Below are 113,272 nucleotides of genomic sequence, written 5' to 3' on the forward strand. Positions count from 1 at the left end.
GGCTCCCGGCGGACAAGACCGGCTTCGGCACCGCCCGTGATCGGGCGAGCAACGTCTGGTTCACCCTCCAGGGCGGCCGGATGTCCGAGGTCTACTACCCGGATCTGTCCACGCCGAGCGTCCGCTCGCTGGACCTCGTTGTCACCGACGGGAAGAGCTTCGCCACCGTCGATTCTTCGGCCAGGTCGCAGCAGGTGCGGCGCACCGGCGCGGACGGCCTCACCTACGAGCAGACCATCACCGACGACCAGCGCCGCTGGAAGGTGCGCAAGACCTACGTCACCGACCCGGCTCGCACGAGTGTGCTGATCGACGTCGACTTCGTCTCGCTGACCGGCCGCCCGTACCAGGTGTACGCGGTCGCGGACCCCGATCTCACCAACGAAGGCTCCGACGACTCCGCGCGATCCGGCGTGGCGAACGCGGTCGCTTCCGACGCGAAGACCGCGGCCGCGCTGACCGCGGAACCGGCGTTCTCACGCACTTCCGTGGGCTACGCGGGTTCCTCCGACGGCATCACCCAGCTGACGAAGTCCTTCACGCTCAAGGATTACGCGAGCGCGGCGAAGGGCAACGTGATGCTCACCGGGCAGACGTCCGCCGATGGTGTCCGCTCGCGGGACTTCACGCTCTCGCTCGGCATGGGCGCGAAGGACTCCGAGGCACTCTCCAACGCGAAAGCCTCGCTACGGCGCGGATTCGCCGACGCCGCCCGCGCGTACGACCGCGGCTGGAAGCAGTACCTCCGCCAGGTGAAGGACGTCCCGTCGTCCCTCAAGACCAAGAAGGAACGGGACCTCTACAAGGCGTCCGTGCTGATGCTCGCGGCGAGCGAGGACAAGATCCACCAGGGGGCGCTCATCGCGTCGCCGAGCATGCCGTGGCGATTCGGGAACAACGACCCGGAGTGGTCGCCGTCGGGCACCTATCACCTGGTCTGGCCCCGTGACCTCTACCAGATCGCGACCGGCCTGCTCGCCGCCGGCGATCGCGACGCCGCCAACCGGTCGGTCGACTACATGTTCGGCACACAGCAGTTGCCGGACGGGCACATGCCGCAGAACAGCCACGTCGACGGCACTCCTTACTGGACGTCCATCCAGCTCGACGAGACCGCGCTGCCGATCGTGCTCGCGCAGCAACTCGGCCGCACCGATGCCAAAACCTGGCAGGGCGTGCGCAAGGCGGCGGAATTCCTGGTGTCCTACAAGGCGGACAACGGGCACGCCTCGCCGTACAGCCAGCAGGAGCGCTGGGAGGAGCAGGACGGCTACTCGCCTTCGACGATCGCCGCGGTGATCGCCGGGCTGGTCTGCGCGGCGGATCTCGCCAAGGCGAACGGCGCCGCCGCCGACGCGAAGCGCTACCTCGACACCGCCGACGCGTTCAAGGCGAAACTCGCCCGGTGGACGGTGACCACGAACGGCCCGCTGTCGAAGGACCCGTACTTCGTCCGGCTGACCAAGGACGGCAACGCGGACAACGGCACGAAGTACAACCTCGGCAACTCCAGCGTCACGATGGACCAGCGTGCCGTGACCGACGCGGGCTTTCTCGAACTGGTGAGGCTGGGCATCTACCGGGCCGACGATCCGGTGATCCGGAACAGCATCAAGGTCACCGACGCCGACATCGCGTTCACCACCCCGACGGGTCAGTTCTGGCACCGGTACACGAAGGACGGCTACGGCGAGAAGGCCGACGGCTCACCCTGGGACTACACGTTCCCGGCCGAAAGCCGGACCACGTTGGGACGGCTTTGGCCACTGCTCGCGGGTGAACGCGGCGAGTACGACCTCGCCGCCGGTGACCGGGGTACGGCCGCGAAGCGCCTTCGCGACCTGGGGCGCGTCAGCAGCTCCGGGGACACCATGCCGGAGCAGGTCTGGGACGAGAACGCGCCTTCGGGGCAGACGGGCTTCCCGGCGGGCACGCCGACGGCGTCCGCGACCCCGTTGGCGTGGACGCACGCCCAGTACCTCCGGCTCGCCTGGTCGGTGGAGGCCGGGAAGGTGATCGAGCAGCCGCGCGTGGTGCGGTGCCACTTCCTGGGTTGCTGACCGTGCTCTGTTGTTGATCGCGCCCGGCGCGTGACATGAAAGGCCCGTTACTTGCAAATTTTGCAAGTAACGGGCCTTTCATTGCACGCGCGGCAGGGATTGCGCGAGTGGAAGGGTCAGTCGCCGGCGGGTTCGGGTTCGGGCAGCCACGAGTTGCCCGGAACGCCCCACTGGTTCGCCTTGAGCATCTTCTTCGCCGCCCGGGCGTGGCGCCCGACCAGCCGGTCGAGGTAGATGAAGCCGTCCAGGTGATCGGTCTCGTGCTGGAGGCAGCGCGCGAGGTAGCCGGTGCCCTCCACCTCGATCGGGTTGCCCTCGGCGTCGAAGCCGGTGACCTTCGCCCACGAAGCGCGGCCGGTCGGGTACGACTCGCCGGGGGCGGACAGGCAGCCTTCCCAGTCGTCGTCCGGGTCCGGCATCGTCTCCGGGATCTCCGAGGTCTCGAGCTTCGGGTTCACCACGACGCCCTTGTGGCGGGTGCCCTCGTCGTCGGGGCAGTCGTAGACGAACACGCGCTGGTCGAGGCCGATCTGGTTGGCCGCGAGGCCGACCCCTTCGGCGGCGTACATGGTCTCGAACATGTCGTCGATGAGGGTGCGCAGCTTGTCGTCGAACTCGGTGATCTCCCGAGTCGGGTTGTGCAGCACGGGCTCGCCGGCGATCACGATGGGATGGACGGTCACGAGCGCAGTTTAGTCGGACCCTTCTGGTAGACCCTTACCCGTGACGCGCCGACGCCGATACCGAGGCCGGGCGCCGGATCCGTGGTCTAATGGCGCCGCGGAATGACAAGCCTGTGGTTTCACGCCGCCGAGCACTGACCTGATTGCGAGGAGTCGGATGGACGCCGCGGAGTCGATGGCTGAGCCCGACCAGCCGTCCCCGTCGGAGACCGTGCACGGCCTCAGCGAGCGCGAGCTCGACATGCTCGCTTTCGAACGGCAGTGGTGGAAGTACGCCGGCGCGAAGGAACAGGCCATCCGTGAACGCTTCTCGATGTCGTCGACGCGTTATTACCAGCTGTTGAACCGGCTGCTCGAGAAGACCGAAGCCATGCAGGCCGATCCGATGCTGGTGAAGCGCCTGCGAAAGACGCGAGCGGCCCGGCAGCGCAATCGCGCGGCCCGGCGACTGGGGATCGATCTCTCATGAGTCTGTTTTCGGGCCTGTCCCGGCCGATGAAGGCCGCCGGACTGGCCTTGGTCGGTGTCGCAGTGATCGCCGCCGTGATCGGCGGGATCACCCTGACCACCGGCGGCGGTGACTCGGACACGGCGACGCCGCCCGGCACCACGCCCACGACCTCGGACGGCGCGACCCCGCCGTCGAGTCCGGCACCGGGCTCGCCTTCGGCCACCTCACCGCCCGCCTCGTCGGCGCCGCCGTCGAGCGCGCCCGCCAGCTCCGCGCCACCGGCGAGCCAGCCGGGGCAGACCGGCCAGCCCGGGCCGGGCCAGCCGGGCGGAGACCAGCAGGCGTCGCACAAGTGGGTGACCGTGCGCGTCTACAACAACAGCCTGATCCAGGGCCTCGCCGAGCAGGCCGCGAAGGACTTCCGCGCCTCCGGCTGGAACGTCTCCGAGGTCAAGGGCTACCAGGGCAAGCTCCCCGAGACCGTGGCCTACTACCGGCCGGGCACCGACGAGGAAGCCGCCGCGAAGGCGCTGGCCCTGGAGTTCGGGTTCCGCGCCGAGCCGAGGTTCGCGGAGATCCAGAACATCGGCCCCGGTGTGATCGTGATCGTCACCAAGGATTACAAGGTCAACGACAAGACCGGCTCTTAGCCGAGTACGCGAAAGGCCCTCTTCCCATCGCGAGGAAGAGGGCCTTTCGCGTACTCATGCCTGGTTCTGGGCGTAGGCCTCCAGAGCCGCCAGCTGGGCCGGGTCGAGCGACGGCCGCACGGCCTCGGCCGCCTTCGCCAGATGCGCGGCGGTGACCTCCTTGGCCTCCAGCGACTCCCGCATCGCGGTCAGCGCCGCCTCCCGGATCAGCGCCGCGCAGTCCGCCGCCGAGTAACCGTCCAAAGTGGCCGCATAGGCCGCGAGGTCCACATCGGACGCGAGCGGGGTGTTCTTCGCGCTGGCGGCCAGGATCGCCTCACGCGCGTGCGCGTCCGGCGGCGGGACGTAGACGCGACGTTCCAGCCGTCCAGGCCGCAGCAGGGCCGGGTCGACCAGTTCCGGCCGGTTCGTCGCGCCGAGGACGACGACCTCGCGCATCGGCTCGACACCGTCCAGCTCGGTGAGCAGGGCCGCGACGACCCGGTCCGACACGCCCGAGTCCGAAGACTGGCCGCGCCGCGGGGCGAGCGCGTCGATCTCGTCGAGAAAGATCAGTGACGGCGCGGCCTCGGAGGCGCGGCGGAAGAGTTCCCGCACCGCGCGCTCGGACTCGCCGACCCATTTGTCCATCAGCTCGGCGCCCTTGACCGCGAAAACGTTCAGCGCGCCGGTGCCCGCGAGCGCGCGGACCAGGAACGTCTTGCCGCCGCCGGGCGGCCCGTAGAGGAGCACGCCGCGCGGCGGGTCGACACCGAGACGGGCGAACGAGTCCGGGTAGCGCAGCGGCCACAGCACCGCCTCGGTGAGCGACTGCTTGACGTCGGTCATGTTGCCGACGTCGTCAAGGGTGAGCCCGCCGGTGGCCAGATTGTCCGAAGTGGACATCGAGATCGGGCGGACGGTGGTCAGCGCGTCGAGCAGGTCCTGCTGGGAGATCCGCGGTTCCTCGGCGTCGCGCTGCCGCAGCGCGGCGCGGAGGGCGGCGTCACGGCGGAGGGCGATGAGGTCGGCGGCCACGAAACCGGGGGTGCGCTCGGCGATCGGGCCGACGTCGACGCCGGACTCCAGCGGGGCGTCGCGCAGGAGCACGCGCAGCAGTTCCGTGCGGGTCTTGGCGTCCGGGAGCGGCAGGCCGAGTTCGCGGTCGAGCAGGTCGGCGGCGCGCAGCCTCGGATCGGTGGACTCGGCCCGCCCGGTGGTGGCGATGACCGCGAACCCCTTGCTGCGCAAGGCCTTGCGCAGGTCGTCGAGGACGACCGTCGCGAGCGGCGGCGGCTGGGACGCGGGCAGCAGCGCGTCGATGTCGGTGATCAGCAGGACGGCGGGGTCTTCGTCGCGCGTGGCCTGCTCGATCGCCTCTCGCAGCCGCGCGGCGGCCACGTTTGGATCGAGAACGGCGATGTTCGGCGCCGCGAGCGACACCACCCGCACCTTCTCGGCCTGTGCCACGGCGCGGACCAGCGTCGCCTTCCCGACGCCTTCCGGCCCGGACAGCAGGACGCCGAGATGCGCCGACGTCCCGAGTTTGGCCAGCAGCTCCGGACGGTGGAAGGCCAGGTCGAACCATTCGGCGAGCTTGCGCGCGGCCGATTCGGATCCGGCGAGGTCCGACAGGGGAGGCACGGATTCCTCGGCCACCTCGTCGAGCTGTTCGTCTTCGACGATCTCGGCGTCGATGAAGTCCTCGTGCGGAGTCGAGGGCGTGCTGCGCACCAAGGTCGTCCCGGCGCGGGCCGGGGCGGCGGCGGGCGCGGCCTCGCCGGTGCGGGCGCCGTCACGCCAGCTGACCACAGTGGACGGTCCGACGGCGACCGGTCCCGACGGCTCGGTGGCGGTGACGGTGAGCAGCTCGTTCGTCCACGTCATGCCGATGGCGCGGGAGAGCTGGCCGCGGACCGCGGAGACGTCGGAGCCCGGCGCGGGCGCGAGATCCTGGGGGAGCAGGGAAACCGCGTCGCCGACGGTCAGCACCTTGCCGATCAGGGCGAGCCGCAGGGTGTGCGGGGAGAGCGACACGCTCGCCATCCGCGAACCCGACACGGTGACCGTCTTCGCCGCCGACACCTCCGCCGGTGCGACGACCACTTCCGAGCCCTCGGTCACGCCGAGGTTCGACATCGTGACGTCGTCGAGGAGGATCACGCCCGGGATCCCCTCCGCCTCCGACGGGGCGGCCAGCGCGGAACTGACCCGCGCGCCGGTGAGGCGGACGGCGTCCCAGGCCATCAGGCCGAGCGCGTCGAGGACTTCGGGGTGCAGCCGGACGACGCCGCGGCGGGAATCCAGGGCGGAGGGGGTGTGCCGGACGGTCAGCGTGATCTGGGGTGCGCTCACCCCGTCACCCTATCCAGGCTCAGGCCGCCCAGCCGTTGAAGTGCGCGATCCGGTCGAGTGGCGGCCGCTTGCCGGGCCGGAAGTCCCGCTGGGTCGTGTACGCGACGGCCAGCAGGGAGATTTGCGTGACGTCGGCCGGGATTCCGAGGAGGCCGGCGACGTCGGCTTCGTGCTCGGCGAGGTGATAGCCGCACATCGAGCTGCCGAGGCCCTTGGCACGCAGGGCGAGCTGGAAGCTCCAGATCGCCGGGTACGACGAGCCGTAGTAGGCGCTCTGCTCGATGTGTCCCTCCGGCGGGCGGCCGGTCAGGCAGGGGATCACCAGCGCCGGGACGCGGTCGAGGTTGTCGACGAGGTGCCGCGCCGAGGTGAAGGCGGACGGGTCGACGAGATGCTCGTAGCGCTTCATCGTGGCGATGGCGTCTTCGCGGACGATCCGCGCGATGGGGGTGCGCAGGGCGGGGTCGGTCACGACCACCCAATGCGCGGCGTCGAGGAGATTGCCCGCGGCGGGGGCCTGCTGCGCGATCCGGAGGCAGTCCTTGAGCACGTCGGTGGGCACCGGGCGCTCGAAGTCGAGTTTGCGGCGGACCGAGCGGGTGGTGGTGAGCAGGGTTTCGGCGTCCATGATTCCTCCCAGAGGTGACTTACGACGTAAGCATACGATGTAAGTACTTACGGCGTAAGTGGCTCACGGTAGATTCGGGCCATGGCGCTCAGCAGGGAGAAGGTGCTCGACGCCGCGCTGCGGCTCGCGAGCGAACACGGCCTGGCCGGGCTGTCGATGCGAAAATTGGCCGCTGAGCTGGGCGTCGAGGCGATGTCGCTGTACAACCACGTCGCGAACAAGGGTGATCTGCTCGACGGGTTGACCGCGCGGGTCTTCGAAGGTGTCCCGCTGCCCGCTCCCGGTCCTTGGGATTCGCGGCTGCGGGCGCTCACCTGCGGCCTGTACGCGGCTTTCTCGCACTACCCGGTCGTCGTGCGCGCTTTGGCGACGGATCAGGCCAACCCGCGTTCGGTGGGGGCGCTGAAGTTCATCGACGCGATGCTCGCGGCACTCCTGGACGCGGGACTGGACGAGCGCGGTGCGGCGCGGGGCTACCGATCGCTGATGGGGCTGGTGTTCGGGGCCGTGCTGACCGAATCCGTGGGGCTTTCCGGCGGCGTTTCCGAGGCGCGTGCCGAGCCTGTCGACGCGTGGTTCCAGCGACTGGTGACCGCTCGTGAGCTGCCCGCCCTGCACCGGGTGCTGCCGTCGATGCTGGAGGGCGACTGCCTGCAGGACTTCGAATTCCAGCTGGACCTGGTGATCGGCGGGCTGGCCGCTTCGGCGCGGTGAGCAAGGGACCTTTGGTGTCGCGGTGGCGCCGTGTCAGTACATGGCCGTGTCAGTACGTGAAGGCCCCCTTCCTTGCGTTAGGCGCAAGGAAGGGGGCCTTCATGTACTGAGCAATCCGGATAGAGCGACCGAGGCCAGCTCCAGGCCACTTGTCCCCAAGTTGTCCACAGGGTCACCCCGTTGTGGACAACTCCCGCTCCCGGCCCCCGTTTCCCCAGGTCCCGTCGGTCGGCCCCGATACGCTGGGCGCGGGGCCGTCCCCCTGGGACGGGCGGGGGGTGGGGGAACGCGGGGTCAGCGTTTACGGAGGCCGATTCGGCGCCACGAGCGGCGCCGGGGGCCCCGGCCGTTGTCGCGGTCCTTGTCGTTGGTGAGGGTGCGCGGAGCGCGTGCGACGTGCTGTTCGCCTCGCTGCAGCCGGACGCGCTGGGCGGCACCGGCCACCACGCGCCGCAGCGGCGGGCGCAGGCCCAGCCGCCGGCGGCTCGAGGAACGCCGGATCGCCCGCCGTTCCCGCGGCGGCGCCATCCACGCCTCCGGGTGATTGGCCAGCCAGCGCTGCCGGTACACCGAGTACGGGATGTGCGCCAGGTACAGCACCAGCGCGATCGCCAGCGCCACCAGCGGGAACTGGATGATCGCGGCGGCCAGCAGGCCCACCCCGACCAGCAGCGGCGCGATCGCCTTCGCCGGCGCCTTCACCGTCTTCAGCGAAAGCGTCGGGATCCGGCTGATCAGCAGCGCGGCCACGGCGATCGTCCACACCCACACCGTGTACTGGTGCGACCACCAGCCCTGCCCGAACTGCAGCTCCAGGATCAGCGGCAGCATCGCCAGCAGGCCACCGGCGGGCGCGGGCACACCGACGAAGAACTCGCCCGCGTACGGCGGCTGCTCGGTGTCCTCGATCAGCGTGTTGAACCGTGCCAGCCGCAGGATCATGCAGACCGCGAAGATCAGCGACGCCACCCAGCCGATCCGCTCGCCCTCGGCGTGCCAGACGTACAGCACCAGCGCGGGCGCGACACCGAACGAGATGCCGTCGGACAGTGAGTCGAGCTCCTGCCCCATTTTCGACGTCGCGTCCAGCAGCCGCGCGATCCGGCCGTCGAGGCTGTCGAGCACCGCGGCGATCCCGATCGACGCGATCGCCATCGGATAGTTGCCGATCAGCGCGAACTGCACCGACGACAGACCGGCGCACAGGGCGAGCACCGTGATGGCGTTCGGCAGCAGCCGCACGCCGGGAGTGGTCACACGGACCATGGATCAGCCTTCCGAGTGCGGCGCCGAGGGCAGCTCGGCGATCGGGGTCTCGCCGCCGATCGTGCGCTGGCCCTTCGAGACGAGGACCTTGCTGCCGGGAGGCAGGTACAGGTCGACTCGCGAGCCGAAGCGGATGATGCCGTACGTCGAGCCGACGCCGACCTTGTCGCCCTCGCGGATTTCGCAGAGGATGCGCCGCGCCACCAGCCCGGCGATCTGCACCACGACGAGCTCGTGGCCGTCTTCGGTGCGCATGAGCACGGAGTTGCGCTCGTTGTCCTCGCTCGCCTTGTCCAGGTCCGCCGACAGGAACTTCCCGGGCCGGTACGCGACCCGCTCGATCACACCCGACGCCGGGATCCGCTGGACGTGCACGTCGAACACCGACAGGAACACGCTCACCCGCATCCGCGGCTCGGCGGACAGGCCCAGCTCGGGCGGCGGCACGGCCTCTTCGATCAGCGAGACCAGACCGTCCGCCGACGCGACCGCGAGGCCGGACTGGGTGGGCGGGACGCGCTTGGGCTCACGGAAGAACGCGGCCGTGGCGGCCGTCGCGAGCGCGCCGACGACACCGAGGCGCTTGGAGAACTTCCGCAACACCAGCGTCGCGGCGAGACCGCCGAACACGAACGGCCTGCCGGCCGGGTGCATCGGCGGAACGGTCTCGCGGGCCAGCTTCACGGCGTGCGTGAGTGGGTTTCCAGTGGATTCCGGCCGGTTGCCGCTCATTGGTCGGGTTCACCGCAGTTCGTGTCGGGGGGTGGGGGCATGAAGAGCCACCACGCTACCGCCCTGTCCGGGGGCGGGCCGTGGCCTCCCCCGGAAGGGTTTCCCCGCCTCGGGTGGGAGGGACCACATCCCGGTAACGGAAGGTGGAAATACGCGATAACTCTAGGTAATTGATGCCGATCGCCGACCTTGAGGACCCGCGAATGCCCGCCAGTCCGGACCCCGCAGGCGAGCGACTCGCCGAGCTGTTCCGAGCCTGGAAGAGGGACATTTCGGCGGCGCCGATGCCTTCGCTCATCGACCCTGTCCGCGCCGTCTCGGTCATCGCCGAGGCACGCGCGTCCGGGTGCATATGCCCCCCGACGGCACATGCACCCGGACGCGGCCACTGGAACTGAGCGAACGTCCCACTCTAGTTCGGCGGAAGCCGGTGATCACCGGTCACGGGAAAACCGTTACCAACGGTCACCCGGCCGATCACCGGCGATACGAAGACCGCGAGTCGCGCCGCCCCGAGCCGCGCACCAGCCGCAGCAGGGCGAGCAGCACGATCGAGCCGAGAATGGCCACGCCGAAGCTGGGGAAGTCGAACTCGAAGGACCGCTCGGTGCCCGTCGCGAGGCGGTAGATGAAACCGCCGAGCGCCGCGCCGAGCACGCCGACCAGGATGCTGAACAGGCAGCCGCCACGCCGGTCCGGGCCGCCCACCACGACGTTGGCCAGCCACCCGGCGATGGCGCCGAACACGATCCACGAGAAGAAACCCATGCCACGAGATTACCGACGCGGATGGAGTAGCGCACAAGAAGACTTGTACAAGGGCTCTTGTGCAACTACTGTTGTGCGTTATGGCCGACCGTGAAGTGCGTGAAGTCCACGATTCGAAGGTGCTCGCCGCGATGTCCCACCCGCTGCGGCGCCGCCTGCTCGACGTCCTCCGTCTCGACGGCCCGTGCACGGCGTCCGTACTCGCCGAGCGGACCGGGCAGGCGGTCGGGAACGTCAGCCACCATCTCAAGGTGCTGGCCGCCAGCGACCTGGTCGAGGAGGCGCCGGAACTAGCCCGAGACCGGCGTGAGCGCTGGTGGCGCCGCGTCGGTTACGCGGTTTCCTGGTCGCCGTCGGACTTCCCCGACGACCCGGTCGCGGCCGCCGCCGAATCCCTCGCCCTCGAACGCCAGGTTTCCATGGCGCGCCAATGGTTCGCCGAACGCGAGACCTATCCGGAGGAGTGGCACCGAGCCGCCTTCGCCACCGACAGCTGGATGAAGCTCTCGGTCGCGGAAATGGCCGAAATCGAGGGCCGGATCCAGGCGCTGCTCCGGGAGTACAGCGACCGGGAACAGCCGGACGACGGCCAGGAACGCAGGCCGGTGTTCTTCGCCACCCGAGCCGTCCCGGCCCGGCCGTGAGCGTCCGCGAACGCGGCGGATTGCTGCGCTCCCGGGATTTCCGGCTGCTGTGGACCGGCGAGACGACCAGCGTGCTCGGCAGTTCCATCGCGGTCGTCGCGCTGCCGCTCGTCGCCGTGGTCGCCCTGCAGGCCAGCACGTTCGCGGTCGGGCTGCTGACCGCGGCCGCCTGGCTGCCGTGGCTGCTGATCGGACTGCCGGCGGGCGCCTGGGTCGACCGGCGCCCGAAACGGCCGATCATGCTGGCGTGCAACACCTTCTCCATGCTGGTGTTCCTGAGCGTCCCGATCGCCGCGTGGTTCGGACTGCTCACGATGACCCAACTGCTCGTCGTCGCGCTGGCGGGCGGAGTCGCGAAGGTGTTCTTCAACGTCGCCTACCGCGCGTACCTGCCTTCGCTGGTCGAGAAGGAAGACCTCCAGGAGGCCAACGAGAAGCTGCAGGGCAGCGAGTCCGCGGCGCAGATCGGCGGTCCCGCTTTCGCCGGTCTGCTCGCCCACGCGTTCGGCGCCGTCGCCGGGGTGCTCGCCGACGCCGTCAGTTTCGGGATCTCCGTGCTGTGCCTGCGCTCCATCCGCTACCGCGAGCCGGAGCGCCCGGCCAAGACGCGGACGCGACTGCGGGACGAGATCCGCGAGGGTCTCGACTTCGTCCTCCACGACCGGTACCTGCGGGTGTTCGCGGTCTTCGGCGCGATCTCGAACGTCGCGCTCATGGGCTACCAATCGATCGAGGTCGTGTTCCTCGTCCGGGATCTCGGCGTGGGAGTGGGTACCGCCGGAATCGTGCTCGCCCTCGCCGGCCTGGGCGGCGTCGTCGGAGCCGCGTTGTCGGGCAAACTCGCCGCGCGGATCGGCACCGCGCGGGCCTTCGTGCTCTGCGAGGCCTTCGGGGCGCTGATGATGTTGCTGGGGCCGCTCGCGCGGGACGGCTGGGGGCTCGCCTTCTTCGTCGCCGCCGGATTCTCGCTCAGCGCCGGGGTCGTCGGCTCGAACGTCCTCAACGCCACCTTCAAACAGCGCTACGTCCCGGCGGCGATGTTCGGCCGGGTCACCGCGAGCATGTCCGTGCTCAGCTTCGGCGCGATCGCGCTCGGCGGCCTGCTCGGCGGGATCCTCGGCGAGACCGCCGGCGTGCGGCAGACGCTGGGCTTGATGGCCGGGCTCGAGGTCCTCGCCGTCGCGGCCCTGCTGTTCACGCCGATCGGCCGGTGCCGCGACTTCCCCTCCGTGTCGCGTTTAGCGGGCTAAACGCGACACGGCAGAGGTCACAGCAGCAGGACGTCCACCTCGTCGCCCTGCTCGGCCGAGTCCACCTCCTCCGGCAGCACGATCAGGCAGTTGGCCTGCGTGAACGACGCCAGCAGATGCGAGCCGGGGCCGCCGCGCGGTCCGACGACCCCGGTGACCTCGCCCTCCGAATGCGTGTAGAAGCCCCGCCGGAACTGACGCCGCCCGGCGGGGGACTTCATCGCCTCGGTCAGCCGGGCCCGCACCTTCTGCCGGTCGACGCCGGAATGCCCCATCGCCGCGAGCAACGCCGGCCGCAGGAACGCCTCGAACGAGACGAGCACGCTCACCGGGTTGCCCGGCAACGTCACCACCGGCACGCCGTTCCACCGCCCGCAGCCCTGCGGCCCGCCCGGCTGCATCGCGACCTTCCGGAATTCCACGCCCTGCCCGGTCAGCGCGTCCTTCACCACTTCGTACGCCCCCGCGCTGACCCCGCCCGAAGTCACCAGAAGATCCACGTCCGCCAGCCGCGGCTCGATCACCGCGCGGAACTCGTCCACGTCGTCGACGACACTGCGCACGACCTCGGCCTCGCAGCCGAGCGCACGGATCGCGGACGCCAGCATGATGCTGTTCGATTCGTAGATCTGCCCGTGCCGCAACGGATTCGGCGCGTCGACGAGTTCGGTGCCGGTCGACACGACGAGGACCTTCAGCGGCCTCCGCACCGGAACCTCGGCGAGGCCGACAGCCGCCGCGAGACCCAGTTGCGCCGGGCCGAGCACGGTTCCGGCGGGCAGCGCCACCGTGCCCTCGACGACGTCTTCGCCGAGATGCCGGATGTGCGCGTCCGGGACGGCTGTCCTGAGAATCCGGACGTCGGTCACGCCACCGTCCGTGTGCTCGACCATCACCACCGCGTCCGCGCCGGGCGGCAGCGGGGCGCCGGTCATGATCCGGTGCGCGGTACCCGGCTCCAGCTTCCCGATGTCGACGCGGCCGGCGGGGATGTCGTCGGCGACGGGCAGTGTCACGGGAACTTCGGCGACATCCGCCGCGCGGACGGCGTAACCGTCCATCGCGGAGTTGTCGAACGGCGGTAGCGAAACCCCCGCGAGCACGTCCTCGGCCAGGACGAGCCCGGCGGCGGAGGCGAGCGGAAGGCTGATGACGGGGGCGTTCCCGAGCAGGCCGGTGACGGTCTCACGGTGGGCGTCGACGGAGATCACGCCGACCATCCTCCCGCCTCCGGGCCCGCATGCAAGACTCTGCGCGTCACAACGACCACCGGGGAGAAGAAGACATGCAGGTTCAGATCCGTCACCAGCCATCGTTCGCGGTGGCGAGGCTCATGCTCGCGCCGGGTGAACCGGCGCAGGTCGAGTCGGGCGCGATGATGGCGACGAGCTACGGCGTGCAGGTCCAGTCACAGGCGCAGGGCGGCATCATGAAGGGCCTCGGCCGCGCCTTCCTCTCCGGCGAGTCCTTCTTCATCTCCACCTACACCGCCCCGCAGAACGGCGGCTGGGTCGACGTCGCCGCGAACCTGCCGGGCGACATGCAGATCATCAACCTCGACGGCCGCACCGGCTGGTGCGTCACCCGCGGCTCGTGGCTCGCGTCCTCCCACGGCGTGCAGACCGAGACCAAATGGGGCGGGCTCAAAAACCTCGTCGGCGGCGAAGGCGGCTTCCTGACCCACGCGACGGGACAGGGCCCGCTGGTCGTGGCCTGCTACGGCGCGCTGGAGACGGTCACCCTCCAGCAGGGCGAGGTGATCACCATCGACACCGGGCACGTCGTCGCGTTCGCCGACACCGTGCAGTACCAGATCCGCAAGGTCGCCACCGGCGTCATCCAGTCGATGAAGAGCGGCGAAGGCCTCGTCTTCGACTTCGCCGGGCCTGGCCAGCTGCTCACCCAGACCCGTAACCCGTCGGCGCTGTCCGCCTGGGTGATCGCCCAGGTCCCCGCCCGCTGAGCGCATGCGCGTCCAGACCAGGCACACCCCCAACTTCGGGGTCGCCCGCATCCTGCTGTCCCCCGGCGAGGCCGTCCAGGCCGCCGGGGACACCATGCTGGCCAGCAGTTTCGGCATCACCGAAACCGTTCCCGCGCGCGGCGGTTCCCGGGCGGGCAAGGCCGCCCCGTCGGTGTTCAACGCGCCGGAGGGCGGCGGCTGGATCGACTTCGCGCCGCTGACCGCCGGCGACGTCTACCCGCTGGAGTTCACCGGCGGCTCGGGCTGGTGCGTGAGCCGGGACGCGATCCTCGCCCGGCCGGCGACCATCAGGCAGGACCCCGGCTGGGCGCCGCTGCAGAAGCTCTTCGGGGCCGATTCCGGTTTCCTGGAGCACTACAGCGGAAGCGGTCCGCTCGTGCTGGCCGCGCAGGGCCCGGTCGACGCCTTCGAACTCACCGCGGGCGAACTCGTCACCGTGCGGCCGGACTTCCTGCTGGCCTATCCGGACACCGTGCAGTGCCGTCTCCGCGCCGTCGACCAGGCGGGTCCGCAGTCGGTCCGCACCGGCGAGGGGCTCGCGCTGGACTTCGCAGGACCAGGACGCGTCCTTGTGCAAGCGCGCAATAGGCGGCTTTCTCGCGGGTGACCTTGGGACGAATCGACCATTGCCGAAGCCGGTAATTCGGGTAGCGTGAACTGCACTCGAAACCGCCGTCCGGGGCAGAGAAGGCCGGCGGGCCCCGTGCTGAGGGAGTGCGCAGTGGCAGTCGGCACCGTCAAATGGTTCAACTGGGAAAAGGGCTACGGATTCATCGAATCCACCGAAGGGCCCGACGTCTTCGTCCACTACTCGGCCATTCAGGCCGACGGATTCCGGACGCTCGACGAGGGTGACCGCGTGGAATTCGAAGTCCAGTCCGGCCGTGACGGGCGGAGTCAAGCGGCGGACGTGCGCAAGGTTTAGCGCCGGGTTCAGGCGACCCGCGGCAGCCGCCGGAACTGGCGCGTTAGGCTGCGCTGCGTGACAGGCGATGAGTCGGGGGACCTGACCGGTCGCCGGCTGGGCAACTACCGCATCGACGGTGTGCTCGGCAAGGGCGGCATGAGCGTGACCTACAAGGCCACGGACGTGCGGCTCGGACGCAAGGTGGCACTGAAGGTCATCGGTGATCACCTGGGGGCCGACGCCGAGTTCCGCGAGCGCTTCGTCGACGAGGCGCGGAACACGTCCGCGATCGACCATGCCAACGTCGTGCCCTTGTACGACTTCGGCGAGCTCGAAGGCATGCTCTACATCGCCATGCGGATGGTCGACGGCGGGGACCTCGCCGGGCTGATCTCCGGCGGCCCGATCGCGCCCGCCCGCACGCTCACCATGCTCGACCAGGTCGCCGACGCGCTCGACACCCTGCACAACCGGGGTCTCGTACACCTCGACGTCAAACCGGCCAACGTCCTGGTCACCAGCAAGGAGACCTCGCGCGAGCACGTCTACGTCGCCGACTTCGGCCTGACCCGCCGCGGCGCCACCGGACACCGCACCCGCGGCGGCGACTTCCTCGGTTCGCCCACCTACGCCGCGCCCGAGCACCTGCGCGGCGAGCCGCTCGACGGCCGCACCGACCAGTACGCCCTCACCTGCGTCCTCTACGCCTGCCTGACCGGCAGCCCGCCCTTCAAGGGCGACGTGCAGACGGTCATCAAGGGGCACCTGAACGGCGAGCCCCCGGCCATCTCGCGGATCGTCGGCGTGCCCGCCGGGATCGACGAGGTCGTCCGGAAGGGAATGGCGAAGAATCCCGCCGATCGCTACCCGAACTGTGTTGAGATGATCGCGGCCGCCAGGCGCGCCCTCGGTCCGCTCGCGGCGTCGAACGAGCCCCCGGGCCCGCCAGGGCAGGTGGCGGCCGCGACCGTCCAGCAGGCGGTACCGCAACGGCAGAACACGCCGCCACAGGGAGAGGGGGGCCCCGTGCACCCGTACGGAGGACAGCAGCCCGGCTACGGCCAGCAGGGACCGGGACCGCAGGGACCCCCGCCGCAGGGCCCGCCGCCCGGGTACGGCCCGCCGCAGCAGCAGGGCGGCTACCAGCAGCCCGGTGGTTTCCAGCAGGGCCCGCCCCCGGGTTACGGCCCCCCGCCGCAGCAAGGCGGTTTCCAGCAGGGCGGCTACCAGCAAGGTCCGCCGCCCGGTTACGGCCCGCCGCCGCAGCAGGGCGGTTTCCAGCAGCAGCCCAAGAAGGGCGGCGGCGCCAAGTGGATCTGGATCATCGTCGGCGTCCTCGTGGTCGCGGGCGCGATCGTCGCGGCGATCCTCGTCTTCGGTGATTCGAGCAGTGGCAACGGCCCGCAGACCACCGCGCCGAACATCCCGGTCGGCCCCGGCGACTCGCAGTCGCAGTCCCCGGAGTCGTCGGCGAAGGCTCCGCCGACGTCGATCTCCATCAAGCCGGGCAACTGACACAGCACCACGCTGACCTGCGGTTCTTGCACTCGACCCTGGAGAGTGCTAAACACGGCATTGGCACTCGACGCCGTCGAGTGCCAGGCAGGCGGTCACCGACCGCTCGCCTGAAGGTCGGGACGGTGAGGCCGCACCCTTGAGTGGGTGGGTCGTCCGTCGCGGGCACCGAGCCTGGCCGAGGAAGAGTCCTGCCGCCGCGCTTCTGTGACATTCGAGGCAGAGCGTGCGGCGGCGCCCAATACCGGAGGACCACACCGAAATGGCCAAACTGATCGCGTTCGACGAGGACGCCCGCCGCGGTCTTGAGCGTGGCTTGAACATCCTCGCCGAAGCCGTCAAGGTGACCCTCGGCCCGCGGGGCCGGAACGTCGTGCTCGAAAAGAAGTGGGGCGCGCCGACGATCACCAACGACGGTGTCTCCATCGCCAAGGAGATCGAGCTCGAAGACCCGTGGGAGAAGATCGGGGCCGAGCTCGTCAAGGAAGTTGCCAAGAAGACCGACGACGTCGCGGGTGACGGCACCACCACCGCCACCGTGCTCGCCCAGGCTCTCGTCCGCGAGGGTCTGCGCAACGTCGCCGCCGGGGCCGACCCCATCAGCCTGAAGCGTGGCATCGAGGCGGCCGTCGAGGCCATCACCGAGCAGCTGCACAAGATGGCCGTCCAGATCGAGACCAAGGAGCAGATCGCTGCTACCGCCTCGATCTCGGCCGCTGACCGCACCATCGGCGAGCTCATCGCCGAGGCGCTGGACAAGGTCGGCAAGGAAGGCGTCGTCACCGTCGAGGAGAGCAACACCTTCGGGCTCGAGCTCGAGCTCACCGAGGGTATGCGCTTCGACAAGGGCTACATCTCCGGTTACTTCGTGACCGACCCGGAGCGTCAGGAAGCCGAGCTCGAGGACCCGTACGTCCTCCTCTTCGGTTCCAAGATCTCCACCGTCAAGGACGTGCTGCCGCTGCTGGAGAAGGTCATCCAGTCCGGCAAGCCGCTGCTGATCATCGCCGAGGACGTCGAGGGCGAGGCTCTGGCCACCCTGATCGTCAACAAGATGCGCGGCACCTTCAAGTCCGTCGCCGTCAAGGCCCCGGGCTTCGGTGACCGCCGCAAGGCGATCCTGCAGGACATCGCGATCCTGACCGGTGGCCAGGTCATCTCCGAGGACGTCGGCCTCAAGCTGGAGAACGCGGACCTTTCCCTGCTGGGCAAGGCGCGCAAGGCCGTCATCACCAAGGACGAGACCACCATCGTCGAGGGTGCGGGCGACGCCGACCAGATCCAGGGTCGCGTCAACCAGATCCGCGCCGAGATCGAGAACTCGGACTCGGACTACGACCGCGAGAAGCTCCAGGAGCGTCTGGCGAAGCTGGCCGGCGGCGTGGCCGTCATCAAGGCCGGTGCCGCCACCGAGGTCGAGCTGAAGGAGCGCAAGCACCGCATCGAGGATGCAGTGCGCAACGCCAAGGCCGCCGTCGAAGAGGGCATCGTCGCCGGTGGTGGCGTCGCTCTCATCCAGGCCGCCGAGGCTGCCTTCGCCGGTCTGAAGCTCGAGGGCGACGAGGCCACTGGTGCCAACATCGTCAAGGTCGCCGTCGAGGCGCCGCTCAAGCAGATCGCGATCAACGCCGGCCTCGAAGGCGGCGTCGTGGCGGAGAAGGTCAAGTCCCTCCCGCAGGGTCACGGCCTCAACGCCGCCACCGGTGTCTACGAGGACCTGCTCGCCGCCGGCGTGCCGGACCCCACGAAGGTCACCCGCTCCGCGCTGCAGAACGCCGCTTCCATCGCGGCGCTGTTCCTGACCACCGAAGCCGTCGTGGCGGACAAGCCGGAGAAGGCCTCGGCCGCTCCCGCCGACCCGTCCGGTGGCATGGGTGGCATGGACTTCTGAGTTCGAGCCCGTAACACCGGAAAGCCCGGACGCGCCTCGCGCGTCCGGGCTTTTCCTTTGCCGTGAAGTGAGGACCGGGCTTCGGTAAGAGAACTCGAATCGCCTGAAGGTCGACTTTCTTCGGCTGAGCCGAGGCAAGGTGCCCTTCACGACCACCCGACCGACGGCGGTCCGACGGGCCTAGACCTGCCCGTCCACCAGGTACCCGCCACCCTGCCGCTGGCGGTCCTTCTCGTACGGGTTGGTGGAGTTCGGGTCCGAAGGCTTCCTGGGTTCGAGGCTCGTCCGGTCGGTCGAGCCCGCCTCCTTGGCCGGGTTCTCCCGTTCGACCGTCTCGGGATTGGGGTCGATCTTCTTCCTGCCCGCGGTGGCGTTCTCCCAGTCCGCGAACAGCTTCTTGAGATCGTCCGAGAGCTGCCCGTCCGTTTTCGCGTAGGCCTCGGCGGCCTTCCGGAGCTGCTCACCGGCGAGCAGGAACCGGGCGCAGCTCGTCCTCATGAACTGCTCGACGGCGTCGCGGATCTCCAAGGTCGAGTCGTCGCCCGTGCACGTCTGCTCGTCACGGCCCGCGAGGTGCCGGTCGGCACGGTCGGCCTCGGCGAGAATCCGCAGTTGTGCCGAATAGCCCTCGGCCGCTTCGAAGCAGGTTTGCGCCACCCGCAGGAGAAAGTGGATCTTGACGGTGATCCCCGTGTTCTTCTCGCGCTCGGTCCGGTTCGGCAGCGTGTTCGCCGTGAGGTCGTAGAGCTCGAGGTTGTAGCTGTGCACCCCCGCGATCGCCTTCTGCAGCACCAGCACGTCCCCGCCGAAGTCGTCTTCGAGGCCGGACAACGCGTTGTGTTCGTCTTGGATCGAGGTGGTGAGCTTCTGCAGGATGTCCTGGAGGGACATGGCGTCCTGCTCGACGGTGAGTCCCTTGATGACCCCGCCGACGAACCCGGCGAGGTCGAGGACCGCGCCTACCGGGCCGAGGACCTTCCCGCCCGCCTCGTTGACGGTGTTCACGACCTTGCTGAGTTTCGCCCCCGCGGACAGCAGGCTGGTCGCGATCCCGTGGATCGCCGACGCCCGATCGACCTTCTCCAGGATCGCGTCCGCGGTGAAGACCTTGAGCGTGACCTTTTCGTCCAGCTTCTTGGTGGCCCAGTTGAGCCGTTTGACGATGTTGAGCCGGGTGGCCTGGATCGTCGCGGCGCGCGTGGAGTACAGGCTGGACAGGCTGGCGAGGATGAGCGACTGGTTCAGCATGGTCGGCGCGATCGAGGCGAAGAATCCGGCTCGGAAGGCCTTGGCGGCGAGCCCGGTCCACTCGATGAACCAGTCCTCGTCCGAGCTGGTCGCCCCGTCCAGCCACTCGACGTTCCGGACGACCGCGCCCTGCCCCAGCAGTTCGGTCACCCGCCCGTTCTTGTCGTGGAAGCCGAGGTTGCCGGCGACGTTCAAGTACGTGTTGTGGGCGGCTTCGAGCTTCGCGAGATCAGGCCCCTCCAGCTGGGGGACGAACTTGGCGACCTCCTGCCGCCGGTTCCAGGCCAGCCGCTCGATCTGGGCCAGGTTCTTCTCGACGTGGCACTCGACGTACTTCTGGGTCTGCGGATTCCAGCCCTGGCAGTGGACGTCCTTGTAGTGGCCGAGCATGCCGTCCATGACCCAGGTGAGGTACCCGCAGTTGTCGTCGCCGGCCGTCAGGTGGCCGTACGATTCGGCGGGCCATTGCCAGGCCCAGGGCTCGGTCGAGCACGGAACGGCGGGCGAGAGCTTCGTCATGGCGTCGACGGCGTCTTCCGACCAGCGCTTCGTGAGCGCCTTGCAGAAGTCGTCCAGCGCGCCGTCGAGCATCCTCTTGTACTCGCTGAGGCTGAGATAATTGCCGGCCATGGAGGCCCCCGCTTCCCGCTCCCTGTGACAAAGTCATGGGGAGTGTAACGGTGAACGCGCGCTCGCGCGGCCGAACTCCGGAAAAGCGAAAAGCCCGGACATCCCCATGTCCGGGCCCTTCACCTCTTCCCCCTGCCCCCTCGGATCGCGTTCAGCGGGCTGAACGCGATCCGGTGGACGCCGCGTCCCCTGCGCGCGGCGTCCACCTCGATCAGGATTCGCCCGGCTGCTCCGGAGTCAGGAGCCACGCGGCGACGTAGACCGGGATCGCGAAACCGGCGGTGAAGAAGGCGCCCGCCACCAGGGCGATGCGCAGGATCGCGGCGTCGATCCCGAAGTAGGCGGCCCAGCCGCCCGCGACGCCCGCGATCATCTTGTCGGTCCGGCTGCGGAAGAGCTTCTTGGTGGCCTGGGGGGTGTACACGCTGTTGGTCATGGCTCAATGTTCGCCCGGGACCGACCCCCGGCACATCGGGGTACGGCCCCGGTCCGACCCTGGAATCCGACCCTGAGGGGGCGGAAAACCGGATGCCCGGGCGGTGTCGCCGCGGGTACAACTTCTCGGGTGAAACACGACAGCCCCGAATTCGCCGCCATCGCCGAGCAGGGCATGATCCTGCGCTGCCAGGTCGGGTCCGGGCTGCACGGCACCGCCGTGCTCGGCCAGGACGACCGGGACGAGCTCGGCATCTGCGTCGAGCCGCCGGACCACGTGATCGGCCTCAAGCGGTTCGAGCAGTACATCTTCCGCACGCAGCCCGAAGGCGTCCGGTCGGGTCCCGGTGACCTCGATCTGACCGTCTACTCGCTGCGCAAGTGGATGCGTCTCGTGCTCAACGGAAATCCGACCGTCCTGCTGCCGTTGTTCGTGCCGGAGTCCGAGATCGTCGTGATCGACGAGCTCGGCGCCGAGCTGCGGGAGAACGCGCACCGGATCGTCTCGCGCGCCGCGGGCCTGCGGTTCCTCGGCTACTCACGCGCCCAGCGCGAGCGGATGCTCGGGCTGCGGGGCAAGGACGGGCGGCCGGAGCTGATCGAGAAGTACGGCTTCGACACGAAGTTCGCCATGCACATGGTGCGCCTCGGCGTGCAGGGCGTGGAGCTGCTGGAGACCGGGCGGATCACGCTGCCCGTTCCCGAACCGTGGCTGAGCTGGCTCCGTGATCTGAGGCAGGGCAAGAAAACCCGTGAGGAAGCGTTGGACGCGGCCGAGTCCCTGGAGCGTCGTCTCGAAGAGCTGGTGCGCGGATCCTCGCCGCTGCCGGAGGCGCCGGACGCCGCATGGGCCGACGCTTGGCTGGTGCGCGCCTACCTCAGGGCGTGGAAAATGCCTTGATGACGATCAAGGCGAAGGCGCTCACTTTCGGGGTCGCGGTGCTGACCGTGCTGGGAATCGGCACGGCCAGTGCCGCACCCGAAGGCCATGACGCGCGAAGCAGGCTCGACGTCGTTCAGGCTCGCGGCGAACTCCGCGTGTGCTCGACGGGCGACTATCGCCCGTTCACCTATCGCGACGCCGCGGGCGTGTGGAGCGGGATCGACATCGACCTCGCGGGCGACCTCGCCTCGCGGCTCGGTGTCCGGCTCCAGCTGGTCCAGACCACTTGGAAGGCGATCGTCGACGACGTCGGGCGGAAGTGCGACCTGGCGATGGGCGGCGTGTCGGTGACGCTGGACCGGGCGAAGAAGGGTTTCTACACCGCTCCGTACCTTCGTGACGGCAAGACACCGATCACTTTGTGCGAGAACGAAAAGCGCTTCCGGACGCTGGAACAGATCGATCAGCCGGGGGTGCGGGCGATCGTGAATCCGGGCGGTACCAACGAACAGTTCGCCGACGCCAACCTCAAGCGGGCGACCATCGTTCGGCATCCGGACAACAACACGATCTTCGCCGAGATCATCGCGGGCCGCGCCGATCTGATGATCACCGACGCGACCGAAACCCGTTGGCAGGCAAAGCAGAACCCGCGCCTGTGCGCGGTGCATCCCGACGAGCCGTTCACCTTCTCGGAGAAGGCGTACCTCCTGCCGCGCGACGTCGTGTTCAAGGAGTGGGCCGACCAGTGGCTGCACCTCGCGCTGAACGACGGGACCTACGCGCGCATCGCGAAACCTTGGCTCGGCTGAAATCGGTTTGAACCACTTTCGTTATCCGACCGTATCTCCAGATGTGGGTGAGGAGGAACCAGACCGGAGGAAACACGGATGATGAACAGCGCCGGGAAACACCGCAAGCGCGCGACGATCGGCATCGCGTCCGTACTCGGGGTGGCCGCCATCGCCGCGGCGATGTTCGCGGTCAGCACGCCCGACGGCCAGGCCTCGGAAAGCTGTCAGGGACTGGACACCGCCCTCCGGAACAATCTCAACTTCATCGCCGGTCAGCAGGCGGATCCGGACGCCCTCTCCGAAGCGCGGATCGCCAACCGGCAGGCCGTCGTCGACCTCATCCAGCAGCGCCGGCAGGCCGCGACCTGCACCGAGGTCGTCCAGGCCGACGGTGGGAAGCAGGAGCAGAACCAGGCCGCGGACGAGGCCGAGAAGGCCGCCGAACAGGACGCCGGGATGGACGACGCCATGGCGGGCGAGGACGAGGCGGCCGACCAGGAAGCCGCGGCCGCGGGGGGCGGCGAGGTCGTCTGCCAGGGCTCCACGGTGACGTTGTCCGGCGAGGGCGGCGCGCCCGCCGCGTCCAGCGACGAGTTCCCGGCGGGCACCAAGCTGAAGGTGACGAACCTGGACAACGACAAGTCCACGACCGTCGAGGTCACCGGCGTTTCCGGCAGCTGCGCGCTGCTGAACAACGCCGCCTTCGAGCAGGTTCGCGAACCGGGGAAGTTCCTGATCCGCCGGGCCGTCATCGAGCGGGTCGGCTGACCCGGACCCCGCCCCACCACCACCCTCAGCGGACAGGCTGCGCCTGGCTGCTGGACATGCAGCACCGGAACGGGGAAGACGCGGACGGATCCGGTGCGGCGGCGGCACGAGTCCTCCTGGTCCCCTCGGCCAGGAGGGCTCGTGGTCGTTTGTATCTCGCTTGTACGCCCTTTCGGGACGCTTCTCGCGAACGCCGAGAAAGGACATCCGATGAGATTCAGACGAGTGGCCACCGCGGCCGCCACCGCCTTGCTGGGCATGGCCGGGCTGGCGATCACCGCGACGTCGGCCGAAGCCGCCGTCGGTCCGCGTCCCAACTTCCAGCTCCCGTTCCCCTGCAACCAGGTGTGGAACGGCGACAACGACAACAGCAGCGCGCACCGGGCCTACGAAATCGACTTCAACCGCGGCAGCTCCGCGGGGGCGGACCTGGGCGACACCGTCGTCGCGGCGGCCGCGGGCAAGGTGGTCACCTCGGCGCACCAGGGTTCGGCGAACGGCTTCGGCAACCTGGTGAAGATCGACCACGGTGGGGGATGGTCGACCTACTACGCGCACCTGAAGGTGCGCTCGGTCGCGGCGGGCGTCCAGGTCGCGCAGGGGCAGAAGATCGGCGAGGTCGGCAACACCTCCAAGCCGGGCAACAACATCAGCCCCCACCTGCACTACGAGGTCCGCACCAACGACGCCCTGTGGCCCGACAACATCAAGCCCGCGTACTTCAACGGCGCGAAGTTCGGCTACCCCAACGCGAACGTGACCTCGAAGAACACCTGCGGCGGCAGCGGGAACCCCAACCCGTACGACGCCGTCGAGGTGTGCGGCGACGGCTACAAGGTGATCGACTCGCAGGCGCTCGGCAGCGCCGCGACCACGTACCTGCTGTACAACGGCACGAACAAGAACAACTGCGTCACCACCATCAAGTCCACCTCGGTGGGCACGGGCAGCGCGGTTTCCGCGTTCCTCGAAGTGGAAGGCGCGGCGAGGAAGACCGACTCCGGCAGCTTCGAGTACTACGCGGGCCCGGTGAGCGCGGCCGCGGGCGCGAAATGCGTCAAGTGGGGCGGCTCGGCGGGGTCCTCCAGCTATGAATCCCCGCTGGAGCACTGCGGCTGATCTCGGCTCAGGGACGCTATGAAAGGCCCGTTACTTGCAAATTTTGCAAGTAACGGGCCTTTCATAGCGTCCGCAGGTGGGCGCGGACGCGAGTGAAGCGGTCTTCCCAAGCGGCCCGGACCTCCGGAGCGGCGGCGTGACCGGCGAACAGGTCCGGAGCGGGAGCGGTGCGCGGCACCGGCAGGCGACCGTCCACAGGGGACAGTGACTCGCCGCAGACGTCCCCCGTCAGCAACGACATCGTCCCCAGCCCGCACGCGAAGTCCAGTGCGGGTAACGCGCCCGCGAGTGCGAGTCCGGCGGCGAGCCCGACGCTCGTCTCGACGGCGGAGGACACCACGCACGGCAGGCCGCAGGCTTCGGCGACCTCCAGCGCGCGCCGGACCCCGCCCAGCGGCGCGACCTTGAGAACGGCGACGTCGGCCGCTCCCGCCACGGCCACCTTGAGCGGGTCTTCGGCCCGGCGGATCGATTCGTCGGCGGCGATCCGCACGCCGACCCGGCGCCGGACGTCGGCCAGTTCGTCGATCGACGGGCACGGCTGCTCGGCGTATTCGAGCCCGCCCGCCGCGCGGTCCAGTTCGCCGATGGCCTTGACCGCGGTGTCGACGTCCCAGGCCATGTTCGCGTCGACGCGGACGGCGCCCGACGGGCCCAGCGCGGCCCGCACCGCTTCCACCCGGGCGCAGTCCTCGGCGAGGCTCACCCTCGGGTCGGCGACTTTCACCTTCGCCGTGCGGCAGCCCGACGCGGCGACGAGTTCGTACGCCTTTTCCGGCGACACCACCGGGACGGTCGCGTTCACCTCGACGCTGTCCCGGACCGGCGACGGCCAGCCGCGTTCGCTCGCCTCCAGCGCGGACGCGAGCCACGGCGCGCTTTCGGCGTCGGAGTAGTCGGAGAACGGGCAGAATTCGCCCCAGCCTGCGTCACCGCGGATCAGCAGTCCTTCACGGACCGTGATGCCGCGGAACCGCGTGCGCAGGGGGATCGCGTAGACGTCCATCGCCGCCGATCATGCCACTGCCGGAATCGGATGCCGTTTTCCGCGATTCCGGACAGAATGGGCGACGTGGCACTCGACTTTCGCGTGCTGGGACCCACCGAGGTCACGGCCGACGGGCTGCCGGTGCCCTTGGGCGGCAGCAGGCCGCTCATCGTGCTGGCGGGCTTGTTGCTGCGCGCGAACACGGTGGTGCCGGTCGAGGAACTGGGCCGCTGGCTGTGGCCGGACGACCGGCGGCGGTCCAAAGGCGCCCTGCAGACGTACATCCTGAGGGTCCGCCGCGCGCTCGGCGACGAGGTCACCGTCCGCACCGAACGCGGCGGCTACCTGCTCGAACTCGACGAGAGCCTGCTCGACCTCGCCCGGTTCCGCGCACTCGCCGCGGCGGGAGCGCGGTTCGCGGCGGACGGCGACCTGCGCCAGGCCGCGGAGCGGTTCGCCGCCGCGCTGTCCGAATGGCGTGGCCCGGCACTGCAGAACGTCCACTCCGAGGCGCTGCTCCGGGACGAAGCCGACCAGCTGGGCGAAGAGCGGCTGCGTGTCCGCGAGCAGTGGGCCGACGCGCTCATCGCCCTCGGCGAGCACGGCACGGTCGTTCCCGAACTGACCAGGCTGTGCCGCGAGAACCCGCTGCGGGAGCGGCTGCACGAGCAGCTGATGATCGCGCTCTACCGCTCCGGCAGGCAGGCCGAAGCGCTGAACGTCTACCGCCGGATCGGCGCGGTGCTGGCCGAAGAACTCGGCCTGGACCCCGGCGCGTCACTGCAGCGCGCGCACCAGGCGATCTTGACCGGCGAGGAGGCCGTCGAGACCACATTGGACTCCGAGCTGACGCGGTACCGCCTCGGCGCCGAGCCGATGATCCCGCGCCAGCTCCCGGCGGATCTCCGGGTCTTCTCCGGCCGCCAGCGCGACCTCAAGGCCTTGCACGGACTCGTCCCGGAAGCGCTGGACACCGAGCGGTCGACGTCCATCGCGTCGATCGAGGGGATGGGCGGCATCGGCAAGACGACGCTCGCCGTCCATTTCGCGCACGAGGTCGGGGAGCGTTTCCCCGGCGGGCAGGTGTACCTCAACCTGCGCGGATACGGCCCCGGCGACCTGGTCGAACCCGCGACCGCGCTCGAAACCATGCTCGTCTCGGTCGGCGTCCCCGCCGACCGGATCCCCGCCGGCGTCGACGGCCGCGCGGCCACCTGGCGCACCTACAGCGCGGGCCGCCGGATGCTGATCCTGCTCGACAACGCCGCGAGCACCGAGCAGATCCGGCCGCTGCTGCCCGGCCCCGGCTGCCTGGTGCTGGTGACCAGCCGCTGGCAGCTGCACGCCCTCGTGGCGACCCACGGCGCGCGGCGAGTCGCGCTCGAGGAGCTGCCGGACGAGGACGCGATCACCCTCGTCGCTTCGACGATCGGGCTGGACCGGGTCACCGAGGATCCCGAGGCCACCGAACGGTTCGTCCGGTACTGCGGCGGGCTGCCGCTGGCCATCCGGATCCTCGCGGTGCGGGCGGCGCAGTTCCCGGACCTCGCGCTGCGGGAGTTCGTCCGGCTGCTGGACGCCGAACAGGACAAGCTGGGCTCGTTCGACCTCGCCGACGGCGACGAGACGAACGTCCGGGCCGTCTTCTCGTACTCGTACCGGGCGCTCGACGAACGGGCCGCGCGGATGCTGCGGCTGCTCGCCCTGCCCACCGGCGGCGACTTCAGCGTGCCCGCGGCCGCGGCGGTGGCCGGGGTCGACGTCGCGGAAGCACGTGCGGACCTGGCGAAACTGGCTTCCGCGCACCTCATCGCGCGGTCCAGGCCCGGCCGGTACCAGTTCCACGACCTGATCCGCGCCTACGCGGCCGAACTTTCGGCGAAGCTGGACGGGCCCGAGGCGCGGACGGCGGTGCTGGACAGGCTGCTCCACGCGTCGCTCGCCTCGGCGCTGAACGCGTCCCGGCTCTTGCGTTCGGATCGGCACTACCGGCTCGTCGAACCGGAGCGGTTCGACGGCGCGGGGCTGAAGTTCGGGCACTACGAACAGGCGCTGGACTGGTTCGACGAGGAGGCGGGGAACCTCATCGCCGCGGTGAACGTGGCGTACCGGGAGCGGCGATTCCGGGAGTGCTGGCAGCTGGCCTGGCTGCTGCAGTCGTATTTCATCGTGCGGGCCAGGCTGGAGGACTGGCGTTCGGTGTTCGGCGTGGCGCTCCGTGCCGCCCGCGATCTGGGGGACCGCTCCGGTGAGGCCGCCATCCTCAGTGGACTGGGCGTGGTCTGCGGAGTCGCCCGCCAGTACGAGGACAGCATCGTCTACCTGAAGCAGGTCGTCGAACTGCAGCGACAGGTCGGGGACCGGCAAGGGGAGGCGCGGGCGCTCTACAACCTCACCTTGGCCAGCCAGGACCCCGGCACGGCGTGGGAATACGGCACGCGCGCGTTGAGGCTCATCCGGGAGCACAACGTCGGCGCCGGCATGGAGGCCAGCGCCTTGCAGGCCCTCGGGGACATCTGCACCCAAGTCGGCCGCTTCGAGCAGGCGCTCGACTTCGCCGACCAGGCACTGGCGCTGGAGGTGCACGCGCTCCCCGACGAAGCCCGCTTCACCCTGCACACCAAGGGGACCGCGCTCGTCGGGCTCGGCCGCGCCGATGAGGGCATCGCCTGCATGCGGCGGGCCGTCGAGATGTTCTTCGCCCACGGCGAGCTCTACGAAGCGGCCGACGTGCTGGCCCAGCTCGGCGGAATCCATCTGCGGCTCGGTGATCCCTCGTCGGCGCGTGAGTGCTGGCTGCGTTCGGTGCGGGTGCTGACCGAGCTCGCGCATCCGGACGCCGACGACGTCCGGACGAAGCTCGCCTCGCTGGTCTCCGGCCAAAGTTGAGCGAGGCACGGGCGCCCGGCGTGCCGACCCCCAGTCGCAGCACGCGAGTACGCCCGTGACCTCACGCGTCACCTAACAGGACACCGCTCACTGCGCGCTGACTGTGCAGCGTGCGCGGGTCAGGCCAGCAGTTTCGCGAGGGCGATCGCGTTCTTCGGCGCCTCGGCCTCGACGTCGTTGTCGAAGTAGACGTACGTGTCGCGGCCCCAGCCTTCGATCTTGCGGGCCCACCGTTCGAGCGCCTTGCCGCCGTACCCGCTGACGTAGAGCTCCTCTTCGCCGTGCAGGCGGACGTACGCGAAGTCCTCGCTCGTCATCTCCTCGACGAACGGGAACTTCCCGGCGGTGTCGGCGACCACGAGCGCGATGTCGTGCTTCCGGAACAGGTCGAGGCTTTCGGGCTCGGCGAAGCTCGGATGCCGGACTTCGACGGCGTGCCTGAGCTTCCGGCGCGGCTTCGGATCGGTGTGCGGCTCGGCCTTGAGCTTGTCGTCGTGCTCGCTCGCGAGCTTGGCGGCGGCGTGGCTGGTGCGCGGCAACAGCTCGAAGAAATTCTCGACGCGATCGGCGTCGAACGACAGCCGTGGCGGCAGCTGCCAGAGGATCGGCCCCAGCTTCCTGCCGAGCGCCAGCACCCCGGAAGCGAAGAAGTTCGCCAGCGGCGTCTCGACGTCGCGCAGTTGCTTCAGATGGGTGATGAAGCGGCCGCCTTTGACGGCGAAGACGAAGTCGTCCGGGGTCTGCTCGGCCCACGAGCGGTACCGCTCCGGCCGTTGCAGCGAGTAGAACGAACCGTTGATCTCGGCGGAGTTCATCCGGCCGGACAGGTATTCGAGCTCGCGTCGCTGCACCAGGCCGCGCGGGTAGAAGTTCCCCCGCCACGGTGGGTAGCGCCAGCCTGAAGTGCCGACCCTGATCTCGGCGACGTCGATCACCGCCTTCCCATGCGGCCCTGATTCCCCCTCTCTCCTCGGTGCAAACGCCCGATCAGGCCCACGAGAACTGCCACCGGCGGGTCTGGACCAGGCTGGAGGCGAACTCGCGCAGGTTGCCGGGCTGACCGGCGAACGCGGGCAGGCAGAACGAGCGGTGCTCGGCGGCGACCGTGAGCGCGCGGCCCTGGGTGCGCGGCGGCGCGGCCACCGACAGCTCCATCGAGTCGAAGCCCAGCACCGTGAGCGTCGCGCCGAAACGGTCTTCCCAGCTGCGCAGGACCGCGGACAGCTCGTGGACCTGGTCGGTCGCCTTGATCATGCCCGTCCAGCCGAGGATCGCCGGGATGTCGGCGGGCCGCTCGGTCTGCACCAGCGCGAGCCGGTGCGGCCCGCGCGCGGCCAGGATCGACCCGGTGTTGCCCGCCTCGGCCAGCGGATCCGCCCGGCGCGACGGACGGCGGGCGAGGCCGGGGAACTTCGCGCCGAACGGGCGAAGGCAGGCGCCGTCGCAGCACGACGTATCCCACCAGCGGGCCAGCACCTCGGCCGGGTCCGCCGAGGAGATCCGGTGGTCGGCGGGGGCGAGCCTGCCGCGGTCGTCGATCCAGTCCTCGCCGTTGGCCGCGAACCGCTGGTCGTGCGGGATCAGCACCGGCCACAGCCCGGACCGGTCGAACTCGGCGACGCAGCCGGTGTAGCGCTCCGGCCTGGTCAAGGGCAGGTCCGAGACCCAGATCCGGCCGTGCCACCGGCCGGGCGGCAGGGTCTGGACGGGCGGCGTACCCGGGCGGAACGGTGCGATCGTCATCGGCTTCCCCTCGAACTGGTGTTCGGTCAACTCTACCCGAACACTAGTTCGAAGCACCGACAGTTTTCGATACCCCGTTTGCGGGATCTCCGGGACGGCGCCTCATGCGTCCCTGGCGTCACAAGCGCACCATCGACACCGTCCACAATGGAGGAAGGTGTCGCGGTGGTCCTCTGGTCGCGACACCTTGGCCCGGACGGCGCACCTGTCCGCGTTTAGTCCTCTAGTTGCGGTCCTTGCACACGCAACTACCGCGACCAGAGGACGAAACGCGGGGGTCACATCGGGCGCAGCAGGTCGTCCGCGTCCACGATCCGGTACGCGTAGCCCTGTTCGGCCAGGAATCGCTGCCGGTGCGCCGCGTACTCCGTGTCGACGGTGTCCCGCGAGACGACCGAATAGAAATGCGCCTGCCGCCCGTCGCCCTTCGGCCGCAGCAGCCGTCCGAGCCGCTGCGCCTCTTCCTGCCGCGAACCGAACGTCCCGGAGATCTGGATCGCCACCGAAGCCTCCGGCAGGTCGATCGAGAAGTTGGCGACCTTCGAAACGACCAGCGTCCTGATCTCGCCGCGCCGGAAGGCGTCGAACAGTTCCTCGCGTTCCTTGTTCCGCGTCGCGCCCTGGATCACCGGCGCGTCCAGTTCGTCGCCGATCATCTCCAGCTGGTCGAGGTAGGCGCCGATGACCAGCGTCGGCTCGCCCGGATGCCGGTCCACCAGCGATTTGATCACCTTGGTCTTGGTGTCCGCGGTCGCCGCCAGCTTGTACCGCTCCTCGGCCTCGGCCGTCGCGTACGCGAGCCTCTCGGCGTCCGTCAGCGTCACGCGGACCTCGGTGCACTCCGCCGGCGCGATCCAGCCCTGCGCCTCGATGTCGCGCCACGGGACGTCGTACCGCTTCGGGCCGATCAGGGAGAACACGTCGCCCTCGCGGCCGTCCTCGCGCACCAGGGTCGCGGTCAGGCCCAGCCGCCGCCGCGACTGCAGGTCCGCGGTCATCCGGAACACCGGCGCGGGCAGCAGGTGGACCTCGTCGTAGACCACCAGGCCCCAGTCCCGCGAGTCGAACAGGTCCAGGTGCCGGTACTCGCCCTTGGTCTTGCGCGTGACCACCTGGTACGTCGCGATGGTGACCGGCCGGATCTCCTTCTTCTCGCCGGAGTACTCGCCGATCTCCTCTTCGGTCAGCGAGGTCCGCGCGATCAGTTCGCGCTTCCACTGCCGTCCGGCGACGGTGTTCGTCACCAGGATCAGCGTCGTCGCCTTCGCGTGCGCCATGGCCGCCGCGCCGACCAGCGTCTTGCCCGCGCCGCACGGCAGCACGACGACGCCGGATCCGCCCGCCCAGAACGCCTCCGCGGCCTTGCGCTGGTAGTCGCGCAGCTCCCAGTCGTCCTCGGCCAGCTCGATCGGATGCGCCTCGCCGTCGACGTAGCCCGCGAGGTCCTCCGCGGGCCAGCCGACCTTCAGGAGCGCTTGCTTGAGCCGTCCGCGTTCGGACGGGTGCACGATGACGGTGTCTTCGTCGATCCGCGCGCCCAGCATCGGGCTGATCTTCTTGTGCCGGAGGATCTCCTCCAGCACCGCGCGGTCGATGGTCGACATCACCAGCCCGTGCGCCGGGTGGTTGGCGATCTGCAGCCGCCCGAACCGGCCCATCGTGTCCACGATGTCGATGAGCAGCGGCTGGGGGACGGGGAACCGCGAGTACGTCGTCAGCGCGTCGACGACCTGTTCCGCGTCGTGGCCCGCGGCGCGCGCGTTCCACAACGCCAGTGGCGTGATCCGGTAGGTGTGGACGTGCTCGGGCGCGCGTTCCAGTTCGGCGAACGGCGCGATGGCGATCCGCGCGTCGTCGGCCTGGCTGTTGTCGACCTCGAGGAGCACGGTCTTGTCGGACTGGACGATCAGCGGGCCATCGGTCACATCCTCCTTTATACGTTCCGGCCACACCGGCTCCCGCCGCGGCACCGCTGGTGGAAGGATGTGCGGCAGGTGACTGGAGGGGATCTTGACGACTACACCGACCGGCGGGGCGCCCGAGTACGACCCGTTCAACGCGCCCGCCCCGCTGCCCGCGATGCCGGACGTGGGAATGCCGACGCCGTTCCCGAAGCCGCCGCCGCTGAGCGTCCTGGCCAGGGTCGCGATCGTGCTGGGCGTCGTCGCCGCGCTGGGCTTGGGGAGCCTGGTCGCCTGGGGGATGTCGCAGTCGGGCAAGTTCGGTTCGGTCGAGGCGGGCGAGTGCCTGTACCTCACCGACGAGGCCGGTGGCGGCCAGAGCTACACGACCGCCGGGTGCTCGACGAGCCGCGCGACCTTCCGTATCGACGACGTGCGCACCGGCTCGTCCGAGTGCCGCGGTTCCGACTACGTCCAGTTCGAGCTGTACGGCAGGTCTTCCGACAAGAAGGCCGAGAAGACGCTCTGCCTGGCGCTGAACGTCGAGACCGGGGATTGCCTGCGCGACGTCGTGCACGAGACGCGGATCGCGAAGGTCCGCTGCACCGACATCACCGCGGAGGCGCGGGCGCTCGTGATGCGGGGATCTTCGGAGACCGTCTGTTCGTCGGACGACACCGCCCTGCACTACACCGGGCCGCCCGAGCGCACCGTGTGCCTTCGGCCGACCGGCGAAAATATTTAGAGTCAGGCACAGCCTGTCCGTTGAGGGTGGCGGCGGGCCGGGGTCCGGGCTAGCGGGGCACCATCGCCTGGACGTCGAGCCGGGCGCCGATCATCCCCGAGGTGTGCATCAGGTCGGCGACGCGCTGCAGCCGGATGCCGTTGAGGGAGACCGGGTAGGTCCCGAGCGAGATCAGGGATGCCGTGGTCCGGTCGATGTCGGAGAACGACGGCAGCGCGTCACGGACGACGGCCGGGTCGGCCGCCCGCACCTGCGCCTCGCCGAGCACCTTCCGGAAGACCGCGAGCGTGCGGGCGTTGCCCTGGCCGAAGGCGCCCGTCGAAACGTAGGACGACATCGGGAAGTCCAGCGTCGCGCCGCGAGCGCCGTCGGCGAGGATGCTCGCCCCGAGTTCCTTCTCGGCCCTGGTGATGTACGGCTCGACCATCCACGCGGCGTCGACCTCGCCCGCCTGCAACGCCTGCGGCATCCGGTCGAACGGATGCTGTTTGAACTGAATCTTGTTCACGTCGACGCCGGCGGTCGCGAGTACCGAACGGGCCGCGAGCACGCCGACGTCGTCGAGCATGTTCACCGCGATCTTCGGCGACTTCTTGAGCGTCGGCTCGGTGTAGTCGGAGCCGGGGAGTGTGACGAGCGCCATGGTGTTGCGGCCGGCGGTGTACGCCTCGCCCTGCAACTGCAGTGCCGTCCCGGCCGCGGCGGCGCGGAAGATCGAGACGTCGCTGGCGAACGCCAAGTCGATCTCGCCCGCCGAAAGTTTGCCGATCGCCTGGTCGGCGGGAACATCGACAAGGGTCACGGAAAGGCCGGCCGCGGTGAACTTGCCGTCGGCCACGGCGACCCTCAAGGGTGCCGTGTCGAGGGGGCTTCCGACACCGATTCGTAGTTCCGCCCGTTCGAGTGGCGCGTCGGTACTTGCGTCACCGCCGGAAAACACTCCGCAACCGGCCGTCGCCAGCAGAGCCGCTACCAGCGGAATCGCCCAGACGCGCATCATCGCCTCCGCCCACCTACCGAGAGAATGTGCTCCTCCTTCTGGATCGTATGGTCCAGGCCCCATACGATCGCGTGCGGGAGACGCCGGATTGCGCGGCTTTCGATCGTTCTCGAACCTTGTTACTCTACAGTAGGTTCGGGCTCTCGTCCCCGATGTCAGCCATGGGAAAGGGTCCCGTGGTGGGAAAAGGAAACCAGGTGGCCCGTCGCGACAAGCGTCCCCGTGGGGGCGACGCGGCGGAACGGCATCCGCGTGTCGGAGGACGCTGGCGGCTGCGGAACTGGCACCTGCGTACCAAACTCTTCGTCGTCCTCCTGATTCCCGCGCTCGCGGTGGTCGCCCTCGTCGGGCTCCGGGTCAACTCGGACCTGCGGGATGCCCGGCAGCTGGCCGAATTCGCCACGCGCGGCCGGGTCGACAGCACCGTCGCCGAGGCCGTGCACCAGCTTCAGCGCGAACGCGACCTCACCGTCCGGTTCGTCGCGGGTGATCGCAAGGGCGACGTCTCCGAACTGACCGAGCAGCGCAAGCGAGCCGACGAGGCCATCGGCACGTTCGACCGCACGCTCGGCGAGAGCAAGAGCAGGCTCGGCGACAAGGCCGCGACCAGCCTGCAGCTGACCAGCGACCGGCTGCGCGTGCTGACCGGGCTGCGGTTTTCCGCGGAACACTCCGCTTTTCCCGCCGACGCGGTCCTGCGCTCCTACAGCGAACTGATCTCCGGCCTGCTCGACATCAGCGATTCCACCGCCGCCGACGTCTCCGACCCGGATCTGGGGAAGCTCCGCCTCGCGGGCAACGCGCTCGCGCGGATCAAGGACCAGATGTCGGTCAAACGCGCGATCATGGCGGCCGCGCTCGCCCAGGGCGGCCTCAACCGGGATCGGACGCGCGCGCTGCTCGGCGCGGAGGCCGAACTCGCCGCCGCCCGCAACGACTACCGCACCTTCGCGACGCCCGAACAACAGCGGATGTACGACGACACGGTGATCGGCCTGATCGTCGACATCGGCAACGACATGGTGGAATCGGCGCTCATCCGCGCCGAGAACGACCAGGGGCTCGGCGGGCTGGACCCGAACCAGTGGGACACCGCCGCCACCTACACGGTCAACCTGGCCCACCAGGTGCAGCAGGCGGTGCTCGTCCAGCTGCAGGAACGCACGGACACCCTTGCGGCGCAAGCGAGAACGTCCGCCATCTGGGACGGCGGCATCGTGCTCGCCGTACTCGTGGTCGCCGGTGTGCTCTCCGTGATCATCGCGCGGTCGCTGTTGCGGCCGCTGCGGATCCTGCGCCGCAGCGCGCTCCAGGTCGCCGAACACCAGCTCCCCGCGGCCGTCCAGGGACTGCTCAGCGATCCCGAGCCGCAGCCGGAGAACCTGCGGCGGCGGCTGGCCGTCGCGCCGGTCCCGGTGTTCAGCCGGGAGGAACTCGGCCAGGTGGCGCGGGCGTTCGACGCGGTGCACGGCGAGGCCGTCCGGCTCGCGGGCGAACAGGCGATGCTGCGGGAGAACATCAACGCGATGTTCGTGAACCTGTCGCAGCGCAGCCAGGATCTCGTCGAGCGGCAGCTTTCCGTGCTGGACCGGATGGAGGCCGACGAACAGGATCCCGACACGCTCGCCGGGCTCTTCGAACTCGACCACCTCGCGACGCGGATGCGGCGCAACAGCGAGAACCTGCTGGTGCTCTCCGGAACCGACGTCGTCCGCGAGGACGGTGGAGCCGTCGTCGCGGACGAGATCATCGGTGCCGCGCTTTCCGAGGTCGAGCACTACCAGCGCATCGAACTCGGTGCGGCGCCGCGGATCGCGGTCCGCGGCGAGGCCGTCAACGACCTCGTGCACGTGGTCTCCGAACTGCTGGAGAACGCGACCCGGTATTCGGACCAGAGCACGATGGTGCAGGTCGAGGGGCACGAGACCGAACGCGGCGAATGGCAGATCGAGATCACCGACCACGGCGCCGGGATGCCGCAGGCGGAGATCGACCGGACCAACACGCGGCTGGCGAATCCGCCGGACGTCGACGTCGAGGTTTCGCGGCGGATGGGCCTGTTCGTGGTCGCGACGCTGGCCGTCCGGCACCGGATCGACGTGCGCCTGCGGTCCGCCGACGGTGGCGGGATCACCGCGGTGGTCGTCGTGCCCTCGGGGCTCATCGTCGAAGCGCCCCAGCCCGCCTCGATGCCGGAACCCCCGCCGGTCGCCACCCCGCCCGAGCCGGAACCCGAACCACCGCTGGAAGTCCCGCCGCTGCCCGAGCCGGAGGAGAGCGAGCCGGAAGAGTCGCGCTTCGCGCCCGTGCTGGACCCCGGGCCGCTGCGGCGCGCGCCCGTCGTCGAGCGCGAGAACCCGCCGGAGTGGCCTTCGTCGGACGACGACGCGGGAAACCACCTCGAGCTGGACTCGCCGACCGAGCGGATGCCCAAGTACCAGAGCGTGCTTTCGCAGTGGTTCGACCACGGCGGCCCGCGCGAAGGACCTTCGCCCGCCGAACCCGGTCCGCCTTCCTTGCCCTCGTTCGAGCCGGTGAAGGCGGCCCAGGAGAGCGCCGCGAGCGAGGAACCCGCGCAGGATCCGGACGAGCCGACCGAACCGACGTTGAAGCCGGTGGCACCGAAAGACCCGGCACCGAAAGCGCCGGCACCGAAGGAAAAGGCGCCGGAGCCCGCGCCCGAACCCGAGCCCGCTTGGCCGACGTCGGCCGAGCTGGAGCAGGAGGACGGGGCCGAGGAGACCTGGCCCTTCCTGCCCGCCGTCGTCCCCGAGGCGCGGTCGCAGGACGACAGGCCGGAGAAGCCGCGAGGGGAGAGGCCGATACTCTCACTTTCCCCCGAAGCGGTCCGCGAACGGATGACCAGCCTGCAAGGCGGGTTCCGGCGCGGTCGCCACGCCAGGGGTGACGACAACCCCTCGGCTTAGCGAATTGGAAGGTCCATGAGTTCGAAAACCGGCCTGCTGGAAGTGATCGCGCTGACCGCGGCGGACGCGGAGCGCGCACAGGAGGGCGGGGCCGATCGCCTCGAACTGGTCAGCGACATGGCCAGCGACGGTCTCTCGCCGTCGGTCGGGACGCTGCGCGACGTACTCGCCGCCACCGATCTCCCGGTGCGGGTCATGCTGCGCGACAACATGTCCTTCGCCGCCGGAGACCTCGACGGGCTGCGAGCGGACACCGCCCGGCTGATCGACGCGGGCGCGCGGGAGTTCGTCTTCGGTTTCCTGGACCTGGAAAGCGAAATCGACGTCGACGCCTGCGAGACACTGGTCAAGGAGCTCGACGGTCTGCCGTGGACCTTCCACCGCGCCATCGACCGCGCGCGTGACCCGTTGCGCGCCTACGACCAGCTGGCCGCGCTCGGCTGTGACACGGTGCTCGCGGCCGGGCATCCGCACGGGGTGGCGCACGGACTCTCGGTACTGCAGCGGCTCGCCCGCCGGACGGACGGGCCCCAGCTGCTCGTCGGCGGCGGCCTGCGGGCGCAGCAGGTGCATCTGCTGCGGGCGGGCGGGGTGCGCGCGTTCCACGTCGGCAGCGCGGTCCGGCCCGGCGGCTGGGAGTCCGATGTGGACGCCGCCGCCGTTCGCGAGTGGGCGGCCCTGGTCAAGGACTAGGTGTACGCGACGGGTCAGGTCCAGACCACGGACGGTGATATGAGGTTGCATCTTCAACTATCCGGATAGGACCAGATAGCGTGGGGCCCATGGCTACCCGCACCGTACGTGACGCGACCAGGGAATTGCTGCGTGATCTGGGCCTGACCACGATTTTCGGCAATCCCGGCACCACCGAGATCGCCTTCCTGACGGACTGGCCCGACGACTTCACCTACGTGCTCGCGCTCCACGAGGCGTCCGTCGTCGCGATGGCCGACGGGTACGCCCGCGCCGCGCGACGGCCGGCGCTGGTGAACCTGCACTCGGCGGGCGGGGTCGGCCACGCCCTGGGGCATGTCTTCACCGCGTACCGCAACAACGCCCCGCTGATCATCCTCGCCGGCCAGCAGACCAGGTCGCTGCTGCCGGACGACCCCTTCCTCGGGGCCGTCGAGGCGACGAACTTCCCCAAGCCGTACGTGAAGTGGAGCTGCGAACCGGCCAGGGCCGAGGACGTCCCGGCGGCGCTGGCGCGGGCGTATCACATCGCGACGCAGGCGCCCATGGGTCCGGTGTTCGTCTCGGTGCCGGTGGACGACTGGGACGTCGAGACCACGAAGCCGGTCGTCTCCCGGCCGCCGATCCGCGGCTTCGCGCCCGATCCGTCCGCTTTGGACGAACTGGTGTCCGCCCTGGACGCCGCCGAGCGCCCGGCGATCGTGGTCGGCCCCGGCATCGACGGCGAAGGCGCCGTGCCGGACGTCGTCGCGCTGGCCGAGAAGGTGGGCGCCGGGGTCTGGGCGCCGCCGATGGGCGCGCGCTGCTCCTTCCCCGAGGACCACCCGCAGTTCTTCGGCTTCCTGCAGCCGGAACGGAAAACGCTCGCGGGAGCGCTGGCCGACCACGACCTCGTGGTCGTCATCGGCGCCCCGGCGTTCACCTACCACGTGTACCGGGGCGAGTCGGAAACCACGCTGCCGCCGCTGTTCCTGATCAGCGACGACGAACAGATCCTCGCCAGGGCCGCCGAGGGCACCGGGATCCGGGCGACGCCGAAGCTCGCGATCCGCGCGCTGCTGGACCGCGCCGCGCCGCGGGAAGCGCCGAAATCCCGCACCCGGATGGAAAAGCCCGCCGCGGTCACGCCGATCACGCCCGGCTTCGCCTACTCCGTGATCTCGGAAGTCCTGCCGGACAACGCGATCGTCGTCGAGGAGACGCCGAGCCACCGCAACGAACTGCACGACCACCTGCCGATCAAATCCACCGACACCGGCTTCCTCACCGTCGCCAGCGGCACCCTGGGCTACGGCCTCCCCGCCGCCGTCGGTGCCGCGCTGGCCCGCCCGGACCGCAAGGTGGTCGCCATCCTGGGCGACGGGTCGAGCATGTACTGCGTCCAGGCACTGTGGACGGCGGCGCAGAACAACCTGCCGGTGACGTTCGTGATCTTCGACAACTCGCAGTACGCCGCCGTGCGCATCCTCGGCGAGGCGGCGGGCGGGGAGAAGGTGCCGGGTGTCGACCTCGGCGGCATCGATTTTCCCGCGCTGGCCAAGAGCCTGGGCCTGGCGACGTCGGTCGTCGAGAAGGCGGAGGACCTCAAGCCGACGCTGGAGGCCGCGCTGCCGGACGAGCGGCCGCATCTGGTGCACGTCCGCATCGACGCGAACCCGCGCACGCTGTACTGAGCGCTCGAGGCCTCGGCGCCGAGGCCCTCGCGCGCGCTATGAAAGGCCCGTTACTTGCAAAATTTGCAAGTAACGGGCCTTTCATAGCACTTGGCGAGCGGAAAGGATCAGCCCTTCGAGTGAGCGTCAGCGTCTACAGAGGACGACTCCGCCGCCTTCTGCGCCAGCTCGTACTCGGCCGCGTCGGAGGCCGCGGTGACGGCCTCGGGCGAGCCACCGTGCAGCAGCCGCGCGACCTCGCCGCGCAGCGTCACGAACTCCGCGGACTCACGCGTGGTGATCTGGTTCCGCTCCGCGGGCAGCCCGACCGGCAGGTCCGCGACGATGGTCGCCGGCGACTTCGACAGCACCAGCACCCGGTCCGACAGGTAGACGCTCTCGTCGATGTCGTGCGTGACCACGAGAACCGTGCTCCCGTTATCGCGCTGCACGCGCCGGGTGAGGTCCTCGAGTTCGAACCGCGTCTGCGCGTCGACCGACGCGAACGGCTCGTCCATCAGCAGCAGGGCGGGCTGGCTGGCCAGGGCGCGCGCGATCGACACGCGCTGCTGCATACCGCCCGAGAGCTGCCACGGGAACTTCGAACCGACGCCGGACAGGCCGACCGAGTCCAGCGCGTCCTGCGCCCGCGTCCGGCGCTCGGAGCGGCTCAAGTTGCGCCACCGCAAGGGGAACTCGACGTTCTTCGCGACCGAGAGCCAGGGGAACAGCGAGCGGCTGTAGTCCTGGAACACCACGGCCAAGTCCTCCGGCACGCCTGAGGAGACGTCGTCGCCGTGCAGGCTGACCCGGCCGGACGTCGGCTTGATCAGCCCGGCGATGCAGCGCAGCAGCGTCGACTTTCCGCAGCCCGACGGGCCCACGATGCTCGCGAGCTGGCCGGTTTCCACGGTGAACGACAGGTCGTTGACCGCGACGTGCGCCTTTTCTCCCGCGCCGTACCGGTGGTTCAGCCCGGAGACTTCGAGCATGGTTGACATCTTGCTGACCCTTCGAGAAGAACTAGATACGGCCGTTGCGGGTGGGCTGCCAGCGAAGCACTCTCTGCTCCACCGCGAGGAACGCCGCGTTGAACCCGAAGCCGAGCAGTCCGAGCAGGACCAGCCACGACCACATGAGCGGGAAGTCGAACGCCTGCTGGGCGTCCATCAGGGACCGGCCGATGCCGTTGTAGGAGCCGACCAGTTCCGAGATCACCATCAGCAGCAGGGAAATGGACAGGCTCAGCCGCAGGCCCGCGAAGATCTTCGGTCCGGCGGCGGGCAGCACGATCGAGCGCACCCAGTACGACCGCGGGGTCCGGAACGACTTCGCGGTGTCGATCTTCACCTGGTCCACCGACCGGACGCCGTCCACGGTGTTGAGCAGCACCGGCCAGATCGCGCCGAAGATGATCGACCCGGTCTGCATACCCGGTCCGAGTCCGAAGAGGACGATGAACACCGGGATCAGCGCGGGTGGCGGCACCGAGCGGAAGAACGCGAAAAGCGGTCCGACGTAGTCCATCCCGTGCTTGGACCGGCCCAGCGCGACACCCAGTGCGACACCGAGGGCACCGGCCAGCAGCCAGCCGCCGAGCGTCCGGCCGAGACTGGGAAGGACGTTGTCGAACACGGTGTCGGTCAGGAACAGCTGCGAGGCCGGACCCGTGAACCACAGCTTCGCCGAGGTGGTCAGGATTTCGGTCGGCGGCGGGAAGAACGGGCTCTGCGCGAGCCGGGTCGAAAGCTCCCAGATCCCCAGCAGGGCGAAGAAGAGTAGCCAGTTGCGGACCAGGATGCCGAGGCCCCGGCCCACGCGCCTGCCGACGCGGCTGGTCAGCGTGAGGGTCGTCACGAGATCGCCTCCCGGTCGACCGTGCTCCAGCGGAACGCCCGCCTGCCGATCATTTCGAGCCCGCCGTTGATGAGGAAGCCGAGCGCGCCGACCACCACGGTGCCGGCCAGGACGAGATCGAACCTGGTCGAACCGGTACTGGCCTGCATGATGAAGTTGCCGATGCCGAGTTTGGCGCCGGCCAGGAATTCGGTACTGACCACCGCGATCAGGGCGATGTTGGCGGACAGCCGGACCCCGGTGAACACGAACGGCGCGGTATGCGGCAGCGCCACCGACGTCATCGTCCGGAACTTGCTCGTGCCGCAGGCCTTCGCGGTCTCCATCAGCACGGGGTCGATCTCGCCGAGCGCGTAGATCGTGTTGAACATGATGGGCCACAGCGACGCGTACACGGCGAGCGTGATCTTCGCTTCGGGGCCGCCGCCGATCAGCAGGAGCACCAGCGGGATCAGCGCGACGGCGGGGATCGGCCGCAGGAACTCGATGACCACCGCGGTCGCGGTGCGCAGTCCGGGGATGCTGCCCAGCAGCAGCCCGGCGGGCACGGCGATGGCGACCGAGATGAGCAGCGCGATCGCCCACGCGAGGAAGGTGGCGATCAGGTCGCGGATGAACTGCACCTCGCCGAACTGTTCGACGATCGTCACGACGACCACGGACGGCGGGGGGAGGAACTCTTTACGGACCAGGCCGGCCTGGACGATCACTTCCCAGACGAGGAAGAAACCGGCCAGACCGGCCAGGGCACGGAGAAGTCGTGACACCTTTACCTTTATCCAGCTTGAGGGGAGAGCATCGGGGCGGCATCGAGCTTGGTCGTCAGCACCCCGGTCTGCAGCAGCAGATCCGGTACGCGCTGCAGGCGGCGCGGGTCCAGGGTGGACCCGAACGTCGGCAGCGTGAGCAGTGACGCGGTTTCGGCGTCGACCTTGGCGTACTTGACGATCAGGGGTTCGATCTTGGAGCGGTCGGCCGAGTCGCGCACGGCCTTGGCCATCGCGCGCTGGAACGCGGCCAGCGTCTTGGGGTTCTTGTCCACGAAGGAGCCGAGCGAGCCGAAGCCCGCCAGGGGGAAGTCCTGGGTGGCACCGGTCGCGATGTCGACCACCGGGGTCGCGCCTGCCACCTTGGAAGCCTGGGTCAGGAACGGCTCGGGCAGGTAGCCCGCGTCGACCTGGCCCGAAGAGAGCGCGGCGGCGATGTTCGGCAGCTGCATCGGCACCCACTGCACCTTGCTGGTGTCGACGCCGTGGTCCTTCATCACCGAGACGGTGAGCAGGTGCGAAGCGGTGTTCTTGTCGGTGATCGCGATCTTCTTGCCCGCGAGGTCGTTGATCGTCTTGACCGTGGAGGTCGGCACCGTGACGACCGCGTTGCTCTTGGGGCTGGCGGAAACGGCATCGGCCACGAGCCGGATGTCGGCCGCGCCCTTGCTCTTCGCGATGAAGAACGGCATGTAGGTGGAGAAGGCGATGTCGACCTCGCCGCCGATCATCTTGGTCATCGAAGCCTGACCACTGGGAGCGTCGACCGCTTCGACCTCGAGACCTTCGGCCTTGAAGTAGCCGCCTTCCTGCGCCAGCCGCAGCGGCGCGAGGTCGACGACGGGCAGCAGGGCCACCTTGATCTTCGGCTTCTCCAGTGCGCCGTCGCCGCCGGCCGCTTTGGACGAATCCTCGCCCCCGAGGGCACCGCAAGCGCCCAATGTGGCCAACATGAGCGCGCTCAGGGCGACACCGATGGCGCCCCGTCCTCTACGTACACCGCTCCTGCTCATGGCGTCTCGAAACAAAGCCAGCTCCTCGGAAACAATGAATCACCGTTTGGGTTTTCATCCGTGTCGTGGCTTCATTTTCGCCAGGCACGCGGTCACCTTAGAGATTTGCCCACTCACTCACAATGGGTGTCGTGAGCGGGTGATCAATTTAGGCCATTCGCCTGATCGCGTGATCACCCGCTTGGACAACGCTACTTTTAGTGATCGAATTACTGGTGGAGCGGCAATTCGGGGTAACCGCGTGTCATCAACTGGTGGACTGTGCCGCGATCATCGGGCCGACGTCGATCTTGCTCTGGATCGCGCCCATCTGCAGGAGCAGGTCCGGGACCCGCTGGATGCGGCGGGGGTCCAGGGTGGACTGGAACGTCAGCAGCGTGGTCAGCGCGGCGGTGTCCTGGTCGATCTTGGCGTACTTGACCAGCAGCGGCTCGATCTTGGAGCGGTCGGCCGCGTCGCGGGTCGCCTTCTGCATGGCGCGCTGGAAGGCGGCCACGGTCTTCGGGTTCTCGCTCACGAACTTGCCGAGGGAGCCGTAGCCCGCGGTGGGGAAGTCCTGGGTGGCGCCGGTGGCGGTGTCCACGACCGGGACGGTGCCCGCCTGCTTCGCGGTCTGGGTGATGAAGGGTTCGGTCAGGAAGCCGGCGTCGATGTCGCCGTTCTTGAGCGCGGCCCCGACGTTCGGCAACGGGATCGGCACCCACTGCACCTTGGCGGTGTCCACACCGTGGTCCTTCATGACCGATTTGGACAGTGTGTCGGACACGGTGTTCGGCGCGGTGATGCCGATCTTCTTACCCGCCAGGTCGGCGACGCTCTTCACCGTCGACGTCGGCAGCGTGACCAGCATCGTGCTCTTAGGACCCGCGGAGGAGGCGTCCGCGACCAGCTTGATGTCGGCGGAGCCCTTGCTCGCCGCAATGAAGAACGGCGTGTAGCTCGCGTACGCGATGTCGACCTCGCCGCCGATCAGCTTGGTCAGCGAGACCTGGCCGGTGGCGGCTTCGATCGCTTCGACATCGAGGCCTTCGTTCTTGAAGTAGCCGCCGTCCTGCGCGAGACGGAGGGGGGCGAGGTCGATGGTCGACATCACCGCCACCTTGATCTTCGACTTCTCGAGGTTCCCGGAGCCGCCGGAAGAGGACGAATCGTCCCCGCCGAGCAGGCCGCAGCCGCCGACCGACGTCGTGACGACGGCCGCCATCGCGAGCGCGATCGCCCCACGCCGGCTCAGGCTGGCGCTCAAGGCCTTCTTCGAAAGCAAAGTGGTGCTCCTGATCGAGGGGGAGGACACGTGATGACGTGGCCTGATGCGGAATTAGGAAGTGACTCTTTGTCAGAGCCACGCGCTCACTGTAGAGAACGGACAACGTGCTCACAATGGGTGGTCATCCTATGATCCCCAGTGGTAACGATCACCCGAACAGGTTGTTTGTCAGAAGTGAACACAACTGGGCGTGTTCATCGGAGGCGCGTGGCGAGAGTTTGTTGCCAACTGAGCGCCAACAGGTCAAGACCCGTCCGGTGCCTTCTCGTATGTCTTGTCCAAAGGGTTACATCTGGGCCTGCCGTTCGCTACCCTCATGCACCGGTAGTGAGGTGTGGACCACTGATGTAGTGAAAGAGAGTGCCTTGGATGGCCGAACGCTCTGGACCTTTCCCGAGGTGCAAGGCACTCTGTGTGGAACAAGTGCGTCTTGTCCGAACGGGTGCTGAACACGTCCGTGCTTCACTGGTGCGCGCCCGCGTACTGGCGGGTTAGGCCGAATAGACCAATGACGCCAGACGGGGTTTCGGTCAAGTGCACCTGAGAGACTGCGTCGAAGACGACCTCCTCATTCGGAGGAGTGAATACTCACGCCGAGCACATCCCTGCCAGGTGGCAGGAGCGTGCGGGTAGTGGTCTCCGACAACCGACCCAGACAGCAGTACGGCCAGCTCGAGAACGGCGTGTCCAAAATGGGCTTTCCCGGCCCGGATGAAGATGATGGTGGTGCGGCGGTGCCGAACGAAGACACCGCGGGGGTGGGAGGGACCCCTGCGCGGGAAACCGGAGACGGTCCTGGCGGGAAGGTGGCCGGGTCGTTCCTGGGCCTGCGTAACTGGCGTCTGCGATCCAAGCTCGCGGCCGTCCTGATCATTCCGACGCTGACCGCGCTCGCGCTCGGCACCCTGCGCGTGATCGACGACGGCGGTGAGGCCGCCCGGTTCCAGGACACGGCCGACCAGGTCGCGTTCGCCGACAAGATCACGCTCGTGGTGCACGAGCTGCAGAGCGAACGCGCGCTCGCCGTCGCCAACATCGCCGCCGACGACCCGTCGCGCCAAGCCGGTCTCGACGCGCAGATCGCCAAGGTGGACCGCGCGGTCGACGACCTGCGGGCCTCGGCGAACCAGATCAACCCGGACGATCAGGACACGAGGGACCGCTACTCGCGTGGTCTGCAGCGGCTCGACGCCCTGCGCCCGCTGCGCGGCGCGATGAACACCTCGCTGCTGGGCGACACCCCGGTCCTCATCGCCTACTCCGGCATCCTCGACTCGCTGGTCCAGCTCGGCCGCGAGGTGACCACCGCGGTGGCCAACCGCGACGTGCTCCGGCTCGGCGTCACCGTGCAGGCCATCAGTGAGAGCAAGGAGTTCATCGCCCGCGGTGACGCGGCGCTGCTGATCGCCTCCTTCCGCAACGCGTTCCCCGGCGACCTGTTCGACCAGGCCCGTTCGGCGGTCGCCAGCGGCGACGCCTCGACCGCGGCCTTCCTGGCCAACGCCAGCCCCGAACAGCGGCAGCTCTACTCGGACACCTTCTCCGGTCCCGAGGTCGACGACCGCCGCCGGATCACCACGATGGCGTTCTCGCTGCACCAGCAGAACGTGCAGCCCGAGATCGACAACGTGGCGCTCGGCAACGACAGCCGGGTCGCGCTCGACAAGCTGCGCGCGGTCGAGACGAACCTGCTCGGCCAGCTGCGGGCACAGGCCGACGGCCTGGCCACCGACGCGATCAACTCGGCCTGGATCGGCGGCGCGATCGTGCTGCTGGCCCTGCTCGCGGCGCTGTTCCTGATGCTCGTCATCGCCCGCCTGATGCTGCGCCCGCTGCGGGTGCTGCGGAAGACGGCGCTCGACGTGGCGTACACACGACTGCCGGAAACCGTGCAAGCCATCCTGGACGACCCGGACCCGGTCAACGCCTCGAAGCGGTCGGTCGAGCCGGTGCCCGTCACCTCGCGTGACGAGATCGGTGAAGTGGCGCGGTCGTTCGACGTCGTCCACGCGCAGGCCGTCAAGATGGCCGCCGAACAGGCCCTCCTGCGCGAGAACGTCAACGGCATCTTCGTGAACCTGTCCCGCCGGTCGCAGCGGCTGGTGGAACGCCAGCTCGGCGTGATCGACCGGCTCGAGGCCGACGAGCAGGACCCGGACCACTTGGCCAGCCTGTTCGAACTCGACCACCTCGCCACGCGGCTGCGCCGCAACGGTGAAAGCCTCCTGGTGCTCTCGGGCGCCGGTCTCGCGAAGTCGGTGCCCAAGCCGGTGCCCGCCGCCGACGTCATCGGCGCCGCGGTCTCGGAGATCGAGCAGTACGCCCGGATCGAGATCGGGATCGTCCCCGAGGTCGCCGTCCAGGGCCTGACGATCCACGACCTCGTGCACGTGCTCGCGGAACTGCTGGACAACGCCACCTACTTCTCCGAGCCGGAGACGAAGGTGACCGTCCGCGCGGTGATCACCCGCAAGAAGGCGCTCGCCATCCAGGTCACCGACCACGGTGTCGGCATGACCGAGGAGCGGCTCGCCGAGGTCAACACGCGACTCGCCGAACCGCCGGACCTGGACGTCTCGGTGACCCGGCGGATGGGCCTGTACGTGGTCGCGCGCCTGGCGCGCCGCCACGGCATCGAGGTCCGGCTCCGGGAGAACGAGGACATCGAAGGCGGCGTGATCGCGCGGGTCGTCGTGCCCGCCGAGCTGCTCACGCAGATGCGGCCCGGCGTGCGGAACACCCCGCCGCCGCCGAACCGCTCGGAAACGTCCATGCCGTCGATGCCCTCGATGTCCGAGATGTCGACCTCGCTGCCGAGCATCCCCGCTTCCGACCGCGGCCTGGAGATGACCCCGCCTCCGCCGTCGAAGCCGCCGTCGCACCAGCCGGTCGCGCAGCAGGGCGGGCTGGTCCCGCTCGACCAGCCGATCAGCCTCGACGACCTCGTCGCGGGCAAGAACGCGGCAGGGCCGTTCCTCAGCCCCGCCGCCCCCGTGGAGGAAAGCCCGGCGTGGCCGACGGCGGACGACATCTCGCCGACGAACGGCGACGGTGCCTCCAGCGGCACGGAGACGCAGTTCGCGTCGCTCGTGCTGCCCAAGCGGGAGCCGCGCTACGTCCCGGTGACCCCGGCCGAGCCGTCGCGTCAGCCCGAGGAGCCCGCGGACACGGGCAAGTCGGCGCTCGAGGACGACGTCCCGACCAGGCGGCTTCCGATCTACCAGTCGGTGCTCTCGCGCTGGTTCAGCGAAGGTGACGAGGCGGGCGGCGACCAGCCGACCACCTACACCGAACCGGTCGAGCCGCCCGCGTCGGACGTGCCCGAGCAGAACCGCCACGGTCTCGACGAAACCGCCGAAGACGTCGTCGAGCCCGCCGAAGAGGCGTTGCCCACTCGGACCCCGCAGAGTGTTCCGCCGGAGACGGTGCTCCAGGACAATGGCTGGCGCAGTGCGTCGGACGACGGCTGGCAGGCGGCGCAGGTCCTGTACGAAGACCGGAACGACGAGATCACCCCGGCCGGCCTGCCCAAACGGGTGCCGAACCAGTATCTCGTCCCCGGTTCGATCGGCGGGAACGAGCCGAAGAAGGAAGACTCGTTCGCCGACAAGACTTCCGGAATGCCGGGAACGGGTGCGATAGCCCGCTCGGCGACGGCAGCTCGAAGCCGGATGGCAAGCTTCCAGCAGGGTTACAAGTCGGGACGGCACGCGTTGAAGGACCGCCCGCTCGATGCGCTGGACGACAACGGCGTTCCGGTGACTGGCAGGGGTGCGGATTCCCCTGCCGATGACAGCAGTAAGGAGTGAAAGTGACACGGGCGGGTGCGATGCAGCCGGGCGGTCCGGCGCAGCCTGGCGGCCAGGCGCAGGGTAGAGGACACACGAGCAGCTTTGCCTGGCTGATCACGGATTTCGTGCACCGGGTCCCGGGCGCGGCGCATGCCGTGGTGGTGTCGGCGGACGGTTTGCTCCTGGCCTCCTCGAAGGGGCTCCCCAAGGACAGGGCCGACCAGCTCGCCGCCGTTTCGTCGGGGCTCACCAGCCTCGCGCGCGGTGCGGCCAAGGTGTTCGAAGGCGGCACGGTCGCGCAGACGGTGGTCGAGATGGCCAACGGCTTCCTCTTCCTGATGTCGGTGTCGGACGGGTCCTGCCTGGCGGTCCTCGGGTCGCCGGAGAGTGACATCGGCCTGGTCGTCTACGAGATGACCCTGCTGGTGGAACGCGTGGGACAACAGCTGACACCGGAGATGCGCGCGCAGCTGCAGGGCGCGTCGGTCCGCCGCTGAGCGACCGGGAACCGAGGAGAATGCCGTGGACGACGGGCGCTTGAGGGGCGATGGCCGGCTCGGTGACGACTTCTCCGGCGGGTGGTCGGAACGTGACGACGGCCGGGAGGACTGGACGTCCTTCCGGGACCGGGTCGACCGCGAATGGCGATCGCGACGGGCACAGGGGTCGGACAACGACCCCGTGTCCCCGGACGAGGCCTCCCGCTGGCTGACCGATTCGAACGCGGGACAGGGACCCGCCGATTTCAGCGTCACGGACTACCGGGAACGCCTGCTCGGCGGCCCCGGGGCGGAACTGTTCGGTGGTGGCAGCGGTCCGCTGTACGACTCGGGCGAGTTCGCCAAGTTCTCCTTCGACAAGGAGGAGGAGCGCCGGGCGGCCGCGGCCGACCCGCTCGCCGCGGCGTTGCCGCAGCAGGCGCAGAACGAGTTCGTCGACGAGCAGTACACCACCGACGTCGAATCCTCCGGCCTGGTCCGGCCGTACTTCCGCACGCGGGGACGGACCAAGCCGACGTACGACCTTGCCATCGAGGCGTTGATCTCGACCAGCGAACAGGGACGTGTGCTCGATCGGGTACGCGTCCCCGAACACCGGTCGATCTGCGACCTTTGCCTGGACACCCGGTCCGTCGCCGAAGTCGCGGCGCTGTTGCGCCTGCCGCTCGGCGTGGTCCGGGTGCTGATCGGAGACGTGGCCGGCCTCGGCCTGGTCCTGGTGCACACCGCCAGCCAGAACGTGGGTGACCGGCCCAGTATCGAGTTCATGGAGAGGGTGCTCAGTGGGCTTCGGAGAATTTGACTCCGACGCGAATGCGCCGCAGGTGGCCGGGCCGACGTCGTCGGCCAAGATCGTGGTCGCTGGCGGATTCGGCTCGGGGAAGACCACGCTGGTCGGAGCGGTTTCGGAGATCGATCCGCTGACCACCGAGGCCATGATGACCGAGGCCAGTACCGGCGTCGACGACAATTCGGCCACCCCGAACAAGTCGACGACGACCGTTGCCATGGACTTCGGCCGGATTTCGCTGGACTCGGATCTGGTGCTGTACGTGTTCGGTACGCCGGGCCAGCACCGGTTCTGGTTCATGTGGGACGACCTCGCGGTCGGCGCCATCGGTGCCGTCGTGCTGGTCGACACGCGGCGGCTCGCCGACGCGTTCCCGTCGATCGACTTCTTCGAGAACCGGAAGCTGCCGTACGTCGTGGCGATCAACTGCTTCGACCGGTTGCTGCACCACCAGATCGAGGACGTCCGGCACGCGCTGACGATCTCACCGTCCGTGCCGATCATGGCCTGTGACGCTCGGGAACGTGAGTCCGCCAAGCAGGTGTTGATCTCGGTCGTGCAGCACGCCATCGCACACGATTCGGCGTTGCGCGCTGGGTAGAAACACGACACAAGAGGGTGCGCGCGGGGTGAAATACAGACGAAAGCCCGAAGCGGATGCGGCCGTTGGAGTGAACTCGGCAGGCTTCACCCGCTTCGGGGAGTGGCGCCATCGGCAGGACTGACCGCGAGGCGACCCCTTGAGGCCGATTCCGTGCAGGTGTAACCCGATCGGGTGGCCGGACCGTCGATGACCTGCGTGGACGCCGACTCACGCCCGGTCGCACCCGGCCACCACGGGGTGACCCACGAATGCGTGGTTCGCGATAGGTCGACGCGGTGAGCGGCTGGACGTTTACGTTCGGTTAACACCTGCGGCCGGGTGGCGGGCTCGACACGATCGGCGGGACGAATACGCTGGGTGGAGGCGTCTTTCGGCTCGCCGGTGCCAGGTCGGTGCTGGTCGGGGAAAGACGTCCGGACCACGCCGCCCAGGTGGTCTTGACGCAGCGAGGAGGGACTTGTGACGGCATCCGGACAGCAGCAGAGCTCGTTCGGCTGGCTCATCACGGATTTCGCGCGCCGGGTTCCCGGTGCCGCGCACGCCGTGCTGGTCTCCGCGGACGGTCTTCTTCTCGCGCCGTCAGAAGGGCTGCCGCAGGAACGGGCCGAACAGCTGTCCGCGGTCGCTTCCGGATTGATCAGCCTCACCGCCGGCGCGGCACGCTGCTTCGACGCGGGCGGGGTCAACCAGACCGTCGTCGAGATGGAACGCGGGTACCTCTTCCTCATGTCGGTCGCCGACGGCTCGTCACTCGCCGTGCTGGCCGCGCCGACCTGTGACATCGGCACCGTGGCCTACGAGATGACCCTGCTCGTCGAGCGGGTCGGCCAGCAGATCACTCCCGAGCTGCGGGCGCAGCTGCAGGGCGGCGTACGTGGGTAGCCGCCGATGAAGATCACCGGATTCACCGAGCCGGAACCTCCAGGCTGGGACTCCCTCTACCAAGGCACCGAACGCGAAGCCTTCGACTCCCCGAGCAGGTTCGAGCTGAGCTCGATCAGCACGGTCATGCCGCGCCGCCAGGTCGCGCCGCCGGAGCCGGCCCCTGCGTCGATGCCCTCGCCGATCCGTCAGTCGACACCGCGTCCCGCGTCCGCGGGGAACGGCGCCGCCGGTTCCGGTCCCTCGGGCAGCGCGCCCGCTTCGGTCTACCTGCCGTCCTCGGGCTCGCGTGTCCGGCCCTACACCCGCACCGGCGGGCGCACCCGGACCGCGCACGCCCTGGCGCTGGAGGCGCTGGTGTCGACCAGCGACGACGGCCGCCGGTATCGCGGCGTGCGGACCATGGAGCACCGGCAGATCTGCGACCTCTGCCTGGACACCCGGTCGATCGCGGAGATCGCCGCGCATCTGCGGCTGCCGCTGGGCGTCGTGAAGGTGCTCGTCGGCGACATGGCGGACGCGGGCCTGGTGCTGATCCACCAGACGGAACTGATCCTCGGCGACTCCTCCTCGCGCGCCTTCATGGAGCGCGTGCTGCAAGGCCTTCGCGCCCTCTGACCCTCCCCGCGTTTCCGGACCTCCCGCGTTTAGTCCTCTAGTTGCGGTCCTTGCGTGTGCAACTACCGCAACTAGAGGACTAAACGCTGGGGCCGGCAGATCGTGGAGGTGCCCCCAATGCCGCATTAGGGACGCTCAGCGTCTCCAATGCCTCATTGGGGACATCGACCGAGGCACGCGGCGGTCAGGGCCGCCTTGCACTCGGTCGGGATCGGGACGCCGTAATGGCCGACTCATGCGAGGCCATGTCGATGGTGCTGAAGGATCTTCGCACCGAGCAGCTGGTCTAGCTCCGCCCTGCCCGCGTTTAGTCCTCTAGTTGCGGTCCTTGCGTGTGCAACTACCGCAACTAGAGGACGAAACGCGGGGATCAGTCTTCGACGAGGGCCGCCGAGGTGATCCGGTGCAGGGGATAGCGCTCGTTGTCGGTCCCTTCGAGGACCCCGCCACCGACCCGCATCGGCCGCACGACACGCTGGCTCGCCGTCCCGCGTGAGTCGACGAAACCGATCCACACCTCGCGGCGCTCCATGGTCGCCTGGGACAGCAACGCCAGCGTCGCGGACGTGTCCCCGGCGCCGCCTCCCTGCGGCGCGCGCACCGTCTCGCCCCGGCGGCGCGCCGAAGCGGCGTCACCGGCCCGGACGTGCGCGACGATCTTGCCGACCTGATCGTCTGTCAGCCCGGCAGGCTCCCCAGGCGCCCGACGCGCGGCACGCGCCTTCGCGGGCAGGCGACGTCCGGACGGCCTGATGTCCATGACGCGTCCGTCGGGCCCTTCGGCCGCTGGAGCGAACCCTGCGGCGCGAAGAGCGTCGAGGACCTCGGCGAGCGGGTACGAGCTGATGAGCACTGTCGGCGCGATCATGCGCAAGCCGTAGTTAGCCGCGACAGAGCTGCCCATGACCTCCGCGAGCAGCGAAGCGTCGTCGCAGCGCAGGAATGACTCGGCGGCCCCGCCGCGAAGCCGCCCGTGCCGCCGGGCGACGTCGTCGATCAGGTAGCTCAAGGACTGGGGCACCGGCGTCGCCGAGCGGGCCGCGAACAACGCGTGCAGTTCGCCCGCCGTCCGCCCGGTGTCGAGCGCGCGCCGCACTGAGGTCTCGGTGATCCGGTAGACGGTCGCGTGCCCGGCCGATTCGATGTCGGCGACGGCGGTCATCTCGGTCGCCAGTTCGGCTTCCAGCGGTCCCGGCGCGACCACGGTCAGGTCGGCCTGGACCAGGACGTGGTCCACCGGACGCGGCAGCGCGTCGAGCATCGCCTCGACCGCTGCTGGCCGGTCCTCGGCCAGCAGCGCCCGCGTCGCCGTGGTGAGCCCGCCGAGCCCGATCAAGCCGAGCGCGGCGCCCTCGGCCATCGTCCAGCGCACGGTTTCGTCCCGCAGCCGCCCGCCCCGCCGCGGCGCGCGCCAGGCGAGCGCGGCGACCAGTTCGTCGGTGCTCTTCACCCCGGCCCCTTCGGGCAACGCGGCCAAGGCGAGGAGGATCCGCCGTCGCGAAGTGGGAGCCAACGGCCGCCGCAGGTCTTCCGAAAGCGGCGCGATCGGCTTGTCCTTCGCGTCCCTGCCGCCGGCGAGACCGGGCAGCCGGGGCAGTTCGAGCCAAGCCTGCGCGACCGTCATCCAGCGCTGCGCCGTCGGCGACGCGAGCCAGGAATCGGTCAGCGTCGTCGGCACCCATTCCGGCGTCGTCGCCTCGCTGTCGGCCGCCAGCCCGGCGCCGACCGCGATCTCCGCCAGCAGGGTCACCCGCGTTTCGTCGACGTCGAGGTCTTTGGCGAGCTTCTTCAGTTCGCGGACCCCGAGACCGCCGGACTTCAGCACCGGCGGCGGCGTCTCGGACCACGCGCGAAGCATGCTTTCGGTCTGGCGCAAGAACTCCATCGCCTCGCCCGCCGCCGTCGTGTCCACTGTGGACCTCTGATGCGGATGCACGGGGAGTTCCGGTTCGCGCAGCGACGCCGGTTCGAAGACCGACCCGCCGCGCAGGGCGATCCCGAGCTCACGCGGCAGTTCGACGGTCTGGTCGTCCCGGCGCAGGAGCAGCCCCCGTGCGAGCAGACGCTGGACCGGGTTCTGCGCCCGCTCCAGCGGGACCTCGGCCGACGCGTCGCGGGTGCGGCCGATCGGCGGCCCGGCGGCCAGCGTCGTCAGCAGGGCACGTTCGTCCTCGCCGACCTCCGCGAGCGCGGCGTCGATGTCGGTACCGGTGAGCGCCGGTGACGACGACCCCAGCCCGGCGGGGAACGGGCCGAGCGCGTCGCGGGCGGACGGCGGGACGCGCAGCGCGTCGTCCTCGCCCCAGACCAGCGCCCGCTTGCGCAGCAGCGCCAGCGCCTCGCCGATCTCGGTGCCCGTGAGCCGGGCGACCTCGGCCGCGGCGACCGGAGCGGTGTCCGCCCCGGCCAGCAGCAAGGCGTCGAGCACGGCGAGGGTGAAGGTGTCGAGGTCTTCGCAGGCGCGCGCGACGGAGCCCGGCGTGCCGGCCCGGGTGGCGAGCACGATGGTGTCGGACGGGGGTGGCGTGGACAGGTCGCGACGCGTGCGCAGGAGCGCGGCGAGTGCGTCGTCGGACTCCTGGCGCAGCCAGTCCGCCAGGGAGGGCGCGGGCATAGAGGATCAGGATACCGGGCGGGTGGTAGCCCGGCAGCCGCGTTCGGGCAGACTGTCGTCGGAGAGAACGGCTTGACCATGCTCGGGAGGACGTTGTGGCGAAGGGCGAGAACAAAAAGCGCGCGGGAATCGATCCCACGTGGCCCGGTGAAGACGGGGAGCACCCCGTCACCGAGCTCGCATCCGATCGGCAGGGTGCGCTGTCCCCGTTCGGCGACCTGACCTTCCCGCTCGACGCGGTGCCCTACGTGCACCCCCAGACCGAGATCAACAAGTAAGAAGTTACTGGTCAGTCACCCCCTGCGAGGCTTCGTGGCGGTCGTCACGGGAGTAGGTTTTCGATCGACCTATTCGAGCGTTCCTCAGCGGGGGTAGTGCCATGCCGGTTCCCGGTCCCGGATATTCGATCACCGTCCGGGTGGAGGCCCCCGCGTCGTCCACCGCGGCGGGTGACCTGACGACCGCCGTCGGCCGGGTCGGCGGCGTGCTGACCGCGTTCGACGTCGTCGAGTCGCACCCCGAGTCGATCGTCGTCGACATCAGCGCCAACGCCCTGTCGGAGAACCACGCGCAGGACATCACGCAGACCCTGGACTCGCTCCCGGGCGTGCGGGTCCGCAAGGTCTCCGACCGGACCTTCCTGATCCACCTCGGCGGCAAGATCGAGGTCACCCCCAAGGTCGCGCTCCGCAACCGTGACGACCTCTCCCGCGCGTACACGCCCGGCGTCGCGCGCGTGTGCCAGGCGATCGCCGCGAACCCCGAGGACGCGCGCCGCCTGACCATCAAGCGGAACACCGTCGCCGTCGTCACCGACGGCTCGGCCGTGCTGGGGCTGGGCAACATCGGCCCGGCCGCCGCGCTCCCGGTGATGGAGGGCAAGGCGGCGCTGTTCAAGAAGTTCGCCGACGTCGACGCCTGGCCGGTGTGCCTGGACACCCAGGACACCGAAGAGATCATCAAGATCGTCAAGGCGATCGCCCCGGTGTACGCGGGCATCAACCTCGAGGACATCGCCGCGCCGCGCTGCTTCGAGATCGAGGCGCGCCTGCGCGAGCAGCTCGACATCCCGGTGTTCCACGACGACCAGCACGGCACCGCGATCGTCGTGGTCGCCGCGCTCCGCAACGCGCTGCGCGTGGTCGGGAAGAACATCGAAGACTGCAAGATCGTGGTCAGCGGGGTCGGCGCGGCCGGCTCGGCGATCATCCGCCTGCTGCTGGGCAAGGGCCCCGGCGACGTCGTGGCCGCCGATATCGACGGCATCGTGCACTCCGCGCGCGGCAACCTCGACGACAACCTCACCTGGATCGCAGAGCACACGAACAAGGACCAGCAGGCGGGCACGCTGCACGAAGCGCTCGTCGGCGCCGACGTGTTCATCGGGGTCTCCGCGCCGAACCTGTTCGGGGCCGAGCAGGTCGCGACCATGAAGTCCGACGCCGTCGTGTTCGCGCTGGCCAACCCGGACCCGGAGATCGACCCGCTGGAGGCGCAGCAGCACGCCGCCGTCGTCGCGACCGGCCGCAGCGACTTCCCGAACCAGATCAACAACGTGCTCGCGTTCCCGGGCGTGTTCCGCGGTCTGCTCGACGCGCACGCGCACCAGATCGACGACTCCATGCTGCTCGCGGCGGCCGACGCCATCGCGGACGTCGTGGACAACGGCAAGCTCAACGCGTCGTTCATCGTGCCCAGCGTCTTCGACAGTGCCGTCGCCCCCGCCGTCGCCGAAGCGGTGAAGCGGGCCGCGAAGGCCGTCGCCAAAAGCGAGAAGTGACAGCAAAGGTCCCTTGCTCCATTCGGTGGACACGTCATCACTGAGGCCGACCAGGCGGTCGACTTCAGGGTGACGACCCCGTACCCGGCCCGCTCATAGTCTCGATTCCGACCAGGAATTCGATCTTGACGGGGGTTGGGGATGAAGCGTTCCGTCCTGAGCAAAATCGGGGCACTCACGATCGCGGCGGTCACCACGGCGGTACTCGTACCGGCCACGGCGTCCGCCGCGACTTCGTCGTTGCGGTGGGAACAGTGTCCGGACGTGCCCACGCTGCAATGCACCACTTTGAAGGTCCCGCTCGACTACCGGAATCCGGGCGGGCCCACCATCGACATCGCCGTGTCGAAGCTCGCCAGCACCAAGCCGTCGAAGCGGCGCGGGGTCATGCTGATGAACCCGGGCGGCCCCGGCGGCCCGGGGCTGACCATGCCGGACGGTCTGCGGGCGGCGGGGATGCCGTCGAGCGTGCTCGACGCGTACGACCTGATCGGGTTCGACCCGCGGGGGATCGGGCTCAGCACGCCGGTCACCTGTGATCTCAAGCCCGAGCAGCTGGTGAGCAACGTCCCGCCGTACGCGCGTGACGCCGCGGCGGTGGCCGAGCGGGCTACGAATGTGGCCGGCGTCGCGAAGCAGTGTGGCGACTCGAAGACCGCGGCGAACCTGCCGTACATCACCACGGCCAACACGGCTCGCGACATGGACCGCATCCGCGAAGCCCTCGGCGAGAAGAAGATCTCGTACTACGGCGTCTCGTACGGCAGCTACCTCGGCGCCGCGTATTCGACGCTGTTCCCGCAGCGGACCGATCGGATCGTGCTCGACAGCGTGACCAGTCCGGGCGGGCTCGACCCGGCGACCTCGCGTCGGCTGGCGGAGGGGTTCCAGGACCGCTTCCCGGACTTCGCGAAGTGGGCGGCGGCACGGCACGCCAGCTACGGGCTCGGCCGGACGCCGCAGCAGGTGACGGCGAAGTTCTACGAACTCGCCGCCAAGCTCGACGGCGGCGCGGTCCCCGGCGTGGACGGCGCGGCGTTCCGGATGGGCACGTTCGGCGCGCTGTACTCGACCGCCGCCTTCCCGGTGCTGGCGCAGCAGTGGCAGTCGCTCGATACCGAAGGCGTCATGAAGCAGTCCGCGCAGGCGGCGCAGATCGACATCGGGAATCTGCTGTCCGGCCAGCTGCACGTGGTCTGCAACGACTCGAACTGGCCCGAGAACGTCGGGACCTACCAGCGCAACGTCGAGAAGGACCGGGTCAAGTACCCGATGTTCGGCGCGGCCGGGGCGAACATCTGGGCGTGTGCGTACTGGCCGTCGGAGCCGATCGAGCCGCCGGTGCGGATCGGCGACCGGGGACCGTCGACGATCCTGCTGGTGCAGAACCTGCGTGACCCGGCCACGCCGCTCAGCGGGGCCAAGGAGATGCGGCGCGCGCTGGGCGACCGGGCGCGGATGGTGTCGGTCGACGACGGCGGGCACGGGGTCTGGCTGGGCTCGGAGAACGCTTGCGGCAACAACGCCGTCAACCGGTTCTTCGTCGAAGGCAAGCGTCCCGCGCACGACACGGCCTGCGCCGCGGACAAGGGCGGGCTCTTCGATTCGATGACGCCGCAGCAGCGTCAGGATCGCGAGAAGGCACTCGACGAGGTTCGCTCGAAGCAGCGGGTTTTCTAACTTTCCAAGGTGAACCCGCGATCGCGATCGACGTCGGCAGGGCGCGCGCTGGCAACTTAAGGCACGTTCGGCAGCCAGGGCGCCCTGCCACCGCGATAGCGAGGCCTTCGGCCGGGCGGGTTCACGCGTGTGGTCGCTCCGTCGAACACGCCTCAGCTCCGCTGTCCTGTGCTGAGGACTAGCCTGCTGGGCGTGAGTGAACTAAGCCACGTCGACCATACGGGCGCCGCCCGTATGGTCGACGTTTCCGGCAAGACGCCCTCCGCCCGGATCGCGCTGGCGGGCGGCACCGTGCACACCACGGCCGAGGTCCTCGGCCTGCTGGCGACGGACGGGCTCCCCAAGGGCGACGCCCTCGCGACAGCCCGGATCGCGGGCATCATGGGCGCGAAGAAGGTGCCCGAGCTGATCCCGCTCTGCCACCAGATCGCGCTGTCCGGGGTGAAGGTCGAGTTCGTCCTCGACGAGACCGCCGTGCACATCACCGCGACCGCGAAGACGAACGACCGGACCGGTGTCGAGATGGAGGCGCTGACCGCCGTCGCCGTCGCCGGGCTGACCCTGCACGACATGATCAAGGCCGTCGATCCCGCGGCGACCCTCGACGACGTCCGCCTGATCCGCAAGGACGGCGGCAAGACCGGCACCTGGGAGCGACCGTGAGCCGGGTCGCGAGGGTGATCGTGGCGTCGAACCGCGCCGCGAAGGGTGTCTACGAGGACACGACCGGTCCGGTCATCACCGCCTGGCTCGCCTCGCGCGGCTGGGACGTGCCCGAGCCCGTGGTCGTCCAGGATGGGGAACCCGTCGGCGAGGCCCTGCGGGAGGCCGTCGCGGCCGGGGTCCAGGTGATCGTGACGACCGGCGGCACCGGCATCTCGCCGACCGACCGCACCCCCGACGTCACCCGGGCCGTCCTCGACTACGAACTCCCCGGCGTCGCGGACGCGATCCGGGCCGCCGGACTGCCCAAGGTCCCCACGGCCGTGCTCTCGCGCGGGGTCGCGGGCGTGGCCGGGCGGACCCTGGTGGTGAACCTGCCGGGCTCGCGCGGCGGCGTGAAGGACGGCCTTGGCGTACTGGACGGGATCCTCGACCACGCCGTCGACCAGCTGGCGGGCGGCGACCACCCACGGGAGGCACAGCAGTGAGCGTTCGGGTCGCACGGATCGCGGTGGTCGACGAGCCGCTCTCGGTCGAGGAACACGCCCGGCTGGTGGACGACGCGGCCGCGGGTGCCGTCGTCACCTTCGGCGGGGTCGTGCGGGACCACGACGGCGGCCGGTCGGTGGACCGGCTCGCCTACGAGGGGCACCCCAGTGCCTCCGAAGTGCTCGCGGAGGTCGTCGCGGATCTCTCGGGGAAGTGGACCGGGGTGCGTGCCGTCGCGGTCAGCCACCGGCTGGGCGCGCTGGCCATCGGAGACGTCGCGCTGGCGTGCGCCGTGGCGGCCGAGCACCGGGGCCAGGCCTTCGCCGCCTGCTCGGAGCTGGTCGACGAGGTCAAGGCGCGGCTGCCGGTGTGGAAGCACCAGCACTTCACCGACGGCAGCGACGAGTGGGTCAACTCGCCGTAGCGGTTGCGGACGGCGTTCGGCCTCGTGAGTGGCAAGGACGGTTCTGGTGGACCCGTCTTTGCCTACCTACGCGTGACCAGGGTGAAGGTGTGGTGCGGTAGTCGAGGGGTCGCTCGGGTCTCGGAGCTCGATGACACCGGAATGTCACCGCGGCGGGTCGGTTCACGCGGCCACCTGACCACTACGGGTGGCGGCTCACGCGTGCGCCCCGATGTCGACGATGAAGGAATTGGGACGTTGAGTGTCCCAATTCCTTCATCGTCGAGGCGGTGTTCCGTCGATCAAGACCGTGCCACCCCCCGCAACCTCACGAACGGCAGTCGAGCGGGGAAGATTTGGGACGTTCGACGTCCCAAATCTTCCCCGCTCGCCCACATTGGGCATGAGGATCCCGTGGGTAGGCAAACACCGGTCCGTTCTAACCGTCCTTGCCACTCACGAGACGACAGAGCCCCACCGCCGGGGGAATGCGCGGTGGGGCTCTGTCAGTCGCGACGTGGCCACGCGGGGAATCCCGCGGGCATCACGACTTACAGGTGCTCAAGAGCTCACTTGGTGGCGAGCTTCTGGCCGACGACGATGAAGTCGGCGTTCGGCACGAATTCCTTGTTCAGGTCCTGCAGCTTCTGGAAGCCGCCCTGGACGTTGAACTTGGAAGCGATCTTGGACAGCGTGTCGCCTGCGACGACGGTGTAGTCGCCGGCCGGGTTCGAGCCCGCGACACCGGTGACGGCGGGGGCCGGAGCCGGAGCCTGCTGCTTGGTGACCGGGGCGGTCGACTTCTTCGGGGTCACCTTCTTGGTGGCCTTCGGGGCGGTCGACTTGGCCTTGGCGGGGCTGGCGGAGCCGCCCTTCTTGCCACAGACCGGCCACGCGCCGATGCCCTGGCCCTGGAGGACCCGCTCGGCGACGGCGATCTGCTGCTCACGCGAAGCATTGTGAGCGCTGCCGGTGCCGCCGTAGGCACGCCAGGTGCTCGGCGAGAACTGGAGACCACCGGAGTACTTGTTGCCGGTGTTGGCGGCCCAGTTGCCGCTGCTCTCGCACTGGGCGATGGCGTCCCAGTTGGTCGCCGACGCGGGGGTCGCGGCGATGGCGAGGGGGGCGCCGACCGCGACGCCGGCGATGGCGACACGGGCGATGTGGCGGGTGGCGGCGGACATCTTGCGGTGCTTGCCTCGGTACGACATGTGAGTAAATCTCGCTCCCTGCGCCTACGAGCCTGTGCTGAGGGAAAGACCCGGGGGTCTGGCCGGCCGTCTCAGGCCGGCTGACTTCGCCTGACGCACGCCGCGTCGGCTCGGTCCCCTCGTCCCTGTCCGGAAATGCTTTCGCTCGGGGTTGGGTCCGGGAATCCGTTGGACAGGGCTCGGCGCTACGGGTTCCCGGTGTTGCGTGGTCGGTCGGGGCCAACCGAAAAGCGACGGTACGTAACGAACGGCCTGATCGGAAATTATTCGAGCTGTGACCTACATCACAGTAACAGCACGCAACCTATAACGATTCGACTGTTTATGCAGGTCAGCTGGCCGTTATCGGACCGTTTCCTGGCCGAGATAATTCACGGATCGTGAGGCTTGCATCACGTGGATTAAGGGATGACTGGCCCATTCGTGCGCCTTCGCGCGCTATTGGGCCGCGCACTTTAGCGAGACCTCAAGAAGTTCGCCAGCCCACGCAGGTCATCCGTATTCAGGTGGTCGACCCCGGCGGTGACCAGCTCATTCCACAGAGCGTCACGATCGGCTCCGGCGATGTCCGGCGTCGCCCAGAAACGCACCCGCTGTCCCGCCGCGTGAGCGCGGCGTACCAGTTCGTGCAGTTTCGCGCGCTCGGCGGCGGGGAAGGAGCCCGCGCCCGTCCAGGTGAACAGCCCGGTCCAGGAATCCGAGACCAGCGGGGTCACCCGGCGATCCGAGCCGATGCCGAGGTCGTTCTCGCCGGAGATCCGGCCGTCGTAGAAGGCGAGCCGGAACTTCTGCCCGAGCATGACGTCCTTGGGCCGTCCGCCGGAGATCACCGCGGTGACCGCCCTCTTCTGGACGTGCCCGAACGCGTACAGAGAAAAGAGGAAGGAGTAGCGCGGGTCGTACAGCCGCTTCTCCAGCGCCGCGTAGGTGCTGTTCGCGTCCCCCTTGACGTCGATCAGCAGCTGGAACTCCGCTGATGCCTTCTCGGCGGGAAAGCGTGCCTCGAAGGGTGCGCGCTGCCGGTAGACGCCGACGCCGTGGTTGGCCAGGACGCGCTTGCGCAGCGGCTCCAGGTAGAGCGACTCCAGGGTGCGGTCCGGGCGGGTGTCCGCCAGGTCGTGCGCGACCAGCAGTTGCCCGTCCACCAGGTAGATGTCGGCCTCGACGCTGGTGAAGCCCTGATCGAGCGCGTCGTGCAGCGGGCGCGCGTGCTCGTAGTCGTTGTGGCTGTGCGCCTGCGGCAGTGGCCGGACGCCGCGTTCGTGGGCGGAGGCCGGAGCGGTCGCCAGGCTCGTGGCGGCGACCGCGGCCAGCAGCGCGGCCAGGATGCGGCGGGGAGTGATCACTCGCGCATCCTCCGGGGCTTCGGCGTCCGGCCGGTGAATTCCAAACGGCGAGCAAGGGACCTTTGCTCCCACTTTCGCCGTCGGCGCAGGTCAGCCGCCCGCGAACGGGGGTAGCACGTCCAGTTCGGCGGCGTCGGCCAGCGGTTTGGTGAGATCCCGCACGGCGACGCCGTCCAGCAGGAACGAGACCGCGTCGAGCAGCTTCGCCAATTTCTCCGGGTGGAGTTCGCGCAGGTGGGCGACGGCGTCGGCGACGCGGGCGCCGTCCGGCAGCGACACCTTCTCTTCGTCGAAGCCGACGGCCGCGCGGGCCGAGGCGAAGTACCGCACCACGATGGTCACCATGTCAGCCGCCGATCGCGCTCATCGGCCGGATCGGCTGCGCGAAGCCGGCCTCGTTGATCTCGTGCCCGGCGAGCTTGCCCCACATGGTCGCCCGCCAGACGTCCGCCACCTCTTCTTCGCGCGCGCCCGCGCGCACGAGGGCGCGGAGGTCGGTCTCGTCGTTGCTGAACAGGCACGAGCGCACCGCGCCGTCGGCGGTCAGCCTCGTCCGCTCGCAGGCACCGCAGAACGGCCTCGTCACCGAGGCGATCACGCCGACGTCGCCCGGCCCGCCGTCGACCAGCCAGCGTTCGGCGGGTGCCCCGCCCCGGGCGGCAGGGAACGGCGACAGCGAGAACTCCTCGCCGAGCATGCCGAGGATCTGCTCGGCGGTGATCATGTCGCGCCGGCTCCAGCCGTGCTGCGCGTCCAGCGGCATCTGCTCGATGAACCGCAGGTGGTAGCCCTCGGCGAGGCAGAACCGCAGCAACGGCACCGCCTGGTCCTCGTTCAGCCCGCGCATCAGCACCGCGTTGACCTTCACCGGGGACAGCCCGGCCTCGCGCGCGGCCGCCATGCCGGCGAGCACGTGCGACAGCCTGTCGCGACGCGTGATCGTCTCGAACAGCGCGCGGTCGACCGTGTCCAGCGAGACGTTGATCCGGTCGAGGCCGGCGTCGGCGAGCGGCTTCGCGCGCTTCGCCAGCCCGATCCCGTTGGTGGTCATGGAAAGCCTCGGCCGCGGTTCGAGGGCCGCGATCCGCTCGACGATCTTCTCGAGACCTTGGCGCAGCAGCGGTTCGCCGCCGGTGAGCCGGATGTCGGTGACGCCGAGCCGTTCGACGGCGATCCGCAGCAGGAGCACGAGTTCGTCGTCGGTCAGCACGTCCGCGCTCGGCATCCATTCCAGGCCCTCGGCGGGCATGCAATAGGTACAGCGCAGATTGCACTTGTCGGTGAGCGACACCCGCAGGTCGGTCGCCACCCGGCCGAAGGTGTCGATCAGGGCGGGATTGTCCGGCCTGGGCGCGGTGGGGCGTCCGCGTGTACCGGGGACACGGGGAAACCCGAGATCGACTGCTGTCATTGTCACCAGACTAACCCCGAAGTGAGCGAAAACCGACTGTCCATCCATGCCCCCGCCGCCACCCTCAAAGGAGAAGCTTCACTTCGCCTCATTATCCTGGTGCATTTCGTACCCCACCGGCCCGAGGCCTGGTTTTCTTCCGAAGGGTTTCCGGATGGCGAAATACCCGCTCTCGGTGGAGGAATTGGCCCGGTTCGCCCATCTCGGCAGGGAAGGCAGCACGCTGACCGTCCTGCGGCACGCCAGGATCGCCGAGCGGATAGGCCTGTCGGCCACCGACCACAAGGTGCTCGAACTCGTCGGTCAGGCGCGGGGACCGTTGACAGCGGGCAGGATCGCCGAAATGACCGGGTTGTCGACGGGCGCTGTGACCGGCGTCATGGACAGGCTCGAGAAGGCGGGTCTCGCCCGCCGCGTCCGCGACACCGCCGACCGCCGGAAAGTCCTGATAGAGGTCGTCCCGGGCGCCATGGAGCGCCACGCGCCGCTCTTCGAATCCGCGTACACGAACATGAAGACCCTCCTCGAACAGTTCTCTCCCGAGGAACGGAAAGTGCTGGAGCGTTTCCAGAGCGCGTTGCTCGATGGCCTCCGCGACGAACTGCCCGGCAATTCCTCCCGTCCATAGCTTTTCCGCATCTGCGGAAGTAATCTCTCTGGCATGCCGCAATTCCGGTTGTCTGAAGCCGCTCGTCTGCTCGGCGTCAGCGACGACACCGTCCGCCGCTGGGTGCGCGCGGGCCAGTTGACCGCGTTCGACGACTCGGCTGGCCGCAAGGTCGTCGACGGCGCCGAACTCGCCGCGTTCGCCAAGGCGCAGGCCGAGCAGCCCGAGGACCCGTCGAATGTCGGCCGGTCCGCGCGCAACCGGTTCGTCGGCCTGGTCACCGAGGTCATCACGGACAAGGTGATGGCGCAGGTCGAACTGCAGTGCGGCCAGCACCGCGTGGTCTCCCTGATGAGCGCCGAAGCCGTCCGCGAGCTCGGGCTGCGGCCGGGAGTGCTCGCCGTCGCCGTCGTCAAGGCGACCACCGTCGTGATCGAAACCCCGGAAGGAAGCCGATGAGGAGACTCGTCCCCGCCCTGCTCGCGCTGGCACTGGCCGCGACGGCCTGTGGTTCTTCGGAGCAGCCCGTCACCGCGAAGATCGAGGCGAGGACGTTGACCGTGTTCGCGGCGGCGTCGCTGACCGAGTCGTTCGGGGCGCTGGGCAAGAAGTTCGAGGCGCAGAACTCCGGGGTGACCGTGAAGTTCAGCTTCGAGGGCTCCTCCGCGCTGGTCCAGAAGCTGACCCAAGGCGCGAAAGCGGACGTCTTCGCCTCCGCGGACCAGGCCAATATGGACAAGGCCACCAAGGGCGAGGTGATCGACGGGCAGCCGTCGGTGTTCGCCACCAACCGGCTCGCCATCGCCGTCGGCAAGGGCAACCCCAAGGGCATCAAGGGGCTGGCCGATCTCGCCAAGGACGGGCTGACCGTGGTCGTCTGCGCGCCGCAGGTGCCGTGCGGGGCGGCGGCGAAGAAGGTCCAGCAGTCTTCCGGGGTCACGCTCAAGCCGGCCAGCGAGGAGCAGGACGTCAAGTCCGTGCTCGCGAAGGTGCAGTCGGGTGACGCCGACGCGGGACTCGTGTACGTCACCGACGCGACCTCAGCGGCCACGAAGGTGGACAAAGTGGACTTCCCCGAGGCGGCGGGCGCGATCAACAACTATCCGATCGGGGTCGTGAAGGGTGCGTCCGACGCGTTCCTCGCGAAGCAGTTCACGGAGTTCGTCCTGAGCCCCGAAGGCAGGCAGGAACTGGCGAAGGTCGGTTTTGGCGCGCCCTGATCCCGCGAAGACCGCAACCAGAGGACGAAACGCGGGTGCCGGGGTCCCGTGGGTGCTCTGGCCGCCCGCCGTCTGCGCGCTGGCGCTGGTGGTCCTGCCGGTCGTCGGCCTGCTGGTGCGCTCGGACCTGAGCCGATTCCCGAGCCTCATCGCCTCGTCTTCCTCGCTGAACGCGCTCAAGCTGTCGCTGATCACCGCCGGACTGTCCACTGTGGCCTGTGTGCTGTTCGGCGTCCCGCTCGCCGTGGTGCTCGCGCGCTCCCGGGCGCGCGGCATCCGCGTGCTGCGCGCGGTGGTGCTGCTGCCGCTGGTCCTGCCGCCGGTGGTCGGCGGCCTGGCGCTGCTCTACCTGCTGGGCCGCAAGGGGTTTCTCGGCATCCTGGTGACCACCCTGACCGGTGAGCAGGTGCCGTTCACCACGGCCGCGGTGGTCATCGCGCAGACCTTCGTCGCGATGCCGTTCCTGGTGGTCAGCCTCGAAGGCGCGTTGCGCGGTGCCGGTGACCGGTACGAACGGGTCGCTTCGACACTGGGCGCCAGACCGTGGACGGTGTTCCGCCGCGTCACCTTGCCGCTGCTGCTGCCCGCGCTCGGTTCGGGGATAGTGCTGAGCTTCGCGCGGGCACTCGGCGAGTTCGGCGCCACGATCACCTTCGCGGGCAGCCTGGAAGGCGTGACCCGGACCCTGCCGCTGGAGGTCTACACCCAGGCCGAGGTCGACGTCGACAGCGCCGTGGCGCTCGCGTTGCTGCTCATCCTGGTCGCCGTCGCGGTGATCGCGCTCGCCCGGCCGCGCGCGCTGGAAGGAGTCCGCTCGTGACCCTTTCGGCCGGGATCGTCCTCCGGCGCGGCGAATTCACCCTGGATGTCGAGTTCGAGGTGCCCGACGGCGGTGTACTCGCCTTGCTCGGCCCCAACGGGTCGGGGAAGTCCAGCGTGCTCGGCTGCCTCGCCGGTCTCCTCCGGCCGGATCGGGCACGGATCACCCTGGACGGCCGCGGTCTTGGCGATCTCCCGCCGCACGCGCGCGGCATCGGCCTGCTCTCCCAGGACGCCCTGCTCTTCCCGCATCTGTCCGCTTTGGACAACGTCGCCTTCGCACCGCGCTCGACCGGCGCCGGGCGCGCCGAGGCGAAGCGCCAAGCGAGGGAGTGGCTGACCGAAGTGGACGCGCTCGAACTGGCCGGACGGCGGCCCGCGCAGCTCTCCGGCGGACAAGCGCAACGGGTCGCGATCGCGCGGGCGCTGGCGGCCGAGCCGGGACTTCTGCTGCTCGACGAGCCCTTCGCCGCTCTCGACGTCGACGCCGCACCCGCCATCCGCGGTCTGCTCCGGCGCGTATTGCGGTCCGGGCCGCCGACGGTGCTGGTCACCCACGACCCGCTCGACGCGCTGGCGCTGGCCGATCACGTCGCCGTCCTCGACGGCGGCCGGATCGTCGAACGCGGCGAGACCCGGAAGGTCCTTTCCGCGCCGCGCACCGCCTTCACCGCGCGGATCGCCGGGCTGAACCTGGTGCCCGGCGTCGCCGCCGAGGGAGGTTTACGCACGTCAGGTGGGCACTTGGCCGGGATCCCGGCGGACGACGTCATCGACGGCGAAGCGGCCGTGGCCGTCTTCGCACCCAGCGCCGTCGCCGTGTACCTGCGGGACGGCGAGCACCGGGGCAGCCCGCGCAACACCGTCGAGGGAGTCGTCGACGCGCTCGAACCACACGGACCGGTGATCCGGGTCCGCACTCGCGGGGACGACTGGGCGGCCGGTCTCGCCGCCGATCTGACCCCCGCCGCGGTCGCCGAACTGGCGCTCGAACCCGGGACACCGGTCAACCTTTCGGTCAAGGCGGCGTCCGTGGCTGTTCACGCGGTCTCCGATCATTAAGGTGGTGCCCATGAACGAGCGCCGTTGGACGTACCTCAGCGACATGGATGGCGTGCTGGTCAAGGAGGAGCACCTCGTGCCCGGCGCGGACGAGTTCCTCAAGGAACTGCGCGCCAACGACATCGGCTTCCTGGTGCTGACCAACAACTCGATCTACACCCCGCGTGACCTGCGGGCGAGGCTCGAACGGACCGGTCTCGACATCCCCGAGGAGGCCATCTGGACCTCCGCGCTGGCGACCGCGAAGTTCCTCGCGTCGCAGCGGCCGAACGGCTCGGCGTTCGTGATCGGCGAAGCCGGGCTCACCACGGCGCTGCACGAGGTCGGCTACGTGCTGACCGAACGCGACCCGGACTACGTCGTCCTCGGCGAGACGCGCACGTACAGCTTCAGCGCGATAACCCGCGCGATCAGGCTGATCGAGGGCGGCGCGAAGTTCATCGCCACCAACCCCGACGCGACCGGCCCCAGCGTCGAGGGCTCCATGCCCGCCACCGGCTCGGTCGCCGCGCTGATCGAAAAGGCGACCGGCCGCTCGCCGTACTACGTCGGCAAGCCCAACCCGCTGATGATGCGCTCGGCGCTGCGGCGGCTCGGCGCGCATTCGGAGTCGACGCTGATGATCGGCGACCGGATGGACACCGACGTCCACTCGGGAATCGAGGCCGGATTGCAGACGATCCTGGTGCTGACCGGCATCTCCAGCAGGGAGAGCGCCGAGCACTATCCGTACCGGCCGACCATGATCATCGACTCGATCGCCGATCTGGTCGGGCGGACCGGCGACCCGTTCGGCGAAGGCTGAACGAGGCGATGGCGGACGGAGGGATTATCGTCACAGAGATGCACGACGATCAGCCTCCGTCCCCGACCTATGTGGTCGGTGACGTGCACGGACACCGGGACGAGCTGGCCGGGGCGCTCCGGGAGAAGGGGCTGCTCGACGCCGACGACGACTGGGCCGGCGGTGAAGCGACCCTGTGGTTCCTCGGCGACTTCGTCGACCGGGGGCCCGACGGCGTCGGCGTCATCGACCTGGTGATGCGGCTGGAACGCCAGGCCGCCAAGGCGGGCGGCCACTGCGGGACGCTGCTGGGCAACCACGAGATCCTGCTGCTCGGGATGTACCACTTCGGCGACACGGAGGTGCCGTCCGACTTCGGGCCGCGCAGCTTCGCCCGCAGCTGGGAGATCAACGGCGGGCTGCTCGCCGACCAGGACCGGCTCACGCCGCAGCACATCGAATGGCTGACCTCGCGCCCGATGCTGACGCTGGCCGCCGATCACCTGCTGATGCACTCGGACACCCTCGAGTACCTCGACTGGGGCGCCGACATCGACGGGATCAACGCGCGCGGTCGCGAGATCCTCGAAGGCAGCGACATCCAGGCCTGGTGGGACGTGTGGCGGCGGATGACCACGCGCTACGCCTTCCGCGGCCCGGAAGGCGCCGACGTCGCGCAACAGCTCATGGACCGGCTCGGCGGTGAGCGGATCGTGCACGGGCACAGCGTCATCGCCGACCAGCTCGGCATCCACCCCGCGCAGATCGAGGGGCCTTATCTCTACGCCGGTGGGAAGGCGCTGGGGATCGACGGCGGGCTGTTCGTCGGCGGGCCCTGCCTGATCATCCCGCTGCCCTGGGAGCCCGAGGACTGAGCTTTACGGAGGCTCCAACCCTGGTCCCGCGTGCTATGAAAGGCCCGTTACTTGCAAATTTTGCAAGTAACGGGCCTTTCATAGCGTGTGCGGGCCGCACTACGGGAGTTCCACGATCTCCTTGCCGAGCGGCATCAGCGAAACCGGGATCATCTTGAAGTTCGCCACGCCCAGCGGGATCCCGATGATCGTGATGCACAGCGCGACCCCGGTCAGCACGTGCCCGATCGCGAGCCACAGCCCGGCGAAGAGGAACCAGATGACGTTGCCGATCGTCGACGCCGCCCCGGCGTCGCGCCGGTCGACGACCGTGCGGCCGAACGGCCACAGCGCGTAGGCCGCGATCCGGAACGACGCCAGCCCGAACGGGATGGTGACGATCAGGATGCAGCAGATGATTCCGGCGACGACGTAGCCGAGGGCCATCCACAGGCCGCACAGCACGAGCCAGATGACGTTCAGGATCAGGCGCATCAGACGTGCAACTCCCCACTGGCCACGGTGACCGCCTGCCCCGAGAGCAGGACGCGGTCACCTTCGAGACTCATCCGGACGATGCCGCCGCGAGCCGAGGCCTGCTCGCCGACGAGGTTGTCCCTGCCGAGGCGTGCGGCCCAGTACGGCGCGAGGACACAGTGCGCGGAGCCGGTGACCGGGTCCTCGTCGACGCCGACGCCCGGCGCGAAGAACCGGGTGACGAAGTCGACCCCGTCGACGTCGCCAGGGGCGGTGACCATCAGCCGTCCGGTCCAGTGCGCGCGCAGCGCGGCCAGGTCCGGGGCGAGCGAACGGACCACCGAAGCCTCGTCCACCACCGCGAACAGGTTCTGGTGACTGCGCCCGACATAGGAGAAGGACACGCCCGGCAGGATCGAGGAAAGGTCGTCGTCGGACTCGCGGGGCGGATCCGACGGGAAGTCCATCGAGACCCAGCCGTCTTCGGCGCGGCAGCGCAGTTCGCCGCTTCTCGTCGTGAAGGTCTGTTCGCCGCCAAGGACGTGCGTGGTCGCCAGCGTCGCGTGCCCGCACAGGTCGACCTCGGTCTCCGGCGTGAACCAGCGAAGCGACTTCGGACCCTCACCGCTGACCTCGACGAAGGCCGTCTCGGCGTGCTTCAGCTCGGCCGCGACGGACTGCATCCAGCCCGCGTCGCCCGGCGAGTCCAAAAGCACGACTCCGGCCGAGTTACCGGCGAAGGCCTCGGAGGTGAACGCGTCGACGATGTAGAGGCGCATGTCCTCGACGATATCGGGCATCCGGGAACCCGGCCTCCGGGTTTCCCCCGAGGTGTCGCGGGTCTCCACTTGCAGGTGGCCCAGGTCACCGGGGCTTTCTAGACTCGACGCGTCGATGCCGCCGAACGCAGGAGTCTCCATGTCCGACGCCCCCGCCCTACCGAGCTACGCATCGGGAATCTCGGACACCCCGCTGCTGGGGGACACCATCGGCGACAACTTCGATCGCACCGTCGCCGCCTTCGGCGACCGGGACGCGCTGGTCGACCGCGCGGCCGGGAAACGCTGGACGTACACCGAACTCGCCGCCGACGTGGACGCGCTCGCCCTCGGGCTGCTGGACCTCGGCATCGCGAAGGGCGACCGAGTCGGCATCTGGTCGCCGAACCGCGCGGAGTGGACGCTCACCCAGTACGCGACCGCGAAGCTCGGCGCGATCCTGGTCAACATCAACCCGGCGTACCGCTCGCACGAACTCGAGTACGTGCTGAACCAGGCCGGGATCAAGCTCATCGTGGCCGCGAACTCGTTCAAGACCTCCGACTACGCGGGCATGATCGCCGAGGCGGGGCCGAAATGCCCGGCGCTGGAACACGTCGTGCTGCTCGACAGCCCGGCGTGGCCGTCACTGCTGGAGATCGGCGGCAAGGCCGACCGCGCGCTCCTGGCCGAACGCCAGAGGGCGCTTTCCGCGGACGACCCGATCAACATCCAGTACACCTCCGGCACCACGGGTTTCCCGAAGGGCGCCACGCTCAGCCACCACAACATCCTCAACAACGGCTACTTCGTCGGCGAACTCTGCAACTACACCGAAGCCGACAAGGTGTGCATCCCCGTGCCCTTCTACCACTGTTTCGGCATGGTGATGGGCAATCTCGCGGCGACGACCCACGGGGCCTGCATGGTCATCCCGGCGCCCGCGTTCGAGCCGAAGGCCACCCTCGAAGCCGTCGCGGCCGAGAAATGCACGTCCCTGTACGGGGTCCCGACGATGTTCATCGCCGAACTGGCCGACCCGGACTTCGATTCCCACGACCTTTCTTCGCTGCGCACCGGGATCATGGCGGGTTCGCCTTGCCCGGTCGAGGTGATGAAGCAGGTCATCGACCGGATGGGGATGGCGGAGGTGTCGATCTGCTACGGCATGACCGAGACGTCGCCGGTGTCCACGCAGACCCGCGCGGACGATTCGGTGGAGCGGCGCGTGTCGACCGTCGGCCGTGTCGGTCCGCATCTGGAGGTCAAGGTCGTCGATCCGGAGACGGGGCTGACCGTGCCGCGTGGCGAGCCGGGCGAATTCTGCACGCGCGGCTACTCGGTGATGCTCGGTTACTGGGAGCAGGCCGACAAGACGGCCGAGGCGATCGACGCGGCACGGTGGATGCACACCGGCGACCTCGCGATCATGGACGCCGACGGGTACGTCAACATCACCGGCCGGATCAAGGACATGGTCATCCGCGGCGGCGAAAACCTGTACCCGCGCGAGATCGAGGAGTTCCTCTACACCCATCCGGACGTCCTCGACGCGCAGGTCATCGGCGTCCCCGACGCGAAGTACGGCGAGGAACTGATGGCGTGGGTGCGGATGCGCGAGGGCGCGGCGCCGCTGACCGCCGAAACGATGCGGGAGTTCTGCGAGGGGAAGCTGGCGCGCTACAAGATCCCGCGGTACGTCCACGTCGTCGAGGAGTTCCCGATGACGGTGACCGGGAAGGTGCGCAAGGTCGAGATGCGCGAGGAGTCGATCAGCATCCTCGGCCTGGAAGCGGCGGCCGTCACGAAGCACGCCTGACAAGTTGACACTTAGGGGCAACCTGTCACATTCCTGATGCGTGTCCCCTGTGCGGCGGAAAGCCTCGCAAGGCGCGGGGCGTGGGGGCCGTGTAGGGGAACCATGTCCATCAAACGGAGTACGAGAGTTCTCGCCCTGGCCGGGTCGCTGGCGGCACTGCCGTTGATGCTGCCCGGTGTGGCGGCCGCGGATCCCGCGATCGCCCCGGTCGACCTCGGCACGCTGCCGGGCGACCTGTTCAGCGAAGTCAACGCGATCAACGACCACGGGGTCATGGTCGGTTCGTCGACCCCGCTCGAACCGCAGATCAAGCACCACGCGACGAGGTGGGACGCGCAGGGCCGGATCACCGCGCTGGCCGGCCTCGGCGGCGAACAGAGCGAGGCCAACGACGTCAACGAGCACGGGGTCGCCGTCGGCTGGGCGCACAAGGACCCGTCGCGGAACCAGACGGCCGTGAAGTGGGCGCCGGACGGGGCCGTCACCGCGCTGCCTTCCTTGCCGGGCGGGGATTACGCCTACGCGAACGAGATCAGCGGCACCGGCGTCGTCGTCGGTACCGGGAACGGCGCGGACGGGAAGGCCCACGCTCTGCGCTGGAACGCGGACGGGACCGTCGTGGCGCTCGGCGCACTGGACGGAGACTACGGAAGCGCGCTGTGGATCACCCGCGACGGCCTGACCATCGGCGGGACGGCGACCGACGCGGCCGGACGGAACCACGCCGTGCGCTGGAATTCCGAAGGGGTGATCACCGATCTCTCGCCGGGGATCGCCGACAGCACGCCGGAAGACATGAACGACAACGGCGTCATCGTCGGAAGTGCTCGTCTCGGCGGGGACCCGAAGCCCGTGCGCTGGGAGCAGGACGGGCGGATGACCTGGCTGGAGCACCCGGAGATCTGGGCTGCCTGGGCGAGCGCGGTCAACGACGCCGGCGTCGCCGCGGGCGGCGGCTATCAGGTCTTCGGCACGACGAACCCGGCCCGGTGGGACGGCGCCGGCGCTCGGACGACATTGTCGACCGAGCGCGGGCTCGGGAACGACATCGACAGTGCCGGAACCGTCGTCGGCCTGGAGAACGAGATCGCGGCCAAGTGGGACGCCTCGGGAACGCGCACGGTCCTCGGCGCGCTGCCGGGCGGCACCTACAGCAACGCCACCCGCATCGCCGCGAACGGTGTGATCGCCGGGATCTCGTACAACGAAGAAGGCCGTTGGCACGCCGTCTACTGGCCCAAGGCACAGGGGTGAACATGTTCGCGCAACGGGGTAAACGTCTACTCGTCATGGCCGCGGTCGCCGTGGCTCTTCCGTTCTCCCTCCCCGCGGTGGCGACCGCGGCGACGGGCCCGATCGAACTCGGCATCGTGCCCGGTACCAACGACACTTCGGTGACGGCGATCGGTGACCGTGGACAGCTGATCGGGCAGTCCTGCGCCGACTCGCCGCACTCGCACTCGTGCGTCGCGGTGAAATGGGACAAGGCCGGCCGGGTCACCCGGCTGGAGCCCTTGCCCGGCGGGTCCGCGGAGGCGAAAGCGGTCAACGCGACCGGGATGATCGTCGGCGCGTCGAATCTGCGGGCCGTGCGCTGGTCGCTGGACGGTTCGATCACCCAGCTGTCCTCGCCGCCGGGCGGCTCGGCCTCGGAGGCGACCGGGATCAGCTCGACCGGCGTCGTCGTCGGTTCGGGTAAAGCCGGCGACGATCGTCAACGCGGCTTGCGCTGGGACTCGTCCGGAAACGTCTCGGTGCTCGCCGCCCCGCCGTTGGAGGGGGCTTACTACGCGAGCGCGATCACCCGTGACGGGAGGTTCATCGCCGGGCGGCTCTACGGGGCGGACGGCAGCACCCGGGTGCTGCGCTGGGACGCCAACGGTGCGGTCACCATGCTCGGCCCGGCGGCCGTGCAGAGCTGGTTCCGTGATCTGAACGCCTCCGGTGAGATCGTCGGCGACACCGTGATCAACGACCGGCACACGGCGGTGAAGTGGACCGCCGACGGCACCATGATCCAACTCGGCGGGCCGGACTCCTATGGCACGGGTGCGATGGCGCTCAACGGTTCCGGGGTCTCGGTCGGCAGGGGGTACGTCGCCACCCCGGCCGGTTCCCTCGACGTCGCGGTGCGATGGGCCGCCGACGGGACGATGACCCGGCTGTCCGATCTAGACGGTCAGGCCGAGGACATCGACGGGCAGGGCCGGATCGTCGGCCGGGCGGGGAACGCCGCGCTGTGGGACGCGAACGGTGTGAAGACCGACCTCGGAACGTTGCCGGGCGGCGGTTTCAGCCGGGCGCAGCTGATCGGTCTCGACGGGACGATCGCGGGCGGCGCGGTCACCGCGGGCGGTGACTGGCACGCCGTCTACTGGCCCGCGAGGTAGGAGCTGAAGGACGCTTTCCCCGCATGCGATGCGGGGAAAGCGCCCTTCGCCGCGTGAGACGCGGGCAAAGGCCCCTTCAGCTCTCGCTAGGCCGCGGTGTTGGCAGCGGCCGCGGCGATCGCCTTCGCGTCTTCTTCGCCGAAGGTCTCTTCGAGGTTCTCCGGCGAGTAGTCCAGATCGATCTGCTCCACCGGCATCCCGCGCGCGGACTCGATCGCGCCGAGGCGCCGCTGCGCCCGGTCCGCCGCGTACTGGATGATCTCCTCCGGATCGTTGTCGAACGGGACCTCGTCGAACTGGTCCTGCACCCACTGGATCATGTTGAGCGCGTGGGGAAGCAGCTCGCCCATCCGCTGCTGAACGGCGTCCCACAGCGAGTCGTCCGCGGCGACGTGACGGCGGCAGGTGAAGGTGCCCCAGGCCATGTGGCGGCGTTCGTCGTCGCCGATGCGGCGCACCAGTTCCTGCATCCCCGGCAGGATGTCGTACTGCGTGCAGATCAACTGCCACGAGTAGTACCCGGTCAGCGCGAGGCTGCCCTCGATGACGTGGTTGTAGGTGACGCTCGCGCGGATCTGGTTGAGCGGACTGGGATCCTCCTCCAGCGCGCGTAGTGACTGTGGCAGCTCTTCGTAGAAAAGCTTGCGGTAGTGCGGATTCTCCGCGACGTAGGGATGCAGGTCCTCGGTCAGTCCGACGGCGTCCATCCAGCGGCGGAAGACCTCGGTGTGCTTGGCCTCTTCGAAACAGAACTGCGTCAGGTACATCTCGTCGCCAAAACGGCCTGTCGCGGACATCGCCCGCATGAACGGCTGGATGTCTTCGGTGACCGCCTCTTCCCCCGCGATGAACTGCGCCACCAGGTAGGTCGTCGATCGCTTCTGATCCGCGTTGAGCGTGTCCCAGCCTTCGCGCTCACGCGAGAAGTCGATGTCGGCGGGGTTCCAGAACTTGTTGTTTCCCTTGACGAACAGCCGCAGCGGGAACGAGTCCCAGTTCAGGCCGCCCTTGCGTAATGAGGAAAAACCGGTCCGCAGCTCGGAAAGCGTATCGGTCATGACGTACCCTTCGTGTCACTCCATTGTGGACGAAACGGTGGTCAGCGCCCGGATGGCGGGCGCCAGCACGGCGACGACGGAGGCCGCCGCCTCGTCGGCCGAATGGGTCGGCATGACGAGATGGGACAGGGAAAGCCGCACGACGGTCTCCGCCAGCAGCGCGGCGGAACGAGCCGAAAGGGCCGGTTCGAACTCGCGGTACTGCTCGGCCGCGACCTCGGTGGCCGCGGTCAGGATCGGCTCGCCCTTGGTGGTGAGCAGGGGAAGCAGGTCCTCCCCGGCTTCGGTGCCCAGCGTGGTGGCGACGAGCCGGTTCTCTCGGGCGTGCTCGATCGTGTAGACGACGGCCTCGCGGATCCCGTCGAGGAGGTCCTGCGCGTGCTGGACGCGCAGCCGGATGCCCTCCAGGAACTCCGAGGTCGTCCGGAGCACGACGGCTTGGGCGAGCGCGGCCTTGTTGCCGAACTCGTTGTAGACGGTCTGCCTGCTCACTCCGGCGTGCGCGGCGACGTCCGCCATCCGCAGTGCCGTGAAACCGCGCTCGGCGAGCAGCTCGGTGGCGGCGTCGAGCAGCGCCTCCCGCAGAGAGGCCTTGGTCCGATCGGAGAAGCTCGTGATCTCGCCCACATTCCCAGCTTGACACAGATCGGGCCCATGTCAACGGCGTTGACGATTGTCCGGCCGGTGTAAATCAGTGGGTGGTGGCCGCTACCGTGGCGGACGTGGGCATCACCGTGGGGTTCGACCTCGACATGACACTGATCGATCCGCGGCCGGGCATGGTCGCGGTGATGAACGCGCTCGGCGTGGAGTCCGGCCTGCCGCTGGACGGGGAGTTCTTCGCGGCCAACCTCGGCCCGCCCCTCGACGACAGCCTGCGCGGCTTCGGGGCGCCGGAGGAGCGCATCCCGGAGCTGGTGACCCGGTTCCGGGCGATGTACCCGGAGACCGTCGTTCCGGTGACGATCGCGCTGCCCGGGGCGGCCGAGGCGCTGCACGCGGTCCGTGCGGCAGGCGGGCGCACCGTCGTCGTAACCGGCAAGTACGCGCCCAACGCGAAACTCCACCTGGACGCCCTCGGCTTCGAGGTCGACGTCCTGGTCGGGGAGCTGTGGTCGACGCAGAAGGCCGCCGCGCTCACCGAGCACGGCGCCAGTGTCTACGTCGGGGACCACGTCGGCGACGTCCGCGGCGCGCTGGCGGCGGGCGCGGTACCCGTCGGGGTCACGACGGGTCCGTGCACCAAGGCCGAGCTGCTCGCGGAAGGGGCCGACGTGGTGTTCGACTCGCTGACCGAGTTCGCCGGCTGGTTCAGCTCTTTCGGCGGGCTTCGCGAACCAGCGCGATCAGACCGAGGGCCAGCCCCAGCGGAGTGACCACGCCCGCCGCGGCGGACAGCCACACCGGCAGGTTCTCCAGTCCGGCGGCGAACAGGACGAACACGGCTGTGACGGCGATCATGCCGATCGCGAACAGGCCGATGCCCACGCGCATGAGGATCGGTTTGCCGGGCTTTTCGGGGACGGCCACAGCGGCCTCCTTTACTGCGGTCTCCATGACGCAGAGGGTATCCGCCGGTATCCGCTTCTCCACAGGGCATGTGTCGAGATACGCTTATGGGACGCGCGCCCTGGGTACGCCCCCGGGCGCGTTCGTCGTGAGCAGGACAGCGAAGGATTGGTGAGGAAAGTGCCGACCGGCAAGGTCAAGTGGTACGACGCGGAGAAGGGTTTCGGTTTCGTCACCCAGGATGGGGGCGCCGACGTCTACATCCGCAAAGCCGCGCTGCCGCAGGGCGTCGAAGGGCTCAAGGCGGGCCAGCGCCTCGAGTTCGGTGTCGCCGACGGCCGCCGCGGCCCGCAAGCGCTCTCCGTCCGGCTGCTGGACCCGCCGCCCTCGGTCGCCGAGGCGCGCCGTCGTCCCGCCGAGGAGCTGCACGGCCTCATCGAGGACATGATCAAGCTGCTCGAGCTCAAGGCGCAGCCGGACCTGCGGCGCAACCGCTACCCCGACCGCAAGAACACCAAGCAGATCGCCGAGATCATGCGCGCCGTCGCCCGGGACCTCGATCCCTGATCCGGCCCGTTCTCCGTCCGGTAGTGCTATGAAAGGCCCGTTACTTGCAAATTTTGCAAGTAACGGGCCTTTCATAGCGCGCGCGAGGGGCTCAGACCGCCGGTGATTCGACCTGCAGCGACCAGATCGCCGTCGTGACCGCCTCGGCGTCCTCCGGACGCCCGGTCTGGCTGATCACCGAAGCCTGCGCGACCTCGACGACGAGGATCTGGTCGTCGGGCCGGGGCGTCGTCACGGTGTAGGCGAACCGGTCGAGCGACGTGATGATGTCCTGCTTCAGCTCCTGCGGCTCGCCCTGGGCGTTCACGTACTGCACCGTGACCTTCCACGGCGTTTCCGCGATCTGGCTCGGCACGGAGATCTGCACCGGCTTCCCCGGCCGGACGCGCAGCTTGCCCGCGGCGTCGGGCCGGGTGGTGCACTGGGCGCTCTTGACGTCGCAGGACGCCAGCGGGGCGACGTTCACCGTCTTGCCGTCGGCGAAGAAGGTCACCTCTTCGGGGCCGGGGGCCGAGCAACCGGCCACCACGAAACCACCCGCCGCGAGCAGGGCCAAAATACGAAGTCGCCGCATACGGTGAAGATTACGAGCTAGGCCGCCACCGGGAGTCACCGGCCTCCGACGGGATGGGCGATTCGCTGGTCGGGTCCGGGCGCAGCGGGCGGTCGCCGCCGAGGCCGGGGATCAGCGAAGTCCCGCGCCGGACCATGAACGTCTGCGTGAACCCGACGGCCAGCAGGATCGACAGCACCAGGAACCCGATCCAGTACGTCGGCGGCAGCAGCAGGCCGACGGCACCGCCGAAGCACCAGCACATCTGCAGCACGGTCTCCGACCGGCCGAACGCCGAAGCGCGCGACTCTTCCGGGAGGTCTTCCTGGATGACGGCGTCGAGGCTGATCTTCGCCAGCGCGCTCGCCGTCGCGCCGACGAGCGCGACGATGGCCGCCGTCGCCAGCCCGGCCGCCACGGTGGCGATGACCGCCATGCCCAGGCAGGCCCCGACGCAGGCCAGGATCACCTGATCCGGTTTGCCGAAGTGCAGCCGCGAACCCAGCGCGTTCCCGAGGAACCCGCCGGCCCCGGCCGCGGCGCCGATGATGCCGAGCAGCAGCAGCTGGTTGAACGGGCTTTGCCCGCTGCCCTCGGTCTGAGCCTTCACCGCGAACGCGGAGAACATCATCAGGAAGCCGGTCAGCACGCGGACGGAACCGTTGCCCCACAACGAGACGACGATCTGGCGCCCCATCGGCTGCCGCTGCTTCTTGACCCGCCGCTCCGGGTGCGCCGAAAGCGAAGCGGGCACCTCGCCCTCGGTCTTCTCGACCCACGACGGGATCCGCATCGACTGCACGGCGGCCGCGACGCAGATCAGCACGGTGAACCACAACGCGCCCGCGGAACCCCAGATCGCGTTGACACCGCTCGCGAGCGCGCCGAACACACCGGCTGCGACCAGGCCGAACACGGTGAGCCGGGCGTTCGTCTTAGAAAGGGTGATCTCGGGTGGCAGCACCCGGGGCGTCACCGCCGCCTTGAGCACGGTGAACGACTTCGACAGCACCATCATGCCCAGCGCCGCCGGGTACAGGAGCCAGTCGTCGAAGTGCAGCGCCATCACGACGGCCATCAGCGCTTGACCAGCGGAGGACACGCACATCGCGAGCCTGCGGCCGCGCTGGATCTTGTCGAGCGCCGGGCCGATCACCGGCGCGACCAGTGCGAACGGGGCGATCGTGATGAGCAGGTAGAGCGCGACCTTGCCCTTGCTCTCCCCGCTGGTGGCGGCGAAGAAGAGGGTGTTGGCCAGCGCGATCGCCATCGCGGCGTCGCTGGCGTAGTTCAGCATCACCGCGTACGTCAGCGAAGTCAGGCCCGATTTGTCGGCGCCGTCCGCTTTCGTCGCGCGCTGGAAGGCGCCGACGGCCTGCCCGGTGAGCTGACGGCTGCGCATCGCCGCGACCCGGGTGACCGTGATCTTCTTCGGCATCTTCGGCAGGGAGCCCGCCCGCGGCGGAACCGCGGTCGTCGGGTTCTCTTGCGGATGCTCCGGTGCTTCACGCGGTTCGCCCGCGTAACCGCCCGTGTCGTAGTGCTCGTACTCGCCGCTGCCCGGAGCGTGATCGTCGTAGAACCCGCCGGGACGACGCCGGACGGGTTCGGTCTGCCGCTGCGAAGGATCCGGGTACGGCCGCGCGCCGCGAGGAGGCGTTTGCGGTGGTGGCGGCGGTGTCCGGGGCGGAGGCGGCGGTGGCTGGTGGTGTCCCATCGGGATCGCGCCGGTGCGCGCCTCGTCGGCGGTCGGCCCGGCCGGATGCGGCTGGTACTGGGGCTGGGGACGGGCCGGGCGCGGCGGGACCGGCTGCTGGTCGACCCTGGTCGGCGGCGGGGCGGACCAGCTGCGCGCCTGGGCGGCGCCGGGCTCCGGCGTCCACTTCCGCTTGCTCTTGCGGCCGCGCTCCTTGCCCGACCGGCCGGAACGCGTGCCGTCGGGTCCAGAGTTCGAGCCGAAGATTCCCACCAGTCAATCCTGCCTTACGCGAGACCCGCCGCGCGCGTTCACCACTGCTTTCTAGGCGGCGGGGACGAACTTCACCCTGAACATCTTGGGCCAGAGCTTGCCGGTGATCAGGAATTCGTCCGTTCCCGGCACCGCCGCGATGCCGTTGAGGACGTCGGCGGAGCCCCTCTCGCCCGCCTCGAGCAGCCCCGACGCGTCGATCTCGCCGGTCACCCGCCCCGACGAGGCGTCGATCCGCAGGATCCGCTCGGTCTGCCAGACGTTCGCATACACCGAGTCCCCGACGCACTCCAGTTCGTTCAACTGGTCGCGCCCGACGTCGACGCTGCCTGTCGGCGCGAAGGAAGCGGGGTCGCGGAAGGTCAGCTTCGACGAACCGTCGCTCATCACCAGCCGCCCGTCCTGGTGGCACAGGCCCCAGCCTTCGCCGGTGTAGTTCACGCGCCTGAGCTCGGCCAGGGTCTTGGCGTCGCGTTCGATCGCGACGCCGTCCTTCCAGGTGATCTGCCACGCCGTCGGCCCGAGCACCGTGATGCCCTCGCCGAACAGTCCGGGCAGTTCCTGCCGGACCGACGGCGCCGCGCCCGCCGGTCCTGCCCGCATCGACGACTTTCCGACCAGGCCGGTCCCTTCGTACAGCGTCTCTCCGGAGAACTCGAGCCCCTGGGTGAAGGCGGCCGGGTCATGGGGCAAGGACGAGAGCACCCGCACCTTGAGTTTCTCGGGCGCGGGCGGGGCGGCGTCGCTCACCGGCGCGGCGGCACAGCCACCGAGGACGGCGGCCAGCAGGAGCGAGGTGGTCATCAGCGTGCGCACGCGGACAGCCTGACACGGACCTCGATATCGCGTGCGGCAGAATGGGGGCATGACCCTGCTGTTGACCCTGGACGACGGCTCTATCCAGCGCAAACTCGCCGAGGCGGTCGATCTGGCCCGCGCGGCGGTGCTGGAGGACGCCGGTGCCGAACAGGTCGGCGCGCACGTCGGCGTCGATCGGGAGGACGCGGTTTCCGCGAGTCACCTGTTCGAGGCGACCGTGACGGGTTATCGGGGCTGGCGCTGGTCGGTGACGGTCGCGCTCGCCGGTGACGAAGAACCGATCACGGTCAGCGAGGTCGTGCTCATCCCGGGTCCGGACGCGCGCGTCGCGCCGGCGTGGGTGCCGTGGGATCGCCGCGTCCAGGCGGGCGACCTCGGCGTCGGCGACATCTTCCCGGTGGAGAAGGACGACCCGCGGCTCGCCCCGGCGTACCTGGAGTCCGACGACCCCGCGGTCGAAGCGGTCGCCAAGGAGACCGGCCTCGGCCGGGTCCACGTGCTGTCCCGGCACGGCAGGCTCGACGCCGCCGCCCGCTGGCACGGCGGCGAATTCGGGCCGCGGTCGGATATGGCGCGCAGCGCGCCGGACGTCTGTGGAAGCTGCGGGTTCTTCGTGTCGCTCGCGGGCTCGCTCAGCGCGGCCTTCGGCGCGTGCACCAATGACATCTCCCCGGCGGACGGTCACGTCGTCGACGTCGCCTACGGCTGCGGCGCGCACTCCGAGATCGAGGTCGAGGTGACCTCGTCGGTGCCGGTGGCGGAACTGGTCTACGACGACTCGCTGGTCGACTTCGAGCCCGCGCCCGAGGCGCCTGCCGAGCCCGCTGAGGCCGAGCCTGAGCCCGTCGCGGCCGAGGTCGCTGAAGCCGAGGCCGCCGAGGCCGCGGTCGTCGACGAGTCCGAGGCGCCGGTGGTCGAGGTGCCCGAGACCGCCGAGGTCCAGCCGGAGGTCGAACCCGAGGCAGCCGACCCGTCCGCCGAGGCGGAGACCACCGAAAGCCCCAGTGAGCACTGACCCGTTCGGCACCGAGCGGTTACGCGCCGCCGTCCTGCGCGCGTGGGCGGATTCGCCGACGCGGTTCACCGAGGACACCAACACCGAGAACGACCTGCGCGTCGGCGGCTACCGGGACCGGCTGTTCGTCGAACTGGCGCAGAACGCCGCCGACGCGGCGCTGGCGGCCGGTGAACGCGGCACACTCCGGGTGTCCGTTGTGGACGGTGAGCTGAGGTTCGCCAACACGGGTGCTCCGCTGGACGCCCGGGGTGTCGAATCCCTTGCCTCCCTTCGTGCTTCCGGCAAAGGCGACGAGACCGTCGGCCGGTTCGGCGTCGGATTCGCCGCCGTGCTCACGGTTTCCGCCGAACCTCGGATCGTTTCGGCGACCGGCGGGGTCGCGTTCTCCGCGGAGCGCACCCGGGCCGAGGCCGCCCGCGCCGGTGACGTCCCCGTGCTCCGGCTTCCGTGGCCGGTCCAGGACGGCGAGCCTCCCGTGCCCGAAGGCTTCGCCACCGAGGTCCGGCTTCCGGTGCGCGAGGGTGTCGACCTCCCCGCGCTGCTGACGGATCTGAAGAACGACATCGGCGACCTGCTGCTCACGCTGTCCTGGCTGGAGAGCATCGAGGTCGACGGCGGGGTGTGGCGCCGTACCGATCTCGGTGACGGCGTCGTCGAACTCTCGGCGCCGGACGGTTCCGCCGACCACTGGCAGGTTCATCGCGGCGACGTCGTCTGGGCGGTGCCGCTGGACGGAGCCGGTTCGCCGCGGCCGCTCGGCGAAGACGTCCTGCACGCGCCGACCCCCACCGACGACGAGCTTTCCCTGCCCGCGAGGCTGATCGCGACGCTGCCGATCGAGCCGTCCCGGCGTCGCGCACTGCCGGGGCCGGAGCTGACGGCGGCCTTGAAGAACGCCGCGCGGGAGTACGTCGATCTCGTCTGTTCCTTGCCGGGCAAGGAACGCCTGCTGCTCGTACCCGGTGCGGGCTTCCCGCGTTCCACTGTGGACGGAACGCTGCGGGAGTTCATTCTGGAGAACCTCGCGGATCTTCCCTGGCTTCCGGCGCAGGAAGGCGACGACCTGCCGGGCAGGCGGGCGCGGGTGCTTTTGGTCGACGTGCCGGGTCTCGCGCCGCTGCTGGCCGATCTCGTGCCCGGGCTGATCTCACTGTCCGGTGTGGACCTTCGTGCCGTCGGCGCCCAGGCGCTTCCGCCCGCCGAGGTCATCGAGCTGCTGACCGGGGTCCAGCGCGAACCCTCGTGGTGGCACTCGCTTTACGACGTGCTGCTCCCGGCGCTCGAAGCGCACGACCTCGCCAAGGACGACCTCGGCGCCTTGCCGGTGCCGATGTCGGACGGCCGCACCCTGCCCGGCGTGCGCGACGCGCTGCTCGTCGGCGGATCGGCGGAACTGCTCGAACTCCTGTCCGATGTGGACATTCTCGGACTCCGGCTCGTGCACCCTGTCGCGGCACATCCGTTGCTGGAACGCTTGGGCGCCAAGCACGCCGAGGCAGGTGACCTGCTCGAAGCCGACGCGCTGAGTGCCGCCGTCGAACGCAGCGTCGAGGACGTCCGGTCCGGTTTGGACGGTATGGCGCTCGCGGGCGCGGTGCTCCGCCTGATCGCCGAGGTCGGCGACGAAGCTCCCGGCTGGGCGAGCGCACTGGCCCTGCCGGGCGAAGACGGCTGGCGGCGCGCGGACGAACTCGTCCTGCCCACGTCTCCGCTGGGCGACATCTTCGACCCCGAGGTGTTCGAAGAAGACGGCGCCTTGTCCGTGCTGGACGAGGAATTCGCCGAAGACTGGCCGATGACCACGCTCGTCGCGGTCGGGGTGCTCGACACCTTCGCGATCATCGCCGACGACGATCCGCTGGAGCCCGAACACGGCCTGCCCGACGAGCACGACTGGTGGGACTCGCGGGAACGCCCGCCGTCCCGCGTGCTCGGCGTGCGCGATCTCGATCTCGTCGCCGACGACGCCTGGCCGGAGGCGTTGCGCCTGCTTGCGTCGCGCCCCGAAACCTGGCGTGCCCTCACCGAACCCGGTGGGCACACCGGCTGGTGGCTCGCGCGGTACGCGCTGCTGGACGGGCACGCGCCGCTCGACTGGCGGATGCCGGAAGCCGCCGCGCTGGCCGGGCTTTACGACGTCGTCCCGGATTCGGGGCTGAGCAAGGAGATCCTGCTCGCAGCCGGAGTCCGGACCGAGCTGGGCACCGAGGTCGAAGACGTCGAGGACCTCTTGGAGAGGCTGGGCGATCCCGAGCGCACGGTGAGCCCCGGGCTCGCCGCCCGGGCGCACGCGGCGCTCGCGGAAGCGGCGGTGGACGTCGAAGCGCCGGATCGTGTCCGGGTCGCGGACGGTTCGGCCGCCGACGCTCGCGACGCCGTCGTCCTCGACGTGCCGTGGTTCGCCGCCGTGCTGGCGCCGGCGCGGATCGTCGTCTCGGACAGCGGCGCCGGTGCGCTGGCGGAGTTGCTGGACCTGCCGGTGGCGAGCGGTCTCGACGCCAAGGTCGCCGAAGACGGCGAGTACGTGCCGTGGACGGAACTTTCCGCGCTCCGGGCGGCCGCCGAGCAGCTGGGCGTCGAACCGCCCGAGGGCGGAGTGCTGCTGCACGAGGCGCTGACGGTGGCCTTCGAGGACGCGGAGCACGAGGTCGCCTGGTGGTCCGACGGCAGGCTGCACGCCGCCGACACCCCCGAAGGCCTCGCGCGGGCGTTCGCCTGGGCCACGGACCGGTGGGCCGACCGGCACGTCCTCACGGCCCTGCTCGAAGACCCTTCACCCTCGGCACTCCTGAACTGACGCGTTTAGTCGTCTGGTTGCGGTCCTTGGACTGAACGCGGCGGGCGAGGGCCGTGCGTACTCGGTGGACCATCGCCCGCGGGTCGCCATAGAGCTCTTCTTTGGTGATGACGATGAACTCCCAGCCTTCAGCCTCGATGAGTGACCGCCGCCGGGCTTCCAAACGCGGTTGTTCGCCTTCGAGGTGCCACGCGCCGTCGTACTCGATGGCGAGTTTGGCCTCACGGATCGCGAGATCCAGGCGACCGAGGAACTGGGCGTCCCGGTAGACCTCCACCTGTGGCTCTGCCTCGATGTCGTGGAGTCTCAGCCATACCCTGACTTCGGACTCCGGAATCGACTCCGCTCGCCCATCCGAGAGGGCGAGGGCCTGGCGCGCCCGGACGATGCCGTGGTCATGCCGGTGCCGCAGGTAGACCTCCAGCTCGTCGCGGTCGACGAATCCCGTGGAGAGCAGGACATCGAGGAAGCCGACCACGCGAGGGAAGGAACGATGGAGGCGAGTGTTGGCCAGGATGTCCATCGTCATCCGCGGCGGAGTGGCGATCAGGCCGTCGCGCCAGGGCTCGAAATCCTCGCCGAGGAGCCTGGTGCGTCGGAGATGCGTTCCACTCAGGCCGTGAAAGCCCTTCTGTTCGGGCACGACGAATTCGACAGGATCGTCCGCGTCCGCGAACGGGAACCCGTGCACCGTCGCGGCGGAGCAACCGGTCAGCACCGCGCCGTCGGGCACGACGAGGGCCGCGGCCTTGCATCGCAGTTCATGATCTTGGCGAAGACCCGCCGGGGCATAGACGTCCTGGAACAGGCGGTTGTACAGACCCGAACGGAGCTGGGCGCGGGTGAGGTCCCCTTCGCTGACGGCATGGCTGCCGAGGAAGGGGCCGGAGAACTCGCAGCAGGAATTTATGGACACGACTCGACGATGACAGCCGACTCCGGCGTCACCCGGCGTTCAAGATCATTTTCGCCGCACTTGTCCACAACACCCTTCGCCTGTGCATAACCCGCTCCCTGGCCGCGTTTCGTCCTCTGGTTGCGGTCCTTGCACGTGCAAGGACCGCAACCAGAGGACGAAACGCGAGAGGGGGTCAGAGGCGTTGGGCGCTTTTCGAGCCCCGGCGGGCGGCGGCGCGCTGCCAGGCGATGATCGCGAGGCCGATGAAGCCGAGCACGAGGCCGGAGAACGCCGTCTGCACCCAGATGCCGTCGGTCACAAAGAACAGGACCACGGTCGCGACGGCCCACAGCGAGGTACCTACGATCACGACCGGCGTCAGGTCGGTCAGCCGCTTCGGCAGTTCCGGCGTTGGCCGCAATGAACCGTTTACTTCCCCGGAATTGATCGATTCGCCCACGTGGGGAAGGGTACCCGGCAACGGGCGAAGGGTGGTACGCGATGGCGGAGCAGCGCACCCGGTCCACACTGGACCGGTATTTCAAGATCAGCGAGCGCGGCTCGACACCGGGACGTGAGGTCCGCGGCGGGATCGTCACCTTCTTCACGATGGCGTACATCGTCGTCCTCAACCCGCTGATCATCGGCAGCTTCTCCGCGGACGACGCGGGCGCGCACAAGGACGTCCTCGGCAACATCCTCCCCGTTCCGCAGGTCGCCGCGGTGACCGCGCTGGTCGCCGGGGTGCTGACGATCATCATGGGGCTGGTCGCGAACTACCCGTTCGCCATCGCCACCGGCCTCGGCATCAACAGCCTGATCGCGGTCACCTTCGCCTCCCAGATGAGCTGGCCCGAGGCGATGGGCCTGGTGGTGATCGAGGGCCTGGTCATCGTCCTGCTGGTCTTCGCCGGGATCCGCACGGCGGTGTTCAACGCCGTACCGCCACCGCTGAAATCCGCGATCGCGGTCGGCATCGGCCTGTTCATCTGCCTGATCGGCCTGGTCGACGCGGGGTTCGTCCGGCGCGTCCCCGACGACGCGAAGACCACCGTGCCGGTCGGGCTGGGCATCAACGGTTCGATCGCTTCGTGGCCGACCGTGGTGTTCGTCGTCGGCCTGCTGCTCACCGGCATCCTGGTCGCGAAGCGGGTCAAGGGCGCCATCCTGATCGGGGTCCTCGCTTCGACCGTGCTGGCGATCGTCATCGAGGCGATCACGAAGGTCGGCCCGTCCAAGGGCGTGAACCCGCAGGGCTGGAACCTCGGCTACCCGGCGCTGCCGGACCAGGTCCTCGGCCTGCCGGACCTCTCCCTGGTCGGCGACATCTCCTTCGGCGCCTGGACGCGGCTGCCGATCATCACCGTCGTCCTGCTGGTGTTCACCCTGGTGCTGGCCGACTTCTTCGACACCATGGGCTCGATGACCGGACTGGCCAAGGAAGCCGACCTCCTGCCCGCGGACGGCAAGCTCCCGAACGTCGGCAAGGCCCTGTTCGTCGACGGCACCGCCGCGGTGGCGGGCGGCTTCGCGTCGTCGAGTTCGAACACCGTCTTCGTCGAATCCGCGTCCGGTATCGCCGAGGGCGCCAGGACCGGGCTCGCGAACATCGTCACCGGCGTGCTCTTCATCGCGGCCATGTTCCTGACCCCGCTCTACCAGGTCGTCCCGGTCGAGGCCGCGGCTCCGGCGCTGGTCGTCGTCGGCGCGCTGATGATGAGCCAGGTCAAGGAGATCGACTTCTCCGACTTCACCGTCGCCCTGCCCGCTTTCCTGACCATCGTGGTGATGCCGTTCACCTACTCGATCGCGAACGGCATCGGGGCGGGCTTCGTCAGCTTCGTCGTCCTCCGCGCCGTCACCGGCAAGGCGAAGGGCATCCACCCGCTGATGTGGGGCATCGCGGTGATGTTCCTGGCCTACTTCGCCGTCGGCCCCATTCAGGCAGCATTCAGCTGACCTGCGGTTTTGTCGTCCGTGGTCGATCTCACGGGCCAGTGATCCGATCGTGAGGTATGCTAACTATATGTCCGGAGACACGCACGAGCGCTCATTGGCGAGCCGCCTGCGTCTCGCGGTGGTGCGGCTCAATCGTCGGCTACGGGCCCAGCGCGCCGGTGACGGCATCTCGCTGACCCAGGTGTCCGCGCTGTCCACGCTGCACAAATGCGGTGCGCTGACCCCAGGCCAGCTCGCCGCGAAGGAAGGCGTCCAGCCGCCCTCGATGACGAGGGTGATCGCCGCGCTCGAGGAGATGGATTACGTCGAGCGCAGGCCGCATCCGACCGATGGCCGTCAGGCGATCGTCGAGTTGTCGGATCGCGGGCGGTCCTACGTGGTCGAGCAGATCACCGCGCGGGAGATCTGGCTGGACAAGCAATTGGCGGAGTTGAGCGCGGAGGAACGCGAAGTGCTCTCTCGCGCCGCCGAGATCATCGACAGGATGGCGGGGAACTAACAGCGGTGACGACCACGGGTAGCGAAACACAGTGTCCTTCCAAGACCGCCGCTACCCGGGAACCCGCTCCGCCGCCACCCTCCGCGCGCGAGAAACCGCGCGGGAGCATGTTCTCGTCGCTGAAGGTGCGGAACTACCGGCTCTTCTTCACCGGCCAGGTCATCTCGAACATCGGCACCTGGATGCAGCGCATCGCGCAGGACTGGCTGGTGTTCACCCTCAGCGGCAACGACCCGATCGCGCTCGGCATCGCGGTCGCGCTGCAGTTCGCGCCGACGCTGTTCCTCTCGCTGTGGGCCGGGGTGCTCGCCGACCGCGTCGACAAGCGACGGCTCCTGATCGGCATCCAGATCGCCGTGCTGTCACAGGCCGTCGTCCTCGGCGCACTCGATCTGAGCGGTATCGCGGCTCTGTGGCACGTGTATCTCCTCTGCTTCACTCTCGGCATCACCGCGTCGCTGGAAGTGCCCGCACGGCAGTCGTTCGTCGCCGAGATGGTCGGCAAGGACAAGGTCACCAACGCCGTCGCGCTCAACTCCTCGATCTTCAACATGGCCCGGATCGTCGGGCCCGCCATCGCGGGCTTCGCGATCACCTGGGTCGGCACCGGCTGGCTGTTCATGGCGAACGCGGTGAGCACGGGCGCCGTCATCGTCGCGCTGGTGATGATGAACCCGGACAAGCTCTTCCGCGGCCCGGCCATCCCGCGTGAGAAGGGCCAACTGGTCGAGGGGCTGCGGTACGTCCGGCGGCGCAGCGACCTGATGACCGTGATGGTGCTGGTGTTCTTCGTGAGCACCTTCGGCATCACGTACTTCACCTCGCTGCCGATCGTCGCCGCGAACGTCTTCCACACCAACGCCGACGGCTACGGCCTCCTGTCGACGCTGGTCGCCGTCGGCACCTTCACCGGCGCGCTGATGTCGGCCCGCCGCAACACCCGCGGCGGTCCCCGCGTGCGGCTGCTGCTGATCTCGGCGTTCCTGCTCGGCGCGTTCGAGGTGGTCACCGCGTTCATGCCGACGTACCTGACCTTCGGCCTCGCGCTGATTCCGCTCGGCTTCGCCACGATCACCTTCCTCAACACCGCGAACGCGCTGGTGCAGACCGCCGTCAGCCCGGAGATGCGCGGCCGCGTGATGGGCCTCTACGTGCTGGTGCTGATCGGCGGGAACCCCATCGGCGGCCCGATGACCGGCTGGATGGCCGACGCCTTCGGCGGCCGCTCGCCGTTCTACATCGGCGGTGCGATCTCGGCGCTCGCCGCGGTAGTGTGCGCCGTCGTGCTGATCCGGCGCGGTGGGGTGAGTTTGCCGGTGCGGCGGTTCGGAAACGGGCTGCGCGTGCTGAAGAGGGAGCGGGTGTGAACAAGCTCGGTGTCGAACCGTCGGTGACCCGCTGGAACGACGGCGAGGCCCGGTTCCTGGACTGGACGATCGACGGTGTCGCGCTGCGCTCGATCGTCCCCGTGCAGGAGCGGACGCCGTTGTCCCTGGACGGGGACCTGTGGCGCGAGTCGGCGGTCGCGACGCTTTGCCGCCTGCTCGGCGATCTACCGGGCGATTTCGACGACGGCCGGGTCGCGTTGCTGTTCTGCCCGCTGTGCGGCGATCTCGGCTGTGGCGGCTACAGCGTCGAGGTCGTCTTCGGCGATGACTGGGTCGAGTGGCGGGGTTTCGGCTGGCAGTACGACTACGAGCCTTTCGACCCCGCTCAGGAGTTCGCTTTCGCCGTGGCCCGGTTCGATCGGAAGGCGTACGAGACCCTGCTCCGCGACCTCCTGTCGAACTACCGGGCCTAGCGCCCGAGGAGCGGCGGCACCATCTTTTCGGCGAGCGCCGTGAGATCGCCGGTGCCCTTGAACTTCAGCGTCTGCCCGCCCGGGTCGTTGGTGAGCTGCACGATGACGGATCCGTCGTCGACCTGCGCGGGCAGCCCCGCGACGCTCGTGGTCGGGCGGACGAGCGAGGACAGCTCGCTGTAGTCCGCGGTCACCCCGTTCAGCTCGCAGGCGGCGAAGAAGGTCGGTTTCGCGTTGTCGGACGGGATCCCGAGCGCGCGGCCGAGTTCCCCGCACAGCAGCCAGGAGACCACCGGGAGCGGCTGGTCCTTGATCGGACCGGGTTCGCGCTTCTCCAGCGGGATCTCGCCGTCTTCGCCGATTTTCGGCAACGCCGGCCCCGGCGGTGTCACCCCCGCGATCAGCGCCTCGGCGAGCGCTTTCGCCTTGCCCTCGGTCTCGGGATTCTTGATGGCCCTGCCGCGGAGGGAGACGCGCAGCACCGGCGAGGCGCCGTTGTGCGGCGCGACCTCGACCAGCTCGACGCTCAGGCTGGTGCCGTCCTTGTCGGTGGCGATGACGGCGACCTTGCCGGCGACGGTGGTCCTCGTCGGCAGGCCCCGGCTCGTGTCCTTGGGCAACTCGGGGATCATCTGCGCGCTGACGTCGAGTTCCGCGGTGACCGCGTGACAGGCCCCGCCCGCCTCCCGCAGCGTGCGGCCGCCGAGGATCTCCTCCCAGCGTTGCTCCGGGATCGCCTGGCAGAGCACCTGCGCGCCGGTGTCGTCCGTCAGTGCGGTCACCATCTCGCCCGTCGGCATCGGGACCGGGCGGAGCGCCAGCCCGGATTTGGACGGCCAGACCTCCGGCAGTTCGGCTCCGGTTCCGGGGTCGTCCTTGTTCAGCACGGTGATCGCGACGGCGATGGCGACGCCGGACAGCAGCAGGACGCTCGTCAGCGCGCAGCCCGCCCAGATCCACATCGGACGGTCGGTCTTGCGCGCGATGCTGCGGTAGTCGTTCCCGGTGGCCACGGGGAGAAGCTAGTCCGTCGGGCGCCCGCTGTCCGGCGAAACGCCAACCCGATGGGTGGATGGGGTGAGTGAGGTTGAGGTAGACTTCGATCAGCGCCGGTTACTAAACCGGTGAAGTGGACCCGGCAGCCTTCCGGACGGTGGGTGGGCCGGGTTTCGCGTATCCGGACCTCAGACGGTTCTGACCTCCTTCACCATTTCTCTCGCCCGGGTCTTCCAAGGGCCCCCACGCTGCCAGCACCACGCGAGCGCGTCCGGGATGGCGAGTAGTGGTTCCTCGAACGCGCGTAGGTGCCGGTACTCGAGAACGTCTTGGCATCCGTGCTGCCGGACGGATCGGTAGAGCGTCTTCCGGTCCAGCTCCACGATCGACTCGTCGCTTTCCAGCACGAGCATTCTTGTGCCGGCTTCGGCGAGGTCCTCGACCAGCACGTCAAGACAGACTTCACGCTGACGTCGCCGACGATGCGCCGAGGCGTCGTAGATCCTCACTGTGGGCTCGAGCTCTGCGATCGTGTCCAGAATGCGTTTGCGGCGCCCGTCGTTCTCGTGGGTGAAATGCAGACGGCGTTGACCTGGCAGCACCAGACTTCGCATGGCGCGGGCCAGGGTCTCGGCAAAGTCGGCTATCCGCTGGTCGCAGGGGTGACGGAGTGGGCTCGTCACCTGTGGCCTGACACGCTCCTCGAATGTCCACTGAGGACAGTCTTGGTGCATTTTTGCCCGATTTGGGTGGTTTGCGGGGTGGTCGTGAGTGGTAAGTGTCGTTCTAACGCTTCTTATCGCTCACGACCCCGCTGGAAACCCTCGAAACCTGACACGTGCGGATAGCCGACTTTGCCGGAACCCTGACCTTGAGGGTAGTGAAGGAGTCCTTCACGTCCTGGGGCATCGGCCTTGAGTCACCGCCACCGGGCCGAGGGAGGCGGCTCCAGCGCCTCCCGCAGGTCGCCGCCCACCGCGTCCGCGATGTCCTCGACCGTCCACCCGTCCCGCTCGAGGACGGGGTCCTTGATCGCGGTCTGGCGAAGGACGCACAGGATGTCGCCGCGGAACCGGAGGATCTGCCCGGTGACCCCCGCCGAAAGGTCGCTGAGCAGGTAGGTCACCAGCGGCGCCACCCGTTCCGGGGTGTGCTCCGGGGTCTGGACGACGCTCGGGTCCCGCTGGGCCATCCGCGTCCAGGCCACCGGCGCGACGGCGTTGACGCGGATGCCGTGCTCGGCCAGATCGGCCGCCCAGGAGGCGGTCATGGAGGCGACGGCGCCTTTCGAGGCCGAGTACGCGGCCGCGCGCCGCTGGCCGATCATCGAGCCGGAGCCCACGTTCACGATCACGCCGCTGCCCCGCTCGCGCATCACCGCCGCCGCCGCGGTCCCGCAGAAGAGCGGGCCCAGCACGTTGACCTCGACCACTTCGCGCATCCGGGCGGGGTCGTCCGCCCACGGTTCGGCGCGGTAGTTGACGCCGGCGTTGTTGACCAGGCCGTCGAGTGTGCCGAACTCGGCGACGCACTGGTCGATCAGTCCGGCGGCATGTCCGGCGTCGGCGACCGAGTCGCCATTGGACACGGCGCGTCCGCCCCGGGCGCGGATCTCACGCGCGACCTCGTCCGCGAGTCCGGCTTCGACGTCGTTCACCACGACCGCGGCGCCCTGTGCGGCCGCGTGGTGCGCGAAAGCCCTGCCCAGGCCCTGTCCGGAGCCGGTGATCACCACGGCCTTGCCGCTCAGAAGACTCATGGGGACAGTTTGCCGTCACTCGGAAGGGTGAGATCGGCGTCTCTCGGTCGTACCCCTTGCCGGGGTAGATGAGGTTAGGCTAACCTCATACATGTCCGCTTCGTGGTGGGAGCGGCAGTCAGTTCGGGAACGGACGAAGCCCCGCAACCGGGTTACCCCCGGAGGCGGGGCTTCGTTCATGCCGGGGGTTCATGGTCGAGGACCCCGCCGGTCTGGTCAAGGCCGTTCCGGCACCCGGGCGAGTTCGATCCCGAACTCCTTCCGGTAGACGTCCAGGATCTCCTGATCACTCGAAAGCCTGGTTTCCTCGCGGACGCCGTGGGTGGTGACGATCAGCTTGTCACCCGCGAGGGTGACCCGGCCGTGCTTGGTGGGCAGCGAGCACCTCGGTCCCCGCGCGAAGTCCGACTCCGGTGAGGCCGACTGCCAGAACGCCGTCGGGATGAACTCGTCCAGCGTCCGCGACCGCTGCTCCAGCCGGTACTGGGGCTTGCCGTCCTGGAGGACGTCGATGTCGCCGTAGGCGGCGTCGAGGATCAGGAACTCGCCGTCCGGGTCCGCCTGCGGCTCGGTGGCGGACAGGCGCAGCGGGAACCGGCTGAACCTGCCGAAGCCGACGTCGGACAGCCACGGCTCGTCGAGCTCCACCCGGACGGCCGCGTGGTCGAACGGTGGTCCGAGGGTGCCGTCCGGCCGGAAGACCTTCGCGGCCTTCAGTGTGGCGTCGAAGCCCAGTTCTCGCAGCAAGGCGGCGAAGAGGCCGTTCAGCTCGTAACAGAAGCCGCCGCGACGCCGTCGCACGATCTTGTCGAACAGCGCTTCGGTCTCCAGGACGATCGGCTCGCCGAGGTGGATGCTCAGGTTCTCGAACGGCACCACCGAGAGATGGCGTTCCTGCAGCATCCGCAGCGCGGCGACGTCCGCGGTGGCGGGACGGTCGAGTCCGAGGCGGTCGAGGTATGCGGCGACGTCCATGCGTCCACCTTGACACCTCGACTTCGCTGGAGGTCAAGCAAGGAAAACGGGGCCCTCCGGAAGGAGAGCCCCGCTTCGTGGTGAGAAGGTCAGCCGAGCAGCAGGCCGTTGCCACCGGCGACGGCGTTGTCGAACCGCTTGGAGATCTCGGCCCAGTTGAAGATGTTCCACAGGGCCTCGACGTACTTCGGCTTCACGTTCTTGTAGTCCAGGTAGAACGCGTGCTCCCAGACGTCGACCAGCAGGATCGGCGTGGTCGGCAGGACCAGGTTGTTGTGGTGGTCACGCAGCTGCTGGGTGATCAGCGTCTTGCCGATCGGGTCCCAGGAGAGCGCGGCCCAGCCGTTGCCCTGGATCGTGGTGGCGACCGCGGTGAACTGCGCCTTGAACTTGTCGAAGGAGCCGAACGCCTCGTCGATCGCGGAGGCCAGCTCGCCGGTCGGCTTGTCGCCGCCTTCCGGGGAAAGGATCTTCCACCACACGACGTGGTTGGCGTGCCCCGCGAGGTGGAACGCCAGCGTGGTCTGCAGGCCGACGATGTCGCCGAAGTTGCCGGCCTCACGGGCTTCGGCGATCTTGTCGAGCGTGTCGTTCGCGCCCTTGACATAGGTCGCGTGGTGCTTGCTGTGGTGCAGCTCGTTGATCTCGCCCGAGATGTGCGGCGCCAAGGCGCTGTAGTCATAGTCGAGATCGGGGAGCACGTAGCGGGCCATCGGCCCTCCTTCTGTCTTCGACACAAGTTTCCAAGGACGAACTTAGTCGTCTTCACCCGTTTGCGGCGACCGGGGGCGCCGCGTTTCTCCCCAGGTGGAACGACTCGTTCTCAGCAGCTGTACCCGTTGGGCCGACTGCCTGAAACCCACTTTGCTAGCTCTAGTTAGCTGGAGGTCAAGGCAGTGTGACGGCGGTCATCAAGCCAGGTAGGGCAATCCCACCAGGTGATAGGACGCGATTACGCCGAGGAAGGCGATCAGTGCCACGGAAACCACCGTGTAGGTGATCCGGGCGGGTGTGTTCCACCAACCGCGCAGCCATGCGAGCGCCGTGCAGACGACGGCGGCGGCGGTCAGGAGCAGGACGGCGTTCGGCAGGAGCAAGGTGACGCTCAGCAACGGGGAGTGTCCGGAAGTCAGCGCGACGGCGGCCCCGCTGAGGTCGCTCATGAGCAGGGCGAAACCGACCGCGAACAGCGTCACGGCCAGCGCCGCGGACCAGGCGGCCACGGTCGCGAAACGGGCGCCCTTCGAGTGCCGCTCCCGGCCACGCCGGACGAACGCGCGGATCGGCCACCACAGCAGCGCGCCCAGCAGGAGCAGCAGCGCGATACCGAGGATCAGCAGGTGCGTGGAGGACGACTCGAGCCACGACGTGCGTTCGTAGGAGGAGCTCGGGTCGTCGCCGGAGAAGAGCAGGACCTGCCCGCCGGACTCGCGGAACGCGATCCGCTCGCCGCCCTCGTCGGTGAACAGCCCGGGCTCGGTCTGCGTCCAGCGCCGGGTGCCTTCGCCGAGACCGGATGTCGTCAGCACGCCGTCACCGTCCGCGGTCACCGAGACGGCGCCCGCGAGCGCACGGACCTTTGTGAAGTCGTCGAAGTCCAGCCTGGTGCTGTTGTAGCTGCCCTCGAACCGTGAGACGTCGCCGGCCAGCGGTTTCGGCGCGGAGACGGGTACGGCGGGATGCAACCGGTCGAGGAACGCCTTCAAGGCCTTAAAGGTGACCGCGGCGGCGTCGCCGGAGAACGCGCCGCCGTTGAACGTCAGGTACACGCCGGTGTTCTTCTCCGGGATCAGCTCCAGCACGCTCAGGAAGCCCGGCGAGTCACCGACCTTCTCCACCAGGCGCAGCCCGTTCAGCCGCCGTTCCGAGAAGCCGAAGCCCACTCCGGGCAGCCGCGGGTCGTTGCGGAACCGCGCGCCGTGCATCTGGTCGAGCAGGGAGCGGCTGAACGTGCCGGGCACGAGGTTCGCGGAGAGGTAGCGGCCCATGTCCGCGGGGGTGGCGACGTTCCCGTCGCCCGCGGGCGGTTCCGGGCCGAAGTTCGCGGGCGGGACGACCTGCGCCGAGCCGTCCCAGCGGTGGCCGGTGGCCAGCGGGACGTCCGGAGTGGGCTGCGCGACGCTGCTGTTCTTCATGCCCAACGGTTCGAAGACGTGCTGACGGACATAGTCCGCATAGGACTGTCCGGAAGCGAGCTCGACGAGGTGCCCGGTGAGGGCGAAGCCGTAGTTGGAGTAGGCGGCGTACTCGCCGGGCGGCCGGACGCGGGTGGGGATCTCCGTCGCCAGGTGTTCCGCGAGCGGCGGAAGCTTCTCGTCGCGCGGGGTGAACATCCGGTACACGTGGTCTTCGAACCCCGCGGTGTGGGTCAGCAGGGAGAAGAGGGTGACCGGACGGCCGGGAAAGGTGTCGGGCAGCTGGAACGACTTCAGGTAGCCGTTGACGTCGGCGTCCAGCGAGAGCTTGCCCTGCTCGACCAGTTGCATCGCGGCCGTGGCGGCGATCGACTTGCCGACCGAGTTGATCAGGAAGCCCGTGCGCTCCGGGTCCACCTTCGCTTGAGTGTCTATTGAGGACACTCCGTAGCCCTTGGAGAAGACGGTCTTGTCCCCTTCGACGACCACCACGGCGGCACCGGGAATGTGATGTTCGGCAAGGCTTCGAGGGACGATCTCGTCGAAGACCCCGGCGGCGGAGGACGGGGTGGCGGCCTGGGCGGCGGGAGCCGTGACGATCGTCGTGAGGGTCAAAAGTACGGCGGTGGCCGCGATCCGGAACATACCTGGAAAATTAGGGTCTTCCGGGATGTCGCGGGATCCGGTGGGCCGCCGATCGTGGGGTAGGGCGAGCCCTACCCCACGGCCCGCGTCAGGAGAACGAAACCGGGATGAAGACGTCCGAGTTCCGGTTGTTGGACGCGAAGTGGTCGCGCCGCGAGACGAGGGCACACGTCACCGACGGGTCCGAACAATCGAGGCCGTTGTTGACCTCGGCGATCCGGATCTGGGTGGTGAAGGTGCCGTTCGCGGCGATCGGCGAGGAGCCGCCGGGGAAGTTGGTGACCCAGGAGGACGGGCCGACGCCGGTGCCGCCTTGGCCGTCGCCGCCCGCGCAGGGGCTCGGCTTGATGCCGTAGCTGTAGTCCTCGGGCACGGCGCACAGTGCGACGTAGTAGCCCTCGGTGGAGCTGAAGCCGCTGCCCGTGACGGTGATGGTCTCACCGGCGGCGGCGAGGCCGGTGGCGTTGGAGGCGGAGAGGGTCTTGCCGTTGTTGGTCGCACTGCCCGGCGCGGCCGAGGCCGGGGCGGCGAGCGCGGTGACGGCCGCGGTGGCGGCGGTCGTGACCAGTGCGGCGCGGAGCAGGACCGATCTCTTCGACATGGGTAGTTCCCTTCGATCACAAGGAGGTCACAGCCTTAGGCAAGGCTTACCTATCGCCAGGTAAATATGGTTAGCCTTGCCTAATGTTGTCAAGGGGGTTGCTGCCCACGGTCGCTCTGCTCCTCGTCATCGTTGTCAGCGGCTGCTCGGCACCGCCCTTGGCGACCACGAAAGCAGCCGAAACCGGTGCCGATCTCCGGCCGCTTTCCCAGGTCGAGCCCTTGGCGGAGCCGAAAACCCGGACCGGGCCCGGTACCGCGCGACTGGCGCAGGCGGACATCACCGGCGACAAACCGGCCGCGCAGCACCTCCCGGCGATGATCACCGACCACCAGGGCACGCCGGTCACGGTGACCGACACCAGCCGGATCCTCGCCTTCGACATGTCGGGCACCCTCGCGGCGACCGTGTTCGGCCTCGGCCTCGGCGGCAACGTCGTCGGCCGGGACGTCTCCACCGGGTTCCCGTCGGCCAGGAACCTGCCGCTGGTCACCGTGAACGGCCATCGGCTCAACGCCGAGGCGATCCTGGCGCTGCGGCCGACCGTGGTGATCACCGACACCACACTGGGCCCTTGGGACGTCGTGCTGCAGTTGCGCGCGTCCGGGGTGTCCGTGGTCGTCGTGGACGCGAAGCGCTCGATGGACAACGTCGGCGACATCGTGCGCCAGGTCGCCGCAGCGCTGGGCGTGCCGGAGTCCGGCGAACGCCTCGCGACGCGGCTGGCCGGTGAGGTGGACGCCAAGAAGGCGGAGATCGCGAAGCTCGCCCCCGCTGATCCGGCCCGCAAACTCCGCGTCGTCTTCCTGTACATGCGCGGGCAGGCCGGGGTGTATCACCTGTTCGGCAAGGGTTCCGGCGCCGATTCGCTGATCGGCGCGCTCGGCGCCGTCGACGTCGCCACCGAGGCGGGGATCGAGGGCATGCGCCCGGTCAACCCGGAGGCGCTGGCCAAGGCGAAACCCGACGTGATCCTCATGATGACCAAGGGACTCGAGTCCGTCGGAGGGGTCGACGGCGCGCTCCAGGTGCCCGGCGTCGCGCAGACCCCCGCCGGGCAGCATCGCCGCATCGTCGACATGGCGGACTCGCAGATCCTGAGCTTCGGACCGCTCACCGCCGGCGTGCTCGACGCGCTGGCGCGGGCCCTCTACGCCCCGGGTGACCCAGGATGAACCGCGGTTTCCGGGTGACGGCGGTCTTCGCCGTGCTGATCGCCGGTGTCCTCGGGATCTCGCTCGTCTCCGCGGGCAGCGGGCAGTTCGGCATCCCGCTGTCGCAGGTCTTCGATTCGGTGCTGCACCGGTTCGGGCTCGCGGAACCGCGGCTGGACCCGTTCGCCGAGGGCGCGCTGTGGCAGGTCCGTTTCCCCCGCGTGGTGATGACGTTGCTGGTCGGCGGGGTCCTCGGGGTCTGCGGCGCGTTGATGCAGGGGGTGTTCGGCAATCCGCTCGCCGAACCGGCCGTGGTCGGGGTCTCGTCCGGGGCGGCCGTCGGCGCGAGTCTGTCCATTGTGGCCGGTTGGACCTTCTTCGGCGCCTTCACCACGCCTGCCTTGGGGTTCGCCGGCGGGCTCGTCACGACACTGCTCGTTTACGCGCTTTCGCGGTCGCGCGGGCGTTCCGAGGTGGTCACGCTGATCCTGACCGGGGTCGCGGTCAACGCGGTCGCGATGGCGATCATCTCGTTCCTGATGTTCTCAGCAGACCAGGCCGCCCGCGAACAGATCGTGTTCTGGCAACTGGGTTCGCTGGCCGGTTCGCGCTGGCCGTACGTCGTCACCGTGCTGCCGCTGGTCGCCGTCGGGGTCGTCGTGTCGATCGCGCTCGCGCGGAAACTCGACCTCCTCGCACTGGGGGAGCGGCAGGCCCGGCATCTCGGCGTGGACGTCGAGAAGCTGCGGCTCGGCGCTGTCGTGGTCGTCGCGCTGATGGCGGCGGCGGCCGTTTCGTACTCGGGGATCATCGGGTTCGTCGGCCTGATCGTGCCGCACGGGCTGCGGATGCTGCTCGGTCCCGGGCACCGCGTGCTGATCCCGGCGAGCCTCTTCGGCGGCGCGCTGCTGCTCGCCGCGGCCGATCTCGGCGCCAGAACCCTGTTCACCTACGCGGATCTGCCGATCGGCATGCTGACAGCGCTCGTCGGCGGCCCGTTCTTCTTCTGGCTGCTGCTGCGCACCCGGCGTCGTTCGGGAGGCTGGGCATGAGGTTCTTCTCCCGGCGGGACATCGCCTTGCCCGAACCCGTGGAACGCGGTGCCGTCGCCGCCGAACTGGAGCGGGTTTCTTACGCGGTGGAAGGGAAAACCCTGCTTCGCGAAGTCTCGTTGCGGCTGCACGCGGGCGAGGTCCTCGCGGTCGTCGGACCCAACGGTGCGGGCAAGTCCACCACGCTCGGCCTGCTCGCCGGGGACCTCCGGCCGGAATCGGGCCGCGTCCTCGTCGCGGGGAAGGACTTGAGCGGCTGGAGCGGGATCGAACTCGCGCGGTTGCGTTCGGTCCTGCCACAGCAGAACACCGTGACCTTCCCGTTCACCGTCGCCGAGGTCGTCCGGATGGGCCGGACGCCTTGGGAGGGAACGGAAGCCGAGGACTTCGACGAGACAGAGATCGCGGCCGCGCTCAAGGCGACCGGGATGACCGAGTTCGCCGAACGCCGGTTCACCACGTTGTCCGGCGGCGAGCAGGCGCGGGCCGCGCTCTCGCGGGTACTCGCGCAACGGGCTGGTGTCCTGCTGCTCGACGAACCCACCGCCGCACTGGATCTCCGGCACAGCGAGGAAATCCTCACCCTCGCGACCGCGCGGGCCGAGGCGGGGGACGCGGTGCTCGTCGTCCTGCACGACCTCGGGCTCGCCGCCGCGTACGCGGACCGGGTCGCGGTGCTGTCCGAAGGAGAGCTGGCCGCCGAGGGCACCCCCGTCGAAGTGCTGACGGAGTCGTTGCTCAGCGAGGTCTACCGGCATCCCGTGGAAGTCCTCACCCATCCCCGCACCGGGAAACCGATCGTCCTGCCCCACCGAGCGGCCGAGGAGCGCCGATGAAGAAGCTGACGATACTGGCCGTCGCCGCGGGCCTGCTCGTGATCGCCGCGCCGATGCCCGCCGCCGCGGCGGGCGCGAGAGTGACGTTCTCGCCCGGCTCCGCGGATCCGGAGTACGCGACGTCCTTGCAGGTCAAGGGAACCGGATTCCAGTCCGTGCCGAAGGGGTACGGCGGGATCTACCTGTTGTTCGGCTGGGTCGCCGACGGCGCGTGGCAGCCGAGCCAGGGCGGCGCGGCCGGCGCGAGCTACCGCTACGTGAAGGACAAGGAGACCAAGGACAACAACGGTTTCCAGCGGTTCCTCGCCTTCCCGGGCAGCGACACGGCGTCCGCGGCCAACGGCGAGATCGCCGCCGACGGGACCTGGTCGACGAAGATCGTGCTCCCCGGCGCGCGGTTCAAGGCCGCCGACCGGACCGGGAACATCGTCGACGTCGATTGCCTCAAAGTCCGTTGTGGACTGATCACGGTCGGCGCGCACGGCGTGGTCAACGCGAACAACGAGACCTTCACCCCGGTGGCGTTCGCGGTGCCGAAGGCGCCCACGACCCAGGCCGTCGCGCCGCCGCCTCCTTCGTCTTCACCGGCGCCGCTGCCCTCCTCCGGCGCGGCGCCGGTGTCGTCCTCGGCGCCACCACCGGTGTCCACTGTGGAATCCCAGCCCGTGGCGGCTCCGGCTCCGGCCGTGCAGCCCGCCGCGCAGAGCGGGGAACCCGGTTCGTGGTGGTGGATCGCCGTCGTGGCGGGTGTGGTGCTGATCGCCGCGCTCGCCGTCCCCCTGATCCGGGCCCGCAAGCGGACCCGAAACGCGGAAGGTGAATGAAGTGTCCTTGCGAAGATGGGGCGCCGTGCTGGCCGGTGCGGCGCTGGTGGCCGGGATCGCCGTCACCCCGGCGCTCGCCGCCGATCCGTTCACGCCGAAGGTGACCGTGACGCCGAGCACCGGGCTCGACCCGGCGGGCACGAAGATCGTCGTCAAGGGCACAGGATTCGATCCGGCCGCCAACGACGCCAAGGGTTTCGGCCTCCGGGTGGGCCCGGCGAAGGCCGACGTCCGCGATCGAACCGGTAAGGACTTCCAGGTCAGCCGCCTGATCAAGAAGAACGCTGTCGGCAGCCAGATCCTGCTCGACGACGGCGGGAACTGGGAGTACACGGTCACGATCAAGGCCGAGTACGTCGCGAGCGGCACGACCTACAGCGCGAAGACGCAGCCGTTCAGCCTGTTCGTCTTCGGCTGGGACACCCCGGTGCTCACCTGGGACAGCAAGACGCCGCTGAAGTTCACCGGGATCGGTGATCCGGATCCCGGACCGGGTGACGCCGGCGCCGGGCTCGGCTGGGGCGTCCGTCAGTCCTGGCGGAGCTACATCACCCGGGGCGGCGGCACGGTGACGCCGTCGAACGGGGCGGTGCTGGATCCCTCGGCGCCGAACGTCGAGCCGTTCCCGTACAAATGGAAGTACGGATCGTCCACATGGGACTCCGGCAAGGGCGTGGTCTCGTACACCGGCCAGGTCGCGTACACCTTCGAGGCGCACACGATCTGGGACTTCACCCTCGCCGACCCCCGGATCACCTTCGCCGGTGACGGCACCGGGAAGCTCACCGCGAAGGTCGGCTATTCCTTCTACGGCACCAAAGCCGCGCCCACGAAGGTGAGGGCACCATCCGACGTGGTGTTCGCCGACCTCAAGCTGAAGGCGCCGTCGCAGGCGGGGGACAACGTCGTCGTCGACATCGAGTCGGCGAAACTGACCAAGGAGGGCGCCGACGCGTTCGCCGGTTTCTACCAGCCGGGTGAAGATGTCGACGCGGGCCGGATCGCCTTCCCCGGCAAGGTCGGCTCCCCGCCCACGACGACCACGCCGACTTCCCCGCCGACGTCCACCTCCGGTCCCGCACCGACCACGACGACCTCCTCGTCGGCGTGCGTGTTCACCCCGGGCTCGGTGGCGCAGGGGAATCTGTTGTGGGGCTTCAAACAGAGCTTCCGCCGCTACGTCGGCATCGGGACGGGCACGTCGATCACCGCGGCCGACGGCGTCGAGATCACCGACATCGACAAGATCACCGGGACGGGTCCGCCGAGCGGGGCTTACCGGTGGGGCTTCGAGAGCGCTCAGTACAAGTCGGCGACCGAGTTCACGACGCAGTTCCGGGGCAAGGTGACCTTCGGCTATCCGAGTCACTCCTTCGAGCTGTCGATCGGACGGCCTAAGGTGGTCGTGGCGCAGGGGAAGGGCACGCTCTACGCCGACGTCGAACTGAAGACGACCGGCGGGGCGCCTTCGCCGCCGGTCGACCGTCCGGGGGTCGCGCTCGCTTCGCTGGATCTTTCGGTGGCGAAGACCACCGAGAGCGCGGGAGCGGTGAGCGTCGCCGGGGTCAAGGTCATCCTGGGCAACGCGGACGCGTTCGCGAAGTTCTACAAGGTCGGCGAAGTGCTCGACGACGCGACGGTGACCCTGGGCGCCGCGTGCGCGAACCTGCCCGGTGGTGCCGGGGCCGGTCCGGGTCCCGGCGCTGGTTCGGGTTCCGGCTCCGACGACCTGGTGCCGGACGTGAAGTACCGGCCGGACTCGGCGCTGGCGTCGACCGGGGTCGACGGCGGCGTGTGGCTGCTGTGGGGCCTGCTGCTGCTGGGCGGCGGACTCGTGCTGGTGACGATGGTGACGCGGCGCAAGAGAGCGTAGGGCTCGTGAGTGGTAAGGACGGTTAGAACCGTCCTTACCACTCACGAGGTCAAGCGGCCCGGTACGTGTCCAGCTCTCCCGCGAGCTCGTCGAAGACCGCGATGTTGCACTCGAAGGCCACGATCGCCTCGTCGATCAGCCGCGCGCGCTCGTCCTCGGTCCACGGCGCCGAGTTCAGCTGCTCGCGGTAGTTGTCCCGGAACTTGGGCGCGCTGCCCAGCTGGTCGAAGTGGTAGAACAGCGAACCCGCCTCGCTGACCTCGTACTTGCGCTCCAGCAGCCGCCGGATGACCTGGCCGCCGGCGATGTCGCCGAGGTAGCGGGTGTAGTGGTGGGCGACGAAGCCACCGGACCAGTCCGACGCCTCGGCCACGCGCCGCGCGTAGCGCTCGGTCGACGGCAGCGGGCGGACGGTCTCGCGCCAGTCCGGGCCGACGAGGTGTTCGAGGTCGCGTTCGAGGCTCGGCAGCCGCCGCAGTTCCTCGAAGACGAACTTGCCCGCCACCGGGTCCTGCGCCAGCTTGTCGGCGGCCTGCTCGATGGCCTGGTAGATGAAGTAGTACTGGATCACCAGCCGGGTGTACCCCTCGAGCGTGAGCTCGCCGCCGAGCAGCGCGTTCATGTACACGGAGTGGTTGGCCCGCTCGTGGGCAGGCAACGTGGAGGCGCGCAGGGCCGCGGAGAACGGCCCGGATTCGACGTCGGTGGTCACCGGCATGGGCAGAGCCTCCAAGCATCGTTCTGACATGCTGTCAGAAAGAGCGTAAGGCACAACTGCGGGTTAGGCTACCCTAATCTTCAAGGTTTTCCGCCATTCCGACCGCTCTGAGCACGAAGCGGACGGCTCCTTCGATCGCGTCGTCCAGCCGTTCGGGTGGCACGTCGACGACCTGGCGGCTGCCCAGCGCGGCGGTGATCATCGGGATCAGCACGTCGGGATCCTCCTCCGGCACACCCTCGGCGAGGATCTCGCGGAGCTGGCCGGTGATGGGGTCGGCGTGCGCGCTGATCCTCCGGTACGCCGCGGGTGCCAGCGCCGACGCGAGCGCCGTCCCGGGCGGCAGGTGGTACTCGGCCAGCACCCGCAGCTGCAGCCGGACGAACGTCGAAAGCTTCGCGACCGGGGTGTCGGCGGTCGCGACCGCCGCCGTCAGCCGTTCGACGTACCGCGTCGCCTCGTCCTCGACGAAGGCGACCAGCAGGCTCTCCTTGTCGGGGAAGTGGTTGTACATCGCCGTCCGGCCGAGGCCCGCTTCGGCGGCGACACCCGCGAGCGTGATCGCGTCGAACCCGCGCTCGTACAGTTGCCCGCGCAGGACGTCGAACACCCTGCTGCGGACCTCACGCCGGTGCTCCTCCAGCGACCGGCCGATGATCTTCGGCAAGCGCCACCTCCCTGGGAGGTCAGCCTAAGCCTCGAGCGACCAGGTGTGCACCGGCGTCTCGGTCGCCGACAGCTCCAGGTACCTGCCCAGCATCCGGTTCAGCGCGGTCTCCCGCTCGGCGCCGCGCTCCTCCGCGCGCAGGACGTACTCCCGCTGCCACGCCGCGCCGGTCCGCCTGGTGAGACACCGTTGCTCGATGATGCCCAGGTAGCGCTCTCGCGCCTCGTCCGAAACATCCGAACGGCGTAGTCCTTCGTGCGCCAGCGGCAGCAGGACCCGCAGCACCAGCTCGTCCGGCGGGATCCAGCCGATGCCCGGCCAGTACAGCTGCGCGTCGAAACCCTTTCGCGCGCCCGCGTACATGTTCTCCTCGGCCGCCTGGAACGACATCTGCGTCCACACTGGACGGTCGGCTTCGGCGAGCGCCCTTTGCGCGCCGTAGAAGAAGGCGGCGTTCGCGACCATGTCGACGACGGTCGGGCCGGCGGGGAGCACCCGGTTCTCCACCCGCAGATGCGGCAGGCCGTCGACGACGTCGTAGACCGGCCGGTTCCAGCGCCAGACGGTGCCGTTGTGCATCCGCAGTTCGGTGAGTTTCGGGGCTTGGCCCGAGTCGAGCGCCTCGACCGGGTCCTCGCTGTCGGTTTCGGGCAGCAGACCGGGGAAGTACCGGACGTTCTCCTCGAACAGATCGAAGATCGACGTGATCCATCGCTCGCCGAACCACACCCTCGGCCGCACGCCCTGGTTCTTCAGTTCCTCCGGCCGGGTGTCCGTGGCCTGCAGGAACAGCGGGATCCGGGTCTCGTGCCAGAGTGTCTTGCCGAGCAGGAACGGCGAATTCGCGCCGACGGCGATCTGCACCCCGGCCAGCGCCTGCGCCGCGTTCCAATGCGCCGCGAACTCCTCCGGCGCGACCTGCAGATGCAGCTGGACCGACGTGCAGGCGGCCTCGGGCAGGATCGATTCGGAGTAACTGCGCAGCCGCTCGGGCTGCCTGCCCGGCAGGGGAGCGCCCTCCATCGAGAGCACGGTCCGCTCCCCGCGCGCGGCGAAGATCCGGTCGTTGAGCAGCGAATACCTGGCGTTGTTGGTGAGCCACTTCTGGTCGAAGTGCTCGTGCCGCAGGGTCGGGAGGATGCCGATCATCGCCAGCGAGGCGCCGGATTCCTCGGCCTTGCGCGCGGCCGCGCCCAGATACGCGCGGAGATCCTCCTCCAGCTGCAACGCGGACTCGCCGGCCAGCGGCCGCGGCGGCACGTTGAGCTCCAGGTTGTGCTGGCCGAGTTCCGTGGTGAACGACGGATCGTTCAGCGCCTCGAGGACCGTCGTGTTCGTCATCGACGGGCGCAGTTCGGCGTCGACCAGATTGAGTTCGACCTCGAGCCCGATGTTCTTGCGAGGGAAGGAAAAGCTTCCATCGGTGAGCATACGGGCCAGGGTGTCGAGACAGCGCTGGACCTTCCGCCGGTAACGTCCGCGATCCTGCGGTCCGCAGGGTTCCGCAGAAAGATCCTTACCCATGTTCGTCGAGCTCCTCATTGGCCACGCTCCGCGGGATTCCAGGCGGGACTGCCAGGCGGCCCAACGGTTTCACGCATCGCCGTCGCCCGGCTAGCGGCCAAACTGGTGCTCTCTGTCACCAGGGGTTAACTTACAGCAAAATGCGCCCGTTCGTACCACCTGCCGGTAGACGTTCGGAGGCAAACGGCTCGCAGCGGGCGGATGACACACTCTCCAGGTGGCTGAACTGATCACCATCGACGACCCCGCCGACCCGCGGGTCGACGATTTCCGCGACTTGTCCACAGCCGATCGGCGGCCCGACAGGCCGGGTGGGCGTGGCTTCGTGATCGCCGAAGGCACCGTCGTCGTCGAGCGTCTCCTCAGGTCCCGGTACCCGGTGCGCGCCCTCCTCGGAGTGGAGCGGCGATTTCGCGAATTGGGCGCTGACCTGGCAGGAGTCGACGCCCCCGGCTATGTGACGTCGGCCGAGACGATGGCCGAGGTGGTCGGGTTCCACCTGAATCGCGGGGTGCTGGCGGTCGCGGACCGGCCCGTTCCGCCACCGACGGTGGAAGAGGTCATCGACGGCGCGCGGGTGCTCGCTGTGCTCGAAGGCGTCGGTGACCACGAAAATCTCGGTTCGCTGTTCCGCAACGCCGCCGCGCTCGGTGTCGACGGGGTCCTGCTCGGCGGTGGCTGTTCGGATCCGCTGTACCGGCGCAGCGTCCGCGTCTCGATGGGGCACGTCCTGCGGGTCCCGTTCGCCACGTTCGGATCGTGGCCATCGGATCTGGAACTGCTGCGGGAACGCGGTTTTCGTATCGCGGCCCTCACTCCTCGTGCGGATTCCGTTTCGCTGCGCCAGTTGCGGGACCAGACGCCGGAGAAGGTCGCGTTGATGCTGGGCGCCGAGGGCCCCGGCCTGACCGAAGAGGCCATCGCTGCCGCCGACGTCGCGGTGCGGATTCCGATGCCGGAGGGCGTCGACTCGCTGAATGTCGCCACAGCGGGCGCGATCGCGTTCTACGAGACGCGTCCCCCGCTATCGTGAGCACCCGAGCGATCACGAGGAGAACCCATGGAATTGCGGATCCGTGAGGGACGCGCGGTGCTGGCCGGGCCCGGCGGCGAAACCGCCCGCGAGGTGGACCCGCATTCACTCGCGATTGGTTCAGACCTCGCCCAGGCGTTGCACGAGTGGGCGCGCGTCGCGTCCGCGGTCGGATCCGCCGCCCGCCCCGGCGAAACCGGCACCGAGGCCGCTTCCGTGGTTTCCCAGCGGGGCCGCCAGCTCGCCCAGCGGGTCGCCGCCACGATGGGCACGTCGGTCCGGTTCGTCGACCCCGTCTCCGGCGACGGCGTCATGATCGACCCGCCCGCCCCCACTCCCCGCAACGAACTCGCGCGGCGCCTTTTCGGCACGCCGGATCCCGCCGGGGAGCCGACGCCCTGGCTGACCGGCTTGACCGTCTCCGCGTTCGCCGCGGCCGTGGTCGTCGTCGCGATGCTGGCGCTGGCGAACACCCTCGCGCGTGAGACCAACGGCTGGCTGGCGCTGCTCGCGTCCGCCGTCGTGACCGGCGGGATCACGCCGTCGCTGTGGCTGGCGCGGCGCGTCCCGATCGTGCGGTGGGCGTCCTTCGGGGCCGCCGCCGGGATCGTGATCGCGTGGATCGGCGTGCTGATCGTCGTCTTCTAGACACGTTCGCGGAACGGGGATACTGAGATCCATGGCCGGTGATCCGCTCATTTCACTCAGACGGCTGTGCCTGGTGCTGCCGGAGACCTCCGAGCGGCTCAGTCACGGCGAGCCGACCTGGTTCGTGCGCGGCAAGAAGACGTTCGTCATGTACGCCGATCGGCATCACGACGACAAGCTGGCCTTCTGGTGCCCGGCGCCGCCCGGGGCTCAGGAGGAACTGGTGAGCGCCGAGCCGGAGCGATTCTTCCGGCCGCCGTACGTCGGGCACCGGGGATGGCTCGGGGTGCGGCTGGACGTCGACGTCGACTGGGCCGAGATCGAGCGGATCGTCACCGGCGCGTACTGCCTCGTGGCGCCGAAATCCCTGATCGCGCAGGTCCCTGGACGCACGTAATGGCCCCTCCACCGGAAGGGGCCATTACGTGCGAATTCAACCTCGTTGCGATCGGACGCCCAAGAGGACGTCTTCCCAGGATGGGACTATGGGGTGGTTCTTCTTCCCCTTCGCCCGTGGAGCGGGTTCGGCCACTTCCGCCGGCTCGTCAGCCGGAGGTGGTGGCTCGATGTCTTCTTCCGGCTCCGCTATCGGCGCGTCGATCACCTTCGCGACCTGCTCTTCGGGAGCACTGTCGAGAGTGGGTTGGACGACGGCCTCCTTGGCCGGTTCCAGTGCCCGGACCGTGCGCGGAGCGCGGTAAGCGTTGGGGTTGAGCAGGACTTCGGCGTTCTCGTCGAGCGCCTGCACGGTGCCGCCGTGCGCGCCGGGCGCGAACGACCAGTGCGCGCGGTTGTCCGACCGGCCGGCCTTCCAGCTCAGCACGACGACCCACTTGCCGTCGTCGCCTCGCCAAGAGTCCCAGGTCGCCTGGCTGTAGTCGTGGCCGCGGAGACCGAACGAGTGCGCCATGACCTCGCCGAGCGTCTGCACGTCGGGGCCGTCTTCGCGGATCGGGTGCGCGCGCTGGGCCAGTTCGGCGGTACGCGAACGTTCGAGCAGGACCGGGTACGCGAACCGCTCGACACGCTGCACGGTGACACCGGCGCTGCTCGCGACCTGCTCCACGGACTCACCGGCCCGGATTCGTGCCTGGATCTCGCGTGGCCGCATTTGGCTCTCCAACTCGATCTCGATCTGGCCGAGGCGGGTGATGTCACCCCTCGCCGCCGCTCGCAGCCTCTCATCCGCGGGGAGCAGGAAACGCGTGCGGCTCGCCGGGTCTTCGCACACGATGGACTTACCGTCCTCGTGCAGCCCGACCACTCGTAGCGCTCGCATTTTCGCCTCCCCTGCTCTTCACCTTTGTGGGTGTCAACGCTAGTACGGCGCGTCGCCTTGACGTGCGAGGCGCGCCGATGTCATGTGTCCTGCTCACTATTTTGTTCATGGCAGCAAGTGCATTCTGCTGGAGCAATCCGTGGCTCGCAGAGTGACGCGCCGGACACACACCGTCACGATCGGGGGAATCTAAGGCAGCCGCACCCGGACGACCAGTCCGCCGCCCCGGCCGCCGGGTTCCGCGCCCGCGGTCCCGGCGTGCGCGGTCGCGATGGACCGGACGATCGACAGGCCGAGCCCGGCGTTGCGCGAATCCCCGGTCCGGTCGCCCGAGAGCCGCCGGAACGGCTCGAACAGCGCGGGAACGGCGTCCAGCGGCACCTGCGGGCCGGTGTTGCGCACCACCAGCGCCGGATCGCCGCCGACGTCGACGTGGATCCAGCCGCCCTTACGGTTGTAGGTGATGGCGTTGTGCACGAGGTTCGTGACCAGCCGTTCCAGGAGTACGGGGTCGCCGGACACCGTCCGCGGCCGCAGCCGCGACTCCACCGTGACGCCCGCTTCCTCGGCCATGGCCGCCGCCGACCGGATCACCGTCGCCGTGACCTCGTCCAGCCGGACGGGGCCGCGTGAGGCCAGGCCGCGATCACTGCGCGCGAGCACGAGCAGGCCTTCGATCATCCGCTCGCTGCGTTCGTTGGTGTAGATCAGGTGTTCGCCGAGTTTCCGGACCTCCGGGCTGACGTCGGGATCGGCCATCGCCACCTCGACCAGCGTGCGCTGCACCGCGAGCGGGGTCCGCAGTTCGTGGGAGGCGTTGGCGACGAAGCGTTTCTGGCTGTCGAACGACACGGCGAGCCGGTCGAGCATGCCGTCGAAGGTGTCCGCGAGTTCCTTGAGTTCGTCGTCGGGACCGTCGAGGTCGATCCGCCGGTCGAGGTTCTCGGCCTCGAGTTTCCGCGCGGTCGAAGTGATCGCGTGCAGCGGCCGCAGCACGCGGCTCGCCATCATCCAGCCGAACAGCACCGCGAGCGCGCCCGCGATCGCCAGCGCCACCAGGGATTGCCAAAGCAGCGTCGAAAGAACGTCCGAGCGGTACTCGGTGATCGAGGTCGCGACCAGTTGCGTGGCCTGAGCGCGCTCGACGGGCATGATGGTCGCCTCGTCCAGCGGATACGCCTGGGCGCGCTGGAGGGAGATCCCCGCGGCACTGTCGTTCGCGAACGCCGCCGTGTCCGGCAGGGACGAACTGACCAGCAGGTAGTTGACGATCAGCAAGGCGAGCCCGACGACCAGGAACGCCCCGCCGTAGAGCGCGGTCAGCTTGGTGCGCAGGGAAAGCCGGAGCGGTTTCATGACCCGAACCGGTAACCGGCGCCGGGCACGGTCTCGATCACCGGCGGATCGCCGAGTTTGCGCCGCAACGTCATCATCGCCACCCGGACGGCGTTCGTGAACGGGTCGGCGTGCTCGTCCCACGCCTTCTCCAGCAGTTCCTCCGCGCTGACCACGGCCCCTTCGGCGCGCATGAGCACCTCCAGTACCGCGAATTCCTTGGGGGACAAGGGAAGGAACCGGCCGTCGCGGGACGCCTGGTGCCGGGGCAGGTCGAGGACGACGCCGCCGCGTTCCAGCACCGGCGGCAGCGCCGGCCGCGCGCGCCGCGACAACGCCTGCACCCGCGCGACGAGTTCGGCGAACGCGAACGGTTTAGTCAGGTAGTCGTCGGCGCCCAGCCCCAGCCCGGCGACCCGGTCGTTGACGTCGGCGGCGGCCGTCAGCATCAGGACCCGCGCCTCGCCGCCGGTCTTGAGGACCGCGGCGCAGACCTCGTCGCCGTGCACGACGGGAAGGTCCCTGTCGAGCACGACGACGTCGTAGCCGTGCACCCCCACCCGGTCCAGGGCCTGTTCGCCGTCGTAGCAGACGTCGACGGCCATGGAGAACCGTCGCAGGCCCTCGGCGATCGTGTCCGCCAGGAGCCGCTCGTCTTCCACTACCAGCACTCTCACCAGGTCAGTCTGCCCCGGGAGGGGGTAAGCGCGGGATAAGCGTGGATCAGCCGACCGGGTGGCGTGGGTCGTGAGTGGCGTTTCGGGTTGGAGCGGACCGGTATTTGGCTACCTGTGCGTGACCAGGGCGAAGGTGTGGTGCGGTAGTCGAGGGGGTCGGTCCGGTCTCGGAGTTCGATGGCACCGGAATCTCACCGTGTCAGGTTCGAGTGTGGAGGATTTGGGACGTTGAACGTCCTGAATCCTCCACACTCGGTTGGGGTGGCGCTCACGCGTGTGTCGGGCGTTGACGATGAAGGATTTGGGACGTTGAGTGTCCCGATTCCTTCATCGTCGACGGGGGTCGGAGTGGTCTCGGGGCTTGATCAACGGAGGATCGGGGACACTCAACGTCCCCGATCCTCCGTCGATCAAGACCGTGGCACCCCCGCAACCTCGCGGACGACAGCCGAGTGGGGAGGATTTGGGACGTTGAACGTCTTAAATCCTCCCCACTCGCCCACAACGGCATCCAGAACAAAGCCCCACAAGCTCACCGAGATGACGGGATGGGCGTTCACGCGAGATCCGTCTCCAATCACGCGAGTCACGCCTTCACTCACCTTCGGTTCAGGAGGCGTGCAACTGCCGCGCCGGGATCACCTGCTGGGGAGTGTTCGGGCTGGACCACAGCAGTTTCATCGACGCCTCCCCGCCTCGTTCGGTGTGATCGAGCCGGATCGCGTACGACTTCCCGGCGACCAGGTCCAGAGTCGCTTTGTCGACGCTCGGGCCGTGCGGGGTGGTGTTGTCGATCAGGAGTTTTCCGTCGACCCACAGCCGCACGGTGTCGTCCGAAACCGTGGTGAACGTGTACTTCCCGGTGTCCCGCGCGGTGACCTGGCCGCTCCATCGCGACGAGAAGGCCTCCGCCGGGATCTTCGCGTCGGGCGAGCCGGTGAACTTCCAGTTGTGGTTCACGCCCGGCTCCACGCGGCGCACCGTCGGTGTCCCGGCGAAGTCCGCGTTCGGCCAGTACTCGGCGGTCAGGCCCGTCCCGCGTCCGGCGGGTGCCTGCGGCAGCGGATCGACATTCAGCTCGATGACGGTCGCGACGTCGTTCGTCCTGCCGCCCGACGGCGTGAGTTTCACGCTTCCGGACGACTGCTCCACGCGGACGCGCTGCCCGCTGCCGAGCACCCGCGCGTCGCGAACCCGGAAGGGCGCCAATGCGTCGAGCGTCAGCGAACCGCCCGAAGCGGGCCAGTCGAACACGGACGCGTAAAGCTTGTTGCCGCGCCTGCTGACCACGCCCCACCGGGGCTCCGCGACGAGACCCGGCGCGCCCGCGCCGTAAACGGCCGAGGACTGCTTGTTCGTCCGCAGCCAGTGCCCCATCTGCTTCAGCCGGTCGACGGATTCCTGCGGGACGCGGCCGGTGCGGTCGGGCCCGACGTTGAGCAGGAAGTTGCCGCTGCGGCCGGCGATCGACAGCAGTTTCCTGGTCAGATCCGCCGGGGACTTCCAGTTGTGGTCCCAATCGGTGTACCCCCAGCTGCCGTTGAGGGTCATGCACGACTCCCAGAGCTGGCCGTCGACAGGCTTGTCCGGGATCTCCTGTTCGGGGGTGCCGGTGTCGCCGTCGACCACCCGCCGTTTGCCGACGCGGTTGTTGACCACGATGGACGGGTCGAGGCTCCGGACGTAGGCCTCGAGTTCCTCGCCGTCCTTTTCGGACCAGGGGTTGTTCGGCCGGTCGGTGCTCCATTCGCCGTCGAACCACAGCACCGCCGGATGGTAGTCGTCGACGAGTTCCTTGAGCTGGGCGTACATCCGCTCCTTGTACTTCGGGAACGTCGCGGGATCCGGGTAGTCCGGGTCGTGCCAATCCCAGATCGAGTAGTAGAAGCCGAGTTTGACGTCGCGGACGGCCGTCGCGCGCTTCAGTTCGGCGAGGATGTCCCGGTTCTTGTCGAACGACGAATGATCGCGAAGGTTGAACTTGTTGACCTTCGTCGGCCACATCGCGTAGCCCTCGTGGTGCTTCGACGTGATCACCACGTACTTCTGCCCGGCGTCCTTCGCCGTCTGCGCGATGGCGTTCGCGTCGAAACCGGACGGGTTGAACTTCGCGGCCATCTGCTCGTACTCGGCGCGCGGGATCTGGCAGTTCCGCTGGATCCATTCCGCGTCCTGGCAAACGCTTCCATCAGGGCGCTGGTACTTCCCCTGCAACTGGGAGTACGCGCCGAAGTGGATGAACTGGCCGAAGCGGTCGTCGCGCCACCAGCGTGTCCGGTCGGCGGTGAAGGGGTCGTCGTAGGCGTGGTCGGACGGGAGCGGCGCGGCCTGCGTGACGGCGGGTGAGACGCCGAGCGCGGTGGTCGCGATGACGAGGGCCGCCAGGGCCCTGAGTGGCTTGCGGCGATTCATGCACTCCTCCTCGCTGAGGTGTGGACGCCGAGGACTCTAAGAAGCCAGAGATCCGATGTGAACCTCCGAAAGGCTCATCAGAGGGCTAGTTCACCCGTAAAGACGGTAGATACATCCGATCTCTGTGTCGCTGAGTGGGACTGTAAGCGCCGCATAAGCGACTTCGCTTACCGCGCCGGAATCGCCGTTTCCGTAGAAATCGGTTCGCCAAGACGACCGAAGGAGCAGCGATGCGGAAACGACCGATGGCGGTACTGATCGCCGGAGCGGTCCTCACGCTGGTGTCCGGCTGCGGCGGTGGCGGGGACGGCGGCGACAAGGTCGCCTCGATCTCGTCGCCGCCCGCCGCCGGTGCCGGCGACGGGAAACAGGCCGACAACGTGTCCGATGAGGACAAGAGGCGCAACTTCGCGAAATGCATGCGCGAGCACGGGGTCAACATGCCCGACCCCAAGACCGACTCGAACGGCCAGGACACGATCACCCTCGACGCGGGCGACGTCCCGCTCGACGAGAAGAAGATGAAGGCCGCGGACGAGGCGTGCCGCAAGCTGCTGCCGAACGGTGGCGAGATCAAGCCGCCGACGCCGGAAGAGCTCGACAAGATGCGCAAGGAAGCCAAGTGCATGCGCGACCACGGCATCGACTTCCCGGACCCCGACCCCGACCCCGGCAAGGGTGGCGCCGCCATCGCGCTGGGTGACGCGGGTGGCGATCCCAAGAAGTTCGAAGACGCGGCGAAGGCCTGCGGTCTCGGCATGAGCATGAGGGTGGCCCCGGCGAAATGAGCGAACACGAAGGACCCGGCGGCGCACGGCGTTCGCGCCGGGCACGCTGGTTCATCATCGCGGCGGTCCTGGTCGTCGTGGTCGGGACGATGTCGGTGGTCGTGCTGACCCGCGTCACGTCGGAGGCCCAGCAGGTCGGGCAGGCGCCGCCTCCGGTGGAGACCGCGAAGGTCGAGAAGACCGACCTGCAGGAGGAAGAAGAGGCGAACGGAACGCTGGGCTACGGCGCGGAAAACGCCCTCGCCGGCCGGAAGCAGGGGACCGTCACGTCCCTTCCGGACGCGGGTTCGGTGCTCGCCCGCGGCAAGGCCGTGTACGGCGTCGACGCCAAACCGGTGCCGTTGTTCTACGGCACGCTGCCGTTCTTCCGTGACCTCGCGGACGGGGCCACGGACGGCCCGGACGTCAAGCAACTGGAAGAGAACCTGAAGGCGCTGGGTTTCGGCGGCTTCGGCACGCCGGACAAGAAGTTCACCTCGGCCACCGCCGCCGCGATCAAGAAATGGCAGAAGTCGCTGGGAGTGGA

At 69.2% G+C, this 113,272-nt stretch carries 106 protein-coding genes and 1 pseudogene (2 of these 107 only partly in view); 59 read left to right on the forward strand and 48 right to left on the reverse strand.

Going from position 1 to position 113,272, the window contains the following annotated elements:
- Positions 1–2,060, forward strand: partial view of a glycoside hydrolase family 15 protein gene (locus ACLJPX_RS11940; protein ID WP_410600133.1) — the 3' portion only. Its footprint begins 130 nt before the window's first position; only the last 2,060 of its 2,190 coding nucleotides appear in the window; the start codon falls outside the window, past its left edge; it ends in the stop codon at positions 2,058–2,060.
- Between the two features lie 116 nt (positions 2,061–2,176).
- On the opposite strand, the gene ACLJPX_RS11945 is transcribed toward ACLJPX_RS11940, so the two are convergent.
- A complete protein-coding gene (locus ACLJPX_RS11945) occupies positions 2,177–2,743 on the reverse strand; it encodes a peptide deformylase (RefSeq protein WP_101610937.1) in 567 nt (188 codons plus the stop codon).
- Between the two features lie 157 nt (positions 2,744–2,900).
- Here ACLJPX_RS11945 and ACLJPX_RS11950 point away from each other — a divergent pair, with 157 nt between their 5' ends.
- Both ACLJPX_RS11950 and ACLJPX_RS11955 read left to right on the forward strand, forming a co-directional pair.
- On the forward strand, positions 2,901–3,212 hold the full coding sequence (locus tag ACLJPX_RS11950; RefSeq protein WP_101610936.1) for a DUF3263 domain-containing protein: 312 nt from the start codon (positions 2,901–2,903) through the stop codon (positions 3,210–3,212).
- Positions 3,209–3,844 (forward strand): LytR C-terminal domain-containing protein, encoded by a 636-nt coding sequence (locus ACLJPX_RS11955; RefSeq protein WP_410600134.1) that lies wholly within the window; start codon positions 3,209–3,211, stop codon positions 3,842–3,844. The genes ACLJPX_RS11950 and ACLJPX_RS11955 overlap by 4 nt, the downstream gene beginning before the upstream one ends.
- A 54-nt stretch (positions 3,845–3,898) precedes the next feature.
- On the opposite strand, the gene ACLJPX_RS11960 is transcribed toward ACLJPX_RS11955, so the two are convergent.
- Both ACLJPX_RS11960 and ACLJPX_RS11965 read right to left on the reverse strand, forming a co-directional pair.
- A complete protein-coding gene (locus ACLJPX_RS11960; protein ID WP_101610934.1) occupies positions 3,899–6,178 on the reverse strand; it encodes an AAA family ATPase in 2,280 nt (759 codons plus the stop codon).
- Between the two features lie 19 nt (positions 6,179–6,197).
- Positions 6,198–6,806 carry a nitroreductase family protein gene (locus tag ACLJPX_RS11965; protein WP_410600135.1) on the reverse strand — a complete coding sequence of 203 codons (609 nt, stop codon included), beginning with the start codon at positions 6,804–6,806 and terminating at the stop codon, positions 6,198–6,200.
- An 81-nt stretch (positions 6,807–6,887) separates the two neighbouring features.
- Here ACLJPX_RS11965 and ACLJPX_RS11970 point away from each other — a divergent pair, with 81 nt between their 5' ends.
- Positions 6,888–7,520, forward strand: coding sequence for a TetR/AcrR family transcriptional regulator C-terminal domain-containing protein (locus ACLJPX_RS11970; protein ID WP_410600136.1), 633 nt, complete (start codon positions 6,888–6,890; stop codon positions 7,518–7,520).
- A gap of 294 nt (positions 7,521–7,814) precedes the next feature.
- On the opposite strand, the gene pssA is transcribed toward ACLJPX_RS11970, so the two are convergent.
- From pssA to ACLJPX_RS11985, 3 genes are all read right to left on the reverse strand, one after another.
- On the reverse strand, positions 7,815–8,786 hold the full coding sequence (pssA, locus tag ACLJPX_RS11975) for a CDP-diacylglycerol--serine O-phosphatidyltransferase (protein ID WP_101610931.1): 972 nt from the start codon (positions 8,784–8,786) through the stop codon (positions 7,815–7,817).
- Positions 8,787–8,789: 3 nt separating this feature from the next.
- Positions 8,790–9,518, reverse strand: coding sequence for a phosphatidylserine decarboxylase (locus tag ACLJPX_RS11980; protein WP_410600137.1), 729 nt, complete (start codon positions 9,516–9,518; stop codon positions 8,790–8,792).
- Positions 9,519–9,995: 477 nt separating this feature from the next.
- Positions 9,996–10,286, reverse strand: coding sequence for a GlsB/YeaQ/YmgE family stress response membrane protein (locus ACLJPX_RS11985; RefSeq protein ID WP_410600138.1), 291 nt, complete (start codon positions 10,284–10,286; stop codon positions 9,996–9,998).
- Between the two features lie 80 nt (positions 10,287–10,366).
- Here ACLJPX_RS11985 and ACLJPX_RS11990 point away from each other — a divergent pair, with 80 nt between their 5' ends.
- Together ACLJPX_RS11990 and ACLJPX_RS11995 are read left to right on the forward strand one after the other, a co-directional pair.
- A complete protein-coding gene (locus tag ACLJPX_RS11990) occupies positions 10,367–10,930 on the forward strand; it encodes an ArsR/SmtB family transcription factor (protein ID WP_410600139.1) in 564 nt (187 codons plus the stop codon).
- The gene (locus ACLJPX_RS11995) at positions 10,927–12,180 is read left to right on the forward strand and encodes an MFS transporter (protein WP_410600140.1); all 1,254 of its coding nucleotides are present in this window, start codon (positions 10,927–10,929) and stop codon (positions 12,178–12,180) included. Before ACLJPX_RS11990 ends, ACLJPX_RS11995 begins: the two co-directional genes overlap by 4 nt.
- 17 nt (positions 12,181–12,197) lie before the next feature.
- On the opposite strand, the gene glp is transcribed toward ACLJPX_RS11995, so the two are convergent.
- Positions 12,198–13,391 carry a gephyrin-like molybdotransferase Glp gene (gene glp / locus ACLJPX_RS12000; protein WP_410600141.1) on the reverse strand — a complete coding sequence of 398 codons (1,194 nt, stop codon included), beginning with the start codon at positions 13,389–13,391 and terminating at the stop codon, positions 12,198–12,200.
- Between the two features lie 74 nt (positions 13,392–13,465).
- On the opposite strand from glp, the gene ACLJPX_RS12005 reads away from it, so the two are divergent.
- The 5 genes from ACLJPX_RS12005 (at position 13,466) to groL (ending at position 18,477) form a co-directional block, all read left to right on the forward strand.
- The gene (locus tag ACLJPX_RS12005) at positions 13,466–14,143 is read left to right on the forward strand and encodes a TIGR00266 family protein (protein ID WP_007033418.1); all 678 of its coding nucleotides are present in this window, start codon (positions 13,466–13,468) and stop codon (positions 14,141–14,143) included.
- A 4-nt stretch (positions 14,144–14,147) separates the two neighbouring features.
- Positions 14,148–14,771 (forward strand): AIM24 family protein, encoded by a 624-nt coding sequence (locus ACLJPX_RS12010; RefSeq protein WP_410600142.1) that lies wholly within the window; start codon positions 14,148–14,150, stop codon positions 14,769–14,771.
- A 114-nt stretch (positions 14,772–14,885) separates the two neighbouring features.
- Complete coding sequence (locus tag ACLJPX_RS12015) at positions 14,886–15,089, forward strand: cold-shock protein (RefSeq protein ID WP_410600143.1); 204 nt, start codon at positions 14,886–14,888, stop codon at positions 15,087–15,089.
- A gap of 57 nt (positions 15,090–15,146) precedes the next feature.
- The gene (locus ACLJPX_RS12020) at positions 15,147–16,586 is read left to right on the forward strand and encodes a serine/threonine-protein kinase (protein WP_410600144.1); all 1,440 of its coding nucleotides are present in this window, start codon (positions 15,147–15,149) and stop codon (positions 16,584–16,586) included.
- A gap of 262 nt (positions 16,587–16,848) precedes the next feature.
- The gene (gene groL / locus ACLJPX_RS12025; protein WP_101610922.1) at positions 16,849–18,477 is read left to right on the forward strand and encodes a chaperonin GroEL; all 1,629 of its coding nucleotides are present in this window, start codon (positions 16,849–16,851) and stop codon (positions 18,475–18,477) included.
- 180 nt (positions 18,478–18,657) lie between these two features.
- On the opposite strand, the gene ACLJPX_RS12030 is transcribed toward groL, so the two are convergent.
- Together ACLJPX_RS12030 and ACLJPX_RS12035 are read right to left on the reverse strand one after the other, a co-directional pair.
- Positions 18,658–20,355 carry a hypothetical protein gene (locus tag ACLJPX_RS12030; RefSeq protein WP_410600145.1) on the reverse strand — a complete coding sequence of 566 codons (1,698 nt, stop codon included), beginning with the start codon at positions 20,353–20,355 and terminating at the stop codon, positions 18,658–18,660.
- A 211-nt stretch (positions 20,356–20,566) separates the two neighbouring features.
- On the reverse strand, positions 20,567–20,791 hold the full coding sequence (locus ACLJPX_RS12035; protein WP_101610920.1) for a PspC domain-containing protein: 225 nt from the start codon (positions 20,789–20,791) through the stop codon (positions 20,567–20,569).
- Between the two features lie 129 nt (positions 20,792–20,920).
- On the opposite strand from ACLJPX_RS12035, the gene ACLJPX_RS12040 reads away from it, so the two are divergent.
- The 4 genes from ACLJPX_RS12040 (at position 20,921) to ACLJPX_RS12055 (ending at position 24,354) form a co-directional block, all read left to right on the forward strand.
- Positions 20,921–21,691: a DNA polymerase beta superfamily protein gene (locus tag ACLJPX_RS12040; RefSeq protein WP_410600146.1), complete on the forward strand. Its 771-nt coding sequence runs from the start codon at positions 20,921–20,923 to the stop codon at positions 21,689–21,691.
- Positions 21,691–22,485 carry a transporter substrate-binding domain-containing protein gene (locus ACLJPX_RS12045; RefSeq protein WP_410600147.1) on the forward strand — a complete coding sequence of 265 codons (795 nt, stop codon included), beginning with the start codon at positions 21,691–21,693 and terminating at the stop codon, positions 22,483–22,485. The genes ACLJPX_RS12040 and ACLJPX_RS12045 overlap by 1 nt, the downstream gene beginning before the upstream one ends.
- A gap of 78 nt (positions 22,486–22,563) precedes the next feature.
- A complete protein-coding gene (locus ACLJPX_RS12050; protein ID WP_410600148.1) occupies positions 22,564–23,235 on the forward strand; it encodes a hypothetical protein in 672 nt (223 codons plus the stop codon).
- A gap of 210 nt (positions 23,236–23,445) precedes the next feature.
- A complete protein-coding gene (locus ACLJPX_RS12055) occupies positions 23,446–24,354 on the forward strand; it encodes a M23 family metallopeptidase (RefSeq protein ID WP_410600149.1) in 909 nt (302 codons plus the stop codon).
- Positions 24,355–24,415: 61 nt separating this feature from the next.
- On the opposite strand, the gene ACLJPX_RS12060 is transcribed toward ACLJPX_RS12055, so the two are convergent.
- A complete protein-coding gene (locus ACLJPX_RS12060; RefSeq protein WP_410600150.1) occupies positions 24,416–25,360 on the reverse strand; it encodes an o-succinylbenzoate synthase in 945 nt (314 codons plus the stop codon).
- Positions 25,361–25,417: 57 nt separating this feature from the next.
- Here ACLJPX_RS12060 and ACLJPX_RS12065 point away from each other — a divergent pair, with 57 nt between their 5' ends.
- Entirely contained in the window at positions 25,418–28,231 is a 2,814-nt protein-coding gene (locus ACLJPX_RS12065; protein ID WP_410600151.1) for a BTAD domain-containing putative transcriptional regulator, read from the forward strand.
- 119 nt (positions 28,232–28,350) lie between these two features.
- Here the strand turns inward: ACLJPX_RS12065 and ACLJPX_RS12070 are convergent, their stop codons facing one another.
- The 3 genes from ACLJPX_RS12070 to ACLJPX_RS12080 all read right to left on the reverse strand — a co-directional run bounded on the left by ACLJPX_RS12070 (position 28,351) and on the right by ACLJPX_RS12080 (position 31,899).
- Positions 28,351–29,166, reverse strand: a complete 816-nt coding sequence (locus ACLJPX_RS12070; RefSeq protein WP_410600152.1) for a DUF72 domain-containing protein — start codon at positions 29,164–29,166, stop codon at positions 28,351–28,353.
- A gap of 52 nt (positions 29,167–29,218) precedes the next feature.
- Positions 29,219–29,974 carry a DUF4253 domain-containing protein gene (locus tag ACLJPX_RS12075; RefSeq protein ID WP_410600153.1) on the reverse strand — a complete coding sequence of 252 codons (756 nt, stop codon included), beginning with the start codon at positions 29,972–29,974 and terminating at the stop codon, positions 29,219–29,221.
- A 278-nt stretch (positions 29,975–30,252) separates the two neighbouring features.
- Positions 30,253–31,899, reverse strand: coding sequence for a DNA repair helicase XPB (locus ACLJPX_RS12080; protein ID WP_410600154.1), 1,647 nt, complete (start codon positions 31,897–31,899; stop codon positions 30,253–30,255).
- Positions 31,900–31,984: 85 nt separating this feature from the next.
- Here ACLJPX_RS12080 and ACLJPX_RS12085 point away from each other — a divergent pair, with 85 nt between their 5' ends.
- Positions 31,985–32,620, forward strand: a complete 636-nt coding sequence (locus ACLJPX_RS12085) for a hypothetical protein (RefSeq protein ID WP_410600155.1) — start codon at positions 31,985–31,987, stop codon at positions 32,618–32,620.
- A 49-nt stretch (positions 32,621–32,669) separates the two neighbouring features.
- On the opposite strand, the gene ACLJPX_RS12090 is transcribed toward ACLJPX_RS12085, so the two are convergent.
- Positions 32,670–33,617, reverse strand: a complete 948-nt coding sequence (locus ACLJPX_RS12090; protein WP_410600156.1) for an ABC transporter substrate-binding protein — start codon at positions 33,615–33,617, stop codon at positions 32,670–32,672.
- Between the two features lie 200 nt (positions 33,618–33,817).
- Between ACLJPX_RS12090 and ACLJPX_RS12095 the strand changes: the two genes are divergently transcribed.
- The 3 genes from ACLJPX_RS12095 (at position 33,818) to mdlC (ending at position 38,913) form a co-directional block, all read left to right on the forward strand.
- Positions 33,818–36,547 (forward strand): nitrate- and nitrite sensing domain-containing protein, encoded by a 2,730-nt coding sequence (locus tag ACLJPX_RS12095; protein ID WP_410600157.1) that lies wholly within the window; start codon positions 33,818–33,820, stop codon positions 36,545–36,547.
- 15 nt (positions 36,548–36,562) lie between these two features.
- Positions 36,563–37,240, forward strand: a complete 678-nt coding sequence (locus ACLJPX_RS12100; protein WP_410600158.1) for a copper homeostasis protein CutC — start codon at positions 36,563–36,565, stop codon at positions 37,238–37,240.
- An 89-nt stretch (positions 37,241–37,329) separates the two neighbouring features.
- Positions 37,330–38,913 (forward strand): benzoylformate decarboxylase, encoded by a 1,584-nt coding sequence (gene mdlC / locus ACLJPX_RS12105; protein WP_410600159.1) that lies wholly within the window; start codon positions 37,330–37,332, stop codon positions 38,911–38,913.
- 107 nt (positions 38,914–39,020) lie between these two features.
- Here the strand turns inward: mdlC and ACLJPX_RS12110 are convergent, their stop codons facing one another.
- From ACLJPX_RS12110 to ACLJPX_RS12130, 5 genes are all read right to left on the reverse strand, one after another.
- Positions 39,021–39,893: an ABC transporter ATP-binding protein gene (locus ACLJPX_RS12110; protein ID WP_410600160.1), complete on the reverse strand. Its 873-nt coding sequence runs from the start codon at positions 39,891–39,893 to the stop codon at positions 39,021–39,023.
- 22 nt (positions 39,894–39,915) lie between these two features.
- Entirely contained in the window at positions 39,916–40,749 is an 834-nt protein-coding gene (locus ACLJPX_RS12115) for an ABC transporter permease (protein WP_410600161.1), read from the reverse strand.
- On the reverse strand, positions 40,746–41,516 hold the full coding sequence (locus tag ACLJPX_RS12120) for an ABC transporter permease (RefSeq protein ID WP_410600162.1): 771 nt from the start codon (positions 41,514–41,516) through the stop codon (positions 40,746–40,748). The genes ACLJPX_RS12115 and ACLJPX_RS12120 overlap by 4 nt, the downstream gene beginning before the upstream one ends.
- Before the next feature lie 8 nt (positions 41,517–41,524).
- The gene (locus tag ACLJPX_RS12125; protein ID WP_410600163.1) at positions 41,525–42,469 is read right to left on the reverse strand and encodes an ABC transporter substrate-binding protein; all 945 of its coding nucleotides are present in this window, start codon (positions 42,467–42,469) and stop codon (positions 41,525–41,527) included.
- Between the two features lie 307 nt (positions 42,470–42,776).
- The gene (locus tag ACLJPX_RS12130; RefSeq protein WP_410600164.1) at positions 42,777–43,793 is read right to left on the reverse strand and encodes an ABC transporter substrate-binding protein; all 1,017 of its coding nucleotides are present in this window, start codon (positions 43,791–43,793) and stop codon (positions 42,777–42,779) included.
- Positions 43,794–44,488: 695 nt separating this feature from the next.
- Here ACLJPX_RS12130 and ACLJPX_RS12135 point away from each other — a divergent pair.
- From ACLJPX_RS12135 to ACLJPX_RS12160, 6 genes are all read left to right on the forward strand, one after another.
- Positions 44,489–47,605, forward strand: coding sequence for a nitrate- and nitrite sensing domain-containing protein (locus tag ACLJPX_RS12135; RefSeq protein WP_410600734.1), 3,117 nt, complete (start codon positions 44,489–44,491; stop codon positions 47,603–47,605).
- Between the two features lie 20 nt (positions 47,606–47,625).
- Positions 47,626–48,084 (forward strand): roadblock/LC7 domain-containing protein, encoded by a 459-nt coding sequence (locus ACLJPX_RS12140; RefSeq protein WP_101613540.1) that lies wholly within the window; start codon positions 47,626–47,628, stop codon positions 48,082–48,084.
- A gap of 25 nt (positions 48,085–48,109) precedes the next feature.
- The gene (locus ACLJPX_RS12145) at positions 48,110–48,889 is read left to right on the forward strand and encodes a DUF742 domain-containing protein (protein ID WP_076158620.1); all 780 of its coding nucleotides are present in this window, start codon (positions 48,110–48,112) and stop codon (positions 48,887–48,889) included.
- Positions 48,870–49,478: a GTP-binding protein gene (locus tag ACLJPX_RS12150; RefSeq protein ID WP_026467043.1), complete on the forward strand. Its 609-nt coding sequence runs from the start codon at positions 48,870–48,872 to the stop codon at positions 49,476–49,478. The genes ACLJPX_RS12145 and ACLJPX_RS12150 overlap by 20 nt, the downstream gene beginning before the upstream one ends.
- Positions 49,479–49,940: 462 nt before the next feature.
- Positions 49,941–50,363, forward strand: a complete 423-nt coding sequence (locus tag ACLJPX_RS12155) for a roadblock/LC7 domain-containing protein (protein ID WP_020631857.1) — start codon at positions 49,941–49,943, stop codon at positions 50,361–50,363.
- Between the two features lie 6 nt (positions 50,364–50,369).
- Positions 50,370–50,981, forward strand: a complete 612-nt coding sequence (locus ACLJPX_RS12160) for a DUF742 domain-containing protein (RefSeq protein ID WP_410600165.1) — start codon at positions 50,370–50,372, stop codon at positions 50,979–50,981.
- A gap of 370 nt (positions 50,982–51,351) precedes the next feature.
- On the opposite strand, the gene ACLJPX_RS12165 is transcribed toward ACLJPX_RS12160, so the two are convergent.
- On the reverse strand, positions 51,352–53,595 hold the full coding sequence (locus ACLJPX_RS12165) for a helicase-associated domain-containing protein (RefSeq protein WP_410600166.1): 2,244 nt from the start codon (positions 53,593–53,595) through the stop codon (positions 51,352–51,354).
- 95 nt (positions 53,596–53,690) lie between these two features.
- Here ACLJPX_RS12165 and ACLJPX_RS12170 point away from each other — a divergent pair, with 95 nt between their 5' ends.
- The 5 genes and pseudogenes from ACLJPX_RS12170 to ACLJPX_RS12190 all read left to right on the forward strand — a co-directional run bounded on the left by ACLJPX_RS12170 (position 53,691) and on the right by ACLJPX_RS12190 (position 58,631).
- Positions 53,691–53,873 carry a hypothetical protein gene (locus ACLJPX_RS12170; RefSeq protein ID WP_101610900.1) on the forward strand — a complete coding sequence of 61 codons (183 nt, stop codon included), beginning with the start codon at positions 53,691–53,693 and terminating at the stop codon, positions 53,871–53,873.
- Between the two features lie 101 nt (positions 53,874–53,974).
- Positions 53,975–55,375, forward strand: coding sequence for an NAD-dependent malic enzyme (locus ACLJPX_RS12175; RefSeq protein WP_410600167.1), 1,401 nt, complete (start codon positions 53,975–53,977; stop codon positions 55,373–55,375).
- 141 nt (positions 55,376–55,516) lie between these two features.
- A complete protein-coding gene (locus ACLJPX_RS12180) occupies positions 55,517–57,055 on the forward strand; it encodes an alpha/beta hydrolase (RefSeq protein ID WP_410600168.1) in 1,539 nt (512 codons plus the stop codon).
- Between the two features lie 192 nt (positions 57,056–57,247).
- Positions 57,248–57,718 (forward strand): cyclic pyranopterin monophosphate synthase MoaC, encoded by a 471-nt coding sequence (gene moaC / locus ACLJPX_RS12185; protein WP_184896309.1) that lies wholly within the window; start codon positions 57,248–57,250, stop codon positions 57,716–57,718.
- A pseudogene (locus ACLJPX_RS12190) lies at positions 57,715–58,631 on the forward strand (molybdenum cofactor biosynthesis protein MoaE). The gene moaC and the pseudogene ACLJPX_RS12190 overlap by 4 nt, the downstream one beginning before the upstream one ends.
- Before the next feature lie 548 nt (positions 58,632–59,179).
- Here the strand turns inward: ACLJPX_RS12190 and ACLJPX_RS12195 are convergent.
- The 4 genes from ACLJPX_RS12195 to moaA form a co-directional block, all read right to left on the reverse strand.
- Positions 59,180–59,821, reverse strand: coding sequence for a transglycosylase family protein (locus ACLJPX_RS12195; RefSeq protein ID WP_410600169.1), 642 nt, complete (start codon positions 59,819–59,821; stop codon positions 59,180–59,182).
- A gap of 455 nt (positions 59,822–60,276) precedes the next feature.
- Entirely contained in the window at positions 60,277–61,167 is an 891-nt protein-coding gene (locus ACLJPX_RS12200) for a phosphatidylinositol-specific phospholipase C/glycerophosphodiester phosphodiesterase family protein (protein ID WP_410600170.1), read from the reverse strand.
- Positions 61,168–61,257: 90 nt separating this feature from the next.
- Positions 61,258–61,512, reverse strand: coding sequence for a MoaD/ThiS family protein (locus tag ACLJPX_RS12205; protein WP_101610892.1), 255 nt, complete (start codon positions 61,510–61,512; stop codon positions 61,258–61,260).
- A gap of 1 nt (position 61,513) precedes the next feature.
- Positions 61,514–62,578: a GTP 3',8-cyclase MoaA gene (moaA, locus tag ACLJPX_RS12210; protein ID WP_410600171.1), complete on the reverse strand. Its 1,065-nt coding sequence runs from the start codon at positions 62,576–62,578 to the stop codon at positions 61,514–61,516.
- A gap of 154 nt (positions 62,579–62,732) precedes the next feature.
- Between moaA and ACLJPX_RS12215 the strand changes: the two genes are divergently transcribed.
- From ACLJPX_RS12215 to ACLJPX_RS12245, 7 genes are read left to right on the forward strand one after another with little or no spacing between them, the layout of a single operon-like run.
- The gene (locus ACLJPX_RS12215; RefSeq protein WP_410600172.1) at positions 62,733–63,206 is read left to right on the forward strand and encodes a MarR family transcriptional regulator; all 474 of its coding nucleotides are present in this window, start codon (positions 62,733–62,735) and stop codon (positions 63,204–63,206) included.
- Between the two features lie 33 nt (positions 63,207–63,239).
- The gene (locus ACLJPX_RS12220; RefSeq protein WP_410600173.1) at positions 63,240–63,644 is read left to right on the forward strand and encodes a TOBE domain-containing protein; all 405 of its coding nucleotides are present in this window, start codon (positions 63,240–63,242) and stop codon (positions 63,642–63,644) included.
- Positions 63,641–64,405, forward strand: coding sequence for a molybdate ABC transporter substrate-binding protein (gene modA / locus ACLJPX_RS12225; RefSeq protein ID WP_410600174.1), 765 nt, complete (start codon positions 63,641–63,643; stop codon positions 64,403–64,405). The genes ACLJPX_RS12220 and modA overlap by 4 nt, the downstream gene beginning before the upstream one ends.
- A gap of 52 nt (positions 64,406–64,457) precedes the next feature.
- Positions 64,458–65,225, forward strand: a complete 768-nt coding sequence (locus ACLJPX_RS12230) for an ABC transporter permease (RefSeq protein WP_410600175.1) — start codon at positions 64,458–64,460, stop codon at positions 65,223–65,225.
- Positions 65,222–66,286 carry a sulfate/molybdate ABC transporter ATP-binding protein gene (locus ACLJPX_RS12235; protein ID WP_410600176.1) on the forward strand — a complete coding sequence of 355 codons (1,065 nt, stop codon included), beginning with the start codon at positions 65,222–65,224 and terminating at the stop codon, positions 66,284–66,286. Before ACLJPX_RS12230 ends, ACLJPX_RS12235 begins: the two co-directional genes overlap by 4 nt.
- Positions 66,287–66,296: 10 nt before the next feature.
- Positions 66,297–67,091 (forward strand): HAD-IIA family hydrolase, encoded by a 795-nt coding sequence (locus tag ACLJPX_RS12240; RefSeq protein WP_037318851.1) that lies wholly within the window; start codon positions 66,297–66,299, stop codon positions 67,089–67,091.
- 38 nt (positions 67,092–67,129) lie between these two features.
- Positions 67,130–67,945, forward strand: coding sequence for a metallophosphoesterase family protein (locus tag ACLJPX_RS12245; protein ID WP_101610885.1), 816 nt, complete (start codon positions 67,130–67,132; stop codon positions 67,943–67,945).
- Between the two features lie 99 nt (positions 67,946–68,044).
- On the opposite strand, the gene ACLJPX_RS12250 is transcribed toward ACLJPX_RS12245, so the two are convergent.
- Both ACLJPX_RS12250 and ACLJPX_RS12255 read right to left on the reverse strand, forming a co-directional pair.
- Entirely contained in the window at positions 68,045–68,419 is a 375-nt protein-coding gene (locus ACLJPX_RS12250; protein WP_240599453.1) for a YccF domain-containing protein, read from the reverse strand.
- On the reverse strand, positions 68,419–69,180 hold the full coding sequence (locus ACLJPX_RS12255; RefSeq protein ID WP_410600735.1) for a PhzF family phenazine biosynthesis protein: 762 nt from the start codon (positions 69,178–69,180) through the stop codon (positions 68,419–68,421). The genes ACLJPX_RS12250 and ACLJPX_RS12255 overlap by 1 nt, the downstream gene beginning before the upstream one ends.
- A 139-nt stretch (positions 69,181–69,319) precedes the next feature.
- On the opposite strand from ACLJPX_RS12255, the gene ACLJPX_RS12260 reads away from it, so the two are divergent.
- The 3 genes from ACLJPX_RS12260 to ACLJPX_RS12270 all read left to right on the forward strand — a co-directional run bounded on the left by ACLJPX_RS12260 (position 69,320) and on the right by ACLJPX_RS12270 (position 73,368).
- Entirely contained in the window at positions 69,320–70,978 is a 1,659-nt protein-coding gene (locus ACLJPX_RS12260) for an AMP-binding protein (RefSeq protein WP_410600177.1), read from the forward strand.
- A 102-nt stretch (positions 70,979–71,080) separates the two neighbouring features.
- Positions 71,081–72,232 (forward strand): hypothetical protein, encoded by a 1,152-nt coding sequence (locus ACLJPX_RS12265; protein ID WP_410600178.1) that lies wholly within the window; start codon positions 71,081–71,083, stop codon positions 72,230–72,232.
- A gap of 2 nt (positions 72,233–72,234) precedes the next feature.
- Complete coding sequence (locus ACLJPX_RS12270; RefSeq protein ID WP_410600179.1) at positions 72,235–73,368, forward strand: hypothetical protein; 1,134 nt, start codon at positions 72,235–72,237, stop codon at positions 73,366–73,368.
- Between the two features lie 86 nt (positions 73,369–73,454).
- On the opposite strand, the gene ACLJPX_RS12275 is transcribed toward ACLJPX_RS12270, so the two are convergent.
- Positions 73,455–74,426 carry a R2-like ligand-binding oxidase gene (locus ACLJPX_RS12275; RefSeq protein ID WP_410600180.1) on the reverse strand — a complete coding sequence of 324 codons (972 nt, stop codon included), beginning with the start codon at positions 74,424–74,426 and terminating at the stop codon, positions 73,455–73,457.
- Between the two features lie 15 nt (positions 74,427–74,441).
- Positions 74,442–75,053 (reverse strand): TetR/AcrR family transcriptional regulator, encoded by a 612-nt coding sequence (locus ACLJPX_RS12280; protein WP_174720467.1) that lies wholly within the window; start codon positions 75,051–75,053, stop codon positions 74,442–74,444.
- A 95-nt stretch (positions 75,054–75,148) separates the two neighbouring features.
- Here ACLJPX_RS12280 and ACLJPX_RS12285 point away from each other — a divergent pair, with 95 nt between their 5' ends.
- Positions 75,149–75,802, forward strand: a complete 654-nt coding sequence (locus ACLJPX_RS12285; protein ID WP_410600181.1) for an HAD family hydrolase — start codon at positions 75,149–75,151, stop codon at positions 75,800–75,802.
- On the opposite strand, the gene ACLJPX_RS12290 is transcribed toward ACLJPX_RS12285, so the two are convergent.
- The gene (locus tag ACLJPX_RS12290) at positions 75,738–75,983 is read right to left on the reverse strand and encodes a hypothetical protein (RefSeq protein ID WP_101610879.1); all 246 of its coding nucleotides are present in this window, start codon (positions 75,981–75,983) and stop codon (positions 75,738–75,740) included. The genes ACLJPX_RS12285 and ACLJPX_RS12290 overlap by 65 nt on opposite strands.
- Before the next feature lie 132 nt (positions 75,984–76,115).
- Between ACLJPX_RS12290 and ACLJPX_RS12295 the strand changes: the two genes are divergently transcribed.
- A complete protein-coding gene (locus ACLJPX_RS12295; RefSeq protein WP_101610878.1) occupies positions 76,116–76,502 on the forward strand; it encodes a cold-shock protein in 387 nt (128 codons plus the stop codon).
- Between the two features lie 91 nt (positions 76,503–76,593).
- Here the strand turns inward: ACLJPX_RS12295 and ACLJPX_RS12300 are convergent, their stop codons facing one another.
- Genes ACLJPX_RS12300 through ACLJPX_RS12310 form a run of 3 tightly spaced genes read right to left on the reverse strand, consistent with a single transcriptional unit; the run spans position 76,594 to position 79,840 of the window.
- Positions 76,594–77,076 (reverse strand): DUF2771 family protein, encoded by a 483-nt coding sequence (locus tag ACLJPX_RS12300; protein WP_410600182.1) that lies wholly within the window; start codon positions 77,074–77,076, stop codon positions 76,594–76,596.
- A 10-nt stretch (positions 77,077–77,086) separates the two neighbouring features.
- Positions 77,087–79,024: an MFS transporter gene (locus tag ACLJPX_RS12305; RefSeq protein ID WP_410600183.1), complete on the reverse strand. Its 1,938-nt coding sequence runs from the start codon at positions 79,022–79,024 to the stop codon at positions 77,087–77,089.
- A gap of 51 nt (positions 79,025–79,075) precedes the next feature.
- Entirely contained in the window at positions 79,076–79,840 is a 765-nt protein-coding gene (locus ACLJPX_RS12310; protein WP_410600184.1) for a glutaminyl-peptide cyclotransferase, read from the reverse strand.
- 49 nt (positions 79,841–79,889) lie between these two features.
- Between ACLJPX_RS12310 and ACLJPX_RS12315 the strand changes: the two genes are divergently transcribed.
- Both ACLJPX_RS12315 and ACLJPX_RS12320 read left to right on the forward strand, forming a co-directional pair.
- Entirely contained in the window at positions 79,890–80,858 is a 969-nt protein-coding gene (locus ACLJPX_RS12315) for a DUF3027 domain-containing protein (RefSeq protein ID WP_410600185.1), read from the forward strand.
- Positions 80,848–83,658: a sacsin N-terminal ATP-binding-like domain-containing protein gene (locus tag ACLJPX_RS12320; RefSeq protein WP_410600186.1), complete on the forward strand. Its 2,811-nt coding sequence runs from the start codon at positions 80,848–80,850 to the stop codon at positions 83,656–83,658. The genes ACLJPX_RS12315 and ACLJPX_RS12320 overlap by 11 nt, the downstream gene beginning before the upstream one ends.
- Here ACLJPX_RS12320 and ACLJPX_RS12325 read toward each other — a convergent pair.
- Together ACLJPX_RS12325 and ACLJPX_RS12330 are read right to left on the reverse strand one after the other, a co-directional pair.
- Positions 83,612–84,574: an endonuclease domain-containing protein gene (locus ACLJPX_RS12325; RefSeq protein ID WP_410600187.1), complete on the reverse strand. Its 963-nt coding sequence runs from the start codon at positions 84,572–84,574 to the stop codon at positions 83,612–83,614. The genes ACLJPX_RS12320 and ACLJPX_RS12325 overlap by 47 nt on opposite strands.
- 175 nt (positions 84,575–84,749) lie before the next feature.
- Complete coding sequence (locus tag ACLJPX_RS12330) at positions 84,750–84,977, reverse strand: DUF2530 domain-containing protein (protein ID WP_101610871.1); 228 nt, start codon at positions 84,975–84,977, stop codon at positions 84,750–84,752.
- Between the two features lie 80 nt (positions 84,978–85,057).
- Here ACLJPX_RS12330 and ACLJPX_RS12335 point away from each other — a divergent pair, with 80 nt between their 5' ends.
- The 4 genes from ACLJPX_RS12335 to ACLJPX_RS12350 all read left to right on the forward strand — a co-directional run bounded on the left by ACLJPX_RS12335 (position 85,058) and on the right by ACLJPX_RS12350 (position 88,815).
- The gene (locus ACLJPX_RS12335) at positions 85,058–86,515 is read left to right on the forward strand and encodes an NCS2 family permease (protein ID WP_410600188.1); all 1,458 of its coding nucleotides are present in this window, start codon (positions 85,058–85,060) and stop codon (positions 86,513–86,515) included.
- A gap of 67 nt (positions 86,516–86,582) precedes the next feature.
- The gene (locus tag ACLJPX_RS12340; protein WP_101610869.1) at positions 86,583–87,014 is read left to right on the forward strand and encodes a MarR family winged helix-turn-helix transcriptional regulator; all 432 of its coding nucleotides are present in this window, start codon (positions 86,583–86,585) and stop codon (positions 87,012–87,014) included.
- 107 nt (positions 87,015–87,121) lie between these two features.
- Positions 87,122–88,381: an MFS transporter gene (locus tag ACLJPX_RS12345; RefSeq protein WP_410600189.1), complete on the forward strand. Its 1,260-nt coding sequence runs from the start codon at positions 87,122–87,124 to the stop codon at positions 88,379–88,381.
- A complete protein-coding gene (locus ACLJPX_RS12350; RefSeq protein WP_410600190.1) occupies positions 88,378–88,815 on the forward strand; it encodes a hypothetical protein in 438 nt (145 codons plus the stop codon). The genes ACLJPX_RS12345 and ACLJPX_RS12350 overlap by 4 nt, the downstream gene beginning before the upstream one ends.
- Here ACLJPX_RS12350 and ACLJPX_RS12355 read toward each other — a convergent pair.
- The 7 genes from ACLJPX_RS12355 to ACLJPX_RS12385 all read right to left on the reverse strand — a co-directional run bounded on the left by ACLJPX_RS12355 (position 88,812) and on the right by ACLJPX_RS12385 (position 95,926).
- The gene (locus ACLJPX_RS12355; RefSeq protein ID WP_410600191.1) at positions 88,812–89,828 is read right to left on the reverse strand and encodes a hypothetical protein; all 1,017 of its coding nucleotides are present in this window, start codon (positions 89,826–89,828) and stop codon (positions 88,812–88,814) included. The two genes, ACLJPX_RS12350 and ACLJPX_RS12355, sit on opposite strands and share 4 nt — an antisense overlap.
- A 171-nt stretch (positions 89,829–89,999) precedes the next feature.
- Positions 90,000–90,494: a hypothetical protein gene (locus ACLJPX_RS12360; RefSeq protein WP_410600192.1), complete on the reverse strand. Its 495-nt coding sequence runs from the start codon at positions 90,492–90,494 to the stop codon at positions 90,000–90,002.
- 236 nt (positions 90,495–90,730) lie between these two features.
- Complete coding sequence (locus ACLJPX_RS12365; RefSeq protein WP_410600193.1) at positions 90,731–91,570, reverse strand: SDR family NAD(P)-dependent oxidoreductase; 840 nt, start codon at positions 91,568–91,570, stop codon at positions 90,731–90,733.
- A gap of 216 nt (positions 91,571–91,786) precedes the next feature.
- Entirely contained in the window at positions 91,787–92,545 is a 759-nt protein-coding gene (locus ACLJPX_RS12370; RefSeq protein WP_410600194.1) for an arylamine N-acetyltransferase family protein, read from the reverse strand.
- A gap of 89 nt (positions 92,546–92,634) precedes the next feature.
- A complete protein-coding gene (locus tag ACLJPX_RS12375) occupies positions 92,635–93,258 on the reverse strand; it encodes a superoxide dismutase (RefSeq protein WP_037317970.1) in 624 nt (207 codons plus the stop codon).
- Between the two features lie 198 nt (positions 93,259–93,456).
- Positions 93,457–95,325: a serine hydrolase domain-containing protein gene (locus tag ACLJPX_RS12380; protein WP_410600195.1), complete on the reverse strand. Its 1,869-nt coding sequence runs from the start codon at positions 95,323–95,325 to the stop codon at positions 93,457–93,459.
- 88 nt (positions 95,326–95,413) lie between these two features.
- Positions 95,414–95,926, reverse strand: coding sequence for a hypothetical protein (locus ACLJPX_RS12385; RefSeq protein ID WP_410600196.1), 513 nt, complete (start codon positions 95,924–95,926; stop codon positions 95,414–95,416).
- Positions 95,927–96,009: 83 nt separating this feature from the next.
- On the opposite strand from ACLJPX_RS12385, the gene ACLJPX_RS12390 reads away from it, so the two are divergent.
- The 5 genes from ACLJPX_RS12390 to ACLJPX_RS12410 are packed head-to-tail and all read left to right on the forward strand — an operon-like array spanning position 96,010 to position 101,665.
- Positions 96,010–97,101 (forward strand): hemin ABC transporter substrate-binding protein, encoded by a 1,092-nt coding sequence (locus ACLJPX_RS12390; protein WP_410600197.1) that lies wholly within the window; start codon positions 96,010–96,012, stop codon positions 97,099–97,101.
- The gene (locus tag ACLJPX_RS12395) at positions 97,098–98,132 is read left to right on the forward strand and encodes a FecCD family ABC transporter permease (protein WP_410600198.1); all 1,035 of its coding nucleotides are present in this window, start codon (positions 97,098–97,100) and stop codon (positions 98,130–98,132) included. Before ACLJPX_RS12390 ends, ACLJPX_RS12395 begins: the two co-directional genes overlap by 4 nt.
- Positions 98,129–98,968 carry a heme ABC transporter ATP-binding protein gene (locus ACLJPX_RS12400; RefSeq protein ID WP_410600199.1) on the forward strand — a complete coding sequence of 280 codons (840 nt, stop codon included), beginning with the start codon at positions 98,129–98,131 and terminating at the stop codon, positions 98,966–98,968. Before ACLJPX_RS12395 ends, ACLJPX_RS12400 begins: the two co-directional genes overlap by 4 nt.
- Positions 98,965–99,792, forward strand: coding sequence for a hypothetical protein (locus ACLJPX_RS12405; protein WP_410600200.1), 828 nt, complete (start codon positions 98,965–98,967; stop codon positions 99,790–99,792). The genes ACLJPX_RS12400 and ACLJPX_RS12405 overlap by 4 nt, the downstream gene beginning before the upstream one ends.
- Before the next feature lies 1 nt (position 99,793).
- Positions 99,794–101,665, forward strand: coding sequence for an HtaA domain-containing protein (locus ACLJPX_RS12410; RefSeq protein WP_410600201.1), 1,872 nt, complete (start codon positions 99,794–99,796; stop codon positions 101,663–101,665).
- Positions 101,666–101,714: 49 nt separating this feature from the next.
- Here ACLJPX_RS12410 and ACLJPX_RS12415 read toward each other — a convergent pair whose 3' ends face one another.
- From ACLJPX_RS12415 to ACLJPX_RS12425, 3 genes are all read right to left on the reverse strand, one after another.
- Complete coding sequence (locus tag ACLJPX_RS12415; protein WP_410600202.1) at positions 101,715–102,383, reverse strand: heme oxygenase (biliverdin-producing); 669 nt, start codon at positions 102,381–102,383, stop codon at positions 101,715–101,717.
- 73 nt (positions 102,384–102,456) lie between these two features.
- On the reverse strand, positions 102,457–103,050 hold the full coding sequence (locus tag ACLJPX_RS12420) for a TetR/AcrR family transcriptional regulator (RefSeq protein ID WP_101610854.1): 594 nt from the start codon (positions 103,048–103,050) through the stop codon (positions 102,457–102,459).
- Positions 103,051–103,074: 24 nt separating this feature from the next.
- A complete protein-coding gene (locus ACLJPX_RS12425) occupies positions 103,075–104,574 on the reverse strand; it encodes a glutamate-cysteine ligase family protein (protein WP_410600203.1) in 1,500 nt (499 codons plus the stop codon).
- A gap of 217 nt (positions 104,575–104,791) precedes the next feature.
- On the opposite strand from ACLJPX_RS12425, the gene ACLJPX_RS12430 reads away from it, so the two are divergent.
- From ACLJPX_RS12430 to ACLJPX_RS12440, 3 genes are read left to right on the forward strand one after another with little or no spacing between them, the layout of a single operon-like run.
- Positions 104,792–105,607, forward strand: a complete 816-nt coding sequence (locus ACLJPX_RS12430; RefSeq protein WP_410600204.1) for a TrmH family RNA methyltransferase — start codon at positions 104,792–104,794, stop codon at positions 105,605–105,607.
- Between the two features lie 27 nt (positions 105,608–105,634).
- Positions 105,635–106,255: a DUF2537 domain-containing protein gene (locus tag ACLJPX_RS12435; RefSeq protein ID WP_101610851.1), complete on the forward strand. Its 621-nt coding sequence runs from the start codon at positions 105,635–105,637 to the stop codon at positions 106,253–106,255.
- Positions 106,256–106,286: 31 nt separating this feature from the next.
- Positions 106,287–106,652: an MmcQ/YjbR family DNA-binding protein gene (locus tag ACLJPX_RS12440; protein ID WP_410600205.1), complete on the forward strand. Its 366-nt coding sequence runs from the start codon at positions 106,287–106,289 to the stop codon at positions 106,650–106,652.
- A 36-nt stretch (positions 106,653–106,688) separates the two neighbouring features.
- Here ACLJPX_RS12440 and sepH read toward each other — a convergent pair whose 3' ends face one another.
- The 4 genes from sepH to ACLJPX_RS12460 all read right to left on the reverse strand — a co-directional run bounded on the left by sepH (position 106,689) and on the right by ACLJPX_RS12460 (position 111,958).
- Positions 106,689–107,534: a septation protein SepH gene (gene sepH / locus ACLJPX_RS12445; protein ID WP_410600206.1), complete on the reverse strand. Its 846-nt coding sequence runs from the start codon at positions 107,532–107,534 to the stop codon at positions 106,689–106,691.
- A 189-nt stretch (positions 107,535–107,723) separates the two neighbouring features.
- Complete coding sequence (locus ACLJPX_RS12450; protein WP_410600207.1) at positions 107,724–108,890, reverse strand: ATP-binding protein; 1,167 nt, start codon at positions 108,888–108,890, stop codon at positions 107,724–107,726.
- Positions 108,887–109,546: a response regulator transcription factor gene (locus tag ACLJPX_RS12455; RefSeq protein ID WP_101610847.1), complete on the reverse strand. Its 660-nt coding sequence runs from the start codon at positions 109,544–109,546 to the stop codon at positions 108,887–108,889. The genes ACLJPX_RS12450 and ACLJPX_RS12455 overlap by 4 nt, the downstream gene beginning before the upstream one ends.
- Before the next feature lie 609 nt (positions 109,547–110,155).
- Complete coding sequence (locus ACLJPX_RS12460) at positions 110,156–111,958, reverse strand: alpha-L-fucosidase (RefSeq protein ID WP_410600208.1); 1,803 nt, start codon at positions 111,956–111,958, stop codon at positions 110,156–110,158.
- A 230-nt stretch (positions 111,959–112,188) separates the two neighbouring features.
- Between ACLJPX_RS12460 and ACLJPX_RS12465 the strand changes: the two genes are divergently transcribed.
- Both ACLJPX_RS12465 and ACLJPX_RS12470 read left to right on the forward strand, forming a co-directional pair.
- A complete protein-coding gene (locus tag ACLJPX_RS12465; protein ID WP_410600209.1) occupies positions 112,189–112,746 on the forward strand; it encodes a hypothetical protein in 558 nt (185 codons plus the stop codon).
- A protein-coding gene (locus ACLJPX_RS12470; protein WP_410600210.1) for a peptidoglycan-binding protein crosses the window boundary here: on the forward strand, positions 112,743–113,272 show its 5' end (the start). 571 nt of this gene lie beyond the right edge of the window; only the first 530 of its 1,101 coding nucleotides appear in the window; its start codon is at positions 112,743–112,745; its stop codon lies off the right edge, out of view. The genes ACLJPX_RS12465 and ACLJPX_RS12470 overlap by 4 nt, the downstream gene beginning before the upstream one ends.

The organism is Amycolatopsis sp. lyj-90 (assembly GCF_046549035.1).
Classification (GTDB): Bacteria; Actinomycetota; Actinomycetes; order Mycobacteriales; family Pseudonocardiaceae; genus Amycolatopsis.

Coding starts and splice junctions, on each gene's coding strand:
- ACLJPX_RS12100 (WP_410600158.1), top strand. CDS start 36,563: ATGAGTTCGAAAACCGGCCTGCTGGAAGTGATCGCGCTGACCGCGGCG.
- ACLJPX_RS12055 (WP_410600149.1), top strand. CDS start 23,446: ATGAGATTCAGACGAGTGGCCACCGCGGCCGCCACCGCCTTGCTGGGC.
- ACLJPX_RS11970 (WP_410600136.1), top strand. CDS start 6,888: ATGGCGCTCAGCAGGGAGAAGGTGCTCGACGCCGCGCTGCGGCTCGCG.
- ACLJPX_RS12240 (WP_037318851.1), top strand. CDS start 66,297: ATGAACGAGCGCCGTTGGACGTACCTCAGCGACATGGATGGCGTGCTG.
- modA (WP_410600174.1), top strand. CDS start 63,641: ATGAGGAGACTCGTCCCCGCCCTGCTCGCGCTGGCACTGGCCGCGACG.
- moaA (WP_410600171.1), bottom strand. CDS start 62,578: ATGACAGCAGTCGATCTCGGGTTTCCCCGTGTCCCCGGTACACGCGGA.
- ACLJPX_RS12065 (WP_410600151.1), top strand. CDS start 25,418: ATGGGCGACGTGGCACTCGACTTTCGCGTGCTGGGACCCACCGAGGTC.
- ACLJPX_RS12110 (WP_410600160.1), bottom strand. CDS start 39,893: ATGTCAACCATGCTCGAAGTCTCCGGGCTGAACCACCGGTACGGCGCG.
- ACLJPX_RS12195 (WP_410600169.1), bottom strand. CDS start 59,821: ATGTCGTACCGAGGCAAGCACCGCAAGATGTCCGCCGCCACCCGCCAC.
- ACLJPX_RS12415 (WP_410600202.1), bottom strand. CDS start 102,383: ATGCCGGTGACCACCGACGTCGAATCCGGGCCGTTCTCCGCGGCCCTG.
- ACLJPX_RS11990 (WP_410600139.1), top strand. CDS start 10,367: ATGGCCGACCGTGAAGTGCGTGAAGTCCACGATTCGAAGGTGCTCGCC.
- ACLJPX_RS12205 (WP_101610892.1), bottom strand. CDS start 61,512: ATGGTGACCATCGTGGTGCGGTACTTCGCCTCGGCCCGCGCGGCCGTC.
- ACLJPX_RS12265 (WP_410600178.1), top strand. CDS start 71,081: ATGTCCATCAAACGGAGTACGAGAGTTCTCGCCCTGGCCGGGTCGCTG.
- ACLJPX_RS12440 (WP_410600205.1), top strand. CDS start 106,287: ATGGCCGGTGATCCGCTCATTTCACTCAGACGGCTGTGCCTGGTGCTG.
- ACLJPX_RS12245 (WP_101610885.1), top strand. CDS start 67,130: ATGCACGACGATCAGCCTCCGTCCCCGACCTATGTGGTCGGTGACGTG.
- ACLJPX_RS12060 (WP_410600150.1), bottom strand. CDS start 25,360: ATGGACGTCTACGCGATCCCCCTGCGCACGCGGTTCCGCGGCATCACG.
- ACLJPX_RS12390 (WP_410600197.1), top strand. CDS start 96,010: ATGTTGTCAAGGGGGTTGCTGCCCACGGTCGCTCTGCTCCTCGTCATC.
- ACLJPX_RS12365 (WP_410600193.1), bottom strand. CDS start 91,570: ATGAGTCTTCTGAGCGGCAAGGCCGTGGTGATCACCGGCTCCGGACAG.
- ACLJPX_RS12400 (WP_410600199.1), top strand. CDS start 98,129: ATGAGGTTCTTCTCCCGGCGGGACATCGCCTTGCCCGAACCCGTGGAA.
- ACLJPX_RS12180 (WP_410600168.1), top strand. CDS start 55,517: ATGAAGCGTTCCGTCCTGAGCAAAATCGGGGCACTCACGATCGCGGCG.
- ACLJPX_RS12090 (WP_410600156.1), bottom strand. CDS start 33,617: ATGCGCGTCTGGGCGATTCCGCTGGTAGCGGCTCTGCTGGCGACGGCC.
- pssA (WP_101610931.1), bottom strand. CDS start 8,786: ATGGTCCGTGTGACCACTCCCGGCGTGCGGCTGCTGCCGAACGCCATC.
- ACLJPX_RS11955 (WP_410600134.1), top strand. CDS start 3,209: ATGAGTCTGTTTTCGGGCCTGTCCCGGCCGATGAAGGCCGCCGGACTG.
- ACLJPX_RS12220 (WP_410600173.1), top strand. CDS start 63,240: ATGCCGCAATTCCGGTTGTCTGAAGCCGCTCGTCTGCTCGGCGTCAGC.
- ACLJPX_RS12405 (WP_410600200.1), top strand. CDS start 98,965: ATGAAGAAGCTGACGATACTGGCCGTCGCCGCGGGCCTGCTCGTGATC.
- ACLJPX_RS12050 (WP_410600148.1), top strand. CDS start 22,564: ATGATGAACAGCGCCGGGAAACACCGCAAGCGCGCGACGATCGGCATC.
- ACLJPX_RS12315 (WP_410600185.1), top strand. CDS start 79,890: ATGACCCTGCTGTTGACCCTGGACGACGGCTCTATCCAGCGCAAACTC.
- ACLJPX_RS12370 (WP_410600194.1), bottom strand. CDS start 92,545: ATGGACGTCGCCGCATACCTCGACCGCCTCGGACTCGACCGTCCCGCC.
- ACLJPX_RS12380 (WP_410600195.1), bottom strand. CDS start 95,325: ATGTTCCGGATCGCGGCCACCGCCGTACTTTTGACCCTCACGACGATC.
- ACLJPX_RS12275 (WP_410600180.1), bottom strand. CDS start 74,426: ATGACCGATACGCTTTCCGAGCTGCGGACCGGTTTTTCCTCATTACGC.
- ACLJPX_RS12160 (WP_410600165.1), top strand. CDS start 50,370: ATGAAGATCACCGGATTCACCGAGCCGGAACCTCCAGGCTGGGACTCC.
- ACLJPX_RS12125 (WP_410600163.1), bottom strand. CDS start 42,469: ATGTTGGCCACATTGGGCGCTTGCGGTGCCCTCGGGGGCGAGGATTCG.
- ACLJPX_RS11985 (WP_410600138.1), bottom strand. CDS start 10,286: ATGGGTTTCTTCTCGTGGATCGTGTTCGGCGCCATCGCCGGGTGGCTG.
- ACLJPX_RS12035 (WP_101610920.1), bottom strand. CDS start 20,791: ATGACCAACAGCGTGTACACCCCCCAGGCCACCAAGAAGCTCTTCCGC.
- ACLJPX_RS11965 (WP_410600135.1), bottom strand. CDS start 6,806: ATGGACGCCGAAACCCTGCTCACCACCACCCGCTCGGTCCGCCGCAAA.
- ACLJPX_RS12075 (WP_410600153.1), bottom strand. CDS start 29,974: ATGACGATCGCACCGTTCCGCCCGGGTACGCCGCCCGTCCAGACCCTG.
- ACLJPX_RS12395 (WP_410600198.1), top strand. CDS start 97,098: ATGAACCGCGGTTTCCGGGTGACGGCGGTCTTCGCCGTGCTGATCGCC.
- ACLJPX_RS12345 (WP_410600189.1), top strand. CDS start 87,122: ATGTTCTCGTCGCTGAAGGTGCGGAACTACCGGCTCTTCTTCACCGGC.
- ACLJPX_RS12385 (WP_410600196.1), bottom strand. CDS start 95,926: ATGTCGAAGAGATCGGTCCTGCTCCGCGCCGCACTGGTCACGACCGCC.
- ACLJPX_RS12340 (WP_101610869.1), top strand. CDS start 86,583: ATGTCCGGAGACACGCACGAGCGCTCATTGGCGAGCCGCCTGCGTCTC.
- ACLJPX_RS12335 (WP_410600188.1), top strand. CDS start 85,058: ATGGCGGAGCAGCGCACCCGGTCCACACTGGACCGGTATTTCAAGATC.
- ACLJPX_RS12435 (WP_101610851.1), top strand. CDS start 105,635: ATGGAATTGCGGATCCGTGAGGGACGCGCGGTGCTGGCCGGGCCCGGC.
- ACLJPX_RS12465 (WP_410600209.1), top strand. CDS start 112,189: ATGCGGAAACGACCGATGGCGGTACTGATCGCCGGAGCGGTCCTCACG.
- ACLJPX_RS12030 (WP_410600145.1), bottom strand. CDS start 20,355: ATGGCCGGCAATTATCTCAGCCTCAGCGAGTACAAGAGGATGCTCGAC.
- ACLJPX_RS12460 (WP_410600208.1), bottom strand. CDS start 111,958: ATGAATCGCCGCAAGCCACTCAGGGCCCTGGCGGCCCTCGTCATCGCG.
- ACLJPX_RS12175 (WP_410600167.1), top strand. CDS start 53,975: ATGCCGGTTCCCGGTCCCGGATATTCGATCACCGTCCGGGTGGAGGCC.
- ACLJPX_RS12425 (WP_410600203.1), bottom strand. CDS start 104,574: ATGGGTAAGGATCTTTCTGCGGAACCCTGCGGACCGCAGGATCGCGGA.
- ACLJPX_RS12300 (WP_410600182.1), bottom strand. CDS start 77,076: ATGCGGCGACTTCGTATTTTGGCCCTGCTCGCGGCGGGTGGTTTCGTG.
- ACLJPX_RS12165 (WP_410600166.1), bottom strand. CDS start 53,595: ATGCCCGCGCCCTCCCTGGCGGACTGGCTGCGCCAGGAGTCCGACGAC.
- ACLJPX_RS12135 (WP_410600734.1), top strand. CDS start 44,489: ATGGGCTTTCCCGGCCCGGATGAAGATGATGGTGGTGCGGCGGTGCCG.
- ACLJPX_RS12450 (WP_410600207.1), bottom strand. CDS start 108,890: ATGAAACCGCTCCGGCTTTCCCTGCGCACCAAGCTGACCGCGCTCTAC.
- ACLJPX_RS12290 (WP_101610879.1), bottom strand. CDS start 75,983: ATGGAGACCGCAGTAAAGGAGGCCGCTGTGGCCGTCCCCGAAAAGCCC.
- ACLJPX_RS11950 (WP_101610936.1), top strand. CDS start 2,901: ATGGACGCCGCGGAGTCGATGGCTGAGCCCGACCAGCCGTCCCCGTCG.
- ACLJPX_RS12375 (WP_037317970.1), bottom strand. CDS start 93,258: ATGGCCCGCTACGTGCTCCCCGATCTCGACTATGACTACAGCGCCTTG.
- mdlC (WP_410600159.1), top strand. CDS start 37,330: ATGGCTACCCGCACCGTACGTGACGCGACCAGGGAATTGCTGCGTGAT.
- ACLJPX_RS12250 (WP_240599453.1), bottom strand. CDS start 68,419: ATGCGCCTGATCCTGAACGTCATCTGGCTCGTGCTGTGCGGCCTGTGG.
- ACLJPX_RS12045 (WP_410600147.1), top strand. CDS start 21,691: ATGACGATCAAGGCGAAGGCGCTCACTTTCGGGGTCGCGGTGCTGACC.
- ACLJPX_RS12140 (WP_101613540.1), top strand. CDS start 47,626: ATGCAGCCGGGCGGTCCGGCGCAGCCTGGCGGCCAGGCGCAGGGTAGA.
- ACLJPX_RS12010 (WP_410600142.1), top strand. CDS start 14,148: ATGCGCGTCCAGACCAGGCACACCCCCAACTTCGGGGTCGCCCGCATC.
- ACLJPX_RS12215 (WP_410600172.1), top strand. CDS start 62,733: ATGGCGAAATACCCGCTCTCGGTGGAGGAATTGGCCCGGTTCGCCCAT.
- ACLJPX_RS12255 (WP_410600735.1), bottom strand. CDS start 69,180: ATGCGCCTCTACATCGTCGACGCGTTCACCTCCGAGGCCTTCGCCGGT.
- ACLJPX_RS12270 (WP_410600179.1), top strand. CDS start 72,235: ATGTTCGCGCAACGGGGTAAACGTCTACTCGTCATGGCCGCGGTCGCC.
- ACLJPX_RS11980 (WP_410600137.1), bottom strand. CDS start 9,518: ATGAGCGGCAACCGGCCGGAATCCACTGGAAACCCACTCACGCACGCC.
- sepH (WP_410600206.1), bottom strand. CDS start 107,534: ATGCGAGCGCTACGAGTGGTCGGGCTGCACGAGGACGGTAAGTCCATC.
- ACLJPX_RS12005 (WP_007033418.1), top strand. CDS start 13,466: ATGCAGGTTCAGATCCGTCACCAGCCATCGTTCGCGGTGGCGAGGCTC.
- ACLJPX_RS12260 (WP_410600177.1), top strand. CDS start 69,320: ATGTCCGACGCCCCCGCCCTACCGAGCTACGCATCGGGAATCTCGGAC.
- groL (WP_101610922.1), top strand. CDS start 16,849: ATGGCCAAACTGATCGCGTTCGACGAGGACGCCCGCCGCGGTCTTGAG.